This window comes from Lysobacterales bacterium (assembly GCA_014946745.1).
In the GTDB taxonomy this organism is placed as follows: Bacteria; Pseudomonadota; Gammaproteobacteria; order Xanthomonadales; family Xanthomonadaceae; genus Aquimonas.
In genome coordinates, this window is record JADCRD010000001.1 from 2,298,096 (window position 1) to 2,413,438 (window position 115,343).

The following is a 115,343-nucleotide window of genomic DNA, read 5'->3' on the forward strand; positions in this document are numbered from 1 at the left end:
CGCAGGCATCACCGGAGCGCTCTGATTCAGACCCTGAACACTCCACGTCGACGCTTATCCTCGCGGGCGGAGCGCTGCCGATCTGCTCGGATCTGACGCCGCGAGCCTGCCGCGAGGCGCCGCCGAACATCGCAAGCGCGCGTACGCCATCACGCTACCGAACCACAGCGGAGGGCCTCGAAATACTGCGATTCAGCGACCTGCGTCCGCCATCCAGACAGCGGCTCGTCGCGGACCTCCAGGCGGTGTTTGGCAGCGCCGCACAGGCCCGCGAACACACAACCCTCGAACTCGCCGAGATCGAAGAGCGACTGTTCACTTACTGCACTTCGGATGCTTCGCCCAGAGCATGCGCGACGGGCGAGCGCAGCGCATGGCAGCAGCTGACCGACGCCGAACGCACGCAGGTGCTGAGTGCTCTGGAGGTCGCCCAGGTCGACGCCCGCGGCCGCCGCGCACAGGAAGCCGCGCACCCCATGCTGTCGCGCGAGCCGCACGGCGCAGACGTTCTGAAGGCAGTGGTCGATGCCGCGGCCGCGCGCAGCGCCGGTCGCGCACCGCGCGTACTGATCGTCACCGCTTCCGCTCTGGATCCGATGGAGGCGGTCGACTTCTACCGCTCCGCGTTCACCGCACTGGGTGCCCAAGCCGAGTGGCTGCCGCTCGACGCGGCGCTCGCCCGCGCCATCGAGGCGGACGACTGCGCGCTGGTCGCGCGCCGCGCCGAGGTGCTGGGGCTGCACGCGCGCGAGCAGGTCTACCCGGATCTGCACGCACTGCAGCAGGAGACATGCGAACAGCCAGAGACCCTCGAAGCGCGGATCGCGTCCGCACAGGCCGTGTTCTTCGCGGGCGGCGACCAGTGGCGCCTGCGTCAGGCCTTGTTCGCGCCGAACGGTGACGCCCTGCCCTGGCTGCAGACCTTGCGCAAGGCGCATGCGCGGGGTGATCTCGTCGTCGGCGGCACCAGCGCCGGCGCGGCCGTGCAGTCGGCGGCCGCCATGCTCACCAACGGCAGCCCGGCCTCGGCCCTGCGTGCACCGGCCCGCAACGCGGCGCCGCCCGAGCCCGGCTGCGCGCGCGCGGGCCTGTGCAGCGCGCAGGACGAAGACCGTCTGAGCTACTGGGCCGAGGGCGGCCTCGGGCTCGCCGCCGACTCCATCGTCGACACCCATTTCTCGGAGCGCGCGCGCGAGCCGCGGCTGCTGCGCCTGCTGGCGCAGACGGGGGCGCGCCTGGGCTACGGCGCCGATGAGGCCAGCGCGCTGCGCGTTGACACCCGCGGCGACATCCGCACGATCACCGCCCTGGGCCGCGAGGGCGGCTGGGTCTTCCTGCGCGATGCTGCGACCACGTCCGACGCGCTCGTGGCGCAGGTCTTCCATCTCGGGCCGGGAGCGCGCCTGCGGATCGACGCTCAGCGCAGCGCGCTCGACGAGGCCTCAAGCGTGTCCTGCCTCGATAGCGACGCGTCTGACCAACTCGGTGCCGATGCCGAAGAGCGCGCGTTGCGCCCGGGGCAACCGACCGTGCAGGCAGATCGACACCGCTCGGCCCGCGCTGGCGGCGCATTGGAGCCGGGCGCCACGCGCGCCGCGGCGCGGCGGCTGGCGCAGTGCGGCCTGGACGCCATAGAACTGCCGGCCGAGCGCGGGCGACTGATCATCGAGCGCACCCCTGAAACGCGAGTCGTCCTGGCGTCGACCGGGCTCGGCATTGGCCCCCTTCGCCTACGCTGGACGCAAGACTGAGCGCCGGGCGGAGCCTGCCCGCGAATCGCCCGATTCTGCCGCGCTGACGGCCGACCCGCGGTTTTCACTGTGCTGGCCGCAGGCATCCCGCCTCGCGGCCGACAGGAGCGGGAGACAGGTATGTTCCAGCGCGAAACCCGAAAGCCACGACTGCGCCTGCTGGCGCCGCGCGCCGCAGAGGCCGCAGCCGCTCAAGCGAACCGGAAGGCAGCCGCTGCCCTTGCGGCGCGCCGCCCCTCGCCCCGCGCACCCCTTGCCTGCGAGCTGCGGCCGTGGACCTGATGCTGCCTGTGCATCTGCGCGAGCCCGGCCACCGCGTGCCGCGGGATGATCCGCCGCACGACAGCAGGCCGGCGGTGAGCCCTGCTGAGAGCGCCGCCACAGCGCGGGCCCCGATGCGGCGCGGCATGGGCGCGGGCAGGCCGATCTGCGGGCTGATCGATTGGCGGACATCAGCGAGTATCCCGAAGCATTGCGCGCCCGCCTAGCAGGCTGTTGAAGAGCAGTTTGCTGGTCCGGCCAGGGATGGCCGGGACGACGAAGCAAGCGCGCAAGCGATGGATGTGTCGTGAGGCGGTACGGACCTGCGCCGGACCGCCGACTTGAAGAACTCCCCGGAAGGGAGTTCTTCAACAAGCGGCCAGGAGCCTTCGGCCAAGCGGACGGCCGGCGAGCCTTGACCGCGCGCACCGACTTCGCGAGCTGCGCAGGACGCGCACGTACCCGGCATGGGCCCCGCAGAGACCAGGGCAAGAACGCCTTCGATGCGCCCAGCACTCAGCGCGAGGAGGCGTCCTGCAGCAGGGGCGCGTGCGGCACCAGCGCGGCCGCAAGCCCCTGTCGCGCACGCAGCAGGGCCTCGCGCTCCGCCGACGTCGGCGGGAAGGCCTGCGCACGCAGCAGGATCAGCTCGGCCCAGCGCGGATGCCCCTCGGGCAAGGCCTCGCCGGCGATGGCAAGGGCGGCATCGAAAGCGGCGCGCGCGCGCTGAGGCTCGTCGAGCCCCAGGGCGAGTTCAGCGTCGGCCTGGAGCACCCGCAGTCTCAGCAGCGGATCGCGCGAATCCAGCGCTTCGAACTGCGCCTGCGCTTCGGCGAAGGCCGCACGCGCGGCCTCTGGACGCGCCTCGCGCAGTGCCAGGCGCGCGAGCTGCAGGTGACTGCCCAACAGCTCCACGTGAGGCGGCTGCAGCTGGCGCTGGCGCAGCTGCAGCGCGCGCTCCAGCTCGATTCGCGCCGCCGCGAGTTCGCCGCGCAGCATCAGCAGGCGCCCCAGGTTGTTGTGGGCGCGGGCAGTGGCCTGATGTTCGGCGCCGAGCGACGCAATGCGGATGCGCAGGGAATCGCGCAGCAGCGGCTCGGCGCCGGCCAGATCGCCTCGATCTTCCAGCAGGCTGGCGAGATTATTCATCACCACGGCGGTATCGAGGGAGTCGGCGCCGCGAAGCCGAAGGTTGATGCGCAGGGCCTCGCGATAGGCGGCCTCCGCTTCGGCGTAGCGCCCGAGGTCCTGCAGACCGGTGCCAAGTTCGTTGGTGATGTTGGCGACGCGGACGCTGTCGGCACCGTGCGCACGCACGCGCAGCTCGCGCTGGCGCTGGAAGCCTTCGACCGCGCGCGCCAGCTCGCCACGATCGCGATAGACGCTGGCCAGAACCTCAAGGCTGGTCAACACGCGCGGATTCGCCTCGGGCAGCAGCGCGCGCTTGGCCGTCAATGAGCGCTGCAGCCAGGCCTCAGCCTCGTCGAGACGGCCAAGCCGTCGCGCGACGAGGCCGAGATTGTGAAGGGTGGCGGCCGTCTCGATGTTCTGCTCGCCGAAGGCTGCGAGGCGGATGTCCAGCGCACGTTTGAGCAGGGGCTCCGCGTCCGCACTGCGACGATCGGCATCCAGCAGCAGGCCCTGCATGTTCAGGGCGTTGGCGAGTGCGGGATGCCCAGGCGACAGCTGTGCCTGCGCCAGCGCACTCGCGGCTTCAGCGATGCGCATGGCCTCAGGGCGCTGTCCCAGCGAATTGAGTGCGTGCGCCAAAGAGTCCATGAGCAGCAGACGCTCGGTGACTTCAAGGTCCGCAGGCGCCAGGGCCTCGACCATCCGCAGCAGAGCGAGCGACTCCGCGGGCAGACCGATGCGGTCGTAGATGCGGCCGAGCGTCACCCCCAGCCGCAGCTTGAGCCGCGGCTGGCCCGCGAGGCTCTGCTCCAGCTCAACGCGCGCGGCATCCACAAGATCGCGCGCCGTGGTGGCGGCGCGCTCACCGGCCTCGGGGTCGGCATGCTCGAACACTGCCAGCAGAAAGTCGACGGTCTCGCGGTTGCTCTCCGCTTCGATGCGCGCCGCGCGCTCGGCCGCCTGGGCGCGCTGCAGCTGCCGCTGCAGGCTGAGCGTGAAACCCAGCACCAGCGCGAGCAGCACGGCGCCCGCCGCGAACGCCGGCCAGCGTCGCTGCAGCAGACGACGCAGCCGGTACCCGCGATGCTGTGCTCGCGGCGTCACCGGCCGTCGCTGGAAGTAGCGCTCGATGTCCTCGGCCAGCGCTCCGGCGCTGGCGTAGCGCTGCTCCGGCTCGATCGCGCAGGCCCGCATCACGATGGCGTCGAGATCACCGCGCAGGCGGCGTGCCCAGGGCAATCCACTGCGTCGCGCGCGGCTGCTGGGCGGCTGGGTCGGCGACGTGGTGGTTGAAGGCGTGCCCTGCGGGTCTTCCGCAGTCGGCGCGACCAGTTCGGACAGGATCAGACCGAGACTGTAGATGTCGCTGGCCGCAGACAGCGCCTCACCGCGCCTCTGCTCGGGGCTCGCGTAGCGTGGGGTCATGTAGCCCTGGCCCTGCGCATCGGCGCTGCCGGCCAGCCGGGCGATCCCGAAATCGAGCAGCACCGGCGAGCCATCGTTCCGCACCAGGATGTTCGAAGGCTTCAGATCGCAGTGGAGCACCAGATGCCGATGGGCGTGCGCAACGGCGCGGCAGACCTGCTGGAACAGGCGCAGCCGCGCCGGCAGATCGAGCGACTGCGCGCGGCACCATTGATCGATGCGTTCACCCTCGATGAACTCCATCACCAGATGCGGCTGGCCGTTGGGACTGGTGCCGCCGTCAAGCAGGCGAGCGATGTTCGGATGGGCGAGGTCCGCGAGGATCTGCCGCTCGCGCACCAGCATCAGGTTCTCGCCCGGCTGCCCCAGGGCGCGCAGGCGCTTGATCGCCACCTGCAGCTGGTACTGACCGTCAGCACGCTCGGCCCGATACACGCGGCCCATGCCGCCTTCGGCAAGCGTGCCGAGAATGCGCCAGGGCCCCAGCCGCGTGCCGGGCGCCAGCTCGGGGTCGAGATTGGCGAGCAGCGCCGCCACCGGCTGCGGCAGGCCGATGCCGCGGGTTTGCGCATCGCACAGCGACAGCACTTCGGTGGCCACGGGCTCGCTGGCACCGGCCGCGCTCAGGGCCTCGCGCCACTGCTCGGGCGGAAGCTCGCACACCACATCGAACAGCCGGCGCACCTCGGGCCAATCGATCGCGGTCACCGGTGGTCCTCCGCGAACTGCGAAAGCGCCGCCGCGACCGCCTCCGGCTGCTCCATCATCGGCATGTGCGCGCAGCCCTCGAGTTCGATGCGCAACGCCCCGGGGATTTGCCGCGCATACAGCTCGGCCGCGCTCGGGTCTACCACCGGATCAGCGGCGCAGCCCAGCACCAGGGCAGGCAGGGCGATGGCGGTGGACGACTCGCCGGGGAGGAAGGCCTCGGGCCCCTGGGCGATGGCTGCGAGCACCTCACGCTCGAAATCGACATCGGCGATTCGACGCTCGACCAGCGCCGACTTCAGCGGCCAAGGCAGAAGCGGCGGCTCGCGGAAGACCAGGGCGAGATAGGCGTCGAGCTCGTCGACCGTAGCCACGCCGAACGGATGCTCGCCGCGCAGCACCGCCTGACCGAAGGCGTTGTCGCGAAAGCGCACGCCTGATGCGCTGATCAGCGCCACCGAACGCAGACGCTGCGGATGCCGCGCGGCGACCAGCGCGGCGATGCCACCGCCCATCGAATGGCCGACCAGATGCACCTTCCGCAGATCAAGCTGTTGGACAAGCGCAGCGACGCGCTCGGCCTGTGCGACATAGCCGTAGTTGGCGTCGGCACGACGCGGCGACTCGCCCCAACCCGGCAGGTCGGGCATCAGCACCGGCACCCCCTCCGGCAGCGCGCGCAGCAGCGGCAGCCAGTTCTCCTTGCTGCCGGTGAAGCCGTGCAGCAGCAGCCATACCGGCTGTTCGGGATCGACCGCGCCGCGGGCCAGAAGCACCCAGCGCTCGCCGTCCACCTCCAGTTCGATACGTTCGGCGCCGCTGCGCCAGGCATCCAGACGCAGCGCCTGCTGCAGCAGCCACTGCGGCGCCAGCGCGCCCAGCGCGACGTACAGCAGAACGGGCAGCGCCAGCAGGGCCAGCCCCAGGAGCCTGCGGCGGCGTCGACGACTGGAGCGGCGGCGCGCGGACATCGGTCTACTTCAACGCGGCTTCAACCGAGGCCGCGGTGATCGGGTGATAGCCCGGCCGCGCGTCTGCGAACACCGCGCGGGCGAACTCCTTGCCCTCAGGGCTGGCGGCAAGCGCGGCGTAGACAGGCAGGATCAGTTTGCGCCGGCCGATGCGCTTCAAGAATTCGGCCATCGCCGGCCGCGCCTCGAAATAGCCGCTGCGCTCGGCCAGCGGATACCAGCGCATGGCGAATTCGCCGTTGGCCGTGCCGGTGAAGCGGAAGGCCTCATCCAGCGCGATCAGCTGGGCGCTCTCCAGCACCTCCGGCATGCCTTCAAGGAAATGCAGCCACTCCTGGGTGCTCCACTGCGCGGTGTCCAGCTCCTTGGCTGCCGTCTTGCCATCGAGAAAGCGGCTGCGCGCGGCGTCGACCGCGTCGAAACGCGGAGAGCTCGCCGGCACCGCGAACTCCGGAACACCGGGCTCGAACAGCCAGGCCTGCAGCTCAGCCTCACTCATCACCTCCGGCTGCGAGGCCATCAGGGTCTCGCGCAGATGTCCGATGAAGGCGCCGCTGTCGATACTCTGGAACGCGAAGCGATCGAAGTAGCCGCGGAGGAAGGCATCAAAGGCCTCGCGACCGTAGCGCTGCTCCAGAAAGCTCAGGAACCACGCGCCCTTGATGTAGGCCACCGGCGACAGTGCGTCATCCGGGTCGCGACCGGCCAGCGGCGGCAGCACCAGCACCTGGTCCTTGGCATCGAGCTCGCCCAGGCTGCGGCGCAGGCTGGTCTGCTCGATCACGCTTTCCATCTGCGCACGCTCGACGCCGTAGAGCGCCTCGACGATGCGGTTCTCGACGTAGCTGGTAAAGCCCTCGTTGAGCCAGATGTCCTTCCAGCTCGCATTGGTCACGAGGTTGCCCGACCAGGAGTGCGCCAGCTCATGCGCGATCAGGCTGACCAGCGACTTGTCACCCACCATCACGGTCGGCGTGATGAAGGACAGGCGCGGGTTCTCCATGCCGCCGAAGGGGAAGCTGGGCGGCAGGATCAAAAGGTCGTAGCGCTGCCAGCGGTAGGGGCCGTACAGCGACTCGGCGACCTCGATCATGCGCTCGGTGTCGGCGAACTCCTCGACCGCGGCATCCAAGGTTTGCGGCTCCGCCCAGACGCCGGCGCGCGCCGAGATCGGCTTGAAGGCGAGGTCGCCCACCGCAATCGCCATCAGATACGAAGGGATCGGCTGCGACATGCGGAACACGTAGCGGCCGTTGCGCACCGGGCTGACCGGGTTGTCGGCGCTCATCAGCGCGACCAGGTTCGGCGGCGTGTGCACCACCGCGGTATAGGTGTAGCGGACGCCGGGCGTGTCCTGCAGTGGGACCCAGCTGCGCGCATGGATCGCCTGCGATTGGCTGAACAAGAAGGGCTGCTTGCCGCCGGCCGTCATGGCGGGCTCCAGCCACTGCAGACCGGAGGCCGACTGCGAGGTCCGGTAGCGCACCCGCACCACTTCATATTGACGGCGCATCTTGATGCGCAGGGCCGAGCCGAACACCGGATCCGGCGCATCCAGCTTGAAATCGAGACGCCGCCACAGGCCGTCGGCACGGCGGCCGAGCACCTTGTCGATGCTGAGGTCGCGGGTATCGAGCACCAGCTGACGCGACTTGCGGTCCTGCCAGTCCAAGGCGTAATCCGCCGCGCCGCGCAGGGTTCGGGTGTCGAAGTCGACGTGCAGGTTCAAGGCGAGATCGCGAATCCGCACCTTGTCGGGCTGGGCGTAGCTGTGCTCGTCGCGAGCGCGCTCAACCAGCGCCGGATCGATCTCGACAGCGGGTCCGTCGGGGGCGGCGCTCACGGTGGAGGCCACGCCCGCGACAAGCAGCGCGAACAGACTGAGAAGCACGAAACGCGAGGCGGAATACAGAGCCATGGGCGGAACTCGCAGGGCGATGTGAAAACCGCGCGAGTCTAGCAGCCGACCTGGGGCAACACCGAGCCGGCCCATCCTGAACTTGACCCGCGAGCGCGCCCTGCACGGTGCGCCACCACAGTGAATTGTTCAGCCGTGCCTCAGCCCTCCAGCAGAGCCCGACAGGCAAGGCGCATTGCACCGCTGGAGGCGGCCTGCCGCTCTTGCGAATCCCGAATCCCCAATCCCAGCCCTTCAGAGCTTATGCCCCGAGTGGATCGCGCAGATCCCGCCGGTCAGGTTGCGGTAGTCGCAGCGCTCCAGGCCAGCGGCTTCCATCATCGCCTTCAGTGCGTTCTGCGGCGGATGCTGGCGGATCGATTCGGCAAGGTAGCGATAGCTGTCGGCGTCGCCCGCAAACAGCTTGCCCAGACGCGGCAGCACCTGGAAGGAATGCAGGTCATAGAGCGGCTTCAGCCACTGCGGCTGTACCTCCGAGAACTCCAGCACCAGCGCCCGACCGCCGGTCTTGAGCACGCGCTGCATTTCGTTCAGCGCCCTCTGCTTGTCGGTGACGTTGCGCAGGCCGAAGGCGATGGTGACCAGATCGAAGCTGGCGTCCGGGAAGGGCAGCGCCTCGGCGTTCAGCTGGGCATAGCGCAGGCCGCGGACCATGCCGCGATCGGTGAGTCGATCGCGGCCCACGCGCAACATGTCGCCATTGATGTCACCGATGATGACCTCACCGCTCTCGCCCACCCGCTCCTGCAGCAGGCGGGCGATGTCGCCCGTCCCTCCGGCCAGATCCAGCACCCGATCACCGCGGCGCACGCCGCTGGTGGCGACGAAGTAGCGCTTCCACAGGCGATGGATGCCGAAGCTCATGAGATCGTTCATGAGGTCGTACTTCGCGGCCACCGAGCTGAAGACCTGGCCGACCAGGCGCTCCTTCTCGGCGGTGGGCACTTCGCGGAAGCCGAAGTGGGTGGTCGCGCCGGGCGCGCTCTGCGCGGAGGCGGTGTCCTTGGCGTCGCTGGTCGTGTTCATGGGGCGGGATTATCGCAGCATCGGATGCGTGGGGTGCGGGGCACACGGAGACAGCGTTGATTCGGGTCGGGCTGGGCTCGGGTAGCTCGAGTGTATCGGGGCTTCCGGCGCGCCAAGGATGGCGCGCACGCGGGTCGAGCACGTAAGTGCTTGTGCCGCCCGATTGCTTCTGCGGCGCAGGCGCCTCGCGAACCTGCGACCGAGGGCACCGGGGAGGACCGCGCCCTCAACCCGCGGCACCGGCCCCACCCCTACACTGCGCGCCTCGCCCCACCGCCCTGCTCCATGACCGCCCTTGTCATCGCCGTGTTCGTGATCGTCTATCTCGGCATGGCGCTGGGCCGCCTGCCCGGCCTGGCGCTGGACCGCAGCGGCATCGCGCTCTGCGGCGCGGCCTTGATGCTGGCAGCCGGGGCCCTGCCCCAGGGCGACTGGTCGCAGGTGCTCGATCTGCCGACCCTTGTCCTGCTGTTCGCGCTGATGCTGATTGGCGGCCACTTCGCCGAGGCCGGCGCCTTCGATGCGGTGGCGCGCATGCTTTCGTGCAGCCCGCTGTCGCCGCTCGCCCTGCTCGGGCTGGTGGTCGCCACCAGCGGCCTGCTCTCTGCGCTGCTGGTCAACGATATCGTGGTGTTCGCGCTGACTCCGCTGCTGGCCCAGGGGCTCGCCGCGCGCGCGCTCGACCCGCGGCCATTTCTGCTTGGGCTGGCGCTGGCCAGCAATGCCGGCTCGGCCGCAACCCTGGTCGGCAACCCGCAGAACCTGCTGATCGGCGAGCTGGGCCAGCTCGATTTTCTCGCCTATCTCGGCATCGCCGCCCTGCCTTCGGCACTCGCCCTGCTGTGCGTTTTCACCGTGATCGCGTGGGTCTGGCGCGGGCGGCTCGCGGTCGACACGCGCGCCGAGGCCCTGGCCGAACAGCCGCTGCAGCGCTGGCTGCTGATGAAGAGCCTGCTCGCGGTGCTGGCGGTCATGATGGCGATGCTGATGCTCGATCGGCACCGCGAGATCGCCGCGCTGGCGATTGCCGGCGTCCTGCTGGCCGGGCGCAGTGTCGGCACGGCCGCCCTGCTGAAGCGCGTCGACTGGAGCCTGCTGGTGCTGATCGCCAGCCTGTTCGTGGTCACCGCCGCCTTCGCGCAGCTGCCGATCGCCGGCGCGGCGATGGCGGGGCTGGATGCGGCCGGGCTCAGCTTCGAGCGGCTTGGCCTGCTGGTGCCGGCAGCGCTGATCGGCAGCAATACCATCGGCAACGTGCCGCTGGTGATGCTGCTGGTGGAAACCCTGGGCGAGCTGTCGCAGCCCGCCTTGACCGCGCTGGCCATCTTCTCGACCCTGGCTGGCAATCTGCTGCTGCTCGGCAGCCTGGCCAACCTCATCACCGCCGAGCGCGCCGCCCAGGCCGGCGTGCGGCTTGGCTTCGCCGACTTCGCCCGGGTCGGCATTCCCGTCACCCTGATCTCGACCGCGCTGGCGCTGGCCTGGCTGCTGCTGCGCGGGTGGAGCCTCTGATGCCTGTAGCTGATCGCGACCTCGCCTGGTCCTGCCTGCCGTTCGAGGCGCTCGACGTGCATCGCCTCTACGCGGTGATGCGCTTGCGTGTCGATGTGTTCATCGTCGAACAGACCTGCGCCTATCCGGACCTCGACGGCCGCGATGCCCGAGCAGACGTCTGGCATCTGCTGGGCGAGCGCGCCGGTCAGCTGCTCGCCTATGCGCGTCTGCTGCCGCCCGGCCTCGCCTTCGACACGCCGGCCATCGGTCGGGTGATCGTGAGCGCCGGCGCGCGTGGTTCAGGCCTCGCGCATGCGCTGATGCGCGAGGCGATCGCCCGCTGCGAAGTGCTCTGGCCCGGCCAGCCGATCACGCTCGGCGCGCAGGCGCACCTGCAGGGCTTCTACGCGGCGCACGGCTTCGCGGTCTGCTCCGAGGGCTATCTCGAAGACGGCATCCCGCATGTCGACATGCGGCGACCGGGAGCCGGCTGAGCGGATACGCAGGGCAAGGCCTGGCTCAGTCCAGCACCACGGCGTCGCCGTCGACACGCACGGCGACGGCGGACAGCGATTGCCCCTTGCAGGGCCCCGCAACGCAGGCGCCGCCAGGCAGGGCGAAACTCGCCCCGTGCGCGGCGCAAATGAGGCGGCCGCCCTCCATCAGGAACTTGCCGGGCGCCCAGTCGAGACGTCGACCTGCATGCGGACACACGTTCAGAAAGGCCTCGACGCGCTCGCCGCTGCGCACCAGCACGAGCGATTCCTCGCTGTTGTCGATCTGCGCGTCCACCGCGAGAGCTTGGGATTCGGACAGCTCGGACAACAGACACAGGCGTTGGGACATGGGCAGGCTCCGCGCGGGGCGCTCAAGGATACGCAGCCCACCCTCGCCACGAAACGCGAGCGATGCCGAGGCCGCCCGGACGCTCGCGCTCGAAACGCTGGCGCTCGCTGCGCCCGTTCAGCCCGCGCTTGGCTTCGCGCTTGAGACCGGAACGATCCGCCTCAATACTCGGCCGACGCCCGCAGACTGCGGACGGCCACAGGAATCGCCATGCGCCCCGCCTTCGTTCAGCTTCGTCTGCCCCGCAATCCGCTTGTGCGCCTGCTGCTGGTGGTCGCCGGGATCGCCGTGCTGTCGGTGTTCGCGCTCGCCGGGGCCGCCCTCGCCGCAGCAGCGCTCGCCGCGCTTGGGCTGCGCCAGCTGTGGTGGAAGCTGCGCGGGGCGCGCCCCGCTTCGCGCACGCCCCGCCCTAGCGACGTGATCGAGGGCGATTTCACGGTCGTCGACAAAGTGCAGGTGCGGCTACCGCCGCAGCGCCAGAGCTGAGGCAGATCCGGCCCTCTCGGCCTGCGACCCCCTGCGGGGAATTCATGCGACCGCGCGGGTCGCACCCCCCGCGACCTTCGGCTCTCACCTCCCCGCAATTGGCTCGGCTATCCTTGGGCGCTGTTCCCCGGCGCTGCGCCGGGTCGATTCCGCCGGAGCCCGCCGAATGTCCCCGAACGCCTCTTCGCTGCCGCTGCGCCCGCTGCTGCTGGCTGCTTTCATCCTCGCTGCCGCTGCCTCGCGCCTGCTGCCGCACGCCTGGAACTTCACCCCGGTCGAGGCCATCGCCCTGTTCGGCGGCGCCTACTTCGCCAGCCGCTGGGCGGCATTTGCGGTGCCGCTGGGCGCCCTGCTGCTGAGCGATCTTTACATCGGCGTCTACGGCCTGATGCCGGTCGTCTACGGCTGCGTCGCCGCCTGCGTGCTGCTGGGCTTCTGGCTGCGTGATCGGGTCAGCGTGCTGCGCGTCGGCGCGGCCGGCCTCGCAGGCGCGGTGCTGTTCTTCGTGGTCACCAACTTCGCGGTCTGGGCCACCGCCGACATCCTCGGCACGCATCCCGCCTGCAGCATCGGCCTCACCGAGTGCTACGTCGCTGCCCTGCCCTTCTTCCGCGCCCAACTGCTGGGAACGGCGGTGTGGAGCCTGATCCTGTTCGGCGGCTACGCCCTGCTGCAGCAGCGCCTGCCGGCCCTGCGCGCCAGCCACGCGGCGGCCTGAGCCATGGGCAATCGACTCTCAAAGATCTACACGCGCACCGGCGACGACGGCAGCACAGGCCTCGGTGACGGCAGCCGCGTGTCCAAAGACTCCGCCCGCGTCACCGCATACGGCACGGTCGACGAGCTCAACTCCTGCATCGGCGTGCTGCTGGCGCAGGAGCTGCCGGACGCGATTCGCGAGCCACTGGTCTCGATCCAGCACCAGCTCTTCGACCTGGGCGGCGAGCTCTGCATCCCCGGCCATGCCGCGATGCAGGATGCCGACATCGAGCGCCTCGAAGGCATCCTCGACGGGCTCAACGCCGACCTGCCGCCGCTCAAGGATTTCATCCTGCCCGGCGGCGGCGCGCCGGCGGCGCACTGCCATGTCGCTCGCACCGTCTGTCGCCGCGCTGAGCGCGAGGTCGTCACCCTCGGGCATCACGATGCGGTGCGTCCACAGGCGATCCGCTATCTCAACCGGCTGTCGGACCTGCTGTTCGTGATGGCACGCGTGCTTGCACGCGCCTCCGGCCACGGCGAAGTGCTGTGGAACCACGAGCGGCGCAAGGGCTGACGTTCGTCACTGATCCCCATCGAGGACTCGCGCGGATGCTGCTGTTCACCCACCCCGTCTGCATCCGCCACAGCGCGGGTCCTGGCCACCCCGAATCGCCGCAGCGGCTCGCTTCCGTGCTGCAGGCTTTGCACGGTATCGACGACCTGCCGATCGACTGGCGCGAGGCGCCGCGCGCAACGCGCGAACAGTTGCTGCGGGCGCATACGCCCGAGCTGGTCGCCAGCATTCTGGATGTCGCCATCGAGCATCAGCACCGCATCGACGAAGACACCGCGATGAACGCGGATTCGCCCGAGGCCGCGCGCCATGCCGCCGGCGCCGTCGTAGCCGCCATCGACGCGGTGATGGCCGGCGAGGCCAAGCGCGCCTTCTGCGCGGTGCGCCCGCCGGGCCACCACGCGACGCGCGCCCAGGCCATGGGTTTCTGCCTGTTCAACTCAGTGGCCGTAGGCGCCGCGCATGCGCTTGCCGAGCACGGCCTCCAGCGCGTCGCGATCATCGATTTCGACGTGCACCACGGCAACGGCAGCCAGGACATTTTCTGGAACGATCCGCGGGTGATGTACCTGTCCAGCCACCAGACGCCGCTGTATCCCTACAGCGGCGCGATGGACGAGCGCGGTGCCGGCAACATTCTCAACCTGCCGCTGCCCGAGGGCGCCGGCGGCCAGGAGCTGCGTGAGGTCTATCGCGTCCACGCCCTGCCCGCCCTGCACGCCTTCAAGCCCGAGCTGGTGCTGGTCTCAGCGGGCTTCGACGGGCATCGGCTCGATCCGCTGGCCGGCTTGAACCTCGAAGCCGCCGACTACGCCTGGCTGACCGAAGAGCTGATCGATCTCGCCGACCGCCACGCCGAGGGGCGGCTGGTGTCGGCCTTGGAGGGCGGCTACAGCCTGACCGCGCTGCGCGAGTGCAGCCTGGCCCACGTGCGCGCCTTGGCCGAGGCGGATCTCGCCGCCACCGCGTGAGCGCAGTCGTCGCGCCCACGGTTCCCAGCGATCCGCGCGCCATCGAGGCGCTGGCCTGGGCCTGCGCGCAGCTCGATCGCACCGGCCTGGGCCTGGCCCCCGCGGCCAGCGACGCCAGCTTCCGCCGCTACCTGCGGCTCGACGGCGCGCCCGAGCTGCTGCTGATGGATTCGCCGCCCGCGCAGGTGCCGCTGCAGCCCTGGCTGGAAGTCGGCGCGCTGATCGGCGGCGCTGGCCTGCGCGTGCCCCGTGTCGTTGCCGCCGACGCCGAGCGCGGTTTCGCCCTGATCGAGCATCTCGGCGACGCGCTCTATCAGCACCGTCTCGATGCCGACAGCGCCAGTGCCCTGTATGGCCGCGCGATGGAGGCCCTGCTGCGCCTGCAGACCCTGCCCGCCGGGGCGGTGCCGCCCTACGAACATGCCCGCTTCGAGATGGAGCTGGAGCTGATGCCGGAGTGGTTCCTGCGTCGGCATCTGGGCATCGCGCTGGAGTGCGAGCAATGGGACCCGATCGAATCGGCCTTCCGCCTGCTGCTCGACAGCGCGATGGCGCAGCCGCGGGTGTTCGTCCACCGCGACTACCACAGCCGCAATCTGCTCGACTGCGCGCCCGGCCCCGGCATCATCGACTTCCAGGACGCGCTCGACGGCCCGCTGACCTACGACCTCGTCTCGCTGCTGCGCGACTGCTACCTGCGCTGGGACGAGGCCCGCGTGCAGACCTGGGCCGAGGACTTCCGCCGCGAACTGGTGCGCGCCGGGCGCATTGCCGACGCGCCGCAGCGTTTCTTCCGCGCCCTCGACCTGATGGGCCTGCAGCGCCATCTGAAGGTGCTGGGCATCTTCTGCCGCCTGCACTACCGCGACGGCAAGGCCGGCTACCTCGCTGACCTGCCGCGCGTGCTCGGCTACGTGCTCGACATCGCCGCACGCTATCCCGAACTGGCCGATTTCCGCGCCCTGATGCTGCGCTTCACCGAAGGCCGCGATGTGACCCGGCCGCGCGAAGTCGCGCCGGCATGAGCGCGGTCGAAGTCGCCTTGGTCCTCGCCGCCGGCCGCGGCGAGCGCATGCGCCCGCTCACCGACGTCACGCCCAAACCGCTGCTGCAGGTCGGCGGCAAGCGCCTGATCGAATGGCATCTCGACGCGCTGGCGAACGCCGGCGTGCGGCGCGTGGTGATCAACACCGCGCATCTCGCCGACTGCTTCGAGCCAGCGCTGGGCGACGGCGCGCGCTTCGGGCTGTCGATCCGCTACAGCCGCGAGGCCGAGCGGCTGGAGACCGGCGGCGGCTTGCTGAACGCCCTGCCCCTGCTCGACGCGCCGCGCTTCCTGCTGGTCAACGGCGACGTGTTCTGCGACGTCGACTACGCCCGCTTCGCGCTGGGGGCGAACGATTTCGCCCAGCTGCTGATGGTCGACAATCCGCCGCAGCACCCGCACGGTGATTTCCACCTCGACGGCGCGCGGCTGCGCAGCGAAGGCGCGCCGCGCCTCACCTATGCCGGCATCGGCCTGTTCGACGCCCGCCTGTTGGAAGCTTGGCGCGAAGTCATCGGCGACAGCGAGGACAGCCGCCGCAGCCCGCCCCGCTTCGGCCTCGCTCCGCTGCTGCGCGCAGCGATGAGTGCCGATCGCATCGCCGGGCTCAAGCACACCGGCGCCTGGGAAGATGTCGGCACGCCGGAACGGCTGGCGGCGCTGGATGGGCGATTGCAGGCGCACACCCACCGCTGAGCGCGCAGCCCCCGCGCTTCCGCTAAAGTCGGCGCGCGGCGAATGGCGCCGCTGGATTGTTCGGGGGCGGCATGAGCTTCATCAGTGAATTCAAGGCCTTTGCCATGCGTGGCAACGTCGTCGACCTGGCGGTGGGCGTGGTCATCGGCGCGGCCTTCGGCAAGATCGTCGGCTCGCTGGTCGACGGCATCATCATGCCGCTGATCGGCCTGATCATCGGCGGCGTCAACTTCTCCGATCTTGCCATCACGCTGAAGGAAGGCGCTGAGGGCGTGGAGCCGGTGCTGTTCAAGTACGGCGCCTTCCTGCAGACGGTGGTCGACTTCACCATCATCGCGTTCGCGATCTTCATGGTGATCAAGCTGATGAACCGCCTGCAGCGCAAGAAGGAAGAGGCGCCCGCCGCGCCACCAGCGCCGCCGGAAGACGTGCTTCTGCTGCGCGAAATCCGCGACCTGTTGAAGAAGTGATCCTGCCGGCCGGGCGCGCCACCCGCGCCCGGCCTTTTCGCACATGCCAAGGCTCACCTGCGCTGGCAGTGTTGCAGCACGCCGCCACTGCCGGAACGTTCCTATGCGCCTGCGCGCCAGCCTGCTTGCTGCCACCTTCGCGCTGACTGCGCATGCCGCTGAACCGCTTGCACCGACGCCGACCCCGCTGGCAGCCGACAGCCTGCAGAACGCCGCCGCCCTGCGCGACCAGCATGTCGAAGCCGGCGCGGCCTACGCCATCGTCGAATCGCTGACCACCGAGGTCGGCCCGCGCATGGCGGGCACTCCGGCCGATGCCCGCGCCGTCGAATGGGCACAGCAGAAGTTCAAGGCGCTGGGCTTCGATGAGGTGCGCATCGAGCCGTTCAAGTTCCCCTACTGGCGGCGCGGGCACGAGCGCGGCGAGGTGCTGGCGCCGTTTCCGCAGCCGCTGGCGATTACCGCTCTCGGCGGCAGCATCGGCACTGGCGGAGCGCCGCTGGAGGCCGAGATCCTCGCCTTCGACAGCATTGCCGCGCTGCAGGCCGCACCCGAGGGGGCGGCCGCAGGCAGGATCGTCTTCATCACCCAGCGCACCCAGCGCGCGCGCGACGGCCGCGGCTATGGGCTCAGCGTGATCGGCCGCAGCTCGGGCGCGGTCGAGGCGGCGAAAAAGGGCGCGGTGGGCCTGATCATCCGTTCGATCAGCACCAATACCGATCGCTTCCCGCACACCGGCATCATGCGCTACGCCGACGGGGTGAATCAGATCCCCGCGGCGGCGGTTTCCAACCCCGACGCCGACCTGCTGACGCGCATGCTGGAGCGCGGCCAACCGGTGCGCATCCGCCTCGACATCGACGCCGAGAACCGCGGCGAGGCGACCAGCTACAACGTGATCGGCGACATCCGCGGGCGCGAGCGGCCGGACGAGGTCGTGGTGATCGGCGGCCATCTCGATTCCTGGGACCTCGGCACCGGCGCGCTTGATGATGGCGCCGGCGTCGGCATCACGATGGCGGCGGGCGCCGCCCTGCTGAAGCTTGAGCAGCGTCCGCTCCGCACCGTGCGGGTGATCGCCTGGGGCAATGAGGAGCAGGGCCTGATCGGCGCGCGCGCCTACGCCGCGCTGCACGCCGAGCAGATGGCGAATCACGTGATCGGCGCCGAGAGCGATTTCGGCGCGGGCCGCATCTACGCGCTGCGCGCCGGTGTTGAGCCGGCGTACTGGCCGCTGCTGGAGCAGATCGCCGGGGTGCTGACGCCGCTCGGCATTCCTTTCGAGCGCGAGGGCGGCGGCCCCGGACCGGACATCGGCCCGCTGGTGCAGCGCGGTGTGCCCTGGGCGCAGCTGGCGCAGGACGGCATGGACTACTTCGACTACCACCACACCGCCAACGACACGCTGGACAAGATCGACAGCGAGGCGCTCGACCAGCAGGCGCGCGCCTACGCGGTGTTCGCCTATCTGGCGGCCGAGGCCGAGGGCGGCTTTGGCAGAGCGCGCAAGCAGCCCTGAGGGGTTTGCGCTTTGGGCTTTGGGCTGTGGAGTTCGGAGTTCGGAGTTCGGAGTTAGAGGTTCAGGGTTCGAGGTTCGGGAGGCGGTGAGCGGCGTTTGCCGGCGGGATCCGCGTCCGCCTCCGCTCAACGCTTCGCCCCGCGCTGGTGCTGAGGCCGTTGTCCCCTCTGTCCTTTTCGGAAGCGGAGCAGCGCTTCGGCAAAAGGCGACAGCGCGCCCCTTTCGCTTCGCCTCCGAACAGCGGAGAAGCGTTGGCAGCGATGCCCTACCGCAGTGAGCCGAGGCATGAGTCCGCTTGACTTGCGGGTTCGGCAGACGAGTGGGCAAAGAGCGGGGCACCCCGGAAACCCACGGTACGCAGTGCCGGCTGACCGTCAGCGCCGGTACTCCGCCGAGGCGGCGAGCTCTTCCTCGCCCTGCGGCGAGGTGGTGTAGAGGCGCAACTCGAGATGGGCCGCTGCGGGGCAGTCGAGTTCGAGGCGCCAGGTCCACGCACCGCTGTCGGCCTCGGGGCCTTGACCACTCAAACGCAGCAAGCCGCTCTCATCCAGCCATCCGCGAAGGGCCAGCACCTCATCGCCGCCGATCGCGCCGCCGACGCCGCTGTCCATCCACGCACCGCTGGCGCGACGGCTGCCCGGATCGATCGCCAGCAGCAGATGCCCCTCGCGGATGCGGTCTTCGAAGGTCCATACGTAGCGCAGGCGGGCGCGCGAAGGTGCTCCTGCCTCCACGCAGCGCAGCCACGCGCTGGAGGTGTGCTCGGGCTGGGCGGCATGGCCGGCATGGAGGCGAGTCACGCCCACCCAGTCACCGCGCAGCGTTGCCAGCAGGTCGAGTGCAGGGCTTGCGTCCATCCGGCGGTCCGCCTCAGGTGATCGGAACGAGCCGCATGCTGGCGCGGGCCGTGCGCTGCGTCGCGTGACGGGCGTCACGCCCGTGTGGGAAGCCCGCCGCCTCGTCAGCGCCCCAGCACCTGCTTCAGGGCGCTGAGCACGCGGTCAACGCACTCCGCCCGGCTGCTCTCGCCCATCAGACCGATGCGCCAGACCTTGCCGGCCAAGGGGCCAAGGCCTGCGCCGATCTCGATGCCGTGTGCATTGAGCAGCGCACGGCGCAGGCCGAGGTCGTCGGCGCCCGCGGGAATGCGGATGGCGTTGAGCTGGGGCAGGCGGGCAGCCTCGGGGACCAGCAGCTCCAGCCCCAGCGCATCGAGCCCCTCACGCAGGCGCAGATGGTTGGCCTGGTGCCGCTCCCAGGCGGCTTCGAGCCCTTCTTCCGCCAGCATGAGCAGGCTTTCGTGCAGGGCATACAGCATGTTGACGGGCGCGGTGTGGTGGTAGCTGCGGCCGCCCTCGCCCTGCCAGTAGTTCATCACCAGCGAGAGATCGAGGAACCAGCTCTGCACCGGCGTCTTGCGCGCACGCACGGCGGCCACCGCGCGCTCGGAAAAGCTCACCGGCGACAGGCCCGGCGGGCAGGACAGACATTTCTGCGAGCCCGAATAGATCGCATCGATGCCCCAGGCGTCGACCTCGAGCGGGATGCCGGCGAGGCTGGTCACGGCATCGACGATGGACAGCGCGCCATGCGCCGCCGCCAGCGCACACAGCGCCTGTGCATCCGAGCGTGCGCCGGTCGAGGTCTCGGCGTGGACGAAGCCCAGCGCCTTGACGCCGGGGTTCGCCGTCAGCGCCGCCTCGACCTTGTCAACGCTGACGGGCTGACCGAAGTCATCCTCGACCACGATCGGGACGCCGTCGGCGCGCAGCACGTTCTCGCGCATGCGCCCGCCGAACACGCCGTTCACGCAGACCACGACGCGGTCGCCCGGCTCGATCAGATTGACGACGCAGGCTTCCATCCCGGCCGAGCCGGGGGCGGAAATCGGAAAGGTCAGCGCGTTTTGCGTGCGGAAGGCGTAGCGCAGCAGCAGCTTGATCTCGTCCATCAAGCCAACGAAGGCCGGATCGAGGTGCCCCAGGGTCGGCCGCGCCAGCGCATCCAGCACACGCTGCGACACCGTCGAGGGTCCGGGCCCCAGCAGCAGACGCTGCGGCGGCTGGAAGGTGCGGCTCGGCAGAACGGCGGTCGGGAGCATGGCAAAGGTCCGGGGATGTCAGCCCTGCACGCTCGCAGGCGACTTCGCGGACGTCAAGACAGTCGCGGGGCTGCTGCTGGGCTCGTCATACACCGGGTCGCCACGGCCTGCGATTTGCATGCGCGAGCCCACCCTCGACCGCTGGAGCCACCGATGCTGGGCATGGTGTTTACCGAACTCATGGAGATGGTCGAAGGCCGGTTCTCGCCCGAGCTGGCCGACCGCGTCCTGCTGCGCGCCGAACTGCCACACGGCGGCGCCTACACGGCGGTGGGCTACTACCCGCATGAAGAGATCGTGCGGCTGGTGGGATTGCTCTCCGAAGAAACCGGGCTGCCGCCAGAAACCCTGATCAAGGCCTTCGGCGAGCACCTGCTCGGACGCTTCGAACAGGCCTACCCGGAGATGTTCACCGGCAAGCGCACGCTCTACGACTTCCTCGCCAGCATCGAGACCCACATCCACGTCGAAGTGCTGAAGCTGTACCCCGAAGCGCGTCTGCCGCGCTTCGAAGTGTTGGAGCGCGGCCCAAGCCATCTGCGCTTGGCCTACCGATCGCCGCGGCGCATGAGCGTGCTGGCTGAGGGCCTGATCCTTGGCGCCGCCGAACGCTACAAGGAGCCCCAACGCCTGCAGATGCGCGAGGCGCCCGAACTCGGCGCCGATGCAGTCGTGTTCGACCTGCATGCCGCCGCCTGAGAACACGGCCCCCGCTCCGACCATGCCCGGTCTGATACTGCCGCCCGCCGCCGACGCCCCCGAGCCTCAGCCCGAGCAGCGCTTCGCCCTGATGGAGCGGCGGCTGGAGCGCGAGCGCGAGGCACGGCGCCAGGCCGAGGCCCTGCTCACGGCGAAGAGCCGCGAGCTGTACCTGAGCGCCGAGCGCGCGCGCCAGGCCGAACACACGCTGGCGCTGGCGCTGTGGGCCAGCGGCGAAAGCGTCTGGGAGTGGGACGCCGCGACCCGCCGCGTCAGCGTGCGCAAGGTCGCGGATGACCGTCTGCAGACCCTGGCGGATGCACCGCAGGTGCTGCTGGACGAGGTCGGCAGCGTGCACCCTTCGGACATTGACCAGGCGCGCACGGTCTGGCTGAGCTATCTGCGCGGCGACACCGTCGAACTGGAATGCAGCCTGCGTCTGCGCTTCGATGCGCAGTGGCGCTGGGTCAGGGTGCGTGGGCGGGCGGTGGCGCGCAGCCCCACAGGACGTGTCGATCGCATCGTCGGCACCCTGCGCGACATCACCGCCGAGCGCGAGGCCGAAGACGCGCTGCGGCTCCTGAGCGACGCCTTCGACAAAGCCCGGGAGCCCATGCTGATGCTCGACCGCCGCGGCGTGCTGCACGAATGCAACCGCGCCTTCCACGATCTCGTGGGTATCGACAGCTTCGGCCCGGGCAGCCATGTGTTCAGCCTGCTGCAGGGCGACCGCAGGGCGCTTGAACACCTGCTCGGCGAAGTCGGCGAGGGTTGGCGCGAAGAGCTGCAGCTGAAGCGCGCCGACGGCAGCCTGCTGCCGGTCGAGCTCGGCATCCTGCGGGTCATCGACAGCGCCGAGCGCCGCGGCATGCTGGTGGCGACGGTCAGCGACCTCAGCCTGCAGCGCAGCGCGCAGGCCCGCGCGCAGCGGGCCAGCCTGCTCGACGGCCTGACCGGCCTCGCCAACCGCGCCCACTTCGAGAACCGGCTCAAGCTGCGCATGGCTCGCGAACACGGCGCGCCGCTGGCTCTGCTGTGGCTGAATCTGGACGGCTTTCGCGCCATCAACGATTCCCTGGGCCATGCCGCCGGCGATGCGTTTCTGTTCGAGACCGCGCAGCGCCTGCAGGATCTGGCCGGCGAGCGCGACGAGCTGGCGCGGCTGAGCGGCGACGAATTCGCCCTGCTGCTGGATGGCGAGGACGCCGCCGGCCGGGCCCCGGGCATCGCCCGCCAGATCATCGATACGGTTGGCGCGCCCATGCAGATGGGCGAGCGCATGGTCTCGGTCAGCACCAGCATCGGCATCGCGCTGTTTCCCGAGGATTCGCGGCAGGCCGACCAGCTGCTGCAGCAGGCTGAAACCGCGATGCGCAAGGCCAAGCAGCGCGGCCGCGCGCGCGCCGAGTTCCACCGCGGCGAGCTGGGCAGCGAGGCCGCGCGTCGACTGGAGCTGATTACCGAGCTGCGCCGCGACATCGAAGCCGGCGCCATGGACACCGTGCTGCAGCCGAAAGTGAGTGCGGGCGGCTACGTGGTCGGCTACGAGCTGCTGATGCGCTGGAACAACCCGCGCCTGGGCCCGGTGTCGCCGGCCGCGTTCATTCCGCTGGCGGAGGAGTTCGGCCTGGTCGGCGCGCTGGGCCTGATCGCGATGGAGCGGGCCGCCGCCTTCGCCGCGCATCTGCTGCGCCTGGGCCTGCACACGCCGGTCGCACTCAACCTATCGCCGCGGCAGGTGTTCGACCCCGACACCGAGCAGCAGCTGGTCGCGACCTGCGCGCGCCACAGCCTGCCGCACGACATGCTGGAGATCGAACTCACCGAGTCGGCCCTGCTGGAGAACATCGAGGCCGGCCGCAGCTTTCTGCGGCGGCTGTCCGAGCAAGGCTTCAAGCTCTCGCTGGACGACTTCGGCACCGGCTTCTCCTCGCTGGCCTACCTGCGTCGTCTGCCCTTCAACACCATCAAGATCGACCGCTGCTTCATGGACGACATCGACACCGACGCCCGCGCCCTGCGTCTGCTCGAAGGCATGGTCACGCTGTGCCAGTCCCTGGACATCGCGGTCGTCGCCGAGGGCGTGGAGACCCCTGCACAGCGCGCCCTGCTGGTGCGGATGGGCGTGGACCAGATGCAGGGCTACCACTTCGCGCGGCCGATGCCCGCCGAGGCAGTGATCGCGCTGGCGACGCGGCGCCTGCCGGTCAGCGAGTGAGCGTGAGCGGCGCGTCGGCAGCGTGATCGGGCCGGCGCGCACTGCCACCGCCACAGCGACCGGCATGACGCTGCGCAGCGGGCCAGCCGGGCCGCGTGCCGCTATGCTATCGACCCCACCCTACGGAGGCGTATGCATGCTGCAGAAGATTTCCCACGGCCGCGTCACGGAGCTGCGCTTCGACCGCCCGCCGGCCAACGCCTTCAACCTCGCCCTGCTCACCGCCCTGATCGAGGCCATCGACGCCGCACCGGGCGAGGGCGCCGAAGGGCTGGTGATTTCCGGCAGCCCGGGTCTGTTCTCCGGTGGGCTTGATGTGCCGACCCTGCTGACGCTGGACCGCGAGGGCGTGCTCGCCACCTGGGGCGCCTTCATGCAGGCCTGCGCGAAGCTCGCCGCCTGCCCGATTCCGGTGGTCGCAGCATTGACCGGGCACAGCCCGGCCGGCGGCGCGGTGATCAGCCTGTTCGCCGACTACCGGGTGATGGCGCGCGCCGGCGAGAAGGGCCCCTTCCGCATCGGGCTCAACGAAACCCAGGTGGGCCTGGTGGTGCCCGGCCCGATCCAGTACGCGCTGAAGCGCCTGGTTGGCGAGCGCGTCGGCGAGCGTCTGCTGGTCGCGGGCGAGATGATCGAATCGACCCGCGCCGCCGAGATCGGCATGGTCGACGAGGTGGTCGAGCTGGACCAGGTGGTGCCGCGCGCAATCGCCTGGCTGGAAGCACACTTGAACCTGCCGCGTCGGGCCATGCTGATCACCCGCGCGATGTCGCGCCAAGCCCTGATCCAGGCGATTTGCGCGCCGAACGCCATCGACCTTGGGCCCTTCATCGAAGGCTGGTACCACCCGGAAACCCAGGGCGTGCTCAAGGCGCTGGTCGCGCGACTGGGCAAGTAATCGGCCTGCAGACGGGTAGGCGCGTGGCTTGCGCGCGCCTACCCTATGCGCCCCGCGTTCGAGTGCTACCCGCATGCCGCAGTTCGCCGCCCGCCCTGAACTCACCCTCGACGAGCGCGCACGCATCCCGCTGGACGTGGTGCGCGCACTCGAAGAGGACATCGGCAGCGGCGACGCCACCGCCGCGCTGATCGACGCCAAGGCCGGCTCGCGCGCCACGCTGGTCAGTCGCGAACGCGCGGTACTCGCCGGCCGCGACTGGTTCGACACCTGCTTCCGCGCGCTCGATCCCGAGCTGCGCATCGAGTGGCGCGCCGTCGACGGCCAATGGCTTGAGCCCGGCGGCGAGGTCTGCACGCTCGAAGGCGCCAGCCGCGCCCTGCTCTCGGCCGAACGCAGCGCGATCAATTTCCTGCAGACCCTGTCGGCCACGGCCACCCGCACGGCGGCCTTCGTCGAGGCCGTTGCCGGCACCCGCGCGCGCATCCTCGACACCCGCAAGACCCTGCCCGGCCTACGGCTGGCGCAGAAGTACGCGGTGCGCTGCGGCGGCGGCCACAACCACCGCATCGGCCTCTACGACGCGGTGATGGTCAAGGAGAACCACATCGCCGCGGCCGGCGGCATCGCCGCCATCGTGGCGCAGGCGCGCAAGCAATCGCCGGGCCTGCCCGTCATCGTCGAAGTCGAGACCTTCGAGGAGCTGGCGCAGGCCATTGAGGCCCGCGCCGACCGCATCCTGATCGACGACTTCAGCGCGGACGAGCGCCGCCGCGCAGTCGAGTTCACCGCGGGCCGCGTGCCGCTGGAAGTGTCGGGTGGCGTGGAGCTCGAAGGCATCCGCGCGATTGCCCAAAGCGGCGTCGACTGCATCTCAATCGGCGGCCTCACCAAGCACGTACAGGCGGTCGACTTCTCGCTGCGCCTGCTGAGCGACTGACGGCCGCTTCGCGCGATCCGGAGCGCAGCCACTCTGGCCCGCCCTGTGTGCGCGAGTCCGCGGCCCATCCGGACGCATGCAACCGTGCGCGGGCGACCCCAGCCCGGGAGCCCGCCCGGTTCGGGCCTCCCCGTTCGGGCTGCTAGACTGCGCGGCTACCCGATTCCAGCCTCGCTCCCATGTCCGACGCCGCTCCCGCCGACACCGCCGACAGCCGCCCTGTGCGCAACGACTTCATCCGCCAGATCATCCGCGAGGACCTGGCCTCGGGTAAGCACGCGGCGATCCAGACGCGCTTTCCGCCCGAGCCCAACGGCTACCTGCACATCGGCCACGCCAAGTCGATCTGCCTGAACTTCGGCATCGGCGAGGAGTTCGCGGGCCGCTGCAACCTGCGCTTCGACGACACCAACCCGGCCAAGGAAGACCCCGAGTACGTCGCCGCCATCCAGGACGACGTGCGCTGGCTGGGCTTCGAGTGGAGCGAGCTGCGCCATGCCTCGGACTACTTCGAGGTGTTCTACCTGGCCGCGGAGAAACTGATCCGCGAGGGCCTGGCCTACGTCTGCGATCTCAACGCCGAAGAGGTGCGCGCCTACCGCGGCACGCTGACCGAGCCCGGCCGCGAATCGCCCTTCCGGGGCCGCAGCGTCGAGGAGAACCTCGACCTGTTCCGCCGCATGCGCGCCGGCGAATTCCCCGACGGCGCGCGCACCCTGCGCGCGAAAATCGACATGGCCAGCGGCAACATCAACCTGCGCGATCCGGCGATCTACCGCATCAAGCACGTGCCGCACCAGAACACCGGCGACGCCTGGTGCATCTATCCGATGTACGACTACGCGCACTGCCTGTCGGACGCCATCGAGGGCATCACCCACTCGCTGTGCACGCTGGAGTTCGAGGACCACCGTCCGCTCTACGACTGGTGCGTGGACAAGGTCGACCTCGCCAGCCACCCGGACCTGCTGGAGCCCCTGCGCGCCCGCGGCTGGCACGACCGCGCCGCCAAGCCGCGGCAGATCGAGTTCTCGCGGCTCAACATCAACTACACGGTGATGAGCAAGCGCAAATTGATGGCACTCGTGCAGGAAGGCCTGGTCAGCGGCTGGGACGACCCGCGCATGCCGACCCTGCAGGGCATCCGCCGGCGCGGCTACACGCCCGGTGCGCTGCGCCTGTTCGCCGAGCGCATCGGCATCAGCAAGCAGAACTCGCTGATCGACTTCTCGGTGCTCGAAGGCTGCGTGCGCGAGGACCTCGACGCGGCGGCGGCGCGTCGCCTCGCCGTGCTCGATCCGGTCAAGCTGGTCATCACCAATCTGGAGGCCGGCCACGAGGAATCGCTGGAGTTCTCGAACCACCCGAAGAACCCCGACTTCGGCACGCGCCGCGTGCCGTTCTCGCGCGAGCTGTGGATCGAGCGCGAGGACTTCGCCGAAGTGCCGCCCAAGGGCTTCCACCGTCTCAAGCCCGAGGGCGAGGTCCGCCTGCGTGGCGTCGGCATCGTCCGCTGCGACGAGGTCGTCAAGGACGGCGACACCGTGGTCGAGCTGCGCTGCACCCTGGACCTCGATACCCGCCCGGGTCTGCCCGGCGCCGACCGCAAGGTCAAGGGCACGATCCACTGGGTCAGCGCGCGCCACGCCATCGCCGCCGAGGTGCGCCTCTACGACCGCCTGTTCAAGGTCGCCGATCCCGATGACGAGAGCCACGGCGGCTCGTACAAGGATCATCTGAACCCCGACTCGATCCGCACCGTGCAGGCCTGGATCGAGCCCAGCGCGGCTGAAGTCGCGCCGGAGACCCACCTGCAGTTCGAACGCACCGGCTTTTTCGTCGCCGACCGCCGCGATCACAGCGCAGCCACGCCCGTGTTCAACCGCGCGGTCACCCTGCGCGACACCTGGGCGGCAGGCTGATGGGCAGGCGCCTCGCCCGCAGTGCGGCGCTGGCGGCGGTCGGCCTTGCGCTGCTGCTGGCCGCCTGCTCGCAGGCGCCCAGTGAGCCGAAAGCGCCGGAGTTTGCCGAGGCACCACCGCCGCCAGCGATGACCGAAACGCCCGCCCAAGCGCCCTTCCAGTTCGAAGACGGCCGCGGCCCCAGCGGCACCTGCGGAACCGGTAGCGACGCCGGCTGTGCCGCGCCCGAGCCCGAGCCCGCAAGCGGCGAGATCGCTGACAAGGCGATGCCCGCCGAGCCGGACCGCCGCTGCAGCACCGATGCCGACTGCGCGGTCAAGAACGTCGGCAACTGCTGCGGCTATTTCCCCGCCTGCGTCAATGCGCAGGCCGAAACCTTCCCCGAGCAAGTGAAGGCCGCCTGCGAGGCGCAGGGGCTTTCCAGCATCTGCGGGTTCCAAGACATCACTGCCTGCGCCTGCGTCGAAGGTCGATGCGAGGCGGCACCGGGCGGTGGCGAGCTGAAGTAAGCCCTCCCATGCTGTACGCCCAAGTCCACCTCACCCTGCCCGCCTGGGTGCACGAGCTCGCGCCTGCCGGCAGCGTCTATGCCAGCGATGAAGACAAGATGCGGCTGGCGGTCGAACTGTCGCGCCGCAATGTCGATGCGCGCAGCGGCGGCCCCTTCGGCGCGGCCGTGTTCGATGCCCAGCATCGGCTGGTCGCCGTCGGTGTGAATCGCGTTGAGCCGCACACCTGCTCGGTGGCGCACGCCGAGATGATGGCCTACATGACCGCGCAGCAGCGCCTGCAGCGCTTCCGCCTCAACGAGGACGCGCCCGGCGTGACGCTGGCGACTTCGTCGCAGCCCTGCTGCATGTGCTACGGCGCGACCTTCTGGGCCGGCATCGACACCCTGCTGATCGGCGCCCGCGCCGAAGACGTGATGACGCTGACCCAGTTCGACGAAGGCCCGCTGCCGGCCGACTGGAAGGGCGAGCTGGAGAAGCGCGGCATCAGCGTGCGCCGCGACCTGCTGCGCGAGGACGCCTGCGCGGTGCTCAAGCACTACACCGACAGCGCCGGGCGCATGTACTGATGAAACCCCTGGGCGACGCCGGCCTCTACCTGCCCTGCCGCGCCGGCTTCGAGCCCGAATGCGCGGCCGAGATCAGCGAGCGCGCCGCCGTTTTTGGCGTCGGCGGCTATGCGAAAACCGAGCGCGATTCGGGCTATGTGCGCTTCCTCGGGCTCGACGCCGAATCGCAGTCGCAGCTCTGCCGCGCCCTGCCCTGGCATGCGCTGATCTTCGCCCGCCAGCGGCTGTCGGTGTTCGCCGAGCTGCAGAACCTCGACCCCAAGGACCGGCTGAGCCCGGTGCTCGAAGCGATGGCCGGCAGCGGCCAGGTGTTCGGCCAGCTCAGCATGGAGCACCCCGATGCTGACGTCGGCCGCGATCTCGCGGGCCTGGCGCGCAGCTTTGGCAACGCCCTGCGCGCCGGCCTGCGCAAGCCGGGACACCTGAGCGCCAAGGACGATCCGCGCAAGCCAACCCTGCACGTGGTGCTGCTGTCCGGCACGCACCTGCTGCTGGCGGCAGGCGACGCCGAGGACACCCCACCGATGCGCGGTCAGGGCGAACGCGCGGCACCGTGGACCGGCGGCATCCCGCGCTTGAAGCTCGCCCACGACGCGCCCAGCCGCTCGGCGCTGAAGCTTGAGGAAGCCCTGCTCACTCTGTTCAGCCCCGACGAGCGCACGCGCTGGATGAAGGCCGGCCAGCAGGCGGTCGATCTCGGCGCTGCCCCCGGCGGCTGGAGCTGGGTACTGGCGCGCGCCGGCCTGTCGGTCACCGCCATCGACAACGGTCCGCTGGCCGACAGCGCGATGGGCACCGGCCTGATCAAGCACCTGCGCTCGGACGGCTTCCGCTGGCGCCCGCCGCACCCGATCGACTGGCTGGTCTGCGACATGGTCGAACAGCCCAAGCGCGTCGCGACACTGATGGGCGACTGGCTGGTGGAGGGCGATGCGCGGCGCGCGATCTTCAACCTGAAGCTGCCGATGAAGAAGCGCTGGCAGGAAGTGCGCGAGCAGATGGATGCGCTCGACGCGCGGCTCAAGCAGGCCGGGCTCAACCTGGAACTGCGCGCGCGCCAGCTCTACCACGACCGCGAAGAGATCACCGTCGCCGCTGTGCCGGGCTGAGAGCCTCTGACGACGGCCATCCGCTTGCCGCGTCTGCGCGGCCTTGGCAGGCCCTGAGAGCATGTGAAAAAACCATCCGCCTACTGCGGCCGCCTCTGGACGTCCGTGGCGGCAGCGCGCTCCGCGAATTCCGCGGTCACTAGCTCGCCAAACTCCCTTGAATTCACGTCGCGCGCTTTGCCACGAACGCCCAGAGACGCCCTCGCTACGGCGTCTGGGTTTTTTCACACGCTCTGAGAAGTTCTCGGCAGCGACCGCGCGGGGCTCAGACCGTGCGCATCGCCGCGCGCTTCACGCTGCGGATCGCCGCCACCGTCTCGGTTGTGCGCTCGACGAAATCACTGATCAGCAGGCGCTCGGCCTCGTCCCGCCGGCCCTGACGGATATGGGTCGCAATCTCGCCCGCGCAGCTGTGGAAGCGCGCATGCTGCAGCCGCAGCGACTCCAGCTCAGGCAGCTGTCCGTAGCGGGCGCGACCGTCACCGTGGATCCACTTGCCCAGCGGACAGGCGTTGTCGACGCATGCAGTGGCCGGATCGATCGGATCGCCGCGGTCGTTGAGATCATTCATCAGCCGCTGCTTCCAGCCGCGATGGCCCTTGATCATGGCCTCGAAATCGAGGCCCAGTGCGCCATCGGAGACCTGACGGCGCTCAAGGCGGAAGCGCGTCATCACCGTATTGAGCTCGTTGGCCTGGTCGTCCAGTCCGTGCGCCGCGGCCGACACTTCTTCCACCAGGGCGGCGTTCTGCTGGGTCATCTGGTCGAGTTCGTTCAAGCTCAGATTCACCTGATCGATGCCCTGGATCTGCTCGGCGGTGGCGCTGCTGATCTCCGCCACGAGCGTAGCGACCTGGCTTGCGGCCTGGACAATGCCCTCGATGGTGCGGCGCGTACCGTGCACCTGCTGGGCGCCGTGGTTGACCGCCTCGACCGATTCGCGGATCAAGCCTGAGATCTCCTTGGCCGCGGCGGCCGAGCGCTGCGCCAGCGCGCGCACCTCGCCCGCCACCACCGCGAAACCACGGCCCTGCTCGCCGGCGCGCGCCGCTTCGACGGCAGCATTCAGGGCGAGGATGTTGGTCTGGAAGGCGATACCGTCGATCACGCTGATGATGTCCGACACCTTGCGCGAAGCCGCTTCGATGTGGGTCATGGTGCGCACCAGGCCACCGACGCTGTCGCCGCCACTGCGGGCCACGTCCGCAGCTTCACGCGCCATACGATTGGCCTGCTGCGCGTTCTCTGCGGTCTGCCGCACGGTCGAGGTCAGCTCTTCCATGGAAGCGGCGGTCTCTTCGAGATTGGCTGCCGCCTGTTCGGTTCGGACTGAGAGATCGCTGTTGCCCGAGGCGATCTCGGCCGCCGCGGTGTTCATCGCCGCAACCGCTTGGCGGATGTTGCCGACCATCTCGGCAAGGCGCTCGACGCTGGTGTTGGTGTCGCGCTTCAGCTGGCCGAACAGGCCCTTGAGGTCGGCATCCACGCGCTCGCTCAGGTCACCGTCGGCGAGGCCCGCCATCACCGCCTGCACCGACTCGATCGAGCTGGACACGACGTCCATCAGCCCATTGACCGCGCGGGCGACGTCCAGAAAGCGCTCGTCATAGAGGCGATCGTCCAGGCGCACGCTCAGGTCGCCCGCCTGCGCTGCTGCCACGATGCGGCGCAGCTCGCTGTTGAAGTTGGCCGCCGCGCTGCGGTCCTGCCATTCGAGGGCAGTGCCGACGCGGATCCCGTCGGCGCCGAAGATCGGCGTCGCACTCAGGCCGAAATGCGCCTTGCCCAGCGCGATGCGCGCGGTATGGCGCTGGGTGAGGCTGGCGATCGAGCTGCGGTTCTGGCTCGGCTCCAGTCGGAAGGCATCGAAGTTCGAGCCCAGCACAGTCTGCGGATCGAAGTCAGGCAGGCGCTTGCGGAGCTCCTCGCGCGCCGCCGTCAGCATCGTCCGCACCGACGGGTTGAGGTAGACGATCCGTTCATCGGCGTCGGCAATCATCACGCCGATGCTGGCCGAGTCGAGCGCCATGCGCACGCGCAGGTTCTCGGCGGCCAGCGTTCTTTCCTGCGCGATGCGCGACTTCAGTTCGTCCTGCATGACGCCCAGCGAGTGGATCAAGCGCCCGAACTCATCGCTGCTGCGCGAACGGATCGGCGTGTCGAGCTCCATCCGCGCGATGCGCGCTGCGGCCTGTTCCGCGTAGGCGATCGGCTTGACCAGGGCACGCGTGCTGGGAATCGCAAAGAGCAGGGCGACCACTGCCGCCACCGCGCCGGCGATCAGCACCAGCGTCAGCAGCTGCTTGGACGCCGCGAAAGCGCTTGCCGTCTCGAACTGTGCGACCAGGGCCCAGGTGAGTCCGGGCCCGACGCGCACCGGCGCGGCGCGGGTCAACGCGGGCTTCTCGCGCATCGACGCGCTGCTGGCTTCCAGGCTCTCACCGGCGAACACCGGCCGGTAGTCAGCCACATCAAGCGTGGGAGCCGCGCCGCCGCTCGCAAAGGCCTTGGCGACGCTGAAGGCCTCGGGCGCCAGGATCGAGTCGGAGCGCGGATGCCCATCCGCAGCCAGCAGAAAGATGTCTTTGCCTTCGGTCACACCGATCGGGTCGGAGGCGATGGCGTTGATGCGATCGATGCTGATCTGCACGATCAGCGCTCCCGCGCGCTCGCCGGCCAGATCGATGGGCGCCGCGATGAACATCGCGGCCGCCTCGTAGCTGGGCGTGTAGCGCGCGTAGTCCTCGATGTGCAGGGCGCCCTCACCGCTCGAACGCATGGCGCCAGCGAACGCGCGGCCGAGGCCGGTGGCAGCAAACTCGCCGCCGGCAAGATCGGTGGCGAAATCCAGCTCCTTGAACACGCTGTAGACCAGCCGGCCCTCGCGGTCGACCAGAAAGATGTCGTAGTACTGATGGCGTTTGAGGTGGCTGCGGTAGCTGGGGTGGAAGCGCTGGTGCGCCTCGCTGTAGAGCCCTTCGAAGGGCGGCTGGATCAGGCTGTCCTTCTCGCCCAGCGGCGCCGCGTTGTTGGCGATGAAGTGGTACTGCAGCGCACGCGCTACAGGCTCCAGGTTCTGCACGAAGCTGGCGCCGGATTTCCACCCGCCGCCCGTGCGCTCCCGATACAGCCCGCCGAACTGTTCGTCGACAAAGCGTCCGAGCACGGCGTCCTGGCCTTCGACCTCGGGCACCGTTGCGAAACCATCCCTGAACTCGACCAGCGCGCGTCGGCTCATCTCGCTCTCGGCGAGGCTCAGTACATCCTCGCGTACGCGTTCGAAATAGGCCTCAAGCGCGGCGGCACGCAGACTGGTATGGCTCAGCATCGCTTGCCGTGCCGCGATCTCGAGTTGATCTCGGGCGTTCATGAAGGCGAACGCCCCGAGGCCCACCATCGGCAGCAGGGCTAGCCCAATAATCAAGAGCCGAAGTTTGAGCTGCACGCTCGCATTGCGCATACACGTCATCTCCAGAACGCGCGCTCTTCGGTAAGGCACGCCTTCGTTCCCGGAAAGGTCACGCGGCGAACGCTCCGTTCACGCACAGCGCACGCGTGCAACCTCGCCATGGCACACCACCATGACTTCGGGCACAGGCAAGTGCACGCGCCGTGCCAGTGGCTCGCGCGATTGGCTCGCAGCGTGGAATTCGCAGCCGCGCTTGGCTTTCGCCCACCACTTGACTAGGCAAGCTCCGGGCGCGGCGTCAGATCACTGACACAAATCTGCAATCGGTTGCAGCTCGACCCGCGGTTGAGGGCCTGCCGCGACGAAATTCCGCCGTGGATGAGGCCTTCACGAAGACAGCGTGGCGAGGCCGGACCGCTACGGGCTTGATCCCTCCCGGTAGACGGAGAGGCAGCACGGAAACCCGTGAACAGTTCGCTGCAGCGCAGCACGCATCGGCGTTCCGACCGACCGCGCGCTGGCAACGAGAGTAAGGGCACACTCGCGGATCGCATCTACGATGGACTGGATCCGTGCTGCCTCAAGCCGGCGTACAGGCGCGCAGTGCGGGCGAGTCGATCCTGACGCCTGGGCGAGAGCTCGGCAGAGCGCCGACGGGAGCGCGCGCGGAATGACATGAAGTCCGTTCGGCCAGCCGATTGCCGCAGCGCCCACGCCGCGCTGCAGCGGCCAACCGACTCCGGCGCCGACCGCAGCAGCGGGAACCTTGGAATTCGCTCTCAGCAGCCCTGCTCGCGCAGTGTCAGTCGCACCTGCTGATGGGTGGCCTGCACCGCCTGCGAGGGCGCGGGGGTAAGGAGGCTCACCATGTAGACCAGCACGGTCGAGACGATCACACCCGGCACCATTTCGTAGAGCGCGCTGCCGGTCTGCTTCCACAGCACCACGGTGAGCGCGCCGCCGAGCATGCCGGCCAGCGCGCCGCCAAAGTTCATGCGCTGCCAGTACAGCGAGATCAGCACCACCGGGCCGAACGCAGCGCCGAAGCCGGCCCAGGCGTATGCGACAAGGCCGAGCACGCGGCTCTCCGGATCGCGGGCGATCCACAGCGCCAGCAGCGCCACCAGCAGCACGGTGAGGCGGCCCACCCAGACCAGTTCGCGCTGTCCGGCGCGCGGCCGCAGCAGGCCGCGGTAGAAGTCCTCGGTCAGCGCGCTGGAGCAGACCAGCAGCTGGGCCGAGAGCGTGCTCATGATCGCGGCGAGAATGGCCGAGAGCAGCACGCCGGCGATCCACGGATTGAACAGCAGCTCGGACAGCACGATGAACACGCGCTCGGGGTTGGCGTTCACCGCTGCGGCCTGTTCGGGATGCGCAGCGAAATAGGCGATGCCGAAGAAGCCGGTGGCCATCGCACCGAACAGGCACAGCACCATCCAGACCATGCCGATGCGCCGCGCACGCGGAATGGTGGCGAGGCTGTCGGCCGCCATGAAGCGCGACAGGATGTGCGGCTGGCCGAAGTAGCCAAGCCCCCAGGCTACCGCCGAGATCACGGCGACCAGGCCGCCCGCGCCGATCCATTCGAGGCGCTTCGGATCCAGCTGCTCGATCAGGACCAGCGAGTCGCCGATGCCGCCGCTGCTGACGATCACCACGCTCGGCACCAGCAGCAGGGCGAAGATCATCAGGGTGGCCTGCACGGTGTCGGTCCAGCTCACCGCAAGGAAGCCGCCGATCAGGGTGTAGGCGATGGTGGCGGCCGCGCCCCACCACAGCGCCTGCGCGTACGGCAGGCCGAACATGCTCTCGAACAGGCGCGCACCGGCGACCACGCCGGAGGCGCAGTAGATGGCGAAGAACACCAGGATCACCAGGGCCGACAGCACCCGCAGCACGCGCCGCGAATCCTCGAAGCGGTGGGTGAAGTAGTCCGGCAGGGTGAGCGCGTTGCGGGTGCGCTCGGTGTAGACGCGCAGGGGCCCGGCGACGTACTTCCAGTTGCACCAGGCGCCTACGATCAGGCCAATCGCGATCCAGGCCTCGGACACGCCGGTCAGGTAGAGCGCGCCGGGCAGGCCCATCATCAGCCAGCCGCTCATGTCCGAGGCGCCTGCCGCGAGTGCGGTGACATAGCTGCCCAGCGAGCGTCCGCCGAGGATGTAGTCATCAAGGCTGTGAGTGCGGCGATAGGCCCACAGGCCGATGCCAACCATCAGCAGGAGATAGGCAGCGAAGGTGACGAGCAGCGGCGTGCTTGCGGTCATGCGTGTTCCCCCAAGGGTGTTGGCGCGGATCGTACGCGCACGATGGCTTGCGTAGACCTGCAGGAAGACCCTCTGTCTTCGCGCGAACACTCAAATGCAAGTGACACCACAGGGCACCCAAGGCGGGGCGATACGCTACCCGGCCGTCTTCGCATGAGCCGAAGGATCTGAGGTGCGGTGATCCGTGTATCCGCGAAGGCCATGCCGATGCAGTGCACCGGAATGCAAACGCTGGCGGACTGCCGCGGGCATCGCCGCTCCTGTCCGCGGCGATGCCCGCGTCGCTAGCCGATTCAGGCGCTGCCAGAAGGATTGCGCACGGTGATGGTGTCGAGGCCGCTGCCGCGTGAGCCGCCCTCCACCCGCCAGAGCTTCCAGGCAAAGAACAGCCCGAGCGCGCAGAGTGCGCTGTAGAACCACATGCTGCCGGCGTAGCCCGCGGGGTTGTCGGGGCCCGCGCCCCCGCGATCGTTGAGGAAACCCACCACTGGCGGCACCGCCGCCCAGCCGAGCTGCTGGCACAGGGTCATCATCGCGTAGGCCGAGCCCAACCTGCGTTGGTCGACGATGTAGGCCACCGAGGGCCACATGACCGCCGGGATCAGCGAGAACACGCCGCCCAGCACCAGCATCACGACGAGCAGGGTCAGCGGCACCTCGCCGCTGCCGATGAAGGGGATGGCGATCCCCACCGCCGGCCCCGGCGGCAGGTAGGTCACGGCGAGGAACAGCGGCAGCATCACCAGACTTCCGGCCACCATGAACAGCGAACGTCGCCCCACCCGATCGACCCAGAGGCCGAACAGCGGCGTCGCGAAGATCGCTGCCACCGGCAGCAGGCTGCTGAGCAGGCCGGCGGCCTCGCGCTCGAGTCCGTGGGCCTGCTGGAAGTAGTCGATGGCGAAGGTGCGGAACGGAAACACCGTCGAGTAGAACACCACGCAGAGCGCGACGATGAACCAGTAGCTGCGGCCGAAGGCGAACAGCCGCTTGAAGTCGAGCCGCTCGCTGTCACCGCCGGGGCCCAGATCGATCCGCCCTTCGGCGCGCTTCTCCAGCATCCAGTACAGCATCGCTGCGGCCACCGACACACCGGCGACGCCGGTCGCCAGCCACAGCGGGTCCTGCCAGTTGGCGTACAGCGGCGCGGCGAAGCCGGTCGACCAGTCCGCCGAGGCAGACCCCAGCCGAGAGATCGACAGGTTCATGCCGAAAGCCAGGCTGAGCTCCTTGCCCTTGAACCACTTGGCCAGCACGGTGGTGGCGGCGACGATCAGCGGTTCTGCGCCGAGGCCCAGCACGAAGCGCCCAGCGAGGATCATCTCGAAGTGCGGCGTGAGCGCAGTGAGCGCGCCGCCGGCCAGACACACCAGGGCGAACACGGTGATCGCGACCTTGGTGCCGAAGCGATCGATGATCACGCCGCCAGCCAGCAGCACGAGGATCGCCGCCCAGTTGTAGGCCGAAGACAGCATGCCGATCTGCTGGTAGCTGAAACCCAGCTGGTTGCGCATGAGGTCGATGACCGGGCCCAGCGCGTCGTACAGGTAATAGTTGCCGAACATCGCCAGGCTGACGAACAGCAGCACCGACCAGCGCTGGAAAGGCGTGGGGCGGGGCAATGCGGAATACGTGTACGAGGTCATGGTCGGGCAGCTGTCCGGGCGCGTGGGCCTGCACTCTAACCGCTGGCGATACGCTCACAAACCCGCTGCAGACGATCCGCCGCCGCGGGTTAGCATGCGGGCCCTCGCCGCAGCCCCGTACACGCTCATGACCACGCGTTTCCGAGTCCCCGACACCCTCGTCCTGCTGTTCCTGATCATGGTGCTGGCCCTGGTCGCCACCTGGGTGCTGCCGCAGGGGAGTTTCCAGACGGCGCCCAACGAACAGGGCCGGATGATGGTGGTGCCGGGCACCTACACCGAGCACGCCGAGCGGGTGTGGCTGTCGCCGGTCAGCCTGTTCACCGCGATCCCGCGCTCGCTGGCGTTTGCGCAGGACATCATCTTCTTCCTGCTGATCGTCGGTGGCGCGATCTCAGTGCTGCGCGCCACCGGCATGATCGACGCGGTGCTGGGCCGCCTGCTGCAGTGGATCGGCCATTCGCCCGCCCTGCTCATCATCTTCGGTACCGGCATCTTCGCGGCGGGCTCGGCCAGCCTGGGTGTCTCGACCGAGTACATCCCCTTCGCGCTGGTGCTGGTGTCGCTGTGCGCGGCCATGCGACTGGACGCGATGACCGCGATGGGCGTGATGATCTGCGGCTACGGCGTCGGCTACGGCATCGCTTGGACCAACCCCTACACGGTGATGGTGGCGCAGGACATCGCCGAGCTGCCGCTCACCTCGGGCTGGGAATACCGGCTCGCCCTGTTCGTGCCGTTTGTGGCGGTCACCGCCCATCACGTCTGGCGCTATGCCAGCCGCGTCAAGGCCGACCCGCAGGCCAGCCTGCTGGCGGACATCCAGGACGATCGCCATCGCGCCGTCCAGGACTATCCGCCGCTCGACGGCCGTCGTCTCGCCGTGCTCGGCATCACCGTACTCGCGCTGGTTGCGATGGTCTGGGGCATCGCGCGATACCGCTGGTACCTGACCGAGCTTGGCGCGATCTGGCTGGGCGTAGCCCTGCTGGCGGGGCTAATCGGTGGCCTCGGCGCCGATGGCACCGCCAAGCGCTTCGGCGCGGGCGCCGCCGAACTCGCGATCGTCGCCCTGCTGGTGGGCTTCGCGCGTTCGATCGCGATGATCCTCGAAGACGGCCAGGTGCTGCACACCATCGTGCATGCGGCTTCGATTCCGCTGAGCCAGGTCGGCCCCGAGCTGTCCGCAGTGGGCATGCTGCTGATGCAAACGGGAATGAACTTCTTCATCCCCTCGGGCTCGGGACAGGCCTTCGCCACCATGCCGATCATGGCGCCCTTGGCGGACGTCGTCGGCATCGAGCGCCAGGTCGCGGTGCTGGCCTTCCAGTTCGGCGACGGCCTGTCGAACATCATCGTGCCGACGAATATCGTGCTGATGGCCATCCTCGGCGTCGTCGGGATTCCCTACGACCGCTGGTTCCGCTTCGTCTGGCCGCTGATGCTGAAACTGCTGCTGCTGGCCGCGCTTGCGCTGGTGGGCGCGGTGATGTTCGGTTACCAGTGAGCCGGTGGCACTCCGCAGCCTGATGCTGCGCGGCAGGCCGGGCGCTGCACACGGCCCGGGCCCGCCGCGCAGCTCGGTGCCTACTTGACCCCGTGCATCAGGCGGTTGATCAAGGGGGCGATCAGGAACAGCAGCACGCCGGCACCCAGCAGCGCCCAGAAGCCGAAGGTGTAGCCCGCCAGCGCGGAATCGGTGGTCATGCCGCCTTCGCCGCTGACGCTGGAAGCGAAGATGCCCGACAGGTTGTTGCCAATCGCGATCGACAGGAACCAGCCGCCCATCGCCAGGCCGGTCAGCTTGGCCGGGGCGAGCTTGGTGGTCATGGACAGACCGATCGGCGACAGGCACAGCTCGCCCACTGACTGAATGACGTAGACCATGAACAGGGTCCAGAACGGGATCTTCAGCGTTTCCGGATCGACCAGGCTGGAGAGGGCGAACATCAGCAGCAGGAAGGCCAGGCCGTTGAAGATCAGGCCCAGGCCGAACTTGCGAGGGATCGACGGATTGGCGCGGCCCATCGCAACCCACAACCAGGCCATGACGGGTGCCAGAGTGATGATCGCGATCGAGTTCACCGACTGGAACCAGCCCACCGGGAAGATCCAGCCCCCGAAGTCGCGCTCAACGATGTTCTGTGCGAGAAAGTTGAAGGAGCTGCCGGCCTGTTCGAAGAACATCCAGAACAGCACGTTGAAGCCGAAGATGATCAGCATCGCGATCACCATGTCACGCTGCACCTTGCCCTCGCGGATGCCCTCGGCCAGCAGCATGATCGCCGGCGCCACGAACAGCGCGATCAGGATCCAGTTCAACACGCTGGCGCCGATGGTCAGCAGCCAGAAGTACACCGGGATCGCGACCACGCAACCCACGATCACCATGGCCACGCGGCCCAAGCCTTGCGAATTGGCCGGTGCTTCGCCGATGCCTTTCAACTGGGCGCGGCCAAACCAGAACCACAGAAGACTGAGCAGCATGCCGATGCCGGCGGCGATGAAGACGACCTTGTAGGCCGGCAGTTCAGGGGTGCCGCCGAACATGCGCTCGGCCAGCCAGCCGGTCAGTATCGGCGCGATGAAGGCGCCGAGGTTGATGCCCATGTAGAAGATCGTGAAGCCCGAATCGCGACGCCCGTCGCCGGTGGCGTAGAGCTTGCCCACCATGGTCGAGATGATCGGCTTGAACAGTCCGTTGCCCACGATGATCGTGGCGAGGCCCAGTTTGAGCATGGTCTCGCTGGGCACCATGATCAAAAACAGGCCCGCCGCCATGAAGGCGGCGCCGATCAGGATGGATCGCTGGTAGCCGATCAGCTTGTCGGCGACGTAGCCGCCGAAGATGGCCGCGGCATAGACCAGGGCGAGGTAGGCGCCGTACAGCTCGCTGGCCGGGGATTCACCCTTGGCGTCGCCGCTGTAGAACTGGGCCACGATGTACAGCACCAGCGCCCAGCGCATGCCGTAGAAGGCGAAGCGCTCCCAGAACTCCGACATGAAGAGCATCCACAAGGGGCGGGGATGCCCCATGAGCTGCGGAAATTCGGGTACAGCCTCGGAGCGAGACGATGCGGACATTCAATTCCCCTGTGGGCGTGGCGAGTGTGCTTGACACGGCTTCAATGTGCCTGCGGAGCGCAGCAGCGAACGCAAGCAGCCGCGAAGCTTCGGCCCTCCCCCGGAGTGATGTCAAATCTGCGTGAGGATATTCACGCGCGGGTAGTGCCTTTGGCTCAGCCCCCCGACTTCAGCCAGCGCGCGTCTTCGAAGCTGGCCACCCACTGCGGCCGGTAGGCCACCATCAGCGCCAGCGCGCCACCGGTGAGGAATGCCTCGCCGAAGACCATCAGCGGCGCCGAGATGACATAGCCCATGGCCGCATCGCGCGCCGCACCTTCGATCAGCGCCGCCGTGACCGCGGCCTTGAACAACTGGCCGACCAGCACGGCCGCACCGGCGCCGAAGAAGGCGATCAGGAACACGTAGACGAAGGGATTGCCGGCGAAGCGGCGCTCGACCTGCGCGCGCACGAGGTGCAGGCACAGCACCGGGATCAAGCCGCAGGCGAGGACATCCGGCCCGAAACCAAGCCACACGCCGGCGGGCGACAGCGCTGCACACAGCGAGGCCAAGGCCATCACCCACAGCGCGAATGCGGTGCCGAACATCAGGCAGGCAACGCCGGCCCCGAGGAAATGCAGGTGCAGTCCGGGAATGCGGTCGAACACCGCGAAGCGCAGCGCGCACACCGCGAGGACGGCGACGAACAGCACGCGCTGGGCCTCGCTGTCGCCGCGCAGCTTGAACCAGGGCAGCTGGCGCGCGGCGAGCACGAGCGCCACAAACGACAGCCCCCACGCGGCGACGTGAAAGAACGTCGGCAGCGTGGGGGCGGTCATGGGCCCGATGTTGGAGGGCTCGATGATGAGGGCTCGTGCCCAGCGTATCGGTGCGACTACGGCGTGGCGCCTGCCGCAGCGGGAGCGATGTACTCGTAGGTGGCGCCCAAGCCCAGCGGCAGACCCAAGGCCCAGTAGCCCAGCAGGAACGAGGTCCACACCAGCAGCAGGGTGACGGAGTACGGCAGCATCAGCGCGACCAGGGTGCCGATGCCCGCCGACTTCACGTAGCGCTGGCAGAACACCACGATCAGCGGGAAATAGGGCAAGAGGGGCGTGATGATGTTGGTCGAGCTGTCGCCGACGCGATACGCCGCCTGGGTCAGGTCGGGCGACACGCCCAGCTTCATCAGCATCGGCACCATGATCGAGCCGATCAGCGCCCACTTGGCCGACGCCGAGCCGATCAGCAGGTTCACGGTCGCGGTCAGGAAGATGATGCCGACCAGGGTCAGCCCGACGGGAAGCCCCAGCGACTCCAGCTGGTTCGCGCCCTTGAGCGCCAGCAGCACGCCGATGTTCGAGGCGTTGAAGGCGTAGATGAAGAGCGCGCAGAAGAACGCCATCACGATGTAGTAGCCCATGCCGCCCATCGCCTTGCTCATGCCGGCCACGATGTCGCGGTGGGTCTTCACGCTACCGGTCACGTAGCCGTAGACCACGCCCGGCACCAGGAACAGGATGAAGATCAAGGGCACGATCGAGCGCATCAGCGGCGCGGTGTTGTGCACGAGCGGGTGCACGCCGTCCGGCACCTGAGCCGCCGGCGCCGCCCAGGGCGTGGTCTCCGGCAGCACCGTCAGGATCAACAGGACGATGGCCGCGACCATGGCGCCCAGCGCCGCTTTCAGGCCGCGCACCTCCTCGGGCTTCAGCGCGTCCAGCTTCGGCATCTGCTCGGGGTCACCGTCGACCACCGTGCCGCGCTGGAGACGCGGCTCGATCACCTTGTCGGTGAGGAACCAGCCGACCAACATGATCAGAAAGGCCGAGGCGGTCGTGAAGAAGTAATTGTTCAGCGAGTTGACCTGCACGGACGGATCGAGCAGCTGGGCGGCGGTCTGGGTCAGGCCCGACAGCAGCGGGTCGAGGCTTGAGGGCACGAAGGTCGCTGAGAAGCCGCCGGAGACGCCCGCGAAGGCGGCGGCGATGCCGGCCAGCGGATGCCTGCCCGCGGCGTAGAAGATCACCGCGCCGAGCGGAATCACCAGCACGTAGCCGGCATCGACCGCGACGTGGCTGAGAATGCCCACGCCGATAAGCGCCGGCGTCAGCAGCATGCGCGGCGTGATCGACAGCATGGAGCGCAACGCAGCATTGATGAACCCGGTGTGCTCGGCCACGCCCAAGCCCAGCATCGCCACCAGCACCACGCCCAGCGGCGCGAAGTTGACGAAGGTGGTGACCACATTGGATGTGAATTCGGTCAGCGAAGTGCCGGCGAGCAGGCTGACGATCTTCACAGGCTGGCCGCTGCGCGGATCGATCTCGCTGAAGCTCACGCCCGACAGCAGCCAGCTCACCCCCCACACCACGAACATCAGCAGCAGGAACAGCACTGCCGGATCGGGCAGCTTGTTGCCGACGCGTTCGACGACGTCGAGCGCGCGTGCAAGCGCCCCGCGCGGGGCTTGAAGCTCAGGGGTTTGGGACATTCGGGTCTCCTCGGGTGTCAAGCGGATCAATGCGTTCGGATCAACGCCCCAGCACGGTGCGCACATCCAGCAGTTCGGGGAAGAAGGTCAGCTCCAGCGCCTGCTTCAGAAAGCCCACGCCCGAGCTGCCGCCGGTGCCGCGACGGTAGCCGATGATGCGTTCCACCGTCTTCATGTGGCGGAAGCGCCAGAGCTGGAAGCTCTCCTCGACGTCGACCAGCTGCTCGCACAGGGCGTAGGCCGCCCAGTGCGTGTCGGTGTCCTCGTAGATGCGCTTGAACACCGGGATCAAGCCGGGGTCACGGGTGTGGGTCTGGCGGAAGTCGCGCTCCACGCAGGAGGCCGGCACCGCGTGACCGCAGCGCGCCAGGTGGCGCAGAAACTCGTCGTACAGGCTGGGGGCAGCCAGCGCTACCGAAAGCTCGGCGCGGATCGCCGGCGCATGCTCGAACACGTCGAGCATCTCGGCGTTCTTGTTGCCGAGCATGAATTCGATCAGCCGGTACTGATGCGACTGGAAACCCGAGGACGGGCCGAGGTCGTCGCGGAAACCGAGGTACTCCGAAGGCGTGAGCGTCTCCAGCACCGACCACTGCTCGAACAGCTGGCGCTGCACCTGTTTGACCCGCGCCAGGATCTTCTGCACCGGCCCCAGCTCATCGCGCTGCAGATGGGCGATAGCGAGACGCAGCTCGTGGATGACCAGCTTCATCCACAGCTCGGAGACCTGGTGCTGGATGATGAAGAGCAGCTCGTCGTGGTTGCCGGCCTGCGACACCGGCTGCTGCGCCGACAGCAGAGCGTCCAGCTGCAGATAGCCGCCATAGCTCAGGCGATCTTTAAGGTCGCGGGTGATCCCGGGCTCCAGCGCGCGCTGGTTCGTTTCAGTGCTCAAGTGAGGCCTCCCCGGCCGCGGCTGCGCCTGCCGTGGCGCGCCAAGGGGCGCAACCATACCTCAGGGCGCGCCCCTGCCGCAGACGAAGGTTCTTGCGCCAAGCCGGCCGAATCGCGCGTCAGGCTTGCGTGAAGCGACAGTTCCGCAGCGTTTTGCGGCAGTGCACCTTGCCCGCGGCGCAGCAAAATCGTTTCCTGTGCAACTTCTTTCGCCCCTGCATGGACGCCGCACGCGCATGAGCACCGTCGCGCAGTTTTCCATCGAGCACCTGCAGTTCCTCGACTTCGAGGGACGCGAGGTGGCCCCGCTTCCGGACTTTGTCGGCGACGGCCGGCCGGTGCTGGAGCTGTTCAAGCAGATGCTGCGCGTGCGCAGCTTCGACACCAAGGCCGTGGCCCTGCAGCGCACCGGCAAGCTTGGCACCTATGCCAGCTGCCTCGGCCACGAGGCCGCGCATGTCGGCGTCGGCGCGGCCATGCGCCAGGAGGACGTGTTCGCGCCCTCCTACCGCGAGTACGGCGCGCAGTTCATGCGCGGCGTGCGCCCGCGCGACGTGCTGATGTACTGGGGTGGCGACGAGCGCGGCAACGACTTCGCCGGGCCGAAGCACGACTACCCCTGGTGCGTGCCGATCGGCACCCAGTGCCTGCACGCGGCCGGCGCGGCGCTGGCCTTCAAGCTGCGCGGCGAGGCGCGCGTGGCGGTGGCCTGCGTGGGCGACGGCGGCAGCTCGAAATCCGACACCTACGCGGCGATCAATTCGGCCGGCGCCTATGGCCTGCCCTTCGTGCTGTGCATCGTCAACAACCAGTGGGCGATCTCAGTGCCGCGCTCGGCCCAGACCGGCGCGCAGACGCTGGCGCAGAAGGGCCTCGCTGGCGGCCTGTACAGCCTGCAGGTCGACGGCAACGACGTCATCGCCGTCTACGAGGCCGTACGCCGCGCCCTCGAACGCGCGCGCAGCGGCGAAGGCGGCACGGTGCTCGAACTGGTCACCTACCGCCTGTCCGACCACACCACCGCCGACGACGCGCGGCGCTACCGCGGCGAGGACGAGGTCAAGGCCGGCTGGGCGCGCGAGCCCTTCCTGCGCCTGCGCAGCTGGCTCACCGCAAAGGGCCTGTGGGACGACGCGCAGGAAGCCGAGTGGAAGCGCGTCTGCGACGCCGAGGTCGACGTCGAAGTCAACGCCTATCTCGAAACCCGCAGCCAGCCGGTGGAAGCCATGTTCGACTACCTCTACGCCGAACTGCCGGCCGATCTTGTTGACCAGCGCGAGGACGCGCTGAGCTGGGAGGGCCGCGGCCGATGAGCAGCAATGCGATCACTCTGATCGAAGCGATCACCCAGGCCCTGGCCTACGAGATCCAGCACGATCCGAGCGTGCTGGTGCTGGGCGAGGACGTCGGCGTCAACGGCGGCGTGTTCCGCGCCACCGCCGGCCTGCAGCAGCGCTTCGGCGCCGACAAGGTGCTGGACACGCCGCTGGATGAAACCACCATCGCCGGCCTGACCGTCGGCCTGGCCACGCAGGGAATGAAGCCGGTCGCCGAAGTGCAGTTCGACGGCTTCGTCTACCCCATGCTCGACCACCTGATCTGCCACGCCGCGCGCTTCCGCAACCGCACGCGCGGGCGCCTGCACTGTCCGATGGTGCTGCGCGTGCCCTGGGGCGGCGGTATTCGCGCGCCGGAGCACCACAGCGAAGCGAACGAGTCGATGTTCACCAACGTACCGGGCCTGCGCGTGGTGATGCCGAGCAGCCCGCAGCGCGCTTACGGTCTGCTGCTGGCGGCGATCCGCGACCCGGATCCGGTCATCTATTTGGAGCCCAAGCGCATCTACCGCCAGTACAAGGAGGAGGTGCCCGACGACGGCGAGGCCCTGCCGCTGGATGTCTGCTTCGTGCTGCATGATGGCTCCGACATCACCCTGGTGAGCTGGGGCGCGCAGGTCAAGGAAACGCTGGAGGCGGCCGAAGCGCTGGCGCGCGAGGGCATCAGCGCCGAGGTGATCGACGTCGCCACGCTCAAGCCGCTCGACTTCGACACCATCGCCGAATCGGTGGCCAAGACCGGCCGCTGCGTGATCGTGCACGAGGCCGCGAAAACCGCCGGCTTCGGCGCCGAGATCGCGGCGCGTCTGGCCGAACAGTCGATGTTCGATCTCAAGGCCCCGGTCGAGCGCGTGACCGGCTACGACACCCACATCCCACTCTTCCGGCTGGAGATGAAGTTCCTGCCGAGCGTGGACAAGATTCTCGCCGCCGCGCGCAGGGCGATGCAGTACGGCTGATCGCTGCAGCACGGAGGATCGCTGCAGTGATGCGCCGCTAGCCTTGCGCTGTGAACACACCGCGCAAAGCGGGCGTCGCAAGCGCAACGCTCGCTACACCACGAGCCCCTCTCCCCTCGCGGGAGAGGGGTTGGGGAGAGGGGGACAACACTCGCGACAAGCGTTCCACCCCTCTCCCCCAGCCCCTCTCCGTCAAGGGGAGAGGGGAGGAACGCAGGATGAAGCGCCGCTGCACCCGCAACGCTCGCCTCAGCACAAGCCCCTCTCCCCTCGCGGGAGAGGGGTCGGGGAGAGGGGGACAACACTCGCGACAAGCGTTCCACCCCTCTCCCCCAGCCCCTCTCCCTCAAGGGGAGAGGGGAGCACCTTTCGCAGGATTCGAAGGGCGGGATCGATCACCGCTTCGGAGCCAAACACCAATGCACGACGCGCGGCGCGCGCTGGAGTCCGCAATGAGTTCGAACAAATCCTTCCACCTCCCCGACCTCGGCGAGGGCCTGCCCGACGCCACCATCGTCGAGTGGTTCGTCAAGGTCGGCGACGTCGTCAAGCTCGATGAGCCGCTGGTGTCGATGGAAACCGCGAAGGCCGTGGTCGAGGTGCCGGCGCCCTGCTCGGGCACGGTGCTGAAGCTGGCCGGCGGGCCGGGCGATGTCATCAACACCGGCGCGGTGCTGGCCGAGTTCCAGATCGATCCCAGCATGCCGCAGCGTGCGGATGCGCAGGACACCGGGCACGGGCATCACCACGCGCCCGCTTCGCCATCGGCTTCCGCTGCAAGCTCAGCGCCGGCCAGCTCCACTGCCGCTGCGGATGCGGGCTCCGCGAGCGCCGCGCCCGCTGCCGCAGCGAACAACGCCTCGCCTGCCAAGGCAGAGCGCGCCGACGCCGGCACCGTGGTCGGCGCCATGCAGGTCAGCGACCAGGTGCGCAGCGAGGCGGCGGTCAGCGTCGGCGGCGTGCGCGCCATGCCGGCGGTGCGCGCGCTGGCAAAGAAGCTTGGCGTCGACTTGAGTCGCGTGCGCGCCACCGGGCCCGAAGGCGTCGTCTCGATGGACGACGTCAAGCGCGCCGCGGCCGAGGGCAGTGCGCCGGCGTCCGCGCGCTCGAACGCTCCGGCTTCGCTCCCCTCTCCCAGTGGGAGAGGGGCTAGGGGAGAGGGTCCGGGTCTCGCACCGCAGTCGGCCACCGCCCAGGTACAGCCCCAGCCTGCTGCGACCCGCACGCCCTTGTCCGCCTCCGGCAAGCCCATGGCCACGCGCCCGCCTGCCGCGAGCGCTGCCACCGGCCAGCCCGAGCAGCTGAAGGGCGTGCGCCGCAACATGGCGCGAGTGATGGCGGCCGCGCACGCGCAGGTGGTGCCGACCACGCTCACCGACGACGCCGATATCCACGCCTGGACACCCGGCAACGACATCACCGTGCGCCTGATCCGCGCCATTGTCCGCGCCTGCAAGACGGTGCCGGCGCTGAACGCCTGGTTCGACGGCGAGAACCTCACGCGCACCCTGCATCCGCACGTCGACATCGGCATCGCCGTCGACACCGACGACGGCCTGTTCGTGCCGGCGCTGCGCAATGCCGACGTGCTGGATGCAGCCGGCATCCGCCAGTCGGTGGACCGTCTGCGTGCGCAGGTGATGGACCGCAGCATTCCCTCGTCCGAGCTGGCTGGCTACACCATCTCGCTCAGCAACTTCGGCATGTTCGCTGGCAAGTACGCGACCCCGGTGACTGTGCCGCCCTGTGTGGCGATCCTGGCTGCCGGCCGCGGTCGCCATCAGCTTGTGCCGGTGATGGGCGGCATTGAAACCCACCGGATCATTCCGCTCAGCCTGACCTTTGATCACCGCGCTGCCACCGGCGGCGAAGCCGCGCGCTTCCTGCGCGCGGTGCTGGATGATCTGGCGCTGCCGGGCTGAGCCGGGATTCGGGATTCGGGATTCGGGATTCGGGATTCGGGGAAAGCGTGGCGGCTTCTGCACCCGCTGCAAGTCGATACTCCCCCCTGTAGGAGCCTGCTCGCAGGCGACCGCAGCCAGCGCCCTCGTCCAGACGCTGACGCTGCGAGCTGGCTCGCTCTCACCGCGGCCAAGAGTTCGAAGGCATCTCGTCAAGGCCAAGCTGCGCGGAATCTGCGGCCCGCGCTTGCCTGGAGACTCTCAGCCACGCCCGCGGCCCGGGCTCGCCCTGTACGCCCTCTGCGAAGGCCCAGCGGCGCCCGTGCGGGCTGTGCCGCGACTAGCGAAGCAGCGGCGAGTCCAGCACCTCGGACGGTTCGCCGACGACCTTCTCGAAGGCCTCGCGCAGCTCTTCGAGGCTGACCCGGCCGCGGCCCACCAGCAGACGCGAGACATCGTCGATGTCGCGACGATCGTCGGTGAGGCGCTGCACTTCGCGGTCGAGGTCGACGAACAGGGCGACTGCGCGCGCCGTACGCGGGCCGCGGCTGCGATTGGACTTCAGCGTCTCGACGCGGCGACCGTGGCTGCGCATCCAATCAAAGGCTTTCTGCGCGCGGGCCTCGTTCAGCAGGCCCACGCGACGCATCATCTCGATCGAATAGAACTCGGCGAAGCCCTCGGCAATCCAGTCGTCGCCGGCGGCGCCGCGGACTCGCGAGATCACGTGCACCATCTCGTGCACCAGGGTGCTGGTGCCGTTCTCGCTGATCAGCGGACGGTCGGAATGCAGGTACAGCGAGCGGGGCCCGGACAACCCGCCGCGCCACATCGGATCGCCGGCGCCAACAATCAGCACCTTGTCAGGCAGCGCGCCGAAGGCGTCTTCCATCTCGCCGGCCACCAGGTTGAGGAAGGCCAGATACTCGTTGCGGCGCATCGGATCGCCCTTCGGCGCGGCCACCGCGGCCTCCATGTCGCCGATGAAGTCGCGGCGGATGCCGATGTCGCCAGCGATCATCCAGCCCACCGGGCGCTGGAAGCGGCGGTCGTCGTCGTCGATGTCGAACACCGGCGTCTCGCCGCGCCGCTTGAAGGGGGTATCGACGCCCACCCAACCGGCAGGCAGCTCGAATCGGATCGTCGCAAGTGCGCGCGAATCGCGGGTCAGCCGCGCACGCGCCGGCGGCACCAGATGGTCGCCGCGCAGCAGCGCCCAGTCGTCGGTCATGCGCGCGTCGTAGCCGTCGTCGCGGCGCTGCTTGTTGACCTTGTAGCGCCAGCGCAGCGCGCCGCCCTTGGCGGGTGGCGTCCAGATCAGGCGATCGTCCCTGCGCTCGATCGCGCCGTCGCCGCCGAAGCCGCTGTAGCGCTCGTCCGGCATGGCGAAATCGAGCCCCCGAATGCGACCTTCACCGGGCGTGTAGTCCAGGGTCACTGCGGCCACGCCCTCATCGGGCAGAAAGGCCACGCGGTACTCGATCTCGAAGTGGCGGTCCTCGGCCAGCGCAGGCAGCGCGATGGGCAACAGGCTGAGTGCGATCAGGAGTCGACGGAGCATGGTGTGGGGACAGCAGGAGAGGGCCGCCGAAACTAGCACGGCGGCCGCCAACCGAGCCCGAACAGCCGACTACAGTTCGCCCAGGCCTTCCGCCTCGCCGCCTTCGCCCACGCGCAGCAGGCGCAGGGTGTTGGTGGCGCCGAGCTGCTCCATGTGGTCGCCGCTGGTGATCACCACGCGGTCGCCGGTGGCGAGCAGGCCCAGGCCATGCAGATGCGCGACCGCGGACCGTGCGGCCTTGCGCGGCGACAGGCCAGCGCTGTCGAAATCGATCGGGTAGACGTCGCGCATCAGGCCCATGCGCCGACGCGCGCCGGCGTGACGCGACAGCGCGTAGATCGGCACCGAGCTGCGGAAGCGCGACAGATGCCGCGCGGTGCCGCCCGATTCGGTCAGCGCGACGATGCCGCGCAGCTGGATGTGCTCGGCCAGGAACATCGCGCTCATCGCGATCGCCTGATCGACGTGCACCAGGTTGCGCGGCGCGGCCTCGAAGTCGGTGTCCATCTGGAACTGGCGCTCGGCGCCCAGACAGATGCGCTCCATCGCCTGCACGGCTTTCTCGGGGTGCGCGCCGCTCGCGGTCTCGGCCGACAGCATCACCGCATCGGTGCCGTCGATGACCGAGTTGGCCACGTCCAGCACCTCGGCGCGGGTCGGAATGGGGTTGTCGACCATCGACTGCAGCATTTGCGTGGCGGTAATCACGACGCGGCCGCGGTCCAGCGACTCGCGGATGATCTTCTTCTGCAGGCCGGGCAGCTCGGCGTCGCCGATCTCCACGCCGAGGTCACCGCGGGCCACCATCACCACGTCGCTGGCGTCGACGATTTCGCGCAGGTTCTCGATGGCTTCGGCGCGCTCGATTTTGGCCACCATCTGCGCGGTGCTGCCGGCTTCGCGCGCCAGAGCCCGCGCTTCTTCGATGTCGGCGGCCGTGCGGCAGAAGCTGACGGCGATGAAGTCCACGCCCAGCGCCGCGGCGTGCTTGATGTCGGCGCGGTCCTTCTCGGTCAGCGCGCCCAGCGACAGGCCGCCGCCAAGGCGATTCAGCCCCTTGCGGTCGGAGAGGGGGCCGTCGGTGAGCACGCGGGTGCGGATCTCGCAGCCCTCGACGGCCTCCACTTTCAACGCGATAAGACCATCGTCCAGCAGCAGGGTGTCGCCGGCGTTGACGTCCTGGACCAGGCCGAGATAGCTCACGCCAACGCGCCCGGCATCGCCCGCCGGCGCATCGGCGCGGCAGTCGAGCACGAAGGGATCGCCTGCCTTCAGCAGCACTTTGCCGGCGGCAAAGCGCTCGACGCGGATCTTGGGGCCACCGAGATCCGCCAGGATGCCGATCTCACGCCCCAGCTTGGCCGCGGCTGCGCGCACGGCGTCCGCGCGGGCGGCGTGATGCTCGGCGGTGCCGTGCGAAAAGTTCAGGCGCACCACATTGACGCCGGCCTGCAGCACGGCCTCCAGCACGCCCGGCGCATCGGTAGCAGGCCCGAGGGTGGCGAGGATCTTGGTGCGGCGAAAACCGTGTGTGCTCATGAGGGATTGGACTGGCCTGGAAGGTGCGGCGAGTGTAGCCAGCGCAAGCCGCCGCGCGCTGCCTCATCGACGAATAATCTGCAGACCACACTAAGACCAATTTTCCGCACTGCCGCAAAAACGCCGCAATTCGGCGCAACGGAGCGATCCTTTCGCAGACCACTTGGGCGCACGACCTCCAAAGCTCGACGCCTGTCCGAACGGCACGGTTTGCCGCGAGCCGCCGCATGGCAGCATCGCTGTCCGCGCATCGCCACCCTGCCTGTACATCGCCATGAGCCATCGCATCGATCTTGCTACCCACCACGGCCGAATCGGCGCGCAGCAGGCCGACCCCGCGGGCGCGCCGCGCGCGGGGCTGGTGCTGATCCAGGAGATCTTCGGCGTGAACCGGCACATCCGGGCGGTGGCCGAACAGTGGGCCGGCCTTGGCTATGCGGTGATCGCGCCGCAGCTGATCGAGTTCGTCGAGGCCGATGTCGAGCTCGACTACACACCCGAGGGCGTGGCGCGCGGTCGCCAGCTGATGAGCGAGGTCGGCTTCGACCGCTGCGTCGCCGCCTGTGCCGCCGCGGCCGATGTGCTGCGCGCACGCGGGCTCAAGGTCGGTGCGCTGGGCTTCTGTATCGGCGGCAGCATCGCCTTCCTGTGCTGCACGCGGCTGGGTCTGCCGGCGGTGAGTTACTACGGCGGACGCACCCTCGCCTTCCTGCACGAGCGCCCGCAGGCGCCGCTGCTGCTGATGTTCGGCCGGCACGACCCGCTGATCCCGCCCGCGGCCGTGCAGGCGCATCGCAGCGCCCTGCCAGGCGCGCACATCGAGCTGTTCGACGCCGGCCACGGCTTCAACTGCGAGCAGCGCGACGACTTTCATGCACCGTCCGCGGCACGCGCCCTGCAGGTGGCCGGCGACTTCCTTGCGACCCATCTGGCATGAGCGCGTCGTTCCAGCTCGACCCGAGGCTTGAGGCCGACAGCCTGCCGCTGGCCGAACTGAGCCTGTGCAGCCTGCGCCTGATGGACGACCAGCGTTTCCCCTGGCTGCTGCTGGTGCCGCGCCGGCCCGGCCTGCGCGAGGTGTTCGAGCTGCCGGCCTTCCACCAGGCCGAGCTGCTGATCGAACTGAACCACGCCGCGCGCGCGCTCGGCGCCGTCGCCCGGCCGCACAAGCTCAACCTGGGCGCGCTGGGCAATATTGTTCAGCAGCTGCACCTGCATCTCGTCGCTCGCCGGCCGGACGACGCCGCCTGGCCGGGCCCGGTCTGGGGCAGCGGGGCGCGCCAGCCGTATCCACCTGCCGCCGCACAGTCGCTGATCGCGCAGCTGCGCCAGGCCCTGCACGACACCCGCGAGTGCGCGGATGGCTGAGAAGCGCCTGAAACCCCAGTTCGAGCCGCTCGGCGAAGCCGCCCTGCTGCTGCGCTTCGGCGACACCCTGGACGCCAGCCTCAGCGCCGCCGTGCAGCAGCTGAGCGCCCTGCTCAGCCAGCAGCCCGCCGACGGCGTGCTCGACTTCGTGCCCGCCTACAGCGCGCTGGCCGTGCACTTCGACCCGCTGCGCATCGATCTCGACAGCGTCGCCGCCTGGGTGCGCGCACGCCTGCGCGAACACGACCCCGCGCAGACGCGGCCACCGCCGCGGCGGCTCGTGGAGATTCCCGTCTGCTACGGCGGCGACTACGGGCCGGATCTGGCCGAGCTGGCCGCCCACGCCGGGCTCAGCGAAAGCGAAGCCATCGAACTGCACACGCGGCCCGAGTACACCGTGGCCATGCTGGGCTTTCTGCCGGGCTTCCCCTATCTGCTCGGCATGGACCCGAAGCTCGGCATGCCGCGCCTGGCCTCGCCGCGTCCGCTGGTGCGCGCCGGCGCGGTCGGCATTGGCGGTGCGCAGACCGGCATCTACCCGCAGGAAAGCCCGGGCGGCTGGCGGCTCATCGGGCGCACGCCGGAAACCCTGTTCGACGCGCGCCGAAGTCCGCCCAGCCTGTTGAAGCCCGGCGACCGCGTGCGCTTTGTGGCGATCGCGCCGGCTGACTTCAAACGCCTGCAGCGCGAGGTCGACGCATGATCGAAGTGCTGAAGCCAGGCCTGATGACCACGGTGCAGGACCTTGGCCGCCCAGGGCAACGCGCGATCGGCGTGCCGATGGGTGGTGCACTCGACACCTTCAGCCTGCGGGCGGCCAACGCCTTGGTCGGCAATGCGGACGACGCGCCCGCGCTCGAATTCACCCTGACCGGCCCCAGTCTGCGCCTGAACCACGACGTGGTGATCGCGATCTGCGGCGGCCGCTTCGAAATCACGGTCAACGAGGTGGCCCTGCCGATGTGGCGGCCGCTGCGGCTCGGCGCCGGCAGCGAGCTGCGCATCGGCCGGGTGCAGCGCGGCGCGCGTGGCTACCTCGCCTTTGCCGGCGGCCTCGATGTGCCCAGCCTGCTGGGCGGACGCGGCTGCCTGCCGGGCTCGGGCTTCCCAGGGCTGGCCGGCCGACCGCTGCAGGAAGGCGACCGCCTGCGTCTGCGCGGCATGAGCCTGGCCGGCCGCAACTGGCCGCGCGCCGACATCGGGGTGCGCATGGCGCGCTGGTGGGCCAACCCGGCCCCCGTGCTGGAGCTCGATCAGCCCGCCGAAGCCCTGCTGCTGCCCGGCCGCGACAGCCTGGCCGAACCCGATCTGCTGCAGGACAGCACCTGGCGCGTATCGGCGCGCTCGAACCGCATGGGCCTGCGCCTGGAGGGCCCCGCGCTCACGCTTGCCGAGCCGGCATCCGGCCTGTCTGAGCCGGTCGTACCCGGCACCCTGCAGCTGCCGCCCGAAGGCGGCCCCATCCTGCTGCTGGCGGATGCGCAAACGGTGGGCGGCTACCCGCGCATCGGCCACGTCGCCCGCGCCGATCTGCCCCGTCTGGCCCAGCTCGCCCCGGGTGAGCCCCTGCGTTTCCAGCTCGCGAGCCCTGAAACGGCGATCGATCGGCTCCGGCAAATGGAACGCCATCTGCAGAAGCTGCGCTTGGCGGCGCAGCAGGTGATGGGCGAGTAGCCGAGCGACAGCGAGCACCCCTGCGGCACGCACAGCAAGACCGCGCCATGGCCAGCCGGCAAGCGTCCACGCCGACCCAGCCGGCGCCCGCGAAGGTCTGCGCCGCAGCGCACTGGGATGCCTCGAACAGCCAAGCGAGCGACAAGACAGAGGCGGACACGTTCGTCGTCCTAACCGATCGCCGCGCCGGCCGAAGCGCTGAAGGTCCGGGCGGCGGCAAAGTCGTTCCTCACCAAACCCTGGCAGACAGACTCATGCGCCACCCAGCGATTGGATCCAGCGATCCGAGCGTGAAGGGGCACGCGTCTTGCAGCCACGGCCCGAGCCAGAAGGCGCCGACGTTCGGCCGTCGCGGCACGGGGAAACACAATGCTCCGCAATCGCCTGATCCTGGTCACTCTGCTGATCAGCTTGGTGCCGCTCGTGCTCCTCGGCGTGTTTTCCAGCCAGCAAAGCCGCAGCCTGCTGGCGAAATCCGCCGCCGACACGCTGGATTCGCAGGCGGGCTTGAAGGGGTCGCAGATCGCCGCCTACCTGCAGTCCGTGCGCCATGACGTCGTTGCTTTGGCGGAAAGCCACATGAGCCGGCAGGCCATGTCCGCCTTCGACGTCGGATTCCAGACGTTTCTTGAGCAGGAGCTGGGCCCGGACGCCGATCTCGACGCGGCCACGGTCGAATCACGCGCGGCGGTTGCCGGCTTTGTCGACCGCGTGTTTGGCGCGGCCTACCGCGAAGCCAATCTCCGCACCGGCCCTGAGGGCGCGGCGTTCGCCGCATCGCTGCCGCCCTCGGCGGCAAAGCTGCAGAGGCTTTTCATCGCCGACAACCCGGCACCGCTGGGCGCGAAGGACGCCATGATCACCCTGCCCGGCAGCACCGACTACGGCCAGGCGCACGCGCTGTTCCACCCCATCTATCGATCGCACCTGAAGCGCAGCGAGTACTACGACATTTTTCTGGTCGACCCCGAGGGCGACATCGTCTACAGCGTGTTCAAGGAGTTGGACTACGCCACCAACCTGTTCACCGGCCCCTGGCGCGACAGCGGCCTGGCGCGCGCGGCCAAAGCTTCGCTGGCGCTGGATCAGCCCGGCGCGATCGCCGTCGATGACTACGCCCCCTACGGACCAAGCTACGAATCTCCGGCGATGTTCCTGGCCAGCCCCATACGCGAAGGCGATCAAACGCTGGGCGTGGTCATCGTGCAGATCAGCTTGAAGCGCATCTCGGCGATCGTGTCGGACGCGGCCGGCTTGCGCGAAGGTCAGGACGTGTTCCTGGTCGGGCCGGACCGCCTGCTGCGCTCCGACTCCCGCTTGGCCGACCCGCGCTTCACGGTCGCCAGCCATTTCGGGCAGCCCGAGCAGTCGCGCCTGAAGCTGGCTGCACTCGACAGCGCGCTCAGCGGCCAGAGCTTCAGCGGTGTGGGCGAAACCCTGGATGGCCGCGAGGCCTTGGTCAGCGCGCGCAGCATCAGCGTGGCGCCGGGGCTGAGCTGGGCGATCCTCGCCACCCACGACACCGAAAGCGCGTTCGCAGCCGCGCGGCGTCTGATCTGGCTGGTCACCGTCGCGGTGCTCGCGGTGGCGGTCATCGCCGCGCTGGCCAGCGGCCTGGTCGCGCGTCGCATCGTGCGGCCGATTCTGGCCGCCCAGCAGGCCGCCGCCCGCATCGCACGGCTGCAGCTCGACAACCGCCTGGTCGCCCACAGCAAGGACGAAGTGGGCGAGCTGATGCGCTCGCTCGACACCATGCAGCGCGAGCTGCGGGAGCGCATCGAGCGCGAGGCGCGCATCGCCGCCGAGAACGCCCGCATCCGCGCCGCCCTCGATGTGGCCTCGGGCGGCATGATGGTTGCCGACGACGCAGGCATCATCGTCTACATGAACCGGGCCGTTTCCAGGACCCTGCACGAAGCCGAGGCGGAGATGGCCGCCCATATCCCCGGCTTCGCCGCGCACAGGGTGCTGGGCTCGAACTTCGATCAGTTCCACCGGTCGCCCAGCAAACCGCGCGGAATCATCCAAGGCCTCACCGGCACGCACACCGGGCGGATCCGGGTCGGCGAACGCGTCTTCGAGCTGTTCGCGAATCCCGTGTTCGATGCCGAGGGCAAGCGCATCGGCACCGCGCTGGAGTGGCTGGACCGGACCGCGGAATCGAACTTCCGCCACGGCCTGCGCAACGTCGTGCAGCGCGCGGCGGCCGGCTTCCTCAACGCGCGGGTCGAAGTGACAGTGAACGATGAGCGTTTCGTCGAGCTTGCCGAGATCGTCAACAACCTGATCGGCACCACCGGCCAGGCGCTCTCGGAGGTGGAAATCGTGATGGCGGCGCTGGCCGAAGGCCGCCTCGGGGTGCGCTCCAACGCCGTACTGCTGGGCAAGTTCGGTGAGATCAATGCCAACGTCAATCGCACCTCCGAGGCGCTGTCCTCGGTGATCGGCGACATCCAACAGGCCGTGCGTCAGATCGACGTCTCGGCCGGAGAAATCTCGCAGGGCAATGCCGACCTTTCGCAGCGCACCGAACAGGCCGCCGCCAGCGTCGAAGAGACCGCGTCAGCCCTCGAAGAAATCACCTCGACGGTCAAGCACACCGCCGACAACGCCCAGCAGGCGAACGAACTGGCCCGCCGCGCGACCTCGGTGGCTGCGGAGGGCGGCACGGTGGTCGCGCAGGTGGTCGTGACCATGGAGGGCATCGAGTCCGCGTCCCGGCAGATGGCGGACATCATTTCGACCATCGACGGCATCGCGTTCCAGACCAATATCCTCGCGCTGAACGCCGCGGTGGAAGCGGCGCGCGCGGGCGAACAGGGCCGCGGCTTCGCGGTGGTGGCCAGCGAAGTGCGCGCACTGGCGCAACGCTCGGCCAACGCCGCCAAAGAAATCGCTGGGCTGATCAATGCCACCGCCAGCAAGATCGAGTCAGGCTCGACCCTGGTGAAGCAGGCCGGCAGCCGCATGCAGGAGATCGTCAACTCCTCGCAGCAGGTGGCGGACATCGTCGCCGAGATCAGCGCGGCCTCCGCCGAGCAGGCACGCGGCATCACGGCGGTCAACCGTGCAGTGACCCAGATGGACCAGGCGACCCAGGCGAATGCTGCCCTGGTCGAAGAAGTGGCGGCCGCCGCCGCGGCCTTGAGCTCCGAAACCCAGCGGCTCAGCGAGATCGCCGACCGTTTCGTGTTCGAGGAGCGCTGAGCGCGTCTCAAGCCCCCCGGCTGCGGCAGCCACGGCTGCGGACCCTTGGCAGGCTGTTGAAAAGCAGCCTGCCAGTCCGGCCAAGGATGGCCGGGAGAACGAAGCAAGCGCGTAAGCGATGGATGTGTCGTGATTCGGTACGGACCTGCGCCGGACCGCCGATTTGAAAAGCTCCCCGGAAGGGAGCTATTCAACAAACTGTCGGGCACAGCGCGCAGCGAGTTCTGCAGCCCTCCACTCGCCGCGCGCCTTCAAGATCGAGCAAGCGCTCTTCGCCGCAGGGCCCGCGCGCGCTTCGGCAGGACCTCTGCGTCACGGCTGAAGCGACTCGCGCTGCCGCGCGCCCGCGGGCTGTCGCGATCGCCTCGGCGGTCGCTGGCGAAGGCTGACCCGCGCGGCCCTACGCCGAGGGTTCGGCGGAGGCTGCAGGTTGAGCAGCCGCGCGCATCGCCTGGATCAGCGGCGCCAGCAGCGCGGCCAGCGCCTCGGCGTCCGCCGCAGCGCCCTGATGGAGCGCCGACTCGGCCTCCGCTGCGGCCGCACTGATCTCGGCGAATCCGAAGGTACCGGCCGAGCCCTTCAGCGAGTGCAGCCGAAGCAGCAAGCCATCGAGATCGGACACCGAGGCCGCCTGCTGCAGGGCCTCGCATTCCTCAAGCAGCCGTCCGCCAAAGCGCGCGCGAATCTGCGCAATCGCGGCCTGCAGCGCTCGGGCTTCGGGAGCCTCGCGCGCTGCGGTTTCAGCGGTGGGTTCAGGCGAGTGCGCGTGGGCGCCGGGTACGAATTTCAGCAGCACCTCGTACAGCCGCGCGCGATCGATGGGCTTGGCCAGCATCGCGTTGAAGCCATGGTGGGTGTCCTCGCCTGCCTCCTGCGGGAGCACGTCGGCGCTCAGCGCCGCGATGGCGCCTGCATAGCCCGAAGCGCGAAGCTGCCGCATCGCGCTGTAGCCGTCCAGCACCGGCATGTGTTTGTCGAGCAGGATCAGATCGAACGTCTGGGCGCGGGCCCGCTCGACCGCTTCGGCGCCGTTCGCCGCCGTTTCGCATTGCACGCCGGTGGCGGACACGGTCTGGACGATGAGCTCTCGCAGGTCGGCGACGTCATCCACCACCAGCACCCGGCCGGCCAAGCGCGGAATGCGCAGCGCGTCTGGAGCGGTATCGGCGACCGCGGCCCGCGAGTCGATCCAGCTCTCCGCACCGGCCAGGGGCAGGTAGACCCGAAAGCAGCTGCCCTCGCCCAAGGCGCTTTCCACCTCCAGCGCGCCGCCTACGGCCTCCACCCACCGCTTGCTGATGAACAGTCCAAGCCCGGAGCCGCCGAATCTGCGGGTCACCGAAGCATCCGCCTGCTCGAAGGGCTTGAACAAACGATCGAGCTGCTCGCCGCTGATGCCGATGCCGGTATCCCTCACCTCGATCTGCAGGCGGCCCTCGCCCGCGGCGAGGCTGAGCCTGACCGCTCCGCGCTCGGTGAACTTGAGCGCGTTGCCCAGCAGGTTGATCAGCACCTGGCGCAGGCGCAGGGGGTCGGTGTCGATCATCGCGGGCAGCGGCCAGCGACACTCCAGATCTAGGCGGATTCCACGCTGCTCGGCTTCGGAAAGCAGCAGGCCATGCACCTCGTCGACCAAGGCGACGGGCGAGCTGGGCTCGAGCGACACCGACAGCTGACCGGCATCGATGCGCGCGGCATCGAGAACATCATTGACGATGCCGAGCAGATGCCGACCGTTGCGCACCACGACCTGCAGCGCCTGCGCGATTCGTTCGCGGTCGCCGCGGCCGAGCATGGCCTGCTCGGCGAACCCGAGAATCGCGGTCAGCGGCGTGCGCAGCTCGTGACTCATCTGCGACAGGAAGCGGGTCTTGGCCTCGGCAAGGCGCTCGGCGCGCGCCAAGGCCTCCGCGAGATCGGCGGTGCGCTGCTCGACCCGCGCCTCCAGCTCGCGGTTGAGCCGGGCCTGCGCATCGAGTGAGCGCCGAAGATCCTCGCTGAGGTCGCGAAGTCGTTGGACCATGACGTTGAAGTCATCCGCCAAGGACTCGAACTCGGCGCTGGACGCCGGCAGCTGCAGCGGCTGCAGCGTGCTCGGAACCCCCAGATCGAGCGCACGGACGCGGCTGACCATCTCCCGAAGGGGTCGCGCGAAGGGTTCAGCAAACCGGTGCGTCAGCCACTCCAGCAGCAGAAGTCCGAGAAGCACGGCGCTGCCGGTCAAGGCGAAGCTCAAGCTCTGCAGCATCGCCAAAGGTGCCAAGGGTTCGAGCAGGAGGACCGTCCAGCCGTGCTCTGCTACCGTCACACGCGAAAGCGCATGCCCCTGGGCATGGTTCAGCCCCAGCGACGCAAACGCCGGCCCCGCCTCGATCAGCTTGCCCACGGCCGGTTCCAAGGGTGCGAGCGACTCCAGCGTAGACAGCACCACCCTCGCGGTTGCGTCCGTGAGCACAAGCTGCAGCACGTGCTGCTGGGCGATGCGGCGCAAGCGCTCCTCGATCACCCCGAGCGACAGCGAGCCCTGGACGACCCCGGCGAAACGCCGCTGTTCGTCCAGGTAAGGGGCGCTGACCGCCACCAGGATGTCGGTGCCGAATCCTCGACCTTGGAACACCGGGCTGATGTAGCTGGCGCCGCTTCTTTTCGGCTCCTGGAAGTACTCGCGATCCGCGACGGAGCGCCCTGAGGTGGAAGCGCTGGGGGACCGGAAGTCGATGACCACGCCCTGGGCATCGGTCACCAGCAGGGTCAGGAACCCACGGTGCGCCTGACGGAGGCCGTCGAGCACAGGGGGCCGGGTCGGCAAGCCGACATCCGCAGCGGCCTGGACTACCGCGCGCTCGTGCGCTTCGAGATGATCCGACACGACCGAGGCCGCCTGCTCGGCGCGCAGCTCAAGGGCGGCGGCGCGTCGTCCCAGTTCGACCTTCCAACCGGCATACGACAAGGCCAGAAGCGCGAGAACCAGCAGCGGCCACAGCGTCGCGACGGCACTCGCTGCGATCTGATCCGCCAGACTTCGCTGCGACAGATTCACACGCGACGGAACGAAAACCCAAAGCTGGCGCGCAGCGAAGTGCGCCACCACCACGCCCACCAGCAGGTTGAAGCTTCCCAGCAGCCAGGCCGGAATCGAAAGCGGCGAGGGCACGGTGAGCAGCAGCGCGCAGGGCACCAGCAGCACAGCAAGCACCCAAGGCAGGCGCCGCGCGATCGCAGGGAAGGCCGCAGCCGCCACGAGAATCGAACCCTGCAGCAGGGTGAACCACACCCACTCCGTCGCCACCAGCGGTGCCGACACCAGCAGAGCGCTGGCGAGCACCCAAGAAGCCTTCATGTGTTTGGCAAGCACCGCGGGCGCGATGCCGCCGAGCAGCACCGGCACCGCGCCGGGCACGGGAGCCGCAAGCACATTGCACAACACGCCGCAGACGGTGACGACCAGGGCGAAGCGCAGGCGCCGCCAGAATTCGCGTCTGCGTGCGGCCGGTGAGCGCTGAGACTTCACCTGGGCTGCCCCCTTGCGGCCCGCACGCTCCTGCGGGAGACAGATCCAGAAATCGGAGCAAGCCCCCTGGGAAAGCTCGGATTCATCGGGGCGTCCCGCGCGCCAGGCGCGGCGCACGACAACGCTGGATTCTTCAGCGTTGCCCTGGGAGAACGGCGGCGCGTGCGGTGCGTGGACGACGAACCCGGCATCCACGAGCTCGTTCGACTGGCGCAGGAGCTGATCGGCGGTCTAGACATCAAGACATGTCACTCCGAGCCGGAGGCGCTGACGGAAGCCATAGGGTACGCACCGAACCTGATCCTGCCGGACAGGATGATGCTTGGAACAGTCAGCCCGCCCCCGCTGCAAGCTTTGCGCCAGATCGCAGCCATTTCGACCGTGCCGATCGCCCTCCTGAGGGCGAAGCCAGCTCGCGCCGGGGTCGACGGACTGAAGGGTCTTGGCGCCTCAGGGCAAGGCTGAACGCTTCGGCGTCGCTCCGAGGCCAGGGTGGGCGCGGGAGCCGCCCGCCCATTCCGACGCTGTGTGGAAAACGCCCAGCGCGCTGCGGCGGCTGCGTGCCGGGTTATGGCCGCCGCGTGCAGCCTGCGCCACGCGCCTGTCAGATTGGACAGCTGCCCGATCCGTGATCGAGTGCACATACTGGCCGCGATCACAGCCTGTGCGTTCCCTCGGCGACGACACCCTCTCGGCACCGGGCCCAAGCGCGCAGGTACCCACCGCCCTCAGGGAGACTCGCATGGCTCTGTACACGCGCTCGAACGTCTGGAACAACGGCGGCACTTTCGACAACCCCGACCTGCTGTGGTATGCCAAGGGCGTGGGGGCGATGATGGCGCTGCCGCTGAACGATCGGAACAGCTGGTGGTTCTTCGCCGCCATCCACGGCCAGTACCTGCCTGGCACGAACAACCAGCAGGCAGGTTTTCCCGGTTGGCAGGCGATTCCGCCCGCGCCAGCCGTGCCCACCGCGCCGCTGCCGACAGCTGCCGACATCGCCAGCTTCTGGGACCAGTGCCAGCACCAGAGCTGGTACTTTCCGCCCTGGCATCGCGGCTACCTGATCGCCATCGAGGGCCAGCTGCGCAAGGCGATCGTCGCCCTCGGCGGGCCCGCCAGCTGGGCCCTGCCCTACTGGAACTACCTCGGGCCGGAGACGCAGTACGAGCTGCCGCCCGCCTTCGCCGAGGCCACTCTGCCCGATGGCAAGACTCCGAACCCGCTGTACGTGACGGCGCGCTATGGCCCCAACAACAACGGCGATGTCTTCGTTCCGGTGCCGCCGGTGTCTGGCGCCTGCCTCAACAACACGCTCTACACCGGCAGCAATGCGAGCACGCCGCGCCCTGGCTTCGGCGGGCCGAAGACCGGCTTCTCGCATGACGGCCAGATCAGCGGCAACCTAGAGAGCAACCCGCACAACCAGGTGCATGTGGATGTCGGCGGCAACGCACCCAACGGGCAGACCTGGGGCCTGATGTCCGACCCTGGCATCGCCGCGCTGGACCCGGTCTTCTACGTTCACCATGCGAACATCGATCGCATGTGGGCGGTGTGGAACGCCAAAGGCAACGGCAACCCGTCCACCCCGGACTGGCTGAAAGGCCCCGCCGCCGCAGGCGAGCGCCCCTTCGTCATGCCGATGGCGGATGGCAGCACTTGGGTGTACACCCCTGCGGAGGTCGACGATCTCAGCAAGACCAACTACACCTACGACGACCTGATCGCGCCCGCGGCCTTGGCCGCCGCGCGCGGGCCGCTGGCGATTCGCCTGCACGCGCTGGGAGCCCCTGCCATGGCCGCACAACCGCCCGAACAGCACAAGGACACGGCGACCGACTCCGAGCTGGTCGGCAGCCACGACGGCAGCCTGCTGATCCGAAGCTCGGGCGCGCGCGCCAAGGTCAAGCTTGACCCTGGCGTGCGCGGCAGACTGTCGAACAGTCTGAAGACCGCTTCGCTACAGGCGCCGCCGGATCGCGCCTACCTGCAGCTTGAGAACGTGCGCGGCGCGCGCGACGCGCAGAAGCTGCAGGTCTACGTCAACGAGAAGCTGGCCGGCAGCGTGGCGCTGTTCGGTCTGCGACGGGCCAGCGCGCAGAACGCGGAGCACGCGGGCAACGGCCTCAGCTTCGAGCTGGACGTCACCGCCTTGATCGACCAGCTCTATGTCGAGAACGCGCTGACCAGCGCTGACCTGGACGTGCGTATCCAGCCGAGCCAGGCGGTCGCTGCAGACGAGCCGATCAGCGTTGGGCGCATCAGCCTCTACCGCGAGACGCACAAGTGACTGCACGAGAGCGCGCACGCCGGCACATTGCCGGCGTCGCTCTGCTGCTGAGCACCGCCGCCTGGGCGCTGTATCTCACCCAGGCGGCGCCCAGCTCGGCATCCGCGTTCTGCTGGGGCAGCGCTGCTACCGGGGCCTGGCCCAGCCTCCAGTCCGTGCTGCAGGTGTACCCGCCGCAGGGGCTCGCCGCCGACTGGCTGCTGATGCTGGTCGCGATGATGCTGCCCACCCTGGTCGCGCCGCTTCTGCACGTGCACCAGCGCAGCTTCCGGCATCGACGATCGCGCGCGATCGCTCTGTTCGTCTTCGGCTACTTCAGCGTGTGGATGCTGGCGGGGGTGGCGCTGATCCTGCTGCAGCTGTCCACCCACGTGTCCGCGCCGGGGTCGCATTGGCCAGCCGCGATCGCAGCGCTGCTGGCACTGGTCTGGCAGTGTTCACCGGCCAAACAGCTGTGTCTAAACCGCAGCCACCAGCATGACGCGCTGGCCGCGTTCGGCGGCTGCGCCGACCGCGACGCGCTGGGCTTCGGCCTCAAGCACGGCCTGTGGTGCGTCGGCTCGTGCTGGGCGCTGATGCTGATGCCCTTGCTCATCACCGCCGGCCACACCGCCGCCATGCTCGCGGCCACCGTGGTGATGAGCGCCGAACGTCTGGAGGGCCCGCGTCCGCTGCAGTGGCGGCTGCGCGGCTTGGGCAAGCTATGCCGGATCGTGGCTGCGCGGCTGCCACGAAGCCCAAGCGCCCGCCCCGCCGAGCCACGCGCAAGGGCGACGGCAGTGCCCTGACGCTGCGAGCGCACCTGCGCCCCGTCTGCAAACTGCGGAGGCTGCCGTCCGCGCCGAGTGGCATCGCGCTGCGCGAGCTTGGCGGCCACAGGGCTCAACCGACGCCCATGAACGCGATCCGCCCGGCATCGCCGCGTGGATCGCGTCGACCGCGGCTTTACCGCGCCTTCCTTCACCTCGTACGCTGGCCGCTCACTCGCTCACTCGCTCAGCCCGGAGCACTCATGCGCCCTGCCCGTCTTGCTCTGGTCACCGCATTCGCCAGCCTCATCACCTGCAGCCACGCGCTCGCGACGGTTCTGGCCACGCAGCAGCTGCCGACGCCCTTGGCACCCGATATGCCGAGCAACCTGTCGATTCCGATGCCGCCCAGCATCGACCCCAAGGCACCGATCTGGGTGGCCTACCGTACCCTCGCGCTTTCGGCCGATGCCTCGCCCAGCGGCGAGATCGTTGTCGACGGCAGCTTTGAGGGTGTGGCCACACCGATCAACGCCTCCATCGTGGTGTTCACGCCCGATGCGATGTCCATCTCAAGCTCGGCAGGAACGATCCAGCAGCAGTTCGAGGCCCTGTACGGCCAGCGCAGCTCCGAGCAGATGAAGAGCCTGCTCGGCGCGGAGCTGCATGCCGCGTACGAAGCGGCCAACGCGGGCAGCGGACGCATTCTTGACGGCACGCTGGTGAAGACGCTTCCCGCGCTCGGCGCGAACCAAGGCACCTTGCTGGTGTCGGTCGAGCGCGCCACCGGCATTCAGCCGGTCGGCGTCTTCGTCACCGTGGGCCAGGGCGAACTACCGGCCGACATCGCAGCGCGCGGCAGCGCGCAAGCCTCCCCCGCCTTTGGCATCGGGCGGATCTTCGGGGTGCTTGCATTCCTCGGGCTGCTGTACTGGTTCTTCGTCGCCCGCCGCAGGTCCTGAGGCAGCTTGCGGCGCAAGGCTGCGATCCGCACGCCGACGCGTGTACCCGACAGCCACGCGGCAGCGGCGTCCTGTGGGGTGCACGCTCACTCGTGCCTGAGCAGTTCCTGGCATGCGTCCACGGGCGCATTCGATCGCCGCTCGATCCACGAACCAGGAGCGCATCCGCCACTGGTCCAACGCATTCGCGCGCCTATCGCTGCAAGCACCGGCTGCAGGGCGATTTCCGCGCCCGGGTGGCAGACTCGCGACCCCTGATTTCAGCGTCGGTGCCGCCATGAAAAAGGACACGCCAGATCACGGTTCCGAGGGTGACAAGGCCGCCCCTGATCCGCAGCGACGCGAGCTGTTGCGTGTCGCGCTGGCGGGCTCGGTGCTCGGGGGGCTTGGACTGACTCCGCTTGCGGGTCGGGCGCACGCCGGGCCGATGGGCACGGGAAGCGATCGCATGTTCGCCGATGGCTTTGAAGCGCGTTCCGCCCCCCCGGGAGCGGCGGCCGTTCAGTCCGCTGGCGCCGTATTGAAGCCCATGTCCTCGTGGACCGGGGCGCTGCCCTGGACGGCCGGTTTCTGCTTTGCGTTTGGCGAGATCCCCGCAGGGGAGCGGTTGGGCGGCATGGGCGAGCCGCTGCAGGTCGAGGTGCGCAACAGATGGCCCGATGGCTCACTGAAGTTCGCCGTCGTCAGCGGAGTGACGGTCAGCGCCGACATCCCATTGCAGCGCGGCGGCATCCGGACGACGGGTTCTGCTGTGGCCGAGCCCGCCATCGACGCCTCGGTGACCTTCACCAATGTCCGAAACAGCATCGGCGGCCTTCTGCACAGCGTGCTTGTCGCCAATCTTGCCTCGGCGCGGGCTGCGGGTCTGGGCCCTTGGAGCCGAACACAGCCCCGCAAAGTACGCGAGATTCCAGGCCCGGTGATGTCGGAGTTTCACTACTTCGTCCCCACAGCCGATGCCCACACCTCTGTCTGGTATTACGTGCGGGCTTACAGCAACGGCACCTCAAGCGTACGCGTGGTGGTGCAGAACTCTTGGACGCAAGTGGCCGCACCGGGCTCACGCACCTACAACGTTGACGTCGGCATCGGCGGCACCAGCCGCTACAGCGCCGCCAACCTGGTGCACCTGCACCACACGCGCTGGACGCAACTGCACTGGGTGGGCGCGGGCGGCGTGATGGCCCAGAGCGTGCGCCACCTGCAGGACACAGCGCTGGCACCGCGCGCTGCGCTCGACAGCGTGGACGATTCAGTCTGGACGATGCGGCCGGACGACGGCACCAAGTACGCAGCCTGGACACGCGCCCTCGCCGAGCGGCCAACGCCATTCGACCTCGCCAACATCGACCCAGCGCTGGGCGCGGGTGGCGCGACAGACAACGTGGGCCCGCTGCCCGCCTGGGACATGACCTACGTCATCACCGGCGACGCCCGGGCTTACTGGGCAGTTCTTGGCAACGCCGAGGCCATGGGCCGCTTCTGCCTGCACTACGTGGATGAGGTGACGGGCAACCCGCTGGAGCCCTCGCGCTACCCCAACTTGCGCGCCAGTGGGGGCGGTGTGTCCGATGCCTGGGGCGGCAGCCCTGCCACACCTTCGCCGAGTGGCGGCCACCTCACGCCCGTGTGGTCGTACACCCACGGCCCCAAGGGCGGCTACCTCGCGTACCTGCTCACGGGCGAGTGGCATCACCTGCAGACCGTGCAGCACTTCAGCGGATTCGTGCCGCTGTGGCAGCCGGGAGACGCCGCCTACCGCTATGGCGGTCCGCACACGCCGATTCCGTTCTGGCTGCAGCTGCGCGGCAACGCGAACGCCTGGGACTTCCATTTCAAGGCTGCGATCATCACTCCCGATCGAATCAACGATTCGACCGTCACTGGCCCCGAGGCCGACCTGCGCAACGACATCATCGCGCGCAACGACGTGTCCATCCGGCTGTGGCACGACATCTATGCGCCCACCGGCACCTTCGTGAACACTGGGCCCTACGTCGGCAGGCCGCAGAGCCTGCGGAACAACGTGTTCGGAGTCTTCTACCAGGAGAACAACGTTCCGGTGCCCGAGGCCACGGTCTCGCAGATGCAGCAGGGCTACGCGCACAACGCGATCCTGTGGGGCTTTCTGGCGCGTGTGCCGACCAACCGCCAGGCCGAGCTCGAATGGCTCACCCAGTTCTGCACGCGCTACCAGGTGGGCATGCTCGGCGCTACGCCCAGCAACCCGCGGCCCGAGTGGCGCCTGTGCACGGGCTTCGAGCAGGTGGTGGGCAGCGCGGACCCCTACGACGGCAACTGGGTGATGTTCCCGAGCTGGCGCGCAGCTTGGGATCTCGTGGCTGCGAGGCCGCCGGCGCCATCGACTGAGCTCACACTGCCGCTTCCCGCCGGCAACTTCATTCACGAAGCGAGCGAGGTCTACAGCACGCCATCGTGGACGGTCGGTTTCGAGATCCGGGCCGCGGGCCAGCTCAGCCCGTTCGGCAGTCACACCCACGCCTTCATCTGGAGCGTGGCGTTTATGCACGAGGTGAGCAAGCGCCTTCCGATCGCGGGAGCTGACCTCGCCGCCGATCGCTTCTACGGTTCCGACTCGTTTTTCAACGCGGTACAGCCCAATGGCAGCTGGACACTCTGGCCGGGCGCCGCGGTGGTCAGCCGCGAGTGGGTGCCGATCTACGTGCCTCGCACTGTGGGTGAAGCGGCTCTGGTGCCAATGACGAACTTCATCCATGACGTTCACGACTTCAGGCCAGGAGGCGGCTCCCCCGAGTTTGTCGGCGACTTCTCGGGTGGAATCGCTGACACCGTTTCCACGCGCTTTGGTGAACTGATGTGGCACGGAGGTGGCCACTCCGCAAGCAATCAGACCGGCATCTACGGGGCCTTGCTCGGTTGGCGCACAGGAACGTTCAGGCGCCGAGCCGATACTGCGGATCTCGTGGCCGTCGGCAGATTCGTTGCCTCGTACCCGCCGGCACTCGGCGTGGCCAATGTCACCAGCTTCGACTACTTCATCCAGTACGGCCCCAACAGCACGAACTGGGAAAACTACGGCATCCCGAACGGCCGCGAGCTGCCAGACGACGTGATCGTGAACCCGCGAGAAGTGCTGCCCAATGTGCCGGGATCGGCCCACACCTACGGGAACATGATGTTCATTCCGCCGTGGGTGGCCGGCAATACCTTGGGCAAGCTCCTGCGACCGGGCTCGAAGGCCGTGGGCCCCGTGGTCAGTCGCAACACCGTTTGGCAACACGCCTACGACTTCAGCTCGAACAGGTGGGAGCGGTGGCTGCCGGGTACGAGTCTGCCGCCTTCGCTGCTTGCTGCAGCCGACTGGTCGCTGGACACAAGGCGCTGGAGGATCCGGTTCGGCCGCGGCCATATCGACTTGCGGACCAGGGAGATCGTCGCCAATCCCGGGTCTGTCGGCTCGATGCCCGCCTACGAAGACACCAGGCTGACGGACTATCACCCTGCTCGCGACATCCTCATCTCTATCCGCAACAGCGACAACAATCCGGACGAGATCAACGGCACCAACTACCTGATCTATCCGAGCCGCTGGTACTGGTGGCCTGCGGACTCGGCGGCAGACACCGGCGCGAGGAATCTGGTGACCTGGGCCAACGGCATCGGCCCGCCCAACGTCGCCGGATCGGTGGGCTTCGGCGCCACTTGCCGAGCCTCAGTCGCGTACATCCCACCGCTGCAGAAATTTGCCTACAAGGTCAAGACCTACTGGGGTGCCGATGCCCGCAACGACAAGCTGTTCCTCATCAGCGTGCCGGAGAATCCCGCCGCCCCGTGGACCTGGGAGGAGATCCCGATCACCGGCTCCGCCAAGCCCAGCACGCTTGGATTCGAGCCGCGAGCGCACGTCTACGGGCGAATGCAGTACTTGCCGGCCCTGAAGTCTCTCGTAGAGCTGCCGCTGCGCGACGGCGCAGGGCATCCTCCATTCAATCATCTGGTGGTGATCCGACTGGTGCCATGAAGCCGCATGCCCTTCGATTTCGGGCCTTTTCGCGGATTCGCCCGCCGCGCGCGATCGCCGCGCTCACCGCCCCCTCCGCTGGCGAGCGGAGGCCCGACTCGATGCACGTCGGCAAGCAACTTCACTGCATGCTCAGCCGCGGCGAGTCGAGGCATCCTCTGGACTCCACGCTCGGACGCAGGGCGAAGGTCTGCGCATCGCTCAAGGGTCGCGCGAGCTCGCTGCTGCGCACGTGCCGTAGCGGAGTCACGGAACTGCACAGTCCGAACTCGACGCGATCGTCCAATGCGCCATCGTCGCCAGCGTCCACCTCTGGCAAGACAAAGCCTCGATGGATGCCTTCATGGCCTCGCCGGCGATCGCCCAGGTCACGGCCGAGCCCTTCCTCTCGGAACTGAGCATCACCGCGATCCCGGTGCATGGGGAGGCTTCGCTGATCACGCGGGCTTGAGCGATGACCTGTTGAGTCCGTTCAGCACAGTCGGCAGCTGGAGGGCGAGGCCGAATCCCGCCCTGCCCTAGTTCGCGTGCGATCCCACCGTGTGCGTCACCCAGTCCACCGCCGTGGCGAAGCTGCGGCCCATGTTGTTGTGGCCGAGCCCCGAGAACAGCACGTAGTCGAATCGATGGCCCTGCTGGCGTCTCGCCCGAGTCGGCGTCACGCCCCAGGAAGTCCGGCGAGACGTAGGGCACGGTGCGCGCGCTCAGCGCCTCAGCGTAGGAAGGCGCGGTCACGCTGTCGCCGTCCGCGATTGACTGGCCGAAGATGTCCTCCTCGCAGACCTTGCAGCCATGCAGTGGCCCTCTCAGCCCTGCACAGCCAGACCGAGCAGAGGCCTCAGAGGCTCGGGCCGATGCAGCAGATAGCCTTGGGCCCAGTCCACCCCCAGCTCGCGCAAGCGCGGCAGCAGGGCGGGCCGGTCGACGAACTCCGCCACGGTCTGCAGCTTGAGCACCCGCGCGACATCGACGAAGGCGCGCACGGCGGCTTCATCCAGCGGGTCATCCAGCAGGCTCTGCACGAACTGCCCGTCGATCTTCAGCAGGTCCACCGGCAGCTGCTTCAGGTAGCCGAAGGACGCGCTGCCCGCGCCGAAATCGTCGAGCGCGACGCGCACACCCAAGGCGTGGAGCTGGCCGATGAACGCCGTCGCCTCGGCCATGTTGCCGATCGCCGCGGTCTCGGTGATTTCCAGGCACAGCCGGCTGCACACCGCCGCGCCGGCCTGCTGAAGCGCATCCAGCGCGAGGCGTCGAAAGGCGGCGTCGCTGACCGACTGGCCCGACAGGTTGAGGCTCAGCACGGCCGGAGCGCAGGCCTCCGGCGTCGACGCCATCATGCGCAGCGTGCTTCGCAGCACCCAGGTATCGACACGCGCGGCGAGTCGGAAGCGCTCTGCGGCGGGCAGAAAGACACCTGGCATCACCAGGCTGCCATCGGTCTCGCGCAAGCGCACCAGCACTTCGGCATGCCAGCCGGCGGCCTTCGATGCGGCGTCGGGCTCCGCGACGGGAACGATGCGCTGGGCGTAGAGCACGAAGCGGCCCTCGTCGATGGCCTGCTCCAGCCGCGTCGCCCACTGCATCTGGCCCTGATTCGCGCGCACCGCTTCGTCGTTGTCGTGCCACTCGTGGACACGGTTGCGGCCGGCCTCCTTGGCGGCGTAGCAGGCAGCGTCCGCGGCTTTCATCAACTCCGCGGTGTCCCGCCAGCCATCATCCACCGGCACCAGGCCGATGCTGGTGCCAACGCGGAAGCGGCGTGCGCCGTCCATGTAGCGATAGGCGTCCACGCGCTCGCAGATCAGGTTCGCCACGCGCAGCGCCTGCTCGCTGGTGCAGTGCTCAAGGATCACCGCGAATTCGTCGCCCCCCAAGCGCGCTAGCGTGTCGCTGCCGCGCACGGTCTGCTGCAGCAGACGCGCGACCTGGCGCAGCAGCTCGTCCCCGGCGGCGTGGCCGCAGGCGTCGTTGACGAGCTTGAACTGGTCAAGGTCGATCAACAGCAGCACGTGGCGCGCATCACCCAGCCGCGCGCGCTCCAGTCTGGCGCGGAGCCGAAGCTCGAACTCGCTGCGGTTGATCAGGCCCGTGAGCGCGTCGTGCGAGGCCCGATGGCGCACCTCGCCCGCCAGGCGGCGCTGCTCGGTGACGTCGTGGAACACCAGCACCGCCCCGTGCAGTTGACCGTCGGCGCCGCGGATCGGCGAGGCGGAGTCCTCGATGCCGATCTCGCGTCCATCGCGCGCCAGCAGCAGCGTGTTTTCGATGAGCGTGGAGATGCGGCCGGTGGCAAGACAGCCGCGCACGGGGTCGGGCGCCGGTGCGCGGGTGTGCTCGTGGACGATGCGGAAGATCTCTTCGACAGGACGCCCCAGCGCCTGCGCCTGAAGCCAGCCGGTGAGCCGTTCGGCAACCGGGTTCAGCCAGGTCACGCGGCCCTCGGGGTCGGTGGTGATGACCGCATCGCCGATGGACTGCAGGGTCACCTGCAGAAGCTGGTGCTCGCGCGCCAGCGCGTCCTTCAGAGCCTGCTCGCGCGCCTGCTGGGCGACCCGCGCCGTGATGTCCTGGAACGCGCCCACCACACGCACCGGCAGGCCGTTTTCATGCTCGACGTGGCCCAGCGCGTGCACCATCAGCCGCGTGCCATCCCGACGCACGAAGGGCAGCTCAAGGTCCCAGCCGGTGCCGCTGGCCATGCCCGCCTGCACTGCGGCCTCCACCCGCGGCCGCGATTCAGGCGGATAGAAATCCAGCGCCTCCTGCAGGTCGGGCGTATAGCCGGGGGGCACTCCGTGGATGCGGCAGGTCTGCTCCGACCAGAACAGCGCTTGCGTCCGCAGATCGAGCTCCCAACCGCCGACGCCGGCCAGCTCGTTGGAGCGCTCCAGCAGGCTCTGCGCGCGGCGCAGCTCAGCCTCCTGCTGCTTGATCCGGCCGATGTCGATGTGGATGCCGAACATCCATTCGGGCCTGCCGTCGGCCGTGTGCGTGACGACCCGGCCACGCTCCTGCACCCAGATCCAGCCGCCGTCGCGCCGCTTCAGACGCAGCTCGGTGATGTAGGACTCGCTGCGCCCGGCAAGGTGTTCGTGCAGCAGATGCAGGGTGTGCGCCCGCTCATCGGGGTGGGCGATATCGACGCGGAACTGGTGGCTCAGCGCGCCCAGCTCGGCCACGGTCCAGCCGAGGATCTCGGCCCAGCGGCTGTTGACGCGCAGCTCGCCGGTTTGCACGTTCCATTCCCAGGTGCCGGCGTCGGTGCTCTGCACGAGGTTCTGCAGGCGCTGACGCGCCAGCAGCAGCTCGGCCTCGAAGCGCTGCCGCTCGCGCATGGGAAACAGCGCCCAGGCCACGCGCTGATCCTCCGGCCGCTCCGACGCCGCCGTGATCGCCGCGTTCAGCAGCATGGGCGCGGCCTGGCCCTTCGAATCCAGCCAGGGCAGGTGGATCTCGTCGATGCGCCCCGCGCGCAGCAGGGTGGGCCAGACGTGGGTATGCAGAAAGATGCGGCCCGCCGGCGCCAGCAGCTCGTCGATCCGGCGGCCGTGCCAGCCGCCCTCAGGCCGACCCAGCGCGCGCTCGAAGGCCGCGTTCAACTCAAGCACCCGACCCTCTCCATCGGTGCCCAGCGCGGCGCAAGGCAGGGTATCCGGCCCGAGCGCGGCAGGTGCAGTCACTGGCGAGCGGTCGCCAGATAGCGCTGCATCGCGTCGACCACCAGCGCCGGGTTGCTCATGTGGCCGCAATGCCCTGCGACGTCCAGCACTTCGAGACGGCTGTCCATCAAGTGGCGATGCAGGTACTCGCCGACCGCGAGCGGTGCCAGGGTGTCCCGCGCGTGCTGCAGGATCAGGCTCGGGCAGCGCACCCGCGGCAGCTCGGCCCGGTTGTCGGCAAAAAAGGTGGCGCGCGCGAACACGCGCGCGATGTCGGGATCGGTGGAGCAGAAGCTCTGTTCCAGTCGGCCCGAGGCGTCGCCGGCGCCCGAGGCCCCGGCGACCACGGGCGCGAGATAGCTGGCCCAGCCCATGTAGTTCTGGTCCATCAGCGACAGCAGGCCTTCGAGGTCGGCACGCTCGAAGCCGCCCAGGTAGCCGGGCGGATCGTTGAGGAAACAGGGCGAGGGGCCGACCATCACCATGCGTTCGAACAGACGCGGTCGCTCCAGATGGGCCAGCAGGCCGATGCTGCAGCTCACCGAGTGGCCGACGAAGGTGACGCCTTCTTGCAGGCCCAGCGCGTCGCAGACCTCGAGCACGTCCTGCGCGTAGCCCTGCAGGCGGCTGTAGCGAACCGGGTCGAACGGCACCGGATGCGGCGGCTCGCCGCTGCCCGTGTAGTCCATCAGCACCTGACGGTGGGTGTCGGCGAAGGCTGGAGTGATGCCCGACCACATCCCCTGATGGCAGCCGAAGCCGTGGGCATACAGCAGCACCGGCCCGGTTGAACCGAGCACCTTGACCCTGTTGCGGATCAACACCTGTTGCATCGGCACACCTGCTGGTTGAGAACGGCGCACGCCCGCCGCGGCTGTCTGCGTGGCGACCCGTGCGCTGCAGTCGCCCATTCCCTGCGCGCCTGCAAGACCTGATCCAGCGCTCACAGCCACTTTGCCAACGCGGTCGACCAAGGCGGGGGTGCGGTCAGGCCTCTTGGCCTGGGCAGGCAGATCGCCAGGCGCGTGCTGCCCTACTTCGCGTGAGATCCCACCGTGTGCGTCACCCAGTCCACCGCCGTCGCGAAGCTGCGGTCCATGTTGTTGTGGCCAAGCCCCGAGAACAGCACGTAGTCGAATCGATGTCCCTGCTGGCGCAGGGCCTGCAGGCGCTCGATCGACAGATCGACCGGAACGCTGCCGTCGTTGTCGCTGAACAGCCACAGGCCGGGAATCGTCAGCGTCTTCAGCGTCTCGCCCGAGTCGGTGTCGCGGCCCAGAAAGTCCGGCCAGACGTAGGGCTCGGTGCGCGCGCGCAGCGCCTCTGCGTACGAAGGCACGGTCAAGCTGTCGCCGTCCGCGGTGTACTTGCTGAAGATGTCCTCCTCGCTGACCTTGCAGACCGGGCTGCTCCACAGCAGCAGAAAGCGCGCGTCCGGGGTCTTCTGCGCGGCGATGGGCGCGATCCACCCGGCCTGGCTGATGCCGGCGAAGCCGATGGGCACGCCGGCCAGATCGGGATGCGCGGCGAGCGCCGCGAACGCGGCGACCGCGTCGTCGGCGAGCCGCTCGATGTTCTGCTGGCAGACGCTCTGCTCGCCCTCGTACTCACCGCCCGACTCACCCGCGCCGCGCTTGTCGTAGACCAGCGCCGCGATGCCGTCCTGCGCGAAGCGCGCGGCCACGGCGAGATTTCTCGACTGCCTGCCCGAGCCGTGAATGAACACCACCGCGGCGCGGACGGGCTGATCCGCCGGCAGGACGATCGACCCCGCAAGAGTGACGCCGTGGCTCTCGAAGGCGAGGTTCTCGATGCGGGGGTCAGCGGCCAAGGCGGGCGTACCGAACAGGGCGCCCAACAGCAGCAGGAATGCACAGGTCTTCAATGGCACAGCCTCGGCTTGATGGAAACGGTGATCACGAAGACTGGGGGCAGCGCCTTGAAGCCTCGGAAGACCGGCCGCGGCGCTCGCTCCTGAACTCTGCAGCCTCCACGCGAACCCTCGCTGACCACCGGCCGCGGCCTCGCCTGCACAACAGACCGCGCACCCGGGCGCTCAACGTCGCGCCCGAAGCTTGGCCAGTTGAGCACTCGCATGATCACGCCACTGGTGCTTCTCGGCATCAGGAATCTGCCTGTCCGCATCGACCACGGCCAAGGCGCGCTCGTAGCTCGCGATCGCGCCTTCGGTGTTGCCCTGCCGCACATAGGCCTCGCCGAGGCTGTCGTGAGCGTTCGTCGATTCGGGGAACACGGTGGCGATCAGGCGCATGACCTCGACGGCCTTGACCGGATCACCCGCGATCAAGCGGTAGCCGAGGCGGTTCGCCTCGCGCTCCTCCTCAGCGGCTGCCTCGGGGGCCGCCTGGATGCGTTTGCGCCACGCGGCGGCGGCCTCGTCGAAGCGCCCGTCCTCAAGCGCGAACAGCGGGTGGCGCTCGGCCTCGGAAGCGCGCGACACCGTGCGCGTCGGTGCGCCGCGTCGAGTCAGCTCGAACGCGCCGGGCGCGACGATGCGCAGCTCGCTGCCGTTCCCGCTGTGAATCAGTCGGTCGGCTGCGATGGGCACCAGCTCGACGGCCGGCTCGAACGGCAGCCGGGCGAGGATCTTTCCGTCCTGCATGGCCACGTCCGTGTCGATCGCGCCGAACCGGTACTGGCCGCTCAAGCCATCGAGGCGGGCGGGGTCAAGTGCGACCCGCGCACGCACCGGCTCGGCGCCCGGCCAGCCGTACGCGGCGAACACCGCACGCTCGATCTCCGGAAAGATCCGGAAACCGTTGTTCGAGTTCGCCATGAGGACGATGCCGCGGCCGCCATCAAGGCTGACCACGGCGTTGGCCTGGAAGCCCTCATCGGCGCCGGCATGGCCAAAAAACTCTGCGCCGTGCCGCTGGAACAGGAACACGCCCAGGCCGACGCCATCGCCGTCCTCGGCGTCACTGGTGCCGATCACCTTGGAGGTCATCTGGATGGCGATTTCCTGCAGGGCCGGCGAGGACTGGCCAGCGCGTGCGCGCGCGATTTCGATGAAGAACAGCGCGAGGTCCGAGGGCGTGGTCCACAGGCCGGCTGCGGCCATTTCGGGATAGCGATGACGCTTGCCCGCGATCGGCTGACCGTCGCTGCCATAGCCCACCGCCGCGTGGCGCAGACGCTCGGGCGACAGCGTCTGCTCGAAGCTGCTGTGGCGCATCCCGAAGGGCTCGAACACGAGCTCAGCGAGCGCATCGGGGTAGGTCTTGCCGGTGCGATCGATGAGCGCGAGCTGGGTGATCGTGGTGCCACCGCCGGAGTAGCGGAAACGCGCACCGGGGGCGAGATCGACGCGCACGGCCGCGGTGTTGGCAGGCGCCTCACCGTCGAGAATCTGCTGCACCGTCGGCAGCGCAGCGCCTTCGGCGTAGCCCGGAAAGCCGTGGACGCTCGTACCCGCCGTGTGGCTGAGCAGCTTGCGCAAGGTCACGGGGGTAGCGCGAGTCAGCGCGTTCTCGGGCAATTTCCAGCTGTGCAGCAGCTCGTTCACCGGCTGATCCAGCGCGAGCGTGCCGTCGGCCGCGGCCCGCATCACACCGAGCGCGTTGACGGACTTGCTGATCGAGCCCGCGAGGAACAGCGTTTCCGGCGTGGCACGGCTGTCCGTTTCGGCCTCCGCCATGCCGTAGGCCTTCGCCCACTGCAGTTCGTAGTTGTCGAACACGGCGATGCTGAGCGCCGGCACACGATGCTCACGCATGCGCTCGTCGATGCTCCAGTTCGGCGCCTCGCCCTCGACCACGACAGGCGGCAGCAGGCCGCGTTCGATCGCTTCGATGCGCTGGGTCACCGCCGCAGGTACAGCGGGGCGCACCTCAGGCGCGCCGGATTCCGCACTGCCCGGCTGAACCGATGGGCCGCCCGCGCAACTGGTCAGCAGGACTACAGCCACGCAAAGTGTGCAGATCTTGTTCGACAGAACTTTCAAGGCCATGGTCTCGGCGGCGGAGAGACCGCAGTATAGGTGCGCGCCTGTGCCCAAGGTGGGCCGCCCTCCGCGTTCCAGGCACGGCATGTCCGAGGGTTCGATGCCTGCCTGCGTTGGCAAGCGCCATGCGGTCGGGCGATCGATGCAGACGCCCGCACCCGCAATCCGGCCTGCCGCCGGAGCTCGCGCCGCGAATCCGGGAGGCAACTGCTGTTTTTGCGCGGAGGAGATTGAGGCAACACGGATCAAGCATTGACGTGCTCGCTCCGCAGGCGCGCCCTCCATGGCGCGCGACAACGCTGGATGTTTCAGCGTTGCGGCCTGCGCCAACTTCAGCCCAAACGCCTGCCTCAACGCCGCAGGACATTCCCGAGCCTCAAGCGCACAGCCGCCCATGTGCCAACTGGCGCATGGGCGGCTGCGTTCCTTCGTGATCCAGCGTCGGCTGGATCAATCAGGCATCAGTTGCAGATCGAATTGCCGTTCCAGCTGCCGTTGAACAGGCTGGCGGCGACGTGGGTCTGGTTCCAGTGCTTGGTGTCGCTGCCACCGCCGCCGGTGCGGATATCGCGCTGGTTGCTGGAATTGCCGGTCAGCACGTCGTTGTTGCTGTTGCCGAACAGGTAGTCGCGCGGATCGGGCGTGCTGGTCGAATAGCCGTCCAACGTGTCGTTGCCGCTGTTGCCGAAGGCGAAGTTGGTGCCTTCCACCGCGCGCAGTCGATCCGCGCCGTCGTTGCCGAAGGTGGTGTCGGTGCCGCCGCCGGAGTTGATGGCGTCGTCGCCGTTCTGCCCCATCACCAGATCGCCGTCGCCCGCGCCGTCGAGGGTGTCGTTGCCGTCTGCGCCGAAGATCGCGTCGTTGCCGGCATCGCCGCGGCCGAAGTCCGCACCGGCGCCGCCCAGCAGAACGTCGATGCCATTGCCGCCCAGCAGGAAATCGTCGCCGTCGGCACCGGTCAGCACATCGAGGCTATCGCCGCCCTGCAGGGAGTCGTTGTCCTCGCCGCCGAACAGCAGGTCCGGCCCGTTCTCGCCGCGCACGTCGTCCGTCCCGGCATTGCCGAACAGCAGGTCGAGGCCATCGCCTCCCCAGATGCGGTCCTTGCCGTCGTTGCCGAACACGATGTCGGCGTCCGCATCGCCCGCGATGATGTCGCAGCCCTCGTTGCCGAACAGCACGTCGATGCCGTTGCCGCCGGCGATGTTGTCGCTGTCGGCATTGCCGAAGATCAGGTCCGGGCCGTCGTCACCGCGCAGCACGTCAGCACTTTCGTTGCCGAAGATCAGGTCGACACCGGCATTGCCGTTGATGCTGTCGATGCCGCGGTTGCCGAACAGCAGGTCGATGCCGTCGCTGCCGAAGATGCGGTCGTCGCCCTCGTTGCCGAAGACCAGATCGGCACCGCCGTTGCCCGACAGGGTTTCCGTCTTCTGCGAGTTGTCGTTGCCGAAGATCACGTCGAAGCCATCGCCACCGTTGACGGTGTCGGAATCCTGATTGCCGAACAGCAGGTCGATACCGTCGTCGCCATTGATCAGATCCTCGCCGGCGCCACCGAAGGCCAGATCGGCGCCTGCATTGCCGTTGAGGGCGTCCGCGGCCGGACCGCCGAAGATCAGGTCGAAGCTGTCGTTGCCCTGGAGGGTGTCGCTGCCGTTGGCACCGAACAGGATGTCGACGCCATCGTTGCCGAACAGGCGGTCATTGCCCTCGCCGCCGAAGATCAGGTCAACCAGGCCGGGCGAACCGAACACGGTGTCGTCCCCTTCGTTGCCGAACAGCAGGTCGCTGCCGTCATTGCCGGTGACGGTGTCGCTGCCGACGTTGCCGAACACGAAGTCGGTATCGCGGCCGCCGTCGAGCTGATCGTTGCCGGTGTTGCCGAACACGAAGTCCTGGCCCGCATTGGCCTGCGCGGTGTCGTTGCCGGCATCGCCGAAGATGAAATCCCCCATCAGCGGAAACACCCCGGCGATGCTGGTGTTGCTGCCGGCGATGAAGTCGTTGCCGTCGTTGCCGAAGAAGAAGCTGCCGAAGGGCACCGGCAGGCCGTTGATGCCGATCACCCCAGGCACCAGGTTGGCGAGCGAGTCGTCGCCGGCCTCGCCGAAAATGAAGTCGACGCCCATTTCGCCCTGCACCGAATCGTTGCCCGCGGCGCCGCCGAACAGGAGGGAGTCGGCCAGAATCAGATCCGCGTAGCCATGGCTGTCGACGCTGCCATCCTCGCCGCGATCCGCCGCCACCTCACCGCCAAACAGAGCATCGCTCCCGGCCTGACCGACGATCAGGTTGCCGACGTCAAAGTCGAGCACCACCGGGCCAGCGGTGACGGTGTAGGTGTTGCCGGCGCTGCCGTGGATCTGGTCGTCGTCGCGCCCGCCGAACAGGAAATCGTGGTCGTCACCGCCGTAGATGCGGTCACGCCCCGGCCCCGCGAAGACCGCGTCGTAGCCGGCGTGCGATTCGATGCAGTCGTCGCCGCGGAAGGTGAAGATCAGGTTGTGTCCGTTACCGGTCACCACGTGGTCGTTCCACGGCGTCGCGAACACCACGCTGATGCCTGCGAGGTTGAACTCGAAGTTCCAGGTCTCGTTCTTGCACAGCTGCTCCTCGCCCTTGGCCGGCGCATAGGCCACCCACGGCGCCGACTTGCTGGCCTGGGCGCGATCGAGCGCCGCGTCGAAGCGCTCGTCGGACCAGGTCGGGCTCAGCCACTCGCTGAAGTAGTCGCGATACGCCAGCGCCTCGGCGGCCACGGCGGTGTTCTCCACGCGATCGGCCTGGGCCTGGATCTGTGCCTCCAAGGCCGCAGCCCAGGTGTTCAGCGCGACCTCGCTGTCGGCTTCCATGGCCTGCGCATCGGCATCGATGGCGGCGTAGCCCGCGCCGTTCTCGTCGACAGGCATTTCCGGCGCATAGGTTTCGATTCCGGCAAGGCTCGCGCACTGCGCATACAGATCGGGCATGCGCTGCAGTTCGGCCTCGGCGGCGGCGATGCTGGCTTCGATCCGGTCGCTGCCGGACTCGTCTTCAGGTGCCTGCGCCACCACCTGCTGCAGCTCGGTCAGCTGCTTTTCGCCCTGCGCGTGGACGGCCTGCAGGCAGGCCTGCACCTCGCGCTCGAAGCGCGCGGCCACGCCCGCGCCAAAGCCCTCGAAGCTCTGCGCGGCCGCGAGGATCAGGCCTTCATCGGTGCCAGCCTGGACGAGGAAGCGATCGTGCAGGCGCTGCGCGGCGCTCGCTGCCGCGTCGATCCTGCTGCGACCCAGAGCCGCCTGCTCGACGTGCAGATCGTGCAGGGTCTGCAGCTCGGCCTGCATGTCGGATCGAAAGCGCTCGACCAGCTCCAGATGCAGCTGGCCGACATCGGCCACGCGCCGATACAGCTCGGCCTGTGCCGCCAGCAGGGCGACGCGGTCCGCTTGATCGGGCGTGACCGGCACCAGCTCGCCCGGCACATCCAGCGACCACAGCGGCGCAAACGCGGCGGCCGGCAGCGGCATAGCGACCCGCCCGTCCAGCAGTTCGCCTCGCAGCGCGAAGCGCTGCCGGTCACCCGGCTGGACCAGATCGTCGGCAAGGAAGACACCGGTGACGTCCGGGCCGAACTCCAGGGCGACCACCTGATCGAGGCTCGGATCGAAGCGGATGGCGTGCTCGCGCAGGATCGTCGAGCGCTCAAGGTCGACCACCCACAGGTGCAGTTGATCCTTCTCTCGACCGACGTAGACAGCGCCGCTGAACGGCGCCGGCACCCACAGCTCCTTGGCCGCCAGGTCCGACTTCGCGGTCGTGGTCTGAGCGGACATCGGCGCGCCCGGGAGCTGCGCCAGATCGGCCTGGGCGGCCACCGAGCCGCCGCAGGCAATGAGGGACGCAGCAAAGATCACGCGATGCAGGGGCAGGCTTGGCGACCGCGGGCGTGGCGCTGCCGAAGCAGGAGCATGTCGATGCGCAGGGGAAAAGGGTTCAGGAAAGCGTGGGAGCTTCATGGCAAACCTCGTGCTGGGTTGAGGCGGCTGCGGGGCGGGCCGCGAGGCGCACCCTGGGACGCAAACCGCCCCAGCACTAAGGCGCGCAACGGCGCCGCAGTTCGAGGAACAGGAGGGGACCAAGACGGGAAGACGGACCCATAGGCCATTGATTCAAATTAGCTTTTTCGGATTTCTCCGCGCCAGAAACGCGCCCGACTCAAGCCGCGCGCGTTCCCGCGCGGGTCAGCGGCATCAGGCACACGGCGATCACGACAAGCATCGAGAGACAGCTCAGCAGCGTTCTCTTGATCATGTGCTATCCAGCAAGGACAAACTGAAGAAGACGACAGGCTCGCGCGAGGCGGTTGCGCCGACTCTGCGAGTCGCCGTTGCAAAGCGGCAAAGCGGATCGCCACCGCCCAAGGCTGGAACTCGCACGCTGTACGCAGCGATCGAGGCGTATCCCAGCGTTTGCTTCGGACGCAGGCGCAAATCTGGATGCCAGCCCGACCGCAGTTGCGCGCCTGCCCCCGCCTGACATCAGCCTGGCCGCGGAACTTCCACTCTCCGCGTCAGTCGTGTTCTTGCGCGGTCGACCCGATCTCGCCCTCGCCCTCGCCAAGTCAAGCGGGTCCACGGGGAACTTTCTTCAAGGAGCTACCCATGCTGTTGCCCAGGCTCGTCGCCCTTTTGCTGATCGCCCCCTTCGCTCTACACGCATCGCTCAACCCTGCGCACGCTGCGCAGGAAACGGTGGTCGAGACCACGGTGGCCGAGGCCCCGCCCAACGACCTGCCCGACGAAACACGCATTGCCAACGATCTGAAGGCCCACTCGCAGATCGCCCGCCTGTCGGCCCTGGCAAGCACGCCGAGCGCTGAACTCCAGGCCAATCACACCAGCATCCGCAGCTCGGTCCGCAAGGGCGAGGTGCTCGAGTTCCGCGTGACCTCGCTGTACTACGCCGATGCGAAGGGAGAACCGCAGCGCGAAGTGGACTCGTTGGTCAGCTATCGGATGACCGGCGACCGCTGGAGCCTGCGAGACGTCAAGGTGACGGACACCCGCGAAACGCAGCCCGCCCGCACCGACAGCGCTACCGAGCCCTGCTGAGTCGCGGCTGCCTGCTCCACCACAACCGGCAGAAACCGTAGTCGCCCTGCATTACGCGGGGTGACTGCGCCTTGAGCGGCGGTTCGAGGCGCCCTGCAGGCCGGGCGGGGAGTTCGTGCAACTTTGCTAGACCTGAGCCCGGGCTTCCCTCGGATCACGCGCTGCAGCCACAGCCCATGGCCGTGACGCCCGACCCTGCTCGGCCGGGCCTGTCATCTGCGTGTTCTGATTGCGCGCGGTAGACGCGCGCAGTCCGGCGCGCTTGTCCTTTCCACTCCAGCCCGACAACCAGCTGCGGGTCAAGCTCGCGGGTGATTGCCCGGTGCTGCGGGGGAAGCCGCTCAGAACCGGGCGTTGTTGACGATGAAGGTCTGCGGCTGCAGGCCCCACTCGGTGAACACCGTGGCGCGTGGCACGCCGAGGTCGTCGAAGATGCGGTTCGACATCCGGTCGTCCGGCTGCTTGTGGTCGAAGATGGTGCTGCCGCGGCCCAGCCAGTGCATGGTGACCTGGTAGCCCTTGGTTTCCTTGCCAAAGAGATCCTTCTGGGTGTGGGGCACTGCCACCACCCAATAGTTGCGGTTCCTCGCCATGTAGCCCTGGATCCAGTCCTGGGTGGTGTGGAAGGTCGGGTCATTGGAGGCGCGCATGTGGTTCCAGCGCACCTTCAACAGATCCTTGAACAGTGAGATTTCGAGGCGCTTCTTGGCCTCCTTGCGCATGGCCTCGTCGTTGTCGGGCCAGGCGACCTGTCCGCTCTTCAGGTTCGCGCCCATGCTCTTCAGCTTGCCCCAGTCGCTGAACACATCAGCGCGCCAGTTCTGTACGGCGGTTGTCATCGCGTCGAACAGCTCCGCCACCTTGGTGCGAGCCTGGCCCAGCGCGACCGTGAAGTCGCCTGCGCTTGGCCCCTTGTCCTTGGCCAGCTGCTCGAACAGCACCTTCAATGCGCCCGAGACAACGCCAGCGCCCGGAAAGCCCAAGCCGCCGACGGCCCCGGCAATAGCCTGCATGGCCGAGTTCAGCAGCAGCTGCACGGTGTTCCCCGCATCGAGCCCGATCAGGCCACCCACGGTGTCGACCAGCCCGGCGTTCGAGATGAATACGTTCTGCACGAAGCTCTCAACGCGTGCGAAGTAGTTGCGCACCAGCTCGCGATAGTCGATCTCCACTCGCAGCTGGGTCAGCACGGCATCCCAGGCCGCGGCCGGGATGTCGTCGGGCTTTCGCAGGTTGGCCAGAGCCGCCAGCGTCAACAGGCTGCTGTGCGGATCAAAGCCAAGCTGGCCGGCGATGTAGGTGAAGGCGCGTTTCTCGTCACCGCTGAAGCTTGGAAAGTTGAGCCCGCTGACAGTGTTGAGGAAGGTGAAGCCATCCATCTCGACCGGCAGCCCTTCTGCCTCGGACTGGGCGAACGCATCGAGCGCAATCAGGCTCTGTCGCATCGCCTGCCCTGCTTCCGCGCGAAGCGGGTGCTCTTCGGGCAGCGCCTCAAGCACGAAGCGGTTGCAGCCGTCATAGGCCAGCACGAAGGGAAAGATGTGCCCTCCCGGCGCCTGCATGTTCTCCACCGGGCGCGGCCGCTCGTCGAGCGCCACGGCTTCTGCCCACACGCCCCAGTGGCGCGCATCGATCTGCTCGAAGCTGCGGAAACGGAACGCATGCCGCAGCCGGCTGATCGGCTGGGTGGTGAGGGTCGGCGGGGCGGCTTCGGTGGCAGCGGTGACATCGAGAAACTCACCGTCGCGGGTGCGGATCCGCCAGATGCCGTTGAAGGCCATGTCGATGAAGGTCGGGTCGGCGGGCGTGCGTTCGCGTGCCATGTGTGCGCTTCCTGTGTCGGGATGAGACGTCGCTGGGAGGTGTGCGGAGCGGGCTGCCATCAGGCTGGCGCGGTCGCGGCGGCAGTTCCGGCCACTGGCCGGTGCGACCAGGCCCAGGGTCGAACGGGCGTGTGTGGCGGACGGAACGTCCTGCGTTGGAGCACGCGGCGGTGCGTCGTGACGCAAGCGTGCTGTGAACACACCACCCCGTCCACCTGTCGCATCTGACAGGCTGCGGCTTCGGGGGTCGCCGACCGTGGCGTGTACGGGTGCCGCTCGCCACGCTCTGAATGAGCGTGCGATCGCAGGTGAACGGCACGCTGCGACGTCTTGCGACTCTCAGCCCCCGGGAGCGGACGCGGTGAGCTCGCTGGGCAGTTCGCTAAGCAGCGCGTCATAGCGCTGCAGCAGCCGTGCTTCGCCTTCCGCCATTTCCGCTGCCCAGTACTGGTTGAGCCGGAAGAAGCGGAGTCCGTCCATCAGATCGGTCGCGAGTACCGTGGCGAAGTAGACCTGATTGCGAGCGGTGTAACGCTCCTGCTCCTGATACGCCGCAGAGAGCTTGATCAGAACCTCGGGCGGCAGCTGATCGACCACGCTTGAGTTGAGAAGCGCTTGGAACGCCGCATCCGAGAGCCGCAGTTCGCGAGCCCCCTCGGCGGCAACTTCAGGCTGCTCGAAGCGGCCTTCCAGGCGCAGCAGGTCCGAGGCCGCCGCGTATTGGGTCTCCGCCTTTCGATGGAAGGCAATGGCCTCGGCACAGGCCGCGCGGTGGGTGCGGACCTCGTCGGCGACTTGCGACAAGAGACTCTGCAGCGTTGCCGCCTGCGCTTCCCGTTCTCGCCAGCTGTCCAAGGCCAAGGCCAGCAGCACACCCACGACGATCAGGCCGACTTCCGCAAACACCCGACCCGCGCGGCCCGCCATCATTCGGCCGGAGGCAGGCTCGCTTTTTCCTGCTTCTATGGGCGCGTCATTACTCACCGGGGCTGAGGCCGAAAAGCGCCCAGCGTCTCGACCTGATAGCAGCCCGACATCAGACCAACCGCATCAGACTCACCGGTCCTTCGCCAAGCCATGCTGTTGGATGAGACGCCCACAGGCGTCTGCCCAACCACAATCACGCTGACCGAACCATCGATGTCCAGCAGATAGAACTGGGACTCACCCGGCACAGCCGAGAACTCGATGGGATCGGGCGTCTGCGAGAACGACGGTGAAGCCTCTGCAGAAAGTCGGTAGCCGCCGGGCGGCAGATACGCATAGGTGAAAGAACAATTGGGAAGAGTCGCCAGCTGGCTGTCATTGAGGCTGACGTGCATCTTGACCCCGCCACCCGTGAAGTTCTTGGCTCGGTAGAAGTAGACAAGAGCGGATGCTTGCTCAGGCGCCGCGAGGCCGGCGAACGGGGGATTTCCCTTGGGGATCGTCGAACAACCAGCAAGCACGAGCGCCAGAACGACGGCAGAAGAACATCGGTACAGCATCATCCCTCCCGAGAAAAAACTGCGCGGGTGCCGCACGGCAGCGAACAGGCGGCGCAGCATAATCAACCGCACCCTCGCGCATTGACCTGCGAAAGACGCTTCGCAGCTCGATCGGATCCGGCCTGTGAGGTGCCAGCGCTGAGGTACCGGAGAATCAGGCAGGTTCGCTTGGCTCTCACTCTGGCTCCCCGAACTCCAAAACGTCACGGAACGGCGCCCAAGGGAAGCGCGTCAAAGGATTTCTCGAGACCCAGCTCCTTGCCCGCAACATGGTCACGCACTTTCGCCTGCACCCGGTAACGCCCCACCTGCTCGTGCGACTCCACAGCAATCTTCAAGTATCCGACGCTGAGTTCAAGCAGCCCGGAGACAGGCGCTGGCTTCGCAACCCAGACCTCCATGGGCGGCGTCTGAGTGTAGACAGTCCCGTCTGGCGCGAGCACGCGGAAGCGCACATCCACCTGGCAGTTGCCCGAAGGGTCAACGGCACAGCCGCCGAAAACCACGAAGAAGCTGATGGGTGAGTTCACTAGTACGCGGTCAGCTTCCCTGATCTCCACGACCTCGGCCGGCAACGACCAGGCCTCGTAGAGCTCGCGATCATCGGGGACTTGCACGAGCCAAGCGCTGAAATCGCCTTCGGATTTGCGGAAAGCGGATTCGGGCAACACCCCGCCTTTCCTGTCGATCCATTCGGCTTGTGCCTCAGGCGCGAGGGCGAAGCCAACCAACAACGCACACAGTGAACAGATGCGATTCATATTGACTCCATCGACGGCTACGGTCGGGTGGGCCTGGGTCGCGCTCTAGCTGAAGAGGCGACCCGTGCGGTGCATGGACGCCACCCCAGGGCTCGACGTCAACGCTGCTCACATGCACTCATCTGAATCTCAAGTCGCTCTTGCGCTCTGGAGGTTGGCCTGCGCTTCGATGGCAGCACTGGCTTCACAGCACCCGTCAACGGGTGCTGCGTGGGCAATCACCCAGCCTCACTCCCCCACGCCCAACCGCTCCATCAACCCCGCCTCATCCAGGTTCTCGCTCTCGCTCGCCCGCCGTGCGCGGTACTCGTAGGTGCCGGCGGCCAGGCCGCGCTCGGAGACGACTACGCGGTGCGGGATGCCGATCAGTTCAATGTCGGAGAACATCACGCCGGGGCGCAGGCCGCGGTCGTCGAGGACGGCTTCGATGTCTTCGGCGAGCAGCTTGAGATAGAGCGCTTCCGCGGCCTCGGCGACCTTGGGGTCGTTTTTGGGGTTGATGATGCAGACGGCGACCTGGAAGGGGGCCATCGGCTCGGGCCAGACGATGCCGTTGGCGTCGAAGTTCTGTTCGATGGCGGCGGCGACGATGCGGCTGACGCCGATGCCGTAGCAGCCCATGTACATCACGCGGGACTTGCCGTTCTCATCTAGCACGGTGGCGTGCATGGCTTCGGCGTACTTCTGGCCCAGCTGGAACACGTGGCCCACTTCGATGCCGCGGGCCAGCTTGAGCGGGCCGCTGCCGTCGGGGGCAATGTCGCCTTCGAGCACGGTGCGCACGTCGGCGATGGTCTCGGGTTCCGGCAGGTCGCGGCCGAAGTTGACGCCACGGAAGTGGTAGCCGTTTTCGTTGGCGCCGCAGACGAAGTCGGCCATCACTGCGACTTCGCGGTCGACCACCAGCTGGAAGGGCTTGGGCGCGCCGATCGGGCCGAGGAAGCCGGGCTCGGCACCCAGGGTGGCCTTGATCTCGGCCTCGGTGGCCAGGCGGTAGTCGGTGAGGCCCGGCACCTTGCTGAGCTTGATCTCGTTGACGCTGTGGTCGCCGCGCACCAGCACCAGCACGAAGCCCTGCTCGCCGATCACGGCGACGGATTTGACGGTGCGACTCAGCGGCAGGCCCAGCAGGGCAGCGACGTCTTCGCAGGTCTTCTGGGTCGGCGTGCTGACCTTCTCGAAGGCCTCGGCGGCCGCGGGACGTGGGCCGGCCGGTGCCTGCGACTCGGCCTTCTCGACGTTGGCGGCGTAGTCGCTGTTCTCGGAGTAGGCGAGCAGGTCTTCGCCGGACTCGGCCAGCACGTGGAACTCCTGCGAGGCGTTGCCGCCGATCGCACCGGAGTCGGCCATCACCGCGCGGAACTTCAGGCCCAGGCGGGTGAAGATGCGCTCGTAGGCGGCGAACATGTTCCAGTACTCGCGCTCCAGGCACTCGGGCGTCAGATGGAAGGAGTAGGCGTCCTTCATCAGGAACTCGCGGGCGCGCATCACGCCGAAGCGCGGGCGGATCTCGTCGCGGAACTTGGTCTGGATCTGGTAGTAGTTGCGCGGCAGCTGCTTGTAGCTCGACAGCTCGCTGCGCGCGTAGTCGGTGATGACTTCTTCGTGGGTCGGGCCGTAGCAGTACTCGGCCTCCTTGCGGTCCTTGATCTTCAGCAGCTGGCCGCCGAATTTCTGCCAGCGACCGGTCTCTTCCCACAGCTCGCGCGGCTGGATCGAGGGCATCAGCACCTCGACCGCGCCAGCGCGGTTCATCTCTTCGCGCACCACGCCTTCGACCTTGCGCAGCACGCGCAGGCCGATCGGGGTCCAGGTGTAGAGGCCGACGCCCAGCTTGCGCACCATGCCGGCGCGCAGCATCAGCTGATGGCTGACGATCTCGGCGTCGGCCGGGGTTTCCTTGGTGGTGGTGATGGGGAACTGCGACAGACGCATGGAGGAATCCGGCTGGGGTGCAAGGGCCGCCGATTGTAGCGGGCACGGGCCGGGGCGCCAGAGTCGGCGGGTTCTGAACACGCGGAGGGCAGGCGACGGTTACGCCAAGCGCAGCGCGTGCCAAGGTCGCGGGTGGCGCGAGCGCTGGGGTTGCGAGCGTCGGGGGTTGCGAGCGTCGGGGGTTGCGAGCGTCGGGGGTTGCGAGTTCCGGGGTTGTGAGCTCCGGGGTTGTGAGTGCCACTGGTGCGAGTGTCGATGCCCCGATGGTGGGACGCGCCTTCGGCTTGTCCCAACCGACTCGCTGGTCTCCCCTCCCCCCGCGTGGGGGAGGGGTCGGGGGAGAGGGGGAGACACCTCGCCGCAAGCGCGTCCCTTTCTCAAGCTGCCTGCCCTTTTGCCGGTAATCGAGACGGCGGAAATGGACGCGCCGCAGGCTCAGCGCGTCACCACCTCGCGCTGCATCGGCGCCAGCTTGGCGAGCAGCTTGTTCTGGGCCGAGAACGGCACGCCTTTCGCCTGCATCGCGTCCTGCAGGATCTCGACGAGCGCGTTGAACTCGTCGCGGCGGATGTCCAGGCCCTGGTGCGATTCGGCCATGCTGCGCCCGCTGTAGACGCAGTCGCCGCCGAGGATCACGCAGAACTGTTCGACCAGCTGGCGCTTGACGCGCGCCTGGTCGGAGAACTCGAAGAACTCGCGGGTGCGCTCATCGGCCAGCAGGCGCTGCATGAAGTCGTCCATCAGCGCACTCAAGCCCTCGACACCGCCGAACTCGGCGAGCACGGGGCGCAGTTCCGGGTGGGCGGGCGCGGGGTTCATGGGCTCGGCGGCGACCGGGCCGGCAAGGACGAGGGCGGCGGCCAGCAGGGCGCCACGCAGGGAAGGGGTCATGGGGTGTCTCCGGAAGTCGGTTGTTGGGTCGCGTGCGCGGCGATCAGAAGCCGAGCTGCAGGCTGAGATACCAGCCGCGCTGGTCGTCCTCGATCACGATGTTGCCGAGGTCGACATAGGCGAAGGTCAGCGCGGCGTGCTTGTTGGGCGCCCAGGCCAGGAACACGTCCCAGGCGTGGTCTTCGCGGGCGATGCCGAGGTTGTCGGGCTTGCTGCGGAACTCCGCGCCCAGCGCCAGGTTCGGGCTGAGCAAGCGGGCCACGCTGCCTTCGAGCTCCAGGCTGCGGCGGTCGCGCGTGTCGCCGCCGAATCCGAGGATGCCGAACTGGTTGGCGCGGGTGTAGCGCAGCGTGCCGTTCACCAGCAGGCTGCTGTCGAGGTAGAGCTTGGTGGCGGCGAGATACAGATCGACATCGTCGCGCCGCTGCGCACCGACGAAGGCCAGCACATCGGGCTGATCGTTGCGTTTGTACTGCGCGCCCAGCGCCAGCTGCGGCAGCCAGCGGTCCTGCTCGTAGACGGCGTCACCGGCGAGCTTGACCTTTACGCCGATGGTGTCCTGGGTGAAGGTGAAGCCGCGGCCCAAGCCCAGCGCCGCGCCGACGTTCTCGGTGTCGAAGCGCTGGCGCGAGACGCTGAACTCGACGCGGTCGTACAGGCCGACCAGGGCACCGTAGCTGTCGAGCGTGTAGTCATCGAGACCGACGCGCGTGTAGTAGGCATTGGCGCCGATCTGGTCGCGGGTGCCGTAGCCGCCGATCAGGGCCCAGGGCGACAGGCCGCCGCCGCCCGCGCCTTCGACCTGGGTGACGCCGCCGGTGAGCAGCAGCTTGCCGCCAAAACCTCGGGCATCACCGGATTGGCTTTGCGCACTGACAGGCGCGGTGAGGAACAGCCCGGCGGCAAGGGCCAAACCCATGGCTGTGCGGGCGAGTGAGAGAGGGGGCATGCGGGCTCCTGTGCGTGTCAGAACGAGGGCCGGGGGCGCCCGGCTCTCTGCGACTTACGCGGGCGAGCGCACGGTTGGATGCAGCGGAATCGAACGAAGTTGTCGAGATCGCGTGCAGACACCGACGCGGAGGCGGCGGGTACCGGCGTTCGCGGCACACAGACATCAGCGCGCCGCAGCCAGGCAGAAGGCATCTGCGCGGCCGCGCATCGCGGCAGTTCCGCTCGCGGATCGCGCGTGCAGACGCTTCACCCCAGGCGAATCGAAATCGCCGCTCCGCTGCAGTCGCGCAGGCCCCTGTGCGGCGGACCTGCGGCTCCGGATCCCCGCGGGGGCGTGCTCCGCTCCGCTTTACGGATACCGGTACTCGTCGCTGGGCTCAGGTGCGGGCGCCGGTGCAGGCGCAGCGGCAGTAACGGGCTCCGGCACGATGTGCCAGACGCCGCTGACGTTGTCGCCGGTGACATCGCCTGCGCGCTTGTCGGAGGGCCAGTAGTACAGCGGCTTTCCGCGGAAAGCCCACTGCCGGGAGCCGTCCATGCGTTCCAGAATGCTGAATTCGCCATCATCGACAGCATCGAGATCGGCCAGCAGCGGCGGCCACAGCTTTTCGCAGGCGCGGTAGCAGGTGCTCACGCCCGGGCGATCGCGATCGAAGGTGTAAAGCGTCATGCCGCGGCGATCGACCAGGTAGCCGCGCACGAACACGGCCGGTGCGCTGGAGATCTCGGTGTCGAGCGCGGCCAGCACAGCGGCATGCTCTTCGTCGCTTGCGGGAGGACGGGTCGACTCGAACATGCTGCTGCTGGCGGCCGGCTTGTCGGGCGCCTGCTGGGCGGCAGCGACGCTGGTCAGGGCCAGCAGGGAGAGGGCGAGAAGGCGGGCATTCATGGCTGGGCTCGTGGTCGGGTGGGAAGTCGGGAGCTGCGGCAACACGGATCACGTTCGTCACTGCGCTGTATCGGTACCCGCGCCCTCCGTGGCGCGCGGCAACGCTTCAGCGTTGCCGCAGTCGTGTTCTGACGCTACAGCCGCAGCCGTCGCAGCAGCCAGCGCAGCGCCCGGCCAAAGCGCGGTACGGGCTCGCCGCGGATCAGCAGCAGGGCGCCCTCGGGCGAATCGAAGGGCTGATGGCGGGAGCCGGCGTCGGCGACCAGGAAGTCGCCCGCCGGATGACGCTGGCCGGCATGCAGGATCGAACCTTCGAGCACCAGACATTCCTCGCGGGCGCTGTGCGTGTGGCGCGGGATGCGCGCGCCCGGCGCCAGTCGCCACAGCGTGATCTGCTGGCGGGTCTGCGGATCGAAGCGCAGGGTCTGCACTTCAACGCCCTCGAAGGTCGGCACCCAGGGCGCGGGCGCACGCTGGGGCTCGGCCTCGGCATCGACGCGCGACAGCAGACGCTGGCGCAGGCGCTGCTGGGCGCGCTCGCTCAGGGGCGCGGCATCGGCGGCCTCAGGCGGGCGCAGCGGGTCCTCTTGCCTGCGCTCAGTCATTGGCCGGCCCTCGCCCGCCCAAGAGCTCGGCCAGGCGCGCCAAGGCACGGCGCAGATGGCTCTTCACCGTGCCCAGCGGCACGCCGGTGCGCTCGGCGATCTCGCCGTGGCTCAAGTCTTCGACGAAAGCCAGCGAGAGCATCTGCTGCTGCGCGGGCGAAAGCCGCGCGCGTGCGGCCGCCAGCGCCGTGTCGGCGTCGAGTCGGTCCTGCAGCAGGTCGGCGCTGTTTTCAGTCATTCCCTGCGCATACGCAGGCTCCTCGCCGTCTGGATGCAGGGGCTCGGCGCGGCGATGCCGGCGCTCACGGCGGAGGCGATCAATGGCTCGGCTCCAGGCCATGCCGAGCAGCCAGGGCAGCACCTCACCGCGCTGCGGGTCGTAGGTTGGCGCACGGTCCCAGGCCTGGGCGAAGGTGTCGAGGGTCACCTCTTCGGCGTCCTCCGCCCGCTGCAGCACGCGCAGCGCCAGCGCGTGCACGCGCGCCGAGCAGCGGTCGAACAGCTCGGCCAGCGCCGCCTGTTCGCCCTGCGCCATGCGCAGCGCGAGGCCGATCAGGCGCAAGGCTTCAGCTTCGGTGTCTGCGTGCGTGGACGGGGCGATGGGCGTGATCCGCGGCGGGGTCGGCGAGGCCTCGACGGCCTGCAGGATCCGTTCCCGCGCGTAGGCGGAGCGAGAAACCGCCAAAGCGCGCCGAGCCGGCCCCTGCGGGCCTGGCTGCCGCCCGGCGCGAAGTGACCGGGCGGCACCGAGCCGTCGAGCACCGCAGGTCAGCAGGCGTGCGCCTGGGTCGATCAGCCTTCGCCGTCGATCTCGGGCGCGCAGTGCTCGGTCTCGGCCGCTTCGTTCTCGGCGATCTGCTTCTGGCGCTCGTCCGTGGTCAAGGTGCGGGTGGTTTCGCCGTCGCGCAGGCTGACGTACTCGTTGGCGCGCAGCACCTGCAGGTTCTGCTGGGCGCGGGCGCAGGAGGCGGCGCGGCTCTGTCGGCGCGCTTCGGCGGCGGCCTCAACGGCGCGTTGACGGGCGATCTCGGCGCGCTCGTCCGGGCTGAGGTTGGGGTCGTCCACCGGGGCGGGCGGGGCCTCGGTGCTGGTGGCCGCCGGCGCCGGCGCCACGCTGGGTTCAGCGCGCAGGGCCACGCGCTCGGCCTGGGTGCCTTCGGGCGGACGCTCGCCGTACTGGGTCACGCCGTTGGCGTCCTTCCAGCGGTAGATCTCGGTGGCGGCGGCGTCGGTCGACAGGCCGACCAGGGCGACGCTCAAGAACAAGGCGGTGGTGCAGATCGACAGGCGCATGGCGCGGAATCCTCAGGCAGCGGGTGCGCACTTGGTAGCACCCGCCCTGTGCGCTGGCAAGGCACGGCGGCCTCAGCGGCAGCTCCGATGGCCTGAAGGGCTGCGCCGATGCAAGTACACTCTCGCCGGTTCGCACCCGCATCCGGGTGCCCTGCCGCCAGCCACATGACCGCTACCGATTCCGGCCCAAGCGGCGAGACGCCCCGTCCGCCTCCCCGCCGCAGCATCTATCTGCTGCCCAATCTGTTCACCACCGGCGGCCTGTTCGCGGGCTTCTACGCGATCATCGCGGCATCCAACGGCGACTTCACCAGCGCGGCCATCGCTGTGTTCGTCGCCGGCCTGCTCGATGGTCTCGACGGCCGCATCGCGCGCATGACCAACACCCAGAGCGAGTTCGGCGTGCAGTACGACTCGCTGGCCGACCTGGTCAGCTTCGGCATGGCGCCGGCGCTGGTGATGTACCACTGGTCGCTGTCCAACCTGGTCTACCACGGCCCGGTCTGGGGCAAGGTCGGCTGGGCGGTGGCCTTTCTGTACGCGGCCTGTGCGGCGCTGCGGCTGGCGCGCTTCAACACCCAGGTCGGCGTGGTCGACAAGCGCTACTTCATCGGTCTGGCCAGCCCGGCGGCGGCCGGCACGCTGATGGCTTTTGTCTGGACCGCGACCAAATTCGGCTACGGCGGCGCCGACCTCGAGTACGCAGCCCTCACCGTGACCGTCATCGCTGCGCTGCTGATGGTCAGCCGCATCCGCTACCACAGCGGCAAAGCCCTGCCCTTCGGCGAACGCGTGCCCTTCGTGGTGATCCTGGGGGCCGTCGGTCTGTTCGTGGCGCTGGCGGTGGCGCCGGACCGCGTGCTGCTGGCGGTGTTCTGGATCTACGCCGCCTCCGGCCCGCTGGGCTGGGCGATCGGTCGCCTGCGTCGACGCAGCGGATGACCGTCGCGACCGCCCCGACCGAGGCTACCGAGCAACGCCTGCTGGCGCGGCTGGCGGACCTCTCGCAGCGGCTGGCGGTGTCGATCGATCTGGAGCAGACGCTGAGCCAGGTCGCGCAGATCATCGCCGAGTCGATGGACGCCGAAGCCTCGGCCGTGTTCCTGATCGACGAAGCCCAGCAGCGCATCGTCTGTCGTGCCTGCCACGGGCCCGTGGATATCCGCGGTCTGGCCCTGCGCCTGGATCAAGGCCTGGTCGGCCGCGCCATCGCCCGACAGGCCTGCGAGATCGTGCGCGACGCCCACACCGACCCTGACTTCGCCGGCCGCACCTTGGACGCGCGCACCGGCTTCGAGACGCGCAGCGTGCTGACCGCGCCGATCATGACCACCGAGGGCGCAATCGGCGCCCTGCAGGTGCTGAACAAGCGCGGCGGCGGGCCCTTTGACGAGGCCGATGCCGATTCGCTGCGCCTGCTGGCCGCACCCACCGCGCTGGCGCTGAACCACGCGCGCCTGGCCGAAGTGGTGCTGCGGCAGAACCGCATCCAGCGCGAGCTGACCATGGCCCGGCGTCTGCAGCGCTCGCTGCTGCCCAAGCGCAGGCGCGGCGCGTTTCCGCTGCGTGCGCTGAACTTTCCGGCGCGCGAAATCTCGGGCGACTTTTACGACTTCTTCGAGCTGCCCGACGGGCGCATCGCGTTCACCGTCGGCGATGTGGCCGGCAAGGGCCTCGATGCCTCGTTCCTGATGGTCCGCTGCGCCAGCCTGCTGCGCTGGGCCGGCAAGGAGGGCCTGCCGCCGGGCCAGTGGCTGGCGCGCGCCAACGACGAGCTGATGGAGGCCATCGCCGCCGGCATGTTCGTCTGCGCGGTGGCCGGCTACTACGACCCCTTCCGCCAACAGGCCGTGTGGGCGAACGCGGGCTTCCCGCCCTTGCTGCGGGTGGATCGCCAAGGCTGTTTCGAGCGCTTCGAGGCCGAGGGCCCGCCGCTGGGCATCCTGCGTGGCATGAGCTACCCCGAGCAGCAGACGACGCTGGACGGCGCCGCCCTGTATCTGTTCTCCGACGGCATGACCGACGTGCGCGGCGACGACGGCGACCTGCTGGGCGTGGACGGTGTGCAGCATGCCGTCGGCGAGATGCGCCTGCTGCGGCCGGAAGCGCGCTTGCGCGCGCTGGTGCGACGGCTGCGCCGCATGACCGTCACCGATGACACCACGCTGATGGTGATCGAGGGCGAGGCCCCTGCCCTGCTGCGCATCGAGTTTCCCGCTGAAGCCCGCCAGCTGATGCCGATGCGCCACGCCGCCGACGCCGTGCTGGAGCAGCAGGGCGTGGATGCCGATCTGCGCGCCGCACTGGTGCTGGCGCTGGATGAAGCCTGCGCCAACATCATCCGCCACGCCTTTGGCGGCGGCTGCGGCAGCGGCCGCATCGAGCTGCTGATCCGCCGCGAGGGCGAGGCCCTGCACTTCGTGCTGAGCGACACAGCGGCCTGCGTCGATGTCGAGCGCATCAAGCCGCGCGACCTCAACGAATGTCGCCCCGGCGGCCTGGGCCTGTGCTTCATCGACACCCTGATGGACGCCTGGAAGCTCACGCCGCTGGCCGGCGGCGGCAACCGCCTGTGGATGCTGCGGAGTCTGGATTCGGCGGGCAGCTCCGTAGACGAACACCCACCGGTCCCCACCCACTCTGGAGCCACGCCCGCATGAACGACTGCCAGACCTTGACCGAAGCCGGCCACACCGTGGTGCGCCTTGCCGGCGAAGTCGACCTGAGCTGGTCGGCCCAAGTGCGCCAGGCCGTGCTGGCCGCGCTCAACGGCGGCGGCCCGGTGGCGGTGGACCTTGCCGCGGTGCGCTACATCGACAGCTCGGGCATCGCCGCACTCGTCGAGGGCTTCCAGAACGCGCGCGGACGCGGCCAGCGCTTCGTGCTCATCGCGGTCAGCGCGCCGGTGCGCTCGGTGCTCAAGCTGGCGCGGCTGGATCGCGTGTTCGAGATCCACGAATCGCTGGAGGGCGGCGCGCCCGCATGAAGGCGGCGAACGCCCTGCTCGATCGCGTCGGCCGCCGCAGCGTGCAGCTGCTGGGCGAGATCGGCTACGCGGCCATGCTGTTCGTCGAAAGCCTGTACTTCATCGGCGCCGGCTGGGCGCGCGGGCAGCCGGTGCGGCCGCGCATGGTCGCCGAGCAGATGCGCCAGATCGGCGTCGACGCGTTGCCGATCATCAGCCTGCTGTCGCTCACCATCGGCGTCATGCTGGGCATCCAGTTCATCGCAGCCCTCAGCGAGTTCGGCGCCGAGAGCCAGGTCATCATCGCCACCGCCAAATCGATCACCCGCGAGTTCGGCGCCCTGATCACCGCCATCGTGGTCGCCGGCCGCACCGGCTCGGCGCTGGCCGCACGCCTGGGCTCGATGGTCGTCTCGCAGGAAGTGGATGCGCTGGCGGTCACCGGCATCGACCCGGTGCGCTACCTGGTCGCCCCCGCGCTGCTGGCGATGCTGGTCATGGTGCCGGTGCTGACGGTGTTCGCGAACCTGGTGGCGCTCACCGGCGCCGGGCTGTACGCCTCGGGCCCACTGGACATGGACGTCAGCGCCTACTTGAACCGCACCCTGCAGCTGCTGGAGCCGCGCGACCTCTGGGAGGGCCTGTCGAAGTCCGTCGTCTTCGCCGTCCTCATCACCCTGATCGGGACGAGCACAGGGTTCTCCGTCAGCGGCGGCGCCGAAGGCGTCGGCCGCGCCACCACCCGCGCCGTCGTGCTGTCGATCAGCGCGATCGTGGTGGCGGACATGCTTTTCTCCTTCTTCCTCAATCGATGAGAGCCGGGATTCGGGATTCGGGATTCGGGATTCGTCGAGCGAGGCTCGGCGAGCCCTTGCGTCGACACTCCGCACAGCGCGTTCAGACGGCACCTTGCGGCGCGCCCGCCCTGGCTTCTGCGAATCCCGAATCCCGAATCCCGAATTCCCGCGACTCCGCAAGGAGTCGCCCATGACGAATCCCCAATCCCCAATCCCCAATCCCGGCTCTCAAGAGCCGCTCATCGACGTCCACGGCCTGCAGGCCTACTACGGCCGGCGGCGGATTCTGCACGGCATCGACTTCCGCGTTCAGGCGGGCGAGATCCGGGTGATCATGGGTGGCTCAGGCTCGGGCAAGAGCACTCTGCTGCGGCATCTGCTGGGCCTGCAGAAGCCCGCGGCCGGCACGGTGCGGCTGTTCGGCATCGACATCGCACAGGCCAGCACGGCGCAGCTGCTCACCATTCGTCGTCAGCTCGGAGTGAGCTTCCAGGGCGGGGCGCTGTTCACCTCGATGACGGTGGGCGAGAACGTCGCCCTGCCGCTGCGCGAGCACACGCGGCTCGACGAGAACACCATCCGCATCATGAGCCGCTTGAAACTTGAAGTGGTCAACCTTGGCGGTTTCCAGGACCTGATGCCCGGCCAGCTCTCCGGCGGCATGGTCAAGCGCGCGGCGCTGGCGCGGGCGATCGTGATGGACCCGAAGCTGCTGTTCTTCGACGAGCCTTCAGCGGGGCTTGATCCCGTCGTCTCGGCCGAACTCGACGAGCTGATCCTGCAGCTGCGCGACGCCATGCGCATGAGCATCGTGGTGGTCACCCACGAGCTGGAGTCGGCCTTCAAGATCGCCGATACCATCACCGTGCTTGACCACGGCAAGGTGCTGATGACCGGCACGGTGGCCGAAGTGCGCGCCTCCGAGCACCCGCGCATCCAGGACCTGCTCAACCGCCGCCCGCGCGAGATCGAGGTCAACGTCGACGAGTACCTCAAGCGGCTGACCGAGGAAGAGGGATGAAGAGCGGGGATTGGGGATTCGGGATTCGGGATTCGGGATTGGGATTGGGATTGGGATTGGGGGTTGGCTACGTGCCCGGAATGCCCAGCGCAGGGGCGCGACGGCGCGCAATTCCCCCCTCTCCCCTGGTGGGAGAGGGGTCGGGGGAGAGGGGGATGACACTTGCCGCAAGTCTGCCCCCTCTCCCCAACCCCTCTCCCACCAGGGGAGAGGGGCTTGATCATCGAACTCAGCGCAAGGGCGGAGGCATGTCGCTTATCGGGAACAAGGTCTTTCCAACATCACCGCCCGCTCGCGAGGGCCGGCGTGCGCGCCTAAACTGCGCCGGCATGAACAGGACAACCGGATGAAGCGCGACGGGATCAACTACAGCCTGGTGGGTGCGGTGGTGCTGGTCGCCTTCGGCCTGCTGCTGTTCGCCCTGTTCTCGATCACCGGACGCAGCGGCAGCGCGCTGCGCTACCACGCCCACTACGCCAACGTCACCGGCTTGGGCCCCGGCGCACCGGTGTTCTACGAGGGCTTCCGCATCGGCCAGGTCGAGGACATCACGCCGGACCGCAGCCAGGGCCGCACCCGCTACCGGGTCGAACTGGCCCTGCGCGCGGACTGGCCGATCCCCGAAGACAGCGTCGCGGCCCTGCAGTCGACCGGCCTGCTGGCCGATGTCGCGATCGCGATCCGCGAGGGCAGCAGCGCTGCGATGCTGGCCGAGGGCGGCGAGCTGGCGAGCCGCGAGGGCGCCGATCTGTTTGTCGCCATGGCCGATCTGGCCGGCGAAGTGAACGCGCTGTCCAAAGAGCGTCTGCGGCCGATGCTGGAGAACCTCGCCCAGCGGCTGGACTCGATCGGCGCCGCCGTCGACGCCAGTGCGCCGGCCCTGCTCAGCGAGGCGCAGGCGCTGATGGGACGGCTCAACACCGCGGCCGACGGCGTCAACGCGATTCTCGATGCGCCCAACCGCGAGGCGATCCGCAGCAGCCTCGCCAATGTCCAGCAGCTCTCGGCCGAGCTGTCGGCGACGCAGGCACGCGCCGACAGGCTGTTGGACGCGCTGAACGCCACTGTCGACGAGAATCGCCCCGACCTGCGCGAGGCGGTCGCGGATCTCGAACGCACGCTCGGCACCATCGCCCGCCGCATCGACTCCATCACGCACCATCTGGAAAGCTCCAGCCGCAACATGGATGAGTTCACCCGCGAGATTCGCCGCAATCCGAGCCGGCTGATCTACACCCCGCCCGAGGACCCGGTGGAATGAGCCTGCGCCCCATGCATCGAGTGTCGCGCGCACGCGCCGCGCTGCTGGCGAGCCTGCTGACGCTGCTCGGCGCCTGCGCCAGCGCGCCTGGCATTCCCGAAACCACCTGGCACCGGCTGCCGGCCGCAAGCGCCAGTGTGCCGCTGACCGACACCAGCGAGCTGCCCATCGTGGTGCAGCAGCTCGAAGCCGACGGCCTGCACGCTGACCAAGCCCTGCTGTACGCGCTCGATGCGAGTGGGCAGCGGCTGCGCGCCTACCACTACAACCTGTGGGTTGATCCGCCCGGCTACCTGCTGCAGCGCCGGACGATCGCTCGCCTGCGTGCAGCCGGCGCGAGCGCACGCGTCACCGACCAGCTGTCCTCACGTGAGCCCGCGCTCTGGGTCAGCGGCCGAATCGAGCGCTTCGAGCGGGTACCGCGCGCCGGTGGCGGCTACGAGGCCCAGGTCGGCCTGCGCCTGCGCGTTGCCCGCCACGATGGCGGCGAGCCGCTGGTAGAGCGCGAGTACGCCGCCACCGTCGCCGCCAGCGACGACAGGCTTGCAACCTCGGTGCAGGCGCTGGGCGCCGCGACCGACCAGGCTCTGGACGCCTTTCTGATCGATCTGGGGCGCGCGCTTGCCGAGGCCACGCCGTGAGCCGGCTCGCGCCCGCCGCACACCCAGCGGAGCAGCTGCAGCTGGCGCGGGCGCTGGGCTTGAAGGCCCTGCGCCTGCGCGAGCGGCCGCTGCCGGCAGCACCGGCGCGGCTGCGGATCGCCGCGGTCGAGTCGCTGGAATCGCTGAAGCAGGACGCGCTGCTGCTGGCCGTGCTGCGCGCGATTGACGTGGGCACCGATGAGATCGGCCCCGCCACGGCCGGAGACAGCCCCCTGCTGGCGCTGGGCCGCGACGAGCCCCGCGCCGACCTCACTGTGCCCGCGCTGACCGCGCTGCGCGGCAACGCCGCGGCCAAGCGCGCACTGTGGCCGGCCCTGCGTCGGCTGCGCCGCCGGCTGCTCGGCGCATGAACGCGCGCGCGCTGCCCGAAACGGCGCAGATGCGGCCGATGACCGAGGCCGACCTCGACGCGGTGATGCGCATCGAACTGCAGGCCTATCCGTTTCCGTGGACGCACACGATCTTTCGCGACTGCCTGCGCGCCGGCTATGCCTGCTGGGTACTCGATTGCGGCGGCGCCGTGCTCGGCTACGGCGTGCTGAGCGCGGCCGCCGGCGAAGCCCATGTGCTCAACGTCTGCGTGGCGCCGAATCACCAGGGCGAGGGCCACGGCCGCCGTCTGATGCGCCGGCTGATCGACCTCGCGCGCTGGCACCGCGCCGAGCGGATCTTCCTGGAAGTCCGCCCTTCGAATCCGCATGCGATCGCGCTCTACGACTCGCTGGGATTCAACGAGATCGCCCGCCGCGCCAACTACTACCCGGCCGTGGGCGGCCGCGAGGACGCCATCGTGATGGCCCTGGAGTTGCTGCCCGAGGTCGACTGAGCCCGCAGTGCAGAATCCGGCCGGCGCTCACTGACCCGCAGCGAGCGGATTCAGCCGCTGCGACAGACGCTCGCGAAAACGCTCGATTCCGACGCCAAACCGCCGACGCTGCCCGCGGCGAGAAACTTGCATCCCGCCTCCCGGACCCGCCGCCACCGACGTCAAGGACCCCATGGACCGACTCGAAGCCCTGCGCAGCATCGCCCGCGACGCCGCGAGCGGTGAGCTGAGCTTCCCGACGCATGCGCAGCTGGCGCTGAAGATCAAGACCGCCCTGGACGATCCGAACTGTTCGGTCGACCAGGCCGCGCGCCTGATCCAGGCGGACCCGCTGATGTCGGCACGCGCGGTCGGCATGGCCAATTCGGTGGTGTACAACCGCAGCGGACGCGAAGTCTCGGACGTGAAGACGGCCGTCAACCGACTGGGGTTCGCGACCCTGCGGACCTTGGCGATGGCGCTTGTCACCCGGCAGATGGCCGGCGGCGAGGGCAACCCGGCCCAGCAGAAGGTCGCGCGCCAACTGTGGGAGCGCACGGCTCATGTGGCCGCACTGGCTCGCGTGCTGGCGCAGAAGGTCACCGGTCAGAACCCCGAGATCGCCCTGTTCGCCGGCCTCGTCCACGACATCGGCGGCTTCTATCTGATCTCCCGCGCGGCGCACTTCCCGGCACTGCTGCGGATCGAAGCGCCTTTGGCGGTCGAGCTGGCGGAAGGCAGCGAGACCTCGGGGGCGGACATCGATACCGACCAGCGGGTCGAGCGCGACCTGGGCCTTGCGGTGCTCCGAAAACTGCAGGTGCCTTCGGTGGTGACCGAGGGCATCGAGGACTACTGGAGGGGCATGCTCTCGCTGCCGCCCGAAACTCTGGGCGACACCCTGCTACTGGCGGATGTACTGGCGCCCGTGGCGCATCCGCTGCGCTGGCAGGACCCCGCCCAGCCGCCCGCCACGCGAGCGGCTTCCATCGACATGCTGGTAGGCCAAGACACGCTTCAAGAGATCCTGCGCGAGACGGCCGCCGAGGTTGGGCAGCTGATCGAAACCCTGAAGTTCTAGGCATGGGCCCGGAACCCATCGCCGGCGCCCCGCTCCCCGCCAACGAGGCCGAGCGGCTGGCGTCGCTGCGCGCGGCTGAACTGCTCGACACGGAAGTGGAGGCGGCGTTCGACGACCTCACGCGCCTCGCGTCCTCGATCTGCGGCACGCCGATCGCGCTAGTGTCGCTGGTCGACGCCCACCGGCAATGGTTCAAGAGCCGGGTCGGTCTCGATGCAACCGAAACGCCTCGCGAGCTGGCGTTCTGCGCCCATGCGATCCTCGACGACAAGGTGTTGGAGGTCCCTGACGCCCGCGAAGATCCGCGCTTCCGCGACAACCCGCTGGTCACGGATGCGCCGGCCATCCGCCTGTATGCCGGTGCTCCCTTGCAGGGGCCCGGCGGCTACCCGATCGGCACCCTGTGCGTTATCGATACCGCAGCGCGTGCCCTGACACCTGCCCAGCGCGAGCAGCTGGCAACGCTGGCCGCGCTGGGCTCGCATCTGATCGAGGCGCGGCTGGCGCAGAAGCGCGCCGAACGCGGCGAGCGCGCCCTGTCACAGCTGCTGGAGGCGCTGCCCGAAGGGGTGGTCGCCTGCAATGCCCAGGGTCAACTGAGCCACTGCAACGGCGTGGCCCGGGCCTGGCACGGCTGCGATCCACTGCGCGAGTCGCAGATGGAATGTGCTGAACGCTTCGACCTGTACGAGGCAGACGGCGAAACGCCGCTCAGCCCCGATCAGATGCCACTCGTACGGGCGTTTCGCGGCGAGGTGCTGCGCGACGTCGAGATCTGCATCCGCGCGCGCGGCCAACCGCCACGCTTCGTGCTCGCCAGCGGCGGCCCGGTCCTCGACACGCACGGCGTCACCGAAGGCGCCCAGGTGGTGATGCACGACATCACCCAACGCCATCTGGCGCAGAGGACGCTGGAAGAAGAGCGCCGTCGTCTGGCCATGGTGCTGGACGGCACCCGCGCCGGCACCTGGGAGTGGAACATCCAGACCGGGGAAACGCGCTTCAACGAGCGCTGGGCCGAGATCGTCGGCTATACGCTCGACGAGCTGGCGCCCATCAACATCCAGACCTGGCTTGGCCTGGCGCACCCCGACGACCTGACTGAATCCGGGGAGCGCCTGCGGGCCCACTTTCGCGGCGAAACCGAGCAGTACGACTTCGTCTGCCGCATGCGGCACAAGCAGGGCCGCTGGGTGTGGGTGCACGACCGCGGCCGGGTGCTGTCCCGCGACGCCGAGGGCAAACCCCTGTGGATGGCCGGCACCCATCTCGAAGTCACCGAGCTGCGTGAGGCCCAGGGCCGCATGGAGCAAGCGCTGGCGCAGCTGCAGTCGATCTTCGCCGGTGCGCTCGACGTCTCGATCATCGCCACCGAGGTGGATGGGACCATCCGCCTGTTCAATCCCGGCGCCGAGCGTCTTCTCGGCTATCGCGCTGAGGAACTGGTCGGCCACTGCACGCCCGCGATCCTGCACGATCCCGAAGAAGTCGAAGCGCGCGGTCGCGAACTGAGCGCCCGCGAGGGCCGCGATATCCAAGGGTTCGAGGTTTTTGCCGACGCCGCCCGGCGCGACGTGGTCGAGACCCGCCAATGGACCTACATCCGACGCGATGGCGAACGACGCAAGGTGCGACTGTCCGTCAGTGCCATTCGCGACTCGGCGGGACGTCTGGACGGCTTCGTCGGGATCGCCATCGACCTCACCGAACTGGCCCAGCAGACGCGCGCGCGCGCCGAATCGGAAGACCGTTTCCAGGGCGCCTTCCGGGCGTCCGCTCTGGGGCTCGCGCTGGTTGCTCCGGACGGCCGTCTGCTGCAGGTCAATCCGGCGCTCTGCGCCATGCTGGGCTACGCCGCCGAGGAGCTGCTGTCCGGCGACTTTCAGCGGCTCACCCACCCCGACGACGTGGCCATCGATCTGGAGCTGGCCGGACAGACCCTCGCCGGCAAGCTGCCCGGCTACCAGCTGCGCAAACGCTTCATTACCCGCCAAGGTGCGACGGTCTGGGCCATGCTGGCGGTCTCCCTGGTGCGGGGCAGCGAAGGCCAGCCGCTGTACTTCGTGTCACAGGTGCTCGACATCACCACCCGCGTGCGCGCCGAGGAGGCCCTGCGCGCGAGCGAGGCCAAACTCTCGGAGCTGTTCCGGCTCTCCCCGGTGGGCATCGCCCTGAATCGCATGGACGATGGCGCGTTCCTCGAAGCGAACCCCGAGTTCTATCGCATGCTCGGGCATTCGGAGGATCGCTTCCGCAGGCTCAGCTACTGGGACATCACGCCGATCGAGTACGAGCCGCAGGAGCACGCCCAGCTGGCCAAGCTGCAGTCGCAGGGGCGCTATGGCCCCTACGAGAAGGAGTACATCCACGCCAACGGCCAGCGCATCCCGGTGCTGCTGCACGGCGTGCGCTTCCAGCCGGGCGGCAGCGGCGATGTGCTGATCTTGAGCGTGGTCCAGGACATCAGCGAGCGCAAACGTCTGGAGCGCATCAAGTCCGAGTTCGTCTCCACCGTCAGCCATGAGCTGCGCACGCCCTTGACTTCGATCTCCGGCGCGCTTGACCTGGTCGTCGGCGGCGCGCTCGGTCAGTTGCCCAGCGAGGCCCACGATCTGCTGCTGCTCGCCCAGCGCAACGCGCGCCGGCTCGGCGCGCTGGTCGGCGACCTGTTGGATCTCGAGAAGCTGCTGGCGGGCAAGATCAGCCTCAACAAGTCGCTGCAGAACCTCGGCAGTCTGCTGGTGGACACGGTGGCGGCCCTGCAGCCCTACGCCGAGCGCTTCGAGGTCAAGGTGCAGCTGCAGACGCCAGCGGACGTGCAGCTGAACACCGACCCCGGACGCTTCAGCCAGATCGTGACCAACCTGGTCTCCAACGCGATCAAGTTCTCGCCGCGCGCCGGGCTCGTGGAAATCTGCACGCGGCTGGTGGATGGTCTGGTCGAGCTGCAGGTGCTCGATCGCGGCCGAGGCGTGCCGGAAGCCTTTCGCGATCGGCTCTTCCAGAGCTTCGCCCAGGCCGAAGGCGGCACCGACCGGAATCAGGAAGGCACGGGCCTGGGCCTTGCGATCAGCCGCGAGCTGACCGGCCGCCTCGGCGGTGAGATCGGCTACGAGCCGCGCGAAGAGGGTGGCAGCTGCTTCTGGCTGCGCCTGCCGGTGATGCCGGACAGCCACCCCGCGCCGCCGTCAGCGACTCGCCCATGCGTATTGGTGGTCGAGGACGACCCTGACGTGGCCGCGGTGCTGAGCCTGTTGCTCGAGCGCGAAGGCTTCGAGTCGCTGCATGCCGACAGCATCGAGTCGGCCAAGGCTCAAGTGGCTGTGGCCAAGGTGCAGGCGATCACACTGGATCTGTCGCTGGGCGAAGAGCGCGGCGAGGATCTGCTGGAATGGCTGCGCAGCACGCCGGAGACCACAGAGCTGCCGGTGCTCGTCGTCAGCGGCCAGGCGGACCGCCTGTCGGGGCCGGACCCGAACACCGCACGCATGCAGAAGCCGCTGAGGATTCCCGCGTTGACCGGCACGCTGCACGCCCTCATCGGTCGCAGGACAAGCCGCGAGCACACCCAGATCCTGTGCATCGAGGACGACGAGGACAGCCTGAAACAGATCGCCGCCGCACTCAGTCCTTTGGGCGAAATCACCTTCGCACGCAACCTGGCGCAGGCGCGCGCGGTGATCAAGGCGCGCCGGTTCGACCTGGTGGTGCTCGACCTGATGCTGCCGGACGGCGACGGGCGCAGCCTGCTGCCACTGCTGCCGATGGATTCGGCCCCGCCGGTGCTGGTGTTGAGCGAACAGGCACTGAGCCCGGACGCCACGCTGCAATTCGCCGCGGTGCTCGGCAAGTCGAGCACCGCCAAGGCGCGTCTGGCCGAGGTCGGCCGCCTGCTGCTGAGCCCGCAACGAAGAGAACCACGAACCCCGGGGAGTCCGCCATGAGCGGCGACAAAGGACAGGGCCTTCGCCTTCTGCATGTCGAAGACGATCCCGCCATCCGCGCCATCGCCCGTATCGCGCTGACCCAGGTCGGTCAGTTCACCCTGCAGTCGTGTGCGAGCGGCGCGGAAGCCTTGGAGATCGGCCCAAGCTACGATCCGCATGTCCTGCTGCTTGACGTGATGATGCCCGGCATGGACGGGCCGACCACGCTGCGCGGACTCGCCCAGCGCATGTCGCTCGAACATCGGCTGGTGATGTTCATGACCGCCAAGGTGCAGCCCTGCGATATCGAGCGCTATCGGGAAGAGGGCGCGCAGGGCGTGATCATCAAGCCCTTCGATGCGATGCGCCTGTACCGGACGGTGCTGGATGAATGGGATGCGCTGCGCGAGCGGCGAAGCCGGGCTTGACGCCCCGCAGTCGCTGCAGCGACTGACATCCGAGTCGCTTCAGGAGAGACCCGAATCGCGGCAGCTGCGTTGGCAACCCGCTTACCTGCTGCAGCGCAGGCTCCTAGCCGCCCTCGAGGGTCAGCGCGTCGAGTGAAGGAGACGCCAGCCCACTACGCCGCCAGAGCGCATCCAGGCGACAGCCCTGCACCGGGTCGATGTATTCCGGCACCAGATCCACCAGCGGCTTGAGCACGAAGGCATGCTTCAGCTCGGGCCGCGGCAGCTGCAGGTTTCCTGGCCCCTCCAGCACCAGCGCATCGAAATAGACGATGTCGACGTCGAGCGTGCGCGAGGAAAAACGGGGTACATCGCGGCGGCGGCCGTTGGCATCTTCAAGCGCGTGCAGCCAGTCATTGAGCGCGAAAGGGTCGAGATCGCTGTCGATGGCAGCCGCCGCGTTGAGGAAATCCGGCCCCTCGAAACCGACGGCAGGCGTGCGATACACCGGCGAGAAGCGCGCACCGGGAAAGCGCTGACGCAAGGCCTCGGCCGCGGCTCGCAGGTAGCGCTCGGGCTGCTGGTTGCTGCCGAGGCTGAGCAGGGCGAGGCTCATGCGCTGGCGTTGATGCGGCTGCGCTCGATCAGCACGCCAACCGCACGCGCGCCGCGCACCGCGCCTGGCTTCGAGAGCTTCAAGCGCACGTGGCTGACCTTGAACTCATCGAGGATGATCGCCGCACAGCGCTCAGCCAGGGTTTCCACGAGGCCGAAGCCCGACTCGCCGACAAACTGCATCAGGCGCTTGCTGACGGCCTTGTAATCGAGAGTGTCGCGGATGTCGTCCGACGCTGCCGGCACGCGGTTGTCAAAGGCCATCTCGATGTCGAGCACGATCGGCTGGCGGATGCGCCGCTCCCAGTCGTAGATGCCGATCAGGCACTCGATCTCGAGCGCCTCGATGAAAACCTTGTCCATGCGGAGTCCTGGTGTGGGGGCGAGCAGCGCGGGCGCACTTGGCTCAGGCGGCCGGCAAGCCTGCCATATCCCAGCGTGGCCGCACGGTGAGCGCATCGGCCTCGCGCTGGCCCGCAGCCAGCCGCAGCGCCCCCGCAAAAGCGATCATCGCGCCGTTGTCGGTGCAGAACTCCGGACGCGGAAAGCTGACCTTGACCTTGCGCCGCCGGCTCAGCTCATTCATCCGCGCGCGCAGGCGGCGATTGGCGCCCACACCTCCAGCGACCACCAGCGTCTTCGCGCCGGTGGCCTTGAGCGCGCGCTCGCACTTGATCGCCAGCGTCTCGACCACGGCCTCCTCGAAGCCGCGCGCAATGTCCGCGCGGGTCTGTGCGCTCTGGTCCGACTGCTGCCAGGCCAGCAGCACCTGGGTCTTAAGGCCCGAGAAACTGAATTCGAGGCCCGGCCGGTCGGTCATCGGCCGCGAAAAGGTGAACCGCCCCGGATCGCCGGATTCCGCCAGCTTCGCCAGCTCGGGTCCACCCGGATACGGCAGGCCCAGCAGCTTGGCGGTCTTGTCGAAGGCCTCGCCGGCGGCGTCGTCCAGGGTCTCACCGAGCAGGCGATATACGCCGATGCGCTCGACTTCGACCAGCTGACTGTGGCCGCCGGACACGAGCAAGGCCACGAACGGCGGCTGCGGCGCATCCGCTTCGAGCAGCGGGGCCAGCAGATGGCCCTCCATGTGGTGCACGCCGATCGCCGGCAGGCCCAGCGACCAGGCGATGGCGCGGCCGGTGGCGGCGCCTACCAGCAAAGCGCCGACCAGTCCGGGGCCTGCGGTGTAGGCCACGCCGTCGAGGTCGGCAATCCGCAGCCCGGCCTCATCCAGACACGTACGGATCAGCGGCAGCAGCTTGCGCACATGGTCACGGCTGGCCAGCTCGGGCACCACCCCACCGTAGTCCGCATGCAGCCGCACCTGGCTGTACAGGGCATGGGCGAGCAGGCCGCGTTCGTGGCGGTAGATGGCCACGCCGGTCTCGTCGCAAGAGGTTTCGATGCCGAGCACATTCATGGGGCAGAAGATGCAGATCGGGCCCCGGATTGCAAGGGCGTTGGAAGGCCGCGTATCATACGCGGCTCCCCGCCCCCGCATTGCGCGCATCAACCGCGCGGGCAGTGTCGCGGGGGCCCACCGAATCAGCACCGGAGATCCCATGCCCAGCGTCAAAGTCCGCGAAAACGAGCCGTTCGAGTTTGCCCTGCGTCGCTTCAAGCGCACCTGCGAAAAGGCCGGCGTTCTGGCCGAGACCCGCAAGCGCGAGTTCTATGAGAAGCCGACCCAGGAGCGCAAGCGCAAGGCGGCCGCCGCGGTCAAGCGCCATCTGCGTCGCGTCAGCCGCGACGTCACCAAGCGCCGTCGCCTCTACTGAGGCGTCGCCCGGTCCGCGCGGCCGGGGCTTGAGTCCGTTCAGGGTATCCGGAGCCGGTGTTGCGCAAGCGACACCGGCTTTTCCTGTTTGCGCCATTTGTGACGCCGCAGCCGCGTCACCGTTTGTGCCGTCGTGGCGCTGCATCGGCGCCACCTGCTTTACGTCGTCCGTGGCGCCGAGTCGGCGCCGTCTGTTGAAGCCATTTGTGGCGCTGCATCGGCACCATTCGCGTCCTCCTTCGGCCGCTGCCACGCGCAGCCGCCCTCCCCCATCCCGAGGTGATACATGAGCCTGAAACTGCGTCTGACCGATGACATGAAGGCCGCCATGAAGGGCGGCGACAAGGAGCGCCTGGCGGTGATCCGTCTGGTCAATGCCGCGATCAAGCAGCGCGAGGTCGACGAGCGCATCCAGCTCGACGATGCCCAGGTGCTGTCAGTGCTGGAGAAAATGATCAAGCAGCGCCGCGACTCGGTCAGCCAGTACGAGTCCGCCGGACGCGAAGATCTCGCCGCGCAGGAGCGCTTCGAGATCGAGGTCATCCAGGCCTACATGCCGCAGGCGCTCGGCGAGACCGAGATCGACGCGCTGATCGAGGCGGCCATCGCTGAAACCGGCGCCAGCAGCGGCCGCGACATGGGCAAGGTGGTGGGCGCGCTGAAGCCGAAGGTGGCCGGCCGCGCCGACATGGGCGCGGTGTCGGCCCGCATCAAGGCGCGTCTGGGCGGCTGAGGCCGCTCGGCGCCACCGACTTGAGCGCATCCGCACCCGACAACGGCCCCGACCACGGGGCCACTGCCAGCGCGCCGCCAGCCAGGCGGCGCGCGGCGCTGCTGTTCATCTTCATCACCGTCGCGCTGGACATCCTCGCGCTGGGTCTGATCATCCCGATCCTGCCCAAGCTGATTCTGGAGTTCAGTCAGGGCGACTCGGCCCGCGCGGCCACCCTGTACGGCCTGTTCGCGGTCGCCTTCGCGGCCATGCAGTTTCTGGCCTCGCCGGTGCTAGGTGCCCTGTCCGACCGCTTCGGTCGGCGCCCAGTCATCCTGCTGTCGAACCTTGGGCTCGGGCTCGACTACATCCTGATGGCGCTGGCCCCCAGCCTGTGGTGGCTGTTGATCGGCCGCCTGCTCGCCGGCATCACCGCCGCCAGCATCACCACGGCGAACGCCTACATCGCCGACGTCACTCCGCCGGAGAAGCGCGCCGCCGGTTTCGGCATCCTCGGCGCCGCCTTCGGACTCGGCTTTGTGATCGGTCCGGCGCTGGGCGGCGTGCTTGGCAGCATCGACCTGCGCCTGCCCTTCTGGGTCGCGGCGGGCTTGAGCCTCGCCAACTTCGTCTACGGCTGGCTGATCCTTCCGGAATCGCTGCCCGCCGAACATCGTCGACCTTTCGCCTGGCGCGGGGCGAATCCTCTGGGCGCGCTCCGGTTCCTGCGTGCGCATCCGGGCGTGCCGGTGCTGGCCGGCGGCCTGTTCCTGAGCCAGCTGGCGCACATGGCCCTGCCGGCGGCCTTCGTGCTGTATGCCAACTACCGCTACGGCTGGGACGAACGCCAGGTCGGTCTCGCCCTGGCCCTCGTCGGCATCTGCTCGGCGATCGTGCAGGCCGGGCTGGTGCGCCGTGTCATCCCGCGCATCGGTGAGCGCCGCGGCCTGCTGTTCGGCCTCGGCATGGGCGCGCTGGGTTTCGCCATCTACGGCATCGCCTCCGAGGGCTGGATCCTGCTGCTCGGCGTGCCAGTGATGGCGCTCTGGGGCTTTGCCATGCCCTCGGCGCAGGGGCTGCTGACCCGCCACGTCGAGGCCGAAGCCCAGGGCCGACTGCAGGGCGCACTGACCAGCCTGACCGGCATCGCCGGCATCATCGGCCCGCTGATGTTCAGCCAGATCCTGGCTGCGGCAATCGGGCCGCTGAAGGCCTCGGGCGTACCCGGCGCGCCGTTCTTGCTGGCGGCGGTGCTGTTGGCAGGCGCGGCGCTGATGGTGCAGGCGCGCGTTCGAAGCTGAACGGCGACGGGCGGGCCCCACTGTCCGCCCAACCCCGCGCAGGCGCATCCTCCGTATCCGGTCGCCGTCGACGCACCCCGCGCCGGCATTGTCCGAACACCGATTGGAGGTCCACGATGCGCGTTCCCCTGCTGTCGCTGCTGAGCCTTGCCATGACTGCCACCTCCGCCGCGGCTGCCGACGCCCCCGACTATGCGCTGACCGTCTACAGCGCGGCCGCCCCCGGCACGCTGTCGACCGAGCGGCTGGCCGACTACGGCGATCGCCTGCCCGGCTATGCCGTGGTCAGCGACCGGCGCGTGCTGGAGCTGTCGCGTGGCACCGGCGAGCTTCGCTTCTCCGACGTCGCGCGCCGGATCGATCCGACCACGGTGAGCTTCGCCTCAATCACCGACCCCGCTGGCACCCGCGTGCTGGAGCAGAACTACCAGTACGACCTGGTCAGCCAGCAGAAGCTGCTGCAGCGCTATCTGGGCCAGCCGCTGACCGTGGAGCAGCAGCGCGGCGATACGATCGAGCGCGTCAGCGGCACCCTGCTCTCGGCCGATGGCGGGCTGATCCTGGCGCGCGAGGACGGCAGCGTGGTGACGCTCAGCAGCTGGAGCAGCGTGCAGTTCCCGGCCCTGCCGGGCGGGCTGATCAGCAAGCCCACCCTCGTGTGGAAACTCGATGCCGCGCGCGGCGGTCGGCATGACGCCCAGGTCAGCTATCAGACCCAGGGCATGACCTGGTGGACGGACTACAACATCACCCTGCGCGAGGACGGCGGCCGCTGCCGCATGGATCTCGCTGCCTGGGTGAGCCTGGTGAACCAGAGCGGCGGCAGCTTTCCCAACGCGAAGTTGAAACTCGTGGCCGGCGACGTCAATCGCGCGCCGGCAGCGCCCGAGCCACAAAAGATGTACAGGACCATGGTCGCCGAAGCCGCGCCGATGGCCGACGGCTTCGCCGAGTCCGAGCTGTTCGAGTACCACCTCTACACCCTGGGCCGCCGCACCGATCTGCCCGACAACTCGGTGAAGCAGCTGGAGCTGTTCCCCGCCGTGGCCGGCGCGGAGTGCCGGCGCGAGCTGGTGTTCACCGCAACCCCGAGCTACTACAACTATGGTGCGGCGATGACCGACCAGGGCTTCGGCGCCACCCAGCGCGGCGAGGCCGGGGCGTTTCTGGAGTTCGAGAACCGTGAGGCCAATCGGCTGGGCATCCCGCTGCCCGGCGGCCGCGTGCGCGTGAGCCAGGCCAGCGCCGACGGCGCCCAGGAGTTCATCGGCGAAGACCTGATCCAGCACACCGCGCGCAACGAAACGCTGCGGCTCAAGCTGGGCACCGCCTTCGACATCAGCGGAGAGCGCCGCCAGCTGAGCTACAGCTACGACGAGAAGGCGCGCACGATCACCGAGACCATCGAAGTCGAAGTCCGCAACGGCAAGAAGAGCCCTGCCGAAGTGACCGTGCGCGAGTATCTCTACCGCTGGAGCGGCTGGACGATCACCGGCAACTCGCAGGCCTACGACAAGCGCGATGCGCAGACGGTCGACTTCGCGGTGAAGCTGCCGGCCGAAGGCAAGCAGACCGTGCGCTACACGGTGACCTATCGCTGGTGAGGGCGGTCGCTTGAGGTGAGCTGCAGGGCCCTGCGGTGGGTGCAGGGCCTTGCGCGGTTTCGATCGGGAATGAGGCAAGCGTGGAGCTTCGGTGGGTCAAGACCCACCCTATGCAGAGCCGCGCTCTGTTGGGGAGAAGGTGCGCGCACGGTGTTCGGTCGTGGTGTCGCTTTCGATCGGGAATGGGGCGAGGGTCGGGCTTTGGTGGGTCAAGACCCACCCTATGCAGAGCCGCGCTCTGGTGGGTCGAAGGTGCACGCATGATGTTCGGTCGTGGTGTCGCTTTCGATCGAGCACGTGGCGAGGGTCGGGCTTCGGTGGGTCGAGACCCACCCTATGCAGACTGCGGGGGCGAAGTTGCACGCACGATTTTCGGTCGTGGTGTTGCGTTCGATCGGGAATGGGGCGAGCGTGGAGCTTCGGTGGGTCAAGACCCACCCTATGCAGACTGCGGGGGCGAAGTTGCGCGCACGGTGTTCGGTCGTGGTGTCGCTTTCGATCGAGCATGAGGCGAGCGTCGGGCTGCGGTGGGTCAAGACCCACCCTATGCAGAGCCGCGCTCAGGTGGGCCTGCCCCACCTGATGGAGCTGCAGACTGTGAGCTGCGAACACGACCACACGCCAAACGCATGCGAGGCCAGCTCTTCTCTCACTCCTCACTCCTCACTGCTCTCCACTCGCTCCTCGCTCCCAGCTCGCACGCCCCAACCGATGGCCGATGGAGCGCGGGTTTCGCACTGTTATGCTCCGCGGTTCTTTCGGTCCGTCTCCATGGAGTTCTTCATGCGTAGCCCCCTGCTCACCGGCGCCCTTGCCAGCGCGATTGCTCTGGCCCTGGGCCTGAGCGCCTGCTCCAAGCCCGAAGGCGACACCGCTGCTCCGGCAGCCAGCTCGGCGGCCGCCGATGCCGCGCCTGCAGCGCCCGCGGCCGACCTCACCGGCAATCCCTTCATGCAGCCGAGCAGCCTGCCGTTCATGGCGCCGGACTTCAGCAAGATCAAAGACGAGCACTACCTGCCCGCCCTGCTCGAAGGCATGCGCCAGCACCTCGCCGAGATCGAGACGATCGCCAACAACACCGAGGCGCCCACGGTCGAGAACACCCTGATGGCGATGGAGCGCTCGGGTGCCCTGCTGACCCGCACCGCCGAAGTGTTCATGAATCTGGCGGGCACCGACACCAACCCGACGATCCAGCAGATCCAAGCCGAGATCGCACCGAAGCTGGCGGCGCATCAGGATGCGATCCTGCTGAACGCCAAGCTGTTCCAGCGCGTCAAGTCGATCTACGACGCCCGCGAAGTGCTGAACCTCGACGCCGAGACCAAGCGCTTGGTCGAGCAGACCCACCTGCGCATGGTGCGCGCCGGCGCCGAGCTGTCGGAAGACGCCAAGGTCAAGATTCGCGCCCTGAACGAAGAGCAGGCCGCGCTGATGACCCAGTTCCAGCAGGCCATGCTGAAGCAGACCGAACGCGCCTCGGTCATCGTCGATGACGCCGCCCAGCTCGACGGCCTCTCGGAAGGCCAGATCGCCGCCGCTGCCGAAGCCGCCAAAGCCGCCGGTCACGAGGGCAAGTGGCTGCTCCGCATCACCAACACCACCCGCCAGCCGGTACTGACCTCGCTCAAGAACCGCGAGCTGCGCCAGCGCGTATGGGAGGCCTCGGCCAACCGCGGCCTGCAGGATGGCGAGGGCGACACCCGCCCGATGGTGCTGCGTCTGGCCCAGCTCCGCGCCGAGCGCGCGGCACTGCTGGGCAAGCCGAATCACGCGGCGTTCCAGCTTGAGAACCAGATGGCCGGCACGCCCGAGGCGGTGCTGAAAATGCTGTCGGATCTCGCCCCGACCGTGGTGCAGAACGCCCAGCGCGAAGCGGCCGATATCCAGGCTTTGATCGATGCGCAGGGCGGTGGCTTCCAGCTGCAGCCCTGGGACTGGGAGTTCTACGCCGAGCAGGTGCGTGCGCAGAAGTACGACCTCGATCCCGAGCAGGTGAAACCCTACTTCGAGCTCGACCGCGTGCTGAAGGACGGCGTGTTCTACACGCTGAACCGCTTCTACGGCGTCAGCTTCAACGAGCGCAAGGATCTGCCCGTCTACCACCCCGACGTGCGCGTGTTCGACGTCATCGACAGTGACGGCACCCAGCTCGGCCTGTTCTACGCCGACTACTTCGCCCGCCCGAGCAAGCGCGGCGGCGCCTGGATGTCCACCTTCGTCGACCAGAGCGAGCTGCTAAACCAGAAGCCGGTCGCGCTCAACGTCATGAACATTCCGAAGCCGGTCGACGGCCAGCCGGCGCTGATGACCTTCGACGAAGTCACCACGATGTTCCATGAGATCGGCCACGGCGTGCATGGCCTGTTCTCCAAGGTGAAGTACCCCTCGCTGGCCGGCACTGCCGTGCCGCGCGACTTCGTCGAGTTCCCCTCGCAGTTCGAGGAAGACTGGGCCAAGCACCCGGAGATCCTGGCCAACTACGCCAAGCACTACCAGACCGGCGAGCCGATCCCGGCCGAGCTGATGCAGAAGATCCTGAACGCCTCGGGCTTCAATCAGGGCTTCGATACGCTCGAGTACATCTCGGCCAGCTTCCTCGACATGGAGTGGCACATGCTCGCGCCGGGCACCCAGGTCGATAGCGTCGAAGCCTTCGAAAAGGCCGCGCTGGCCAAGCACGGGGTCGACTTCGCGCCGGTGCCGCCGCGCTACCGCAGCGCCTACTTCGCCCATGTGTTCCCGGGGGGCTACTCCTCGGGCTACTACGCCTACATCTGGAGCGAAGTGCTGGCGGCCGACGCCTTTGCCTTCGTCACCGAACAGGGCGGCCTGAACGCCGAGCTGGGCGCGGCCTACCGCCAGGGCATCCTGTCGCGTGGCGGCACCGAAGACCCGATGCAGATGTACGTGAACTGGCGCGGCAAGCAGCCGAACGCCGAGAACCTGCTGTACCGCCGCGGCCTGAAGAACAAGAGCGACGACTGATCGCCTGACCTGAAGCAAGGCTGCAACGCAAAGGGCGCCGTCGGTGACGACGGCGCCCTTTTCGCTTGTTCGAGATCCCCGCTGTGCAGCTGTCCGCTGAACTCATGCGTCGCTCGGCGCTGCCTACCCTTGCAGGCGCTAGCCGCCTGGCTCGCCTTCGAGCGCGTCCAGGCCGCCAGCGCCGCGTGGTCGAACCTCAGACAACAGCGCGTCGCATCGGCGCTCGACCTGCGAGTCTGCCGACGAGGAGTCAGCGACAAAGCCGCTGACTCCCCGAGAACGAGCCGCCTGCAAACGCGTGGGCGGGATTCCTCGCGCTACCGCGTGGAAGTGACCTCAGGACGCACTCAGAGCTGGGTCGGCACGGCGCCGGTCAGCGTCACCTCGTAGCTCAGTCCGATGGACTCCGGGCTGGTGTCGGTGCTTTCGAAGGCGTTGTACTGGATCAGCGTAGTCGGCGTGTTTGCCACCACCAGACTCGCTTCCTCGTTGCTGGCGATCGTGGCCGAGCCCGCGCCCCCGACAAGATCGACATAGCGGATCGCCCCGCTTGCCGTATTGCGAATGCTGAGCGCCGCCATGAACCCGCTGCCGGCCTGGCCATTGCCCAGGTTGGTGACGCGAACACTGACCGCACCGCCCGCCGTGGCGCGCAGCGGCGTGATGTTGGCGCCCGCATAGCGCGGCTCACGGGCAGGCTTGACGCGATAGCGACCGTTGCCCAGCGAATCCAGGTTGGCGAACGCTCGGGACCGGAAGCCGGCGTCATTGCGCAGCGTCAGGAAGCGCGCCTGCGCCTTGGGATGGCCGATGTCGAGATAGGCCATGCGCGCCCAGTAGCGTCCGACCACTTCCTGCACCGTCACCGGTGCCACCAGCCGCTGCAGCACGTGCAGTGGGGTTTCGTTGTTGCGGCGATGGTTCTTGTGGATGTCGGGCACGGCCATGCGCCCCACCCCAGGGTAGCGGTCGGGGTTCTGGGTCAGGTACGTGAGGAAGGGCCACGCCTGGTAGTAGTTGCGGGTGCTGACGATCGGCAGGAAGGCCTGCGCGATGTTGGTCTCCAGGTTGATGATGGTGTCGCGCGACCTCGCCAAGCCGCGGCGCTCGCGGACGCGCTCGCAGAGCGGATCCGTGTTGTAGGTGTCCGCGACCCAGTTGGCGACGGACTCCCACCAGGCGCCCGTGGCGCCTTGATCCGTCCAGGTGAAGTCGGCGTAGGACAGGCTGTGCCCGAACTCATGCACGGCGGTTTCAGGGCGACTGATCGCGTTGTCGCGGAACTCGATGAAGCTCAGGCGGTAGCGTCCGTTGGCGCCCATGGCGCCGCCAGCGTTCAGCGTGGTCGTCGAGTACAGATTCATCTTGTAGTACGGGCCGGTCGTGCCCGCCGACAGGCTGGGCGAACGGAAACCCCATTCGTTGACGAAGCACTCGTAGGCGGCCTCCAGATGCGCCACGCCGGTTTCGATCTGCGCCTCGGGCACGTTCGCGAGGTTGCCCTGGCCGCCGTTCAAGCCACCGCCACCGTAGTAGGCGCGGAAGCGATCGGAATCGCGGAAGCGCGCATTGGTCGGTGTCACGTTGAGGTGGGTGAACTCATTGGTGATGGCGCGATACGGCACGGCGCCACCAACGCCCCCCGCCCGCACGCCCCAGGTGCGCCACTCCAGGATGCCGGTGGACTGCGTGCTGTTGCGCATCTGTACGCGTACCCGATCCGTCACTACGTCCTGCAGGGTGAGCAGGTTGAACTGATTGGCGCTGCGCGGAAGGCTGCCGGCGTTGACCCAGGCGGAACCGTTCCAATACTCGAGAAAGGCGTCCGTGGGTGCCCACACGCCGCGCCGATCATCAAACCAGTAGATCTCCGACGCGTTCAGACGAACCGAATACGGCCACCGATACTCAACCCACTGGAACTGGTTGGGCCGGGGCCAGTTGCCGTAGGCACCGCTGGACTTGTCGTTCGAGTTGGCGGGCGACGAGCCATCGTTCACCGCCGCCAGCGTCTCCCAGGGCGACACGTAGGACGTGGTGACCTGCGCGTCGCGCGCGAGGTTGTCGCCTTGGGCGACCGCCAGTGAGGTCGCGGAGAGCTTCTCGGCGGGCACCGTCCCACCACCGTCCTTCCCGTGTGCATCCGAGGCCTGAGCGACCTCGATACCGCCTGTGGCAAATAACGTGATTCCCAAAACGAGCGCGACAGACCGCGCGATAGGCTGCAGCTGGATCATTGCGAGCACTCCCCGTGCTTGTGTGATTGCG

At 68.6% G+C, this 115,343-nt stretch carries 89 protein-coding genes; 51 read left to right on the forward strand and 38 right to left on the reverse strand.

Features of this window, described 5'->3' with window-relative positions; genetic code table 11:
• Positions 1-245 precede the first annotated feature (245 nt).
• Entirely contained in the window at positions 246-1,751 is a 1,506-nt protein-coding gene (locus tag H4O13_09015; protein MBE5315527.1) for a cyanophycinase, read from the forward strand.
• Positions 1,752-2,528: 777 nt separating this feature from the next.
• On the opposite strand, the gene H4O13_09020 is transcribed toward H4O13_09015, so the two are convergent.
• The 4 genes from H4O13_09020 to ubiE form a co-directional block, all read right to left on the reverse strand.
• Positions 2,529-5,276: a serine/threonine protein kinase gene (locus H4O13_09020; protein MBE5315528.1), complete on the reverse strand. Its 2,748-nt coding sequence runs from the start codon at positions 5,274-5,276 to the stop codon at positions 2,529-2,531.
• The gene (locus H4O13_09025) at positions 5,273-6,190 is read right to left on the reverse strand and encodes an alpha/beta fold hydrolase (GenBank protein ID MBE5315529.1); all 918 of its coding nucleotides are present in this window, start codon (positions 6,188-6,190) and stop codon (positions 5,273-5,275) included. The genes H4O13_09020 and H4O13_09025 overlap by 4 nt, the downstream gene beginning before the upstream one ends.
• A 61-nt stretch (positions 6,191-6,251) precedes the next feature.
• Entirely contained in the window at positions 6,252-8,165 is a 1,914-nt protein-coding gene (locus tag H4O13_09030) for a M1 family metallopeptidase (protein ID MBE5315530.1), read from the reverse strand.
• Between the two features lie 234 nt (positions 8,166-8,399).
• Entirely contained in the window at positions 8,400-9,191 is a 792-nt protein-coding gene (gene ubiE, locus H4O13_09035; GenBank protein MBE5315531.1) for a bifunctional demethylmenaquinone methyltransferase/2-methoxy-6-polyprenyl-1,4-benzoquinol methylase UbiE, read from the reverse strand.
• Between the two features lie 285 nt (positions 9,192-9,476).
• Between ubiE and H4O13_09040 the strand changes: the two genes are divergently transcribed.
• Both H4O13_09040 and H4O13_09045 read left to right on the forward strand, forming a co-directional pair.
• The gene (locus H4O13_09040; GenBank protein ID MBE5315532.1) at positions 9,477-10,703 is read left to right on the forward strand and encodes an anion transporter; all 1,227 of its coding nucleotides are present in this window, start codon (positions 9,477-9,479) and stop codon (positions 10,701-10,703) included.
• Positions 10,703-11,179 (forward strand): GNAT family N-acetyltransferase, encoded by a 477-nt coding sequence (locus H4O13_09045; protein ID MBE5315533.1) that lies wholly within the window; start codon positions 10,703-10,705, stop codon positions 11,177-11,179. Before H4O13_09040 ends, H4O13_09045 begins: the two co-directional genes overlap by 1 nt.
• Positions 11,180-11,204: 25 nt before the next feature.
• On the opposite strand, the gene H4O13_09050 is transcribed toward H4O13_09045, so the two are convergent.
• Positions 11,205-11,531: a Rieske (2Fe-2S) protein gene (locus tag H4O13_09050; protein MBE5315534.1), complete on the reverse strand. Its 327-nt coding sequence runs from the start codon at positions 11,529-11,531 to the stop codon at positions 11,205-11,207.
• A gap of 210 nt (positions 11,532-11,741) precedes the next feature.
• Between H4O13_09050 and H4O13_09055 the strand changes: the two genes are divergently transcribed.
• The 8 genes from H4O13_09055 (at position 11,742) to H4O13_09090 (ending at position 17,994) form a co-directional block, all read left to right on the forward strand.
• Complete coding sequence (locus H4O13_09055; GenBank protein MBE5315535.1) at positions 11,742-12,017, forward strand: hypothetical protein; 276 nt, start codon at positions 11,742-11,744, stop codon at positions 12,015-12,017.
• Positions 12,018-12,183: 166 nt separating this feature from the next.
• The gene (locus tag H4O13_09060) at positions 12,184-12,735 is read left to right on the forward strand and encodes a hypothetical protein (GenBank protein MBE5315536.1); all 552 of its coding nucleotides are present in this window, start codon (positions 12,184-12,186) and stop codon (positions 12,733-12,735) included.
• Between the two features lie 3 nt (positions 12,736-12,738).
• On the forward strand, positions 12,739-13,293 hold the full coding sequence (locus H4O13_09065) for a cob(I)yrinic acid a,c-diamide adenosyltransferase (GenBank protein MBE5315537.1): 555 nt from the start codon (positions 12,739-12,741) through the stop codon (positions 13,291-13,293).
• A 35-nt stretch (positions 13,294-13,328) separates the two neighbouring features.
• The gene (locus tag H4O13_09070) at positions 13,329-14,264 is read left to right on the forward strand and encodes a histone deacetylase family protein (protein MBE5315538.1); all 936 of its coding nucleotides are present in this window, start codon (positions 13,329-13,331) and stop codon (positions 14,262-14,264) included.
• Positions 14,261-15,289, forward strand: coding sequence for a phosphotransferase (locus tag H4O13_09075; GenBank protein MBE5315539.1), 1,029 nt, complete (start codon positions 14,261-14,263; stop codon positions 15,287-15,289). The genes H4O13_09070 and H4O13_09075 overlap by 4 nt, the downstream gene beginning before the upstream one ends.
• Positions 15,286-16,005, forward strand: a complete 720-nt coding sequence (locus H4O13_09080; protein ID MBE5315540.1) for a nucleotidyltransferase family protein — start codon at positions 15,286-15,288, stop codon at positions 16,003-16,005. Before H4O13_09075 ends, H4O13_09080 begins: the two co-directional genes overlap by 4 nt.
• A 71-nt stretch (positions 16,006-16,076) precedes the next feature.
• Positions 16,077-16,475, forward strand: coding sequence for a large-conductance mechanosensitive channel protein MscL (mscL, locus tag H4O13_09085; protein ID MBE5315541.1), 399 nt, complete (start codon positions 16,077-16,079; stop codon positions 16,473-16,475).
• A 103-nt stretch (positions 16,476-16,578) separates the two neighbouring features.
• Positions 16,579-17,994 (forward strand): M20/M25/M40 family metallo-hydrolase, encoded by a 1,416-nt coding sequence (locus H4O13_09090; protein ID MBE5315542.1) that lies wholly within the window; start codon positions 16,579-16,581, stop codon positions 17,992-17,994.
• A gap of 374 nt (positions 17,995-18,368) precedes the next feature.
• On the opposite strand, the gene H4O13_09095 is transcribed toward H4O13_09090, so the two are convergent.
• Together H4O13_09095 and H4O13_09100 are read right to left on the reverse strand one after the other, a co-directional pair.
• Positions 18,369-18,851: a DUF1579 family protein gene (locus H4O13_09095; GenBank protein ID MBE5315543.1), complete on the reverse strand. Its 483-nt coding sequence runs from the start codon at positions 18,849-18,851 to the stop codon at positions 18,369-18,371.
• Positions 18,852-18,955: 104 nt separating this feature from the next.
• Positions 18,956-20,077, reverse strand: a complete 1,122-nt coding sequence (locus H4O13_09100) for an alanine--glyoxylate aminotransferase family protein (GenBank protein ID MBE5315544.1) — start codon at positions 20,075-20,077, stop codon at positions 18,956-18,958.
• A gap of 171 nt (positions 20,078-20,248) precedes the next feature.
• Between H4O13_09100 and H4O13_09105 the strand changes: the two genes are divergently transcribed.
• From H4O13_09105 to rlmM, 8 genes are all read left to right on the forward strand, one after another.
• Entirely contained in the window at positions 20,249-20,794 is a 546-nt protein-coding gene (locus tag H4O13_09105) for a heme NO-binding domain-containing protein (GenBank protein MBE5315545.1), read from the forward strand.
• A 22-nt stretch (positions 20,795-20,816) separates the two neighbouring features.
• Complete coding sequence (locus H4O13_09110; GenBank protein ID MBE5315546.1) at positions 20,817-23,012, forward strand: EAL domain-containing protein; 2,196 nt, start codon at positions 20,817-20,819, stop codon at positions 23,010-23,012.
• Between the two features lie 136 nt (positions 23,013-23,148).
• Positions 23,149-23,910, forward strand: a complete 762-nt coding sequence (locus H4O13_09115) for an enoyl-CoA hydratase/isomerase family protein (protein ID MBE5315547.1) — start codon at positions 23,149-23,151, stop codon at positions 23,908-23,910.
• Positions 23,911-23,983: 73 nt separating this feature from the next.
• Complete coding sequence (gene nadC / locus H4O13_09120) at positions 23,984-24,850, forward strand: carboxylating nicotinate-nucleotide diphosphorylase (GenBank protein MBE5315548.1); 867 nt, start codon at positions 23,984-23,986, stop codon at positions 24,848-24,850.
• Between the two features lie 179 nt (positions 24,851-25,029).
• Complete coding sequence (locus H4O13_09125) at positions 25,030-26,772, forward strand: glutamine--tRNA ligase/YqeY domain fusion protein (GenBank protein MBE5315549.1); 1,743 nt, start codon at positions 25,030-25,032, stop codon at positions 26,770-26,772.
• Positions 26,772-27,281 (forward strand): hypothetical protein, encoded by a 510-nt coding sequence (locus H4O13_09130; GenBank protein MBE5315550.1) that lies wholly within the window; start codon positions 26,772-26,774, stop codon positions 27,279-27,281. Before H4O13_09125 ends, H4O13_09130 begins: the two co-directional genes overlap by 1 nt.
• Before the next feature lie 8 nt (positions 27,282-27,289).
• The gene (locus tag H4O13_09135) at positions 27,290-27,850 is read left to right on the forward strand and encodes a nucleoside deaminase (GenBank protein ID MBE5315551.1); all 561 of its coding nucleotides are present in this window, start codon (positions 27,290-27,292) and stop codon (positions 27,848-27,850) included.
• The gene (rlmM, locus tag H4O13_09140) at positions 27,850-28,959 is read left to right on the forward strand and encodes a 23S rRNA (cytidine(2498)-2'-O)-methyltransferase RlmM (protein ID MBE5315552.1); all 1,110 of its coding nucleotides are present in this window, start codon (positions 27,850-27,852) and stop codon (positions 28,957-28,959) included. Before H4O13_09135 ends, rlmM begins: the two co-directional genes overlap by 1 nt.
• Before the next feature lie 265 nt (positions 28,960-29,224).
• Here the strand turns inward: rlmM and H4O13_09145 are convergent, their stop codons facing one another.
• The 3 genes from H4O13_09145 to H4O13_09155 all read right to left on the reverse strand — a co-directional run bounded on the left by H4O13_09145 (position 29,225) and on the right by H4O13_09155 (position 36,281).
• Positions 29,225-32,419 (reverse strand): CZB domain-containing protein, encoded by a 3,195-nt coding sequence (locus H4O13_09145; protein ID MBE5315553.1) that lies wholly within the window; start codon positions 32,417-32,419, stop codon positions 29,225-29,227.
• Positions 32,420-33,147: 728 nt separating this feature from the next.
• Positions 33,148-34,635, reverse strand: a complete 1,488-nt coding sequence (gene putP / locus H4O13_09150; GenBank protein ID MBE5315554.1) for a sodium/proline symporter PutP — start codon at positions 34,633-34,635, stop codon at positions 33,148-33,150.
• A 293-nt stretch (positions 34,636-34,928) separates the two neighbouring features.
• Entirely contained in the window at positions 34,929-36,281 is a 1,353-nt protein-coding gene (locus H4O13_09155; GenBank protein ID MBE5315555.1) for an MFS transporter, read from the reverse strand.
• A 127-nt stretch (positions 36,282-36,408) separates the two neighbouring features.
• Between H4O13_09155 and H4O13_09160 the strand changes: the two genes are divergently transcribed.
• Positions 36,409-37,788, forward strand: coding sequence for a YfcC family protein (locus tag H4O13_09160; GenBank protein MBE5315556.1), 1,380 nt, complete (start codon positions 36,409-36,411; stop codon positions 37,786-37,788).
• An 80-nt stretch (positions 37,789-37,868) separates the two neighbouring features.
• Here the strand turns inward: H4O13_09160 and H4O13_09165 are convergent, their stop codons facing one another.
• From H4O13_09165 to H4O13_09180, 4 genes are all read right to left on the reverse strand, one after another.
• Positions 37,869-39,365 (reverse strand): MFS transporter, encoded by a 1,497-nt coding sequence (locus tag H4O13_09165; GenBank protein MBE5315557.1) that lies wholly within the window; start codon positions 39,363-39,365, stop codon positions 37,869-37,871.
• 155 nt (positions 39,366-39,520) lie between these two features.
• Positions 39,521-40,186, reverse strand: a complete 666-nt coding sequence (locus H4O13_09170) for an energy-coupling factor ABC transporter permease (protein ID MBE5315558.1) — start codon at positions 40,184-40,186, stop codon at positions 39,521-39,523.
• A gap of 56 nt (positions 40,187-40,242) precedes the next feature.
• The gene (locus H4O13_09175; protein MBE5315559.1) at positions 40,243-41,841 is read right to left on the reverse strand and encodes an AbgT family transporter; all 1,599 of its coding nucleotides are present in this window, start codon (positions 41,839-41,841) and stop codon (positions 40,243-40,245) included.
• 40 nt (positions 41,842-41,881) lie between these two features.
• Entirely contained in the window at positions 41,882-42,793 is a 912-nt protein-coding gene (locus tag H4O13_09180; protein ID MBE5315560.1) for a tryptophan 2,3-dioxygenase, read from the reverse strand.
• Between the two features lie 178 nt (positions 42,794-42,971).
• On the opposite strand from H4O13_09180, the gene pdhA reads away from it, so the two are divergent.
• From pdhA to H4O13_09195, 3 genes are all read left to right on the forward strand, one after another.
• Positions 42,972-44,048, forward strand: a complete 1,077-nt coding sequence (pdhA, locus tag H4O13_09185; GenBank protein ID MBE5315561.1) for a pyruvate dehydrogenase (acetyl-transferring) E1 component subunit alpha — start codon at positions 42,972-42,974, stop codon at positions 44,046-44,048.
• Positions 44,045-45,031, forward strand: a complete 987-nt coding sequence (locus H4O13_09190) for an alpha-ketoacid dehydrogenase subunit beta (protein MBE5315562.1) — start codon at positions 44,045-44,047, stop codon at positions 45,029-45,031. Before pdhA ends, H4O13_09190 begins: the two co-directional genes overlap by 4 nt.
• 452 nt (positions 45,032-45,483) lie before the next feature.
• The gene (locus tag H4O13_09195; GenBank protein ID MBE5315563.1) at positions 45,484-46,953 is read left to right on the forward strand and encodes a 2-oxo acid dehydrogenase subunit E2; all 1,470 of its coding nucleotides are present in this window, start codon (positions 45,484-45,486) and stop codon (positions 46,951-46,953) included.
• A 319-nt stretch (positions 46,954-47,272) separates the two neighbouring features.
• Here the strand turns inward: H4O13_09195 and H4O13_09200 are convergent, their stop codons facing one another.
• Both H4O13_09200 and pyk read right to left on the reverse strand, forming a co-directional pair.
• Entirely contained in the window at positions 47,273-48,493 is a 1,221-nt protein-coding gene (locus tag H4O13_09200) for a hypothetical protein (protein MBE5315564.1), read from the reverse strand.
• 69 nt (positions 48,494-48,562) lie between these two features.
• Complete coding sequence (pyk, locus tag H4O13_09205; GenBank protein MBE5315565.1) at positions 48,563-50,032, reverse strand: pyruvate kinase; 1,470 nt, start codon at positions 50,030-50,032, stop codon at positions 48,563-48,565.
• Between the two features lie 274 nt (positions 50,033-50,306).
• Here pyk and H4O13_09210 point away from each other — a divergent pair, with 274 nt between their 5' ends.
• The 5 genes from H4O13_09210 to H4O13_09230 all read left to right on the forward strand — a co-directional run bounded on the left by H4O13_09210 (position 50,307) and on the right by H4O13_09230 (position 56,281).
• Complete coding sequence (locus H4O13_09210; GenBank protein ID MBE5315566.1) at positions 50,307-50,969, forward strand: dienelactone hydrolase family protein; 663 nt, start codon at positions 50,307-50,309, stop codon at positions 50,967-50,969.
• Complete coding sequence (locus H4O13_09215; protein ID MBE5315567.1) at positions 50,966-51,400, forward strand: HIT family protein; 435 nt, start codon at positions 50,966-50,968, stop codon at positions 51,398-51,400. The genes H4O13_09210 and H4O13_09215 overlap by 4 nt, the downstream gene beginning before the upstream one ends.
• Positions 51,393-52,103, forward strand: a complete 711-nt coding sequence (pxpB, locus tag H4O13_09220) for a 5-oxoprolinase subunit PxpB (GenBank protein ID MBE5315568.1) — start codon at positions 51,393-51,395, stop codon at positions 52,101-52,103. Before H4O13_09215 ends, pxpB begins: the two co-directional genes overlap by 8 nt.
• Positions 52,100-53,074: a biotin-dependent carboxyltransferase family protein gene (locus tag H4O13_09225; protein ID MBE5315569.1), complete on the forward strand. Its 975-nt coding sequence runs from the start codon at positions 52,100-52,102 to the stop codon at positions 53,072-53,074. Before pxpB ends, H4O13_09225 begins: the two co-directional genes overlap by 4 nt.
• A gap of 369 nt (positions 53,075-53,443) precedes the next feature.
• Positions 53,444-56,281, forward strand: coding sequence for a HAMP domain-containing protein (locus H4O13_09230; GenBank protein ID MBE5315570.1), 2,838 nt, complete (start codon positions 53,444-53,446; stop codon positions 56,279-56,281).
• Between the two features lie 400 nt (positions 56,282-56,681).
• Here H4O13_09230 and H4O13_09235 read toward each other — a convergent pair whose 3' ends face one another.
• Positions 56,682-59,792 carry a response regulator gene (locus tag H4O13_09235; protein MBE5315571.1) on the reverse strand — a complete coding sequence of 1,037 codons (3,111 nt, stop codon included), beginning with the start codon at positions 59,790-59,792 and terminating at the stop codon, positions 56,682-56,684.
• A 171-nt stretch (positions 59,793-59,963) separates the two neighbouring features.
• Here H4O13_09235 and H4O13_09240 point away from each other — a divergent pair, with 171 nt between their 5' ends.
• The 5 genes from H4O13_09240 to H4O13_09260 all read left to right on the forward strand — a co-directional run bounded on the left by H4O13_09240 (position 59,964) and on the right by H4O13_09260 (position 67,799).
• On the forward strand, positions 59,964-60,257 hold the full coding sequence (locus H4O13_09240; GenBank protein MBE5315572.1) for a hypothetical protein: 294 nt from the start codon (positions 59,964-59,966) through the stop codon (positions 60,255-60,257).
• Positions 60,258-60,534: 277 nt separating this feature from the next.
• A complete protein-coding gene (locus H4O13_09245; GenBank protein MBE5315573.1) occupies positions 60,535-62,085 on the forward strand; it encodes a tyrosinase family protein in 1,551 nt (516 codons plus the stop codon).
• Entirely contained in the window at positions 62,082-62,873 is a 792-nt protein-coding gene (locus H4O13_09250) for a DUF2182 domain-containing protein (GenBank protein MBE5315574.1), read from the forward strand. Before H4O13_09245 ends, H4O13_09250 begins: the two co-directional genes overlap by 4 nt.
• 224 nt (positions 62,874-63,097) lie before the next feature.
• A complete protein-coding gene (locus H4O13_09255; GenBank protein ID MBE5315575.1) occupies positions 63,098-63,796 on the forward strand; it encodes a hypothetical protein in 699 nt (232 codons plus the stop codon).
• 529 nt (positions 63,797-64,325) lie between these two features.
• Positions 64,326-67,799, forward strand: a complete 3,474-nt coding sequence (locus tag H4O13_09260) for a hypothetical protein (GenBank protein ID MBE5315576.1) — start codon at positions 64,326-64,328, stop codon at positions 67,797-67,799.
• Between the two features lie 518 nt (positions 67,800-68,317).
• On the opposite strand, the gene H4O13_09265 is transcribed toward H4O13_09260, so the two are convergent.
• The 6 genes from H4O13_09265 to H4O13_09290 form a co-directional block, all read right to left on the reverse strand.
• On the reverse strand, positions 68,318-68,461 hold the full coding sequence (locus H4O13_09265; protein ID MBE5315577.1) for a hypothetical protein: 144 nt from the start codon (positions 68,459-68,461) through the stop codon (positions 68,318-68,320).
• 144 nt (positions 68,462-68,605) lie between these two features.
• A complete protein-coding gene (locus tag H4O13_09270) occupies positions 68,606-71,212 on the reverse strand; it encodes an EAL domain-containing protein (protein MBE5315578.1) in 2,607 nt (868 codons plus the stop codon).
• A gap of 266 nt (positions 71,213-71,478) precedes the next feature.
• A complete protein-coding gene (locus H4O13_09275; GenBank protein MBE5315579.1) occupies positions 71,479-72,294 on the reverse strand; it encodes an alpha/beta hydrolase in 816 nt (271 codons plus the stop codon).
• 200 nt (positions 72,295-72,494) lie between these two features.
• Positions 72,495-73,346, reverse strand: a complete 852-nt coding sequence (locus H4O13_09280; protein MBE5315580.1) for an alpha/beta hydrolase — start codon at positions 73,344-73,346, stop codon at positions 72,495-72,497.
• A gap of 171 nt (positions 73,347-73,517) precedes the next feature.
• Positions 73,518-75,431, reverse strand: a complete 1,914-nt coding sequence (locus H4O13_09285) for a serine hydrolase (protein ID MBE5315581.1) — start codon at positions 75,429-75,431, stop codon at positions 73,518-73,520.
• Between the two features lie 455 nt (positions 75,432-75,886).
• Positions 75,887-79,240, reverse strand: a complete 3,354-nt coding sequence (locus tag H4O13_09290) for a hypothetical protein (protein MBE5315582.1) — start codon at positions 79,238-79,240, stop codon at positions 75,887-75,889.
• Between the two features lie 828 nt (positions 79,241-80,068).
• Between H4O13_09290 and H4O13_09295 the strand changes: the two genes are divergently transcribed.
• Complete coding sequence (locus H4O13_09295) at positions 80,069-80,518, forward strand: hypothetical protein (GenBank protein MBE5315583.1); 450 nt, start codon at positions 80,069-80,071, stop codon at positions 80,516-80,518.
• A gap of 341 nt (positions 80,519-80,859) precedes the next feature.
• On the opposite strand, the gene H4O13_09300 is transcribed toward H4O13_09295, so the two are convergent.
• From H4O13_09300 to H4O13_09350, 11 genes are all read right to left on the reverse strand, one after another.
• Complete coding sequence (locus H4O13_09300) at positions 80,860-82,341, reverse strand: hypothetical protein (protein MBE5315584.1); 1,482 nt, start codon at positions 82,339-82,341, stop codon at positions 80,860-80,862.
• Between the two features lie 339 nt (positions 82,342-82,680).
• On the reverse strand, positions 82,681-83,271 hold the full coding sequence (locus H4O13_09305) for a hypothetical protein (GenBank protein MBE5315585.1): 591 nt from the start codon (positions 83,269-83,271) through the stop codon (positions 82,681-82,683).
• A 50-nt stretch (positions 83,272-83,321) separates the two neighbouring features.
• The gene (locus H4O13_09310) at positions 83,322-83,894 is read right to left on the reverse strand and encodes a DUF2846 domain-containing protein (GenBank protein MBE5315586.1); all 573 of its coding nucleotides are present in this window, start codon (positions 83,892-83,894) and stop codon (positions 83,322-83,324) included.
• Between the two features lie 137 nt (positions 83,895-84,031).
• Positions 84,032-84,589, reverse strand: a complete 558-nt coding sequence (locus H4O13_09315; protein MBE5315587.1) for a hypothetical protein — start codon at positions 84,587-84,589, stop codon at positions 84,032-84,034.
• Between the two features lie 228 nt (positions 84,590-84,817).
• Positions 84,818-86,524 (reverse strand): proline--tRNA ligase, encoded by a 1,707-nt coding sequence (locus H4O13_09320; protein MBE5315588.1) that lies wholly within the window; start codon positions 86,522-86,524, stop codon positions 84,818-84,820.
• Positions 86,525-86,959: 435 nt separating this feature from the next.
• The gene (locus H4O13_09325; GenBank protein ID MBE5315589.1) at positions 86,960-87,415 is read right to left on the reverse strand and encodes a group 1 truncated hemoglobin; all 456 of its coding nucleotides are present in this window, start codon (positions 87,413-87,415) and stop codon (positions 86,960-86,962) included.
• Positions 87,416-87,458: 43 nt separating this feature from the next.
• The gene (locus H4O13_09330; protein ID MBE5315590.1) at positions 87,459-88,364 is read right to left on the reverse strand and encodes a DUF3034 family protein; all 906 of its coding nucleotides are present in this window, start codon (positions 88,362-88,364) and stop codon (positions 87,459-87,461) included.
• Positions 88,365-88,715: 351 nt separating this feature from the next.
• Entirely contained in the window at positions 88,716-89,162 is a 447-nt protein-coding gene (locus H4O13_09335) for a hypothetical protein (protein MBE5315591.1), read from the reverse strand.
• A 227-nt stretch (positions 89,163-89,389) separates the two neighbouring features.
• The gene (locus tag H4O13_09340) at positions 89,390-89,860 is read right to left on the reverse strand and encodes a cupin domain-containing protein (protein MBE5315592.1); all 471 of its coding nucleotides are present in this window, start codon (positions 89,858-89,860) and stop codon (positions 89,390-89,392) included.
• Positions 89,853-90,422 (reverse strand): sigma-70 family RNA polymerase sigma factor, encoded by a 570-nt coding sequence (locus tag H4O13_09345; protein ID MBE5315593.1) that lies wholly within the window; start codon positions 90,420-90,422, stop codon positions 89,853-89,855. Before H4O13_09345 ends, H4O13_09340 begins: the two co-directional genes overlap by 8 nt.
• A gap of 230 nt (positions 90,423-90,652) precedes the next feature.
• Positions 90,653-91,153, reverse strand: coding sequence for a DUF4124 domain-containing protein (locus tag H4O13_09350; protein ID MBE5315594.1), 501 nt, complete (start codon positions 91,151-91,153; stop codon positions 90,653-90,655).
• A 165-nt stretch (positions 91,154-91,318) separates the two neighbouring features.
• On the opposite strand from H4O13_09350, the gene pssA reads away from it, so the two are divergent.
• The 12 genes from pssA to H4O13_09410 all read left to right on the forward strand — a co-directional run bounded on the left by pssA (position 91,319) and on the right by H4O13_09410 (position 104,099).
• On the forward strand, positions 91,319-92,095 hold the full coding sequence (gene pssA / locus H4O13_09355) for a CDP-diacylglycerol--serine O-phosphatidyltransferase (protein ID MBE5315595.1): 777 nt from the start codon (positions 91,319-91,321) through the stop codon (positions 92,093-92,095).
• Positions 92,092-93,813, forward strand: coding sequence for a SpoIIE family protein phosphatase (locus H4O13_09360; protein ID MBE5315596.1), 1,722 nt, complete (start codon positions 92,092-92,094; stop codon positions 93,811-93,813). The genes pssA and H4O13_09360 overlap by 4 nt, the downstream gene beginning before the upstream one ends.
• Entirely contained in the window at positions 93,810-94,139 is a 330-nt protein-coding gene (locus tag H4O13_09365; GenBank protein ID MBE5315597.1) for an STAS domain-containing protein, read from the forward strand. The genes H4O13_09360 and H4O13_09365 overlap by 4 nt, the downstream gene beginning before the upstream one ends.
• On the forward strand, positions 94,136-94,933 hold the full coding sequence (locus tag H4O13_09370; protein MBE5315598.1) for an ABC transporter permease: 798 nt from the start codon (positions 94,136-94,138) through the stop codon (positions 94,931-94,933). Before H4O13_09365 ends, H4O13_09370 begins: the two co-directional genes overlap by 4 nt.
• 172 nt (positions 94,934-95,105) lie before the next feature.
• Positions 95,106-95,936 (forward strand): ABC transporter ATP-binding protein, encoded by an 831-nt coding sequence (locus H4O13_09375; GenBank protein MBE5315599.1) that lies wholly within the window; start codon positions 95,106-95,108, stop codon positions 95,934-95,936.
• Positions 95,937-96,282: 346 nt separating this feature from the next.
• Entirely contained in the window at positions 96,283-97,197 is a 915-nt protein-coding gene (locus tag H4O13_09380; GenBank protein ID MBE5315600.1) for an MCE family protein, read from the forward strand.
• Entirely contained in the window at positions 97,194-97,838 is a 645-nt protein-coding gene (locus H4O13_09385; GenBank protein MBE5315601.1) for a membrane integrity-associated transporter subunit PqiC, read from the forward strand. Before H4O13_09380 ends, H4O13_09385 begins: the two co-directional genes overlap by 4 nt.
• Complete coding sequence (locus H4O13_09390) at positions 97,835-98,209, forward strand: hypothetical protein (protein ID MBE5315602.1); 375 nt, start codon at positions 97,835-97,837, stop codon at positions 98,207-98,209. Before H4O13_09385 ends, H4O13_09390 begins: the two co-directional genes overlap by 4 nt.
• The gene (gene rimI / locus H4O13_09395) at positions 98,206-98,685 is read left to right on the forward strand and encodes a ribosomal protein S18-alanine N-acetyltransferase (protein MBE5315603.1); all 480 of its coding nucleotides are present in this window, start codon (positions 98,206-98,208) and stop codon (positions 98,683-98,685) included. The genes H4O13_09390 and rimI overlap by 4 nt, the downstream gene beginning before the upstream one ends.
• A gap of 172 nt (positions 98,686-98,857) precedes the next feature.
• The gene (locus H4O13_09400; protein MBE5315604.1) at positions 98,858-99,745 is read left to right on the forward strand and encodes an HDOD domain-containing protein; all 888 of its coding nucleotides are present in this window, start codon (positions 98,858-98,860) and stop codon (positions 99,743-99,745) included.
• Positions 99,746-99,747: 2 nt separating this feature from the next.
• A complete protein-coding gene (locus H4O13_09405; protein ID MBE5315605.1) occupies positions 99,748-103,689 on the forward strand; it encodes a PAS domain S-box protein in 3,942 nt (1,313 codons plus the stop codon).
• Positions 103,686-104,099 (forward strand): response regulator, encoded by a 414-nt coding sequence (locus tag H4O13_09410; protein ID MBE5315606.1) that lies wholly within the window; start codon positions 103,686-103,688, stop codon positions 104,097-104,099. Before H4O13_09405 ends, H4O13_09410 begins: the two co-directional genes overlap by 4 nt.
• Positions 104,100-104,202: 103 nt before the next feature.
• On the opposite strand, the gene folK is transcribed toward H4O13_09410, so the two are convergent.
• The 3 genes from folK to tsaD are packed head-to-tail and all read right to left on the reverse strand — an operon-like array spanning position 104,203 to position 106,113.
• Positions 104,203-104,694 (reverse strand): 2-amino-4-hydroxy-6-hydroxymethyldihydropteridine diphosphokinase, encoded by a 492-nt coding sequence (gene folK / locus H4O13_09415; GenBank protein ID MBE5315607.1) that lies wholly within the window; start codon positions 104,692-104,694, stop codon positions 104,203-104,205.
• Positions 104,691-105,056, reverse strand: a complete 366-nt coding sequence (gene folB, locus H4O13_09420) for a dihydroneopterin aldolase (protein ID MBE5315608.1) — start codon at positions 105,054-105,056, stop codon at positions 104,691-104,693. The genes folK and folB overlap by 4 nt, the downstream gene beginning before the upstream one ends.
• Before the next feature lie 43 nt (positions 105,057-105,099).
• The gene (gene tsaD / locus H4O13_09425) at positions 105,100-106,113 is read right to left on the reverse strand and encodes a tRNA (adenosine(37)-N6)-threonylcarbamoyltransferase complex transferase subunit TsaD (protein ID MBE5315609.1); all 1,014 of its coding nucleotides are present in this window, start codon (positions 106,111-106,113) and stop codon (positions 105,100-105,102) included.
• Positions 106,114-106,255: 142 nt separating this feature from the next.
• Here tsaD and rpsU point away from each other — a divergent pair, with 142 nt between their 5' ends.
• The 5 genes from rpsU to H4O13_09450 all read left to right on the forward strand — a co-directional run bounded on the left by rpsU (position 106,256) and on the right by H4O13_09450 (position 113,075).
• Positions 106,256-106,471, forward strand: coding sequence for a 30S ribosomal protein S21 (gene rpsU / locus H4O13_09430; GenBank protein MBE5315610.1), 216 nt, complete (start codon positions 106,256-106,258; stop codon positions 106,469-106,471).
• 285 nt (positions 106,472-106,756) lie between these two features.
• Positions 106,757-107,203: a GatB/YqeY domain-containing protein gene (locus H4O13_09435; protein ID MBE5315611.1), complete on the forward strand. Its 447-nt coding sequence runs from the start codon at positions 106,757-106,759 to the stop codon at positions 107,201-107,203.
• 20 nt (positions 107,204-107,223) lie between these two features.
• Positions 107,224-108,483: a TCR/Tet family MFS transporter gene (locus H4O13_09440; protein ID MBE5315612.1), complete on the forward strand. Its 1,260-nt coding sequence runs from the start codon at positions 107,224-107,226 to the stop codon at positions 108,481-108,483.
• A gap of 116 nt (positions 108,484-108,599) precedes the next feature.
• Entirely contained in the window at positions 108,600-110,087 is a 1,488-nt protein-coding gene (locus tag H4O13_09445; GenBank protein ID MBE5315613.1) for a DUF4139 domain-containing protein, read from the forward strand.
• Positions 110,088-110,870: 783 nt separating this feature from the next.
• Positions 110,871-113,075, forward strand: coding sequence for a M3 family metallopeptidase (locus H4O13_09450; protein MBE5315614.1), 2,205 nt, complete (start codon positions 110,871-110,873; stop codon positions 113,073-113,075).
• A 347-nt stretch (positions 113,076-113,422) separates the two neighbouring features.
• Here the strand turns inward: H4O13_09450 and H4O13_09455 are convergent, their stop codons facing one another.
• The gene (locus H4O13_09455) at positions 113,423-115,189 is read right to left on the reverse strand and encodes a hypothetical protein (protein ID MBE5315615.1); all 1,767 of its coding nucleotides are present in this window, start codon (positions 115,187-115,189) and stop codon (positions 113,423-113,425) included.
• Between the last annotated feature and the right edge of the window lie 154 nt (positions 115,190-115,343).

Excerpts from the sequence above, each read along its gene's own strand:
- H4O13_09445 (MBE5315613.1), top strand. The coding sequence starts at position 108,600 with ATGCGCGTTCCCCTGCTGTCGCTGCTGAGCCTTGCCATGACTGCCACC.
- H4O13_09065 (MBE5315537.1), top strand. The coding sequence starts at position 12,739 with ATGGGCAATCGACTCTCAAAGATCTACACGCGCACCGGCGACGACGGC.
- H4O13_09245 (MBE5315573.1), top strand. The coding sequence starts at position 60,535 with ATGGCTCTGTACACGCGCTCGAACGTCTGGAACAACGGCGGCACTTTC.
- H4O13_09200 (MBE5315564.1), bottom strand. The coding sequence starts at position 48,493 with ATGCTCCGTCGACTCCTGATCGCACTCAGCCTGTTGCCCATCGCGCTG.
- nadC (MBE5315548.1), top strand. The coding sequence starts at position 23,984 with ATGCCGCAGTTCGCCGCCCGCCCTGAACTCACCCTCGACGAGCGCGCA.
- H4O13_09365 (MBE5315597.1), top strand. The coding sequence starts at position 93,810 with ATGAACGACTGCCAGACCTTGACCGAAGCCGGCCACACCGTGGTGCGC.
- H4O13_09215 (MBE5315567.1), top strand. The coding sequence starts at position 50,966 with ATGAGCGCGTCGTTCCAGCTCGACCCGAGGCTTGAGGCCGACAGCCTG.
- H4O13_09225 (MBE5315569.1), top strand. The coding sequence starts at position 52,100 with ATGATCGAAGTGCTGAAGCCAGGCCTGATGACCACGGTGCAGGACCTT.
- H4O13_09080 (MBE5315540.1), top strand. The coding sequence starts at position 15,286 with ATGAGCGCGGTCGAAGTCGCCTTGGTCCTCGCCGCCGGCCGCGGCGAG.
- H4O13_09450 (MBE5315614.1), top strand. The coding sequence starts at position 110,871 with ATGCGTAGCCCCCTGCTCACCGGCGCCCTTGCCAGCGCGATTGCTCTG.
- H4O13_09325 (MBE5315589.1), bottom strand. The coding sequence starts at position 87,415 with ATGACCCCTTCCCTGCGTGGCGCCCTGCTGGCCGCCGCCCTCGTCCTT.
- H4O13_09175 (MBE5315559.1), bottom strand. The coding sequence starts at position 41,841 with ATGTCCCAAACCCCTGAGCTTCAAGCCCCGCGCGGGGCGCTTGCACGC.
- H4O13_09360 (MBE5315596.1), top strand. The coding sequence starts at position 92,092 with ATGACCGTCGCGACCGCCCCGACCGAGGCTACCGAGCAACGCCTGCTG.
- H4O13_09255 (MBE5315575.1), top strand. The coding sequence starts at position 63,098 with ATGCGCCCTGCCCGTCTTGCTCTGGTCACCGCATTCGCCAGCCTCATC.
- H4O13_09050 (MBE5315534.1), bottom strand. The coding sequence starts at position 11,531 with ATGTCCCAACGCCTGTGTCTGTTGTCCGAGCTGTCCGAATCCCAAGCT.
- H4O13_09030 (MBE5315530.1), bottom strand. The coding sequence starts at position 8,165 with ATGGCTCTGTATTCCGCCTCGCGTTTCGTGCTTCTCAGTCTGTTCGCG.
- H4O13_09135 (MBE5315551.1), top strand. The coding sequence starts at position 27,290 with ATGCTGTACGCCCAAGTCCACCTCACCCTGCCCGCCTGGGTGCACGAG.
- H4O13_09055 (MBE5315535.1), top strand. The coding sequence starts at position 11,742 with ATGCGCCCCGCCTTCGTTCAGCTTCGTCTGCCCCGCAATCCGCTTGTG.
- H4O13_09125 (MBE5315549.1), top strand. The coding sequence starts at position 25,030 with ATGTCCGACGCCGCTCCCGCCGACACCGCCGACAGCCGCCCTGTGCGC.
- H4O13_09370 (MBE5315598.1), top strand. The coding sequence starts at position 94,136 with ATGAAGGCGGCGAACGCCCTGCTCGATCGCGTCGGCCGCCGCAGCGTG.
- rpsU (MBE5315610.1), top strand. The coding sequence starts at position 106,256 with ATGCCCAGCGTCAAAGTCCGCGAAAACGAGCCGTTCGAGTTTGCCCTG.
- rlmM (MBE5315552.1), top strand. The coding sequence starts at position 27,850 with ATGAAACCCCTGGGCGACGCCGGCCTCTACCTGCCCTGCCGCGCCGGC.
- H4O13_09040 (MBE5315532.1), top strand. The coding sequence starts at position 9,477 with ATGACCGCCCTTGTCATCGCCGTGTTCGTGATCGTCTATCTCGGCATG.
- ubiE (MBE5315531.1), bottom strand. The coding sequence starts at position 9,191 with ATGAACACGACCAGCGACGCCAAGGACACCGCCTCCGCGCAGAGCGCG.
- H4O13_09350 (MBE5315594.1), bottom strand. The coding sequence starts at position 91,153 with ATGCGCCTGTCGATCTGCACCACCGCCTTGTTCTTGAGCGTCGCCCTG.
- H4O13_09145 (MBE5315553.1), bottom strand. The coding sequence starts at position 32,419 with ATGCGCAATGCGAGCGTGCAGCTCAAACTTCGGCTCTTGATTATTGGG.
- H4O13_09095 (MBE5315543.1), bottom strand. The coding sequence starts at position 18,851 with ATGGACGCAAGCCCTGCACTCGACCTGCTGGCAACGCTGCGCGGTGAC.
- H4O13_09105 (MBE5315545.1), top strand. The coding sequence starts at position 20,249 with ATGCTGGGCATGGTGTTTACCGAACTCATGGAGATGGTCGAAGGCCGG.
- folB (MBE5315608.1), bottom strand. The coding sequence starts at position 105,056 with ATGGACAAGGTTTTCATCGAGGCGCTCGAGATCGAGTGCCTGATCGGC.
- H4O13_09180 (MBE5315560.1), bottom strand. The coding sequence starts at position 42,793 with ATGGTTGCGCCCCTTGGCGCGCCACGGCAGGCGCAGCCGCGGCCGGGG.
- H4O13_09195 (MBE5315563.1), top strand. The coding sequence starts at position 45,484 with ATGAGTTCGAACAAATCCTTCCACCTCCCCGACCTCGGCGAGGGCCTG.
- H4O13_09130 (MBE5315550.1), top strand. The coding sequence starts at position 26,772 with ATGGGCAGGCGCCTCGCCCGCAGTGCGGCGCTGGCGGCGGTCGGCCTT.
- H4O13_09275 (MBE5315579.1), bottom strand. The coding sequence starts at position 72,294 with ATGCAACAGGTGTTGATCCGCAACAGGGTCAAGGTGCTCGGTTCAACC.
- H4O13_09385 (MBE5315601.1), top strand. The coding sequence starts at position 97,194 with ATGAGCCTGCGCCCCATGCATCGAGTGTCGCGCGCACGCGCCGCGCTG.
- pxpB (MBE5315568.1), top strand. The coding sequence starts at position 51,393 with ATGGCTGAGAAGCGCCTGAAACCCCAGTTCGAGCCGCTCGGCGAAGCC.
- H4O13_09165 (MBE5315557.1), bottom strand. The coding sequence starts at position 39,365 with ATGTCCGCATCGTCTCGCTCCGAGGCTGTACCCGAATTTCCGCAGCTC.
- H4O13_09405 (MBE5315605.1), top strand. The coding sequence starts at position 99,748 with ATGGGCCCGGAACCCATCGCCGGCGCCCCGCTCCCCGCCAACGAGGCC.
- H4O13_09170 (MBE5315558.1), bottom strand. The coding sequence starts at position 40,186 with ATGACCGCCCCCACGCTGCCGACGTTCTTTCACGTCGCCGCGTGGGGG.
- H4O13_09155 (MBE5315555.1), bottom strand. The coding sequence starts at position 36,281 with ATGACCTCGTACACGTATTCCGCATTGCCCCGCCCCACGCCTTTCCAG.
- pdhA (MBE5315561.1), top strand. The coding sequence starts at position 42,972 with ATGAGCACCGTCGCGCAGTTTTCCATCGAGCACCTGCAGTTCCTCGAC.
- pssA (MBE5315595.1), top strand. The coding sequence starts at position 91,319 with ATGACCGCTACCGATTCCGGCCCAAGCGGCGAGACGCCCCGTCCGCCT.
- H4O13_09300 (MBE5315584.1), bottom strand. The coding sequence starts at position 82,341 with ATGGCACGCGAACGCACGCCCGCCGACCCGACCTTCATCGACATGGCC.
- H4O13_09320 (MBE5315588.1), bottom strand. The coding sequence starts at position 86,524 with ATGCGTCTGTCGCAGTTCCCCATCACCACCACCAAGGAAACCCCGGCC.
- H4O13_09315 (MBE5315587.1), bottom strand. The coding sequence starts at position 84,589 with ATGAATCGCATCTGTTCACTGTGTGCGTTGTTGGTTGGCTTCGCCCTC.
- H4O13_09335 (MBE5315591.1), bottom strand. The coding sequence starts at position 89,162 with ATGTTCGAGTCGACCCGTCCTCCCGCAAGCGACGAAGAGCATGCCGCT.
- H4O13_09260 (MBE5315576.1), top strand. The coding sequence starts at position 64,326 with ATGTCCTCGTGGACCGGGGCGCTGCCCTGGACGGCCGGTTTCTGCTTT.
- mscL (MBE5315541.1), top strand. The coding sequence starts at position 16,077 with ATGAGCTTCATCAGTGAATTCAAGGCCTTTGCCATGCGTGGCAACGTC.
- H4O13_09295 (MBE5315583.1), top strand. The coding sequence starts at position 80,069 with ATGCTGTTGCCCAGGCTCGTCGCCCTTTTGCTGATCGCCCCCTTCGCT.
- H4O13_09435 (MBE5315611.1), top strand. The coding sequence starts at position 106,757 with ATGAGCCTGAAACTGCGTCTGACCGATGACATGAAGGCCGCCATGAAG.
- H4O13_09230 (MBE5315570.1), top strand. The coding sequence starts at position 53,444 with ATGCTCCGCAATCGCCTGATCCTGGTCACTCTGCTGATCAGCTTGGTG.
- H4O13_09375 (MBE5315599.1), top strand. The coding sequence starts at position 95,106 with ATGACGAATCCCCAATCCCCAATCCCCAATCCCGGCTCTCAAGAGCCG.
- folK (MBE5315607.1), bottom strand. The coding sequence starts at position 104,694 with ATGAGCCTCGCCCTGCTCAGCCTCGGCAGCAACCAGCAGCCCGAGCGC.
- H4O13_09270 (MBE5315578.1), bottom strand. The coding sequence starts at position 71,212 with ATGCTGCTGAACGCGGCGATCACGGCGGCGTCGGAGCGGCCGGAGGAT.
- H4O13_09090 (MBE5315542.1), top strand. The coding sequence starts at position 16,579 with ATGCGCCTGCGCGCCAGCCTGCTTGCTGCCACCTTCGCGCTGACTGCG.
- H4O13_09410 (MBE5315606.1), top strand. The coding sequence starts at position 103,686 with ATGAGCGGCGACAAAGGACAGGGCCTTCGCCTTCTGCATGTCGAAGAC.
- H4O13_09045 (MBE5315533.1), top strand. The coding sequence starts at position 10,703 with ATGCCTGTAGCTGATCGCGACCTCGCCTGGTCCTGCCTGCCGTTCGAG.
- H4O13_09290 (MBE5315582.1), bottom strand. The coding sequence starts at position 79,240 with ATGTCCGCTCAGACCACGACCGCGAAGTCGGACCTGGCGGCCAAGGAG.
- H4O13_09110 (MBE5315546.1), top strand. The coding sequence starts at position 20,817 with ATGCCCGGTCTGATACTGCCGCCCGCCGCCGACGCCCCCGAGCCTCAG.
- H4O13_09330 (MBE5315590.1), bottom strand. The coding sequence starts at position 88,364 with ATGCCCCCTCTCTCACTCGCCCGCACAGCCATGGGTTTGGCCCTTGCC.
- H4O13_09305 (MBE5315585.1), bottom strand. The coding sequence starts at position 83,271 with ATGATGGCGGGCCGCGCGGGTCGGGTGTTTGCGGAAGTCGGCCTGATC.
- H4O13_09115 (MBE5315547.1), top strand. The coding sequence starts at position 23,149 with ATGCTGCAGAAGATTTCCCACGGCCGCGTCACGGAGCTGCGCTTCGAC.
- tsaD (MBE5315609.1), bottom strand. The coding sequence starts at position 106,113 with ATGAATGTGCTCGGCATCGAAACCTCTTGCGACGAGACCGGCGTGGCC.
- rimI (MBE5315603.1), top strand. The coding sequence starts at position 98,206 with ATGAACGCGCGCGCGCTGCCCGAAACGGCGCAGATGCGGCCGATGACC.
- H4O13_09285 (MBE5315581.1), bottom strand. The coding sequence starts at position 75,431 with ATGGCCTTGAAAGTTCTGTCGAACAAGATCTGCACACTTTGCGTGGCT.
- H4O13_09340 (MBE5315592.1), bottom strand. The coding sequence starts at position 89,860 with ATGACTGAGCGCAGGCAAGAGGACCCGCTGCGCCCGCCTGAGGCCGCC.
- H4O13_09380 (MBE5315600.1), top strand. The coding sequence starts at position 96,283 with ATGAAGCGCGACGGGATCAACTACAGCCTGGTGGGTGCGGTGGTGCTG.
- H4O13_09400 (MBE5315604.1), top strand. The coding sequence starts at position 98,858 with ATGGACCGACTCGAAGCCCTGCGCAGCATCGCCCGCGACGCCGCGAGC.
- H4O13_09190 (MBE5315562.1), top strand. The coding sequence starts at position 44,045 with ATGAGCAGCAATGCGATCACTCTGATCGAAGCGATCACCCAGGCCCTG.
- H4O13_09160 (MBE5315556.1), top strand. The coding sequence starts at position 36,409 with ATGACCACGCGTTTCCGAGTCCCCGACACCCTCGTCCTGCTGTTCCTG.
- putP (MBE5315554.1), bottom strand. The coding sequence starts at position 34,635 with ATGACCGCAAGCACGCCGCTGCTCGTCACCTTCGCTGCCTATCTCCTG.
- pyk (MBE5315565.1), bottom strand. The coding sequence starts at position 50,032 with ATGAGCACACACGGTTTTCGCCGCACCAAGATCCTCGCCACCCTCGGG.
- H4O13_09070 (MBE5315538.1), top strand. The coding sequence starts at position 13,329 with ATGCTGCTGTTCACCCACCCCGTCTGCATCCGCCACAGCGCGGGTCCT.
- H4O13_09060 (MBE5315536.1), top strand. The coding sequence starts at position 12,184 with ATGTCCCCGAACGCCTCTTCGCTGCCGCTGCGCCCGCTGCTGCTGGCT.
- H4O13_09210 (MBE5315566.1), top strand. The coding sequence starts at position 50,307 with ATGAGCCATCGCATCGATCTTGCTACCCACCACGGCCGAATCGGCGCG.